Here is a 113104-nt window from a genome sequence, read left to right as displayed (position 1 = left end):
GCCTTCGGCAGCCATTTCCTGCAGCGGGCCGTGATCACCCTGGTCAACGGCTTCGTGCGCAGCCTGGTGCTGGCTGGCCTGTTGCTGGCGCTGTTTTACTTCACCCTCACCAAACCGCTGACGGGCATGATCCGTGCACTGTCCGAACGGGATCCGCGTAGCCCCGTTCAGCCGCCAGTGCCCTGCCCGCGCGGCCATGAGCAAGACGAAATCGGCGTGCTGGTGGCGGTCACCAATCGGCAGTTCGAGAGCGTGGCCAGTGAGTTCGCACGGCGGCGGGAGGCGGAAAACCGGCTCACCGATCATCTCAACGAGCTGGAAGACATCGTCTCCGCGCGCACCAATCAGCTCGAAGCCAGCAACGCCCGGCTCAGTCAGTCCAACGAAGAACTGCAGATCGCGCGCAGTACCGCGCTAGACATGGCCCACGCGCGCTCGGCGTTTCTGGCCCACATGAGCCATGAAATCCGCACGCCGCTCAATGGCTTGTTGGGCATGCTGGCGCTGTCCCTCGATGGCCCGCTGAGTGCAGAACAGCGCCAGCAGCTGTCCATCGCCCACGACTCGGGCAAGGTGCTGGTCGAACTGCTCAACGACATTCTCGACCTGTCGAAATTCGACGCCGGCCAGGTAGAGCTTGAGCGCATTCCGTTCGATCTCGCCGCCTTGATCGAAGACACCGCCAGCCTGCTGTCGCAAAACGCGGCGCCGAATGTCGAACTGACCTGCCTGATCGACCCGCGCTTTCCGGCGTCCGTGCTGGGTGACCCGACCCGGGTGCGGCAGATCGTCAGCAACCTGCTTTCGAACGCGCTGAAGTTCACCCGCGCCGGCCGCGTGGACGTGCGCCTCAGTCAGCACGGCGACCACGTGCGCATCGAGGTCTGCGACACCGGCATCGGCATCGCGCAGGACGCTCAGGCGAAAATCTTCCAGCCGTTTACCCAGGCCGAAGCCGCGATCACCCGGCAGTACGGCGGAACCGGCCTGGGCCTGACCCTGACCCACAACCTGACCGATGCCATGAACGGGCAATTGAGTATCGAGTCCGCTGTCGGCGTCGGCAGCCGCTTTCGTGTGGACCTGCCGCTGCCGGCACACACGCCCGCGCTGCAATGGCCGTTGCTGAAGGGCAAGGTACTGGTGGCCAGCGACACAGGCAGCGGTTTGCTGGAAATGCTCAGCGGACTGCTGCCGGAATGGGGCGTTACCTGTCAGCCGCTGGCAGAAGGCGCGCCACCCGACGCCGACGCAGACCTGCTGATCACCGATTGCCCGCAATGCCTGGTGGCGATCCGCGAAGCGTGCACGGTGCCGGTGTTGCTGGTGACGGCGTACGGCAATTTCATGCCCGGCGAGCAGGTTGCGATCCTGGCACCGCTGCAGCAGCAGGCGCGGCCGTTGCCGCGCAACGTCCTGCATCAAAGCCTTGAGCGCATTCTGGATGCCGACGGTCAGGCAGGTATCAGCCACGAACAGGGTGGCCCCTCACCCACCCATCGGGCGCGTATTTTGCTGGTGGAGGACAACCCGGTTAATCAACTGGTGGCGAAGGGCATGCTCGGCAAGCTCGGCTGCGATGTGGTCATCAGCAGCAATGGCGCCGAGGCGCTGCAGCAACTCGAGCAGGACCACTTCGATCTGGTGCTGATGGACTGCAACATGCCAGTAATGAACGGCTACGACGCCACCCGACGAATCCGGGAAATCGGGCGCTGGTCGGATCTGCCGATCATCGCGCTAACGGCCAACGCGATGCCGGAAGAACGCGAACACTGCAAAGCCGCGGGCATGAGCGACTACCTGGCCAAGCCGTTTCGTCGCGAGGAATTGATGGCATTGCTGGATCAGTGGATCCTCGTGGAACAGCCGCATTAAAGGCTGCTTCGATCAACCGGTCGCGTGTTCTTTCAACAGCGCTTCGATGTCGGCCTTGATGTCTTCCGGCTTGGTCAATGGGGCATAACGCTTGACCAGCTTGCCGTCACGGCCCACCAGAAACTTGGTGAAGTTCCACTTGATGCCTTCCGAACCCAGCAGCCCCGGCGCGCGCTTCTTGAGCTGCACGAACAGCGGGTGGGCGTGGCTGCCGTTGACGTCGATCTTCTTGAACAGCGGAAAGCTCACCCCGTAGTTCAGTTCGCAAAAGTCGGAAATCGCGCCTTCGTTGCCCGGCTCCTGCTTGCCGAACTGGTTGCACGGAAAGCCCAGCACCACCAGCCCGCGATCCTTGTAGCCCTGCCACAACTCCTCAAGGCCCTTGTATTGCGGGGTGAAACCGCACTTGCTGGCGGTGTTCACCACCAGTACCGCCTTGCCGCCGAAATCAGCCAGGGTCTTGTGCTCGCCCTTGATCGTTTGCACCGGAATGTTCAGCAGTTCGTCGCTCATGGCGATGCCTCGAAATTGTAAACCGCCAAGCTAGCGCGCCATTGTCCGGCGCGCTATCCCATTGTTGCCGGTGATAAGCCTGCATCAGGCGCTGCGCGGCACCAGGTCCAGGCACACGGAGTTGATGCAGTAGCGCAGACCGGTGGGCGGCGGACCGTCCGGGAACACGTGGCCGAGGTGGGCATCGCATTTACTGCAGACCACTTCGGTGCGGATCATGCCGTGACTGACGTCGCGCACTTCGACCACTGCGCTGCCTTCCAGCGGCGCGTAGAAGCTCGGCCAGCCGCAACCCGAATCGAACTTGGTCTTCGAATCGAACAGGGGCTCGTTGCAGCAGATGCAGTGGTAAATGCCGTCGGTCTTGGTCTCGTTGTATTTGCCGCTGAATGGACGCTCCGTGCCCTTCAGCCGGCAGACGTTGTACTGCTCCGGATCGAGCATCGCTTTCCATTCTTCAAGGGTTTTATCCAGCTTAGCCACGGGTAGACCTCCGTAAATGAAAAAGCCCGATCTGTGTCTTTTCCACGGATCGGGTGGCACGTATGATTGCGCCTTCGTTGGACGCCAGTCTGTCACCCGCGTTTCTCGCGTACAAACCCATTTTGATGGCGTCATGCTCAGCGGTCTGCGCTTCTTCATACAGCGGGCCGTCTCTTTTCGGGACCAATCACCATGCAGTTCAGCAAATCGAACAAGCTCGCCAACGTCTGCTACGACATTCGCGGGCCGGTGCTCAAGCACGCCAAGCGCCTGGAAGAGGAAGGCCATCGCATCCTCAAGCTGAACATCGGCAACCCGGCGCCGTTTGGTTTCGAGGCGCCGGACGAAATCCTGCAGGACGTGATCCGCAACCTGCCCATGGCTCAGGGATACAGCGATTCGAAAGGTCTGTTCAGCGCGCGCAAGGCGGTGATGCAGTACTACCAGCAGAAGCAGGTCGAAGGTGTCGGCATCGAAGACATCTATCTGGGCAATGGCGTCTCGGAACTGATCGTGATGTCGATGCAGGCCTTGCTCAATAACGGCGACGAAGTACTGGTGCCGGCGCCGGACTACCCGCTGTGGACCGCAGCCGTGGCATTGTCCGGTGGCAACCCGGTGCATTATCTGTGCGACGAGCAGGCCAACTGGTGGCCTGATCTGGAAGACATGAAGGCCAAGATCACGCCGAACACCAAGGCCATGGTGATCATCAACCCGAACAACCCGACCGGCGCCGTCTATTCCCGTGAAGTGTTGCTGGGGATGCTGGAGATTGCCCGTCAGCACAATCTGGTGGTCTTCTCCGACGAAATCTACGACAAGATTCTTTACGACGACGCCGTGCACATCTGCACCGCGTCTCTGGCTCCAGACTTGTTGTGCCTGACCTTCAACGGGCTGTCGAAATCCTACCGCGTGGCGGGTTTCCGTTCGGGCTGGATCGCCATTTCCGGGCCCAAGCACAACGCAGTCAGCTATATCGAAGGCATCGATATCCTGGCAAACATGCGGCTGTGTGCCAACGTGCCCAGCCAGCACGCGATCCAGACCGCCCTGGGTGGCTATCAGAGCATCAATGACCTGATCCTGCCGCCGGGCCGCTTGCTGGAACAGCGCAACCGGACCTGGGAATTGCTCAACGACATCCCGGGCGTCAGTTGCGTGAAACCGATGGGCGCGTTGTACGCCTTCCCGCGCATTGACCCGAAAGTCTGCCCGATCCACAACGACGAGAAGTTCGCGCTGGACCTGTTGCTCTCGGAAAAACTGCTGATCGTTCAGGGTACGGCATTCAACTGGCCGTGGCCGGACCACTTCCGCGTGGTGACGCTGCCGCGGGTGGATGACCTGGAACAGGCCATTGGCCGGATCGGCAATTTTCTGAAGACTTACAAGCAGTAACGGACCTGATGGAGCCGGCTCGCAGGTGCCCTCCTGCAAGCCGGCTCCGGCCGATTCAGGCGCAATCGCTCTGCCCTCACCCTCTCGCCGATGACTCTTATCGACGTGGCGACAGCAAACGACACAGTTTGAAATGATCGCCCGGTTGAATACGCTCCGACATCACCTTATATACCCCCGCAGTACGTTACATATTCTTCCTGAGGAGAAACTCTTAACCATGATGCGCATTTTGCTGTTTTTGGCCACTAACCTTGCGGTCGTGCTGATTGCCAGCATCACCCTGAGCCTTTTTGGCTTCAACGGGTTCATGGCGGCCAACGGGGTTGATCTGAACCTCAGTCAGCTGCTGATCTCCTGCGCTGTGTTCGGTTTCGCCGGTTCGCTGTTCTCGCTGTTCATCTCCAAGTGGATGGCGAAGATGAGCACGGGCACCGAGATCATTACCCAACCCCGCACCCGCCATGAGCAATGGCTGCTGCAGACCGTAGAACAACTGTCCCGCGATGCGGGCATCAAGATGCCGGAAGTGGGTATTTTCCCCGCCTACGAGGCCAACGCCTTTGCCACCGGCTGGAACAAGAACGACGCGCTGGTTGCGGTGAGTCAGGGCCTGCTGGAGCGCTTTTCGCCCGATGAAGTGAAGGCGGTGCTGGCTCACGAGATCGGTCACGTGGCCAACGGCGACATGGTCACGCTGGCGCTGGTCCAGGGCGTGGTCAACACCTTCGTCATGTTCTTCGCACGGATCATCGGCAACTTCGTCGACAAGGTGATCTTCAAGAACGAAGAAGGCCGTGGCATCGCGTTCTACATCGCGACCATCTTTGCCGAAATCGTGCTGGGCTTCCTCGCCAGCGCCATCGTCATGTGGTTCTCGCGCAAGCGTGAATACCGCGCCGACGACGCCGGTGCCCGGCTGGCCGGTACGGGCGCGATGATCAGCGCTCTGCAGCGTCTGCGTTCGGAACAGGGCGTTCCGGTGCAAATGCCTGAGAGCATGACGGCGTTCGGCATCAACGGTGGTTTGAAGCACGGCCTGGCCGGGCTGTTCATGAGCCACCCGCCGCTGGAAGAACGCATCGAGGCGCTTCGTCGCCGCGGTTGATTCCGTGATAGCTGCAACGAAAAAGGGCGACATGAAGTCGCCCTTTTCTTTTATGCTCGTTTCTTGGTGCTGTGCTATCGGCGATACAGCCGATACGCATATTCCATCAGGGACGTCGCGCCCGCCTGCTTGAACTTCACGCCCTGCTCCAGCACATCCAGATCCCCGACGCGCTTGACCCGCCAATCGGGGGACAACAGCTGCAGCACCTCATCCTCATCCACCGAGAACGGCGGACCGGCGATCAGCGACTGATCATAGTCCAGCGTCACCAGTAAGCCGCAGGCGTCGTTCGACAGTAAGTTATTGAGCTGTTTGACGTAACGCCAGCGCAAGTCCGGTGGCAGCGCGATCAGGGCGGCTCGGTCGTAGAATGCGGTGCAGTCACCAACGTCTTCGGGCTTGAGGGCAAAGAAGTCGCCGCACCAGATCTCGCAGCCCTCCGCACGATAAAGCTTAAGCGCGCCACGCTCCTCGAGCGTCGGCTGCAAGCCGTTCTCGCTGAAGAATCCCGCCACCGCTATCTCAGACAATTCCGCGCCCACCACGTGAAAACCCTGGTTGAGCAGCCAGACCATGTCGATGCTTTTGCCGCACAACGGCACCAGCACGCGTTCCCCCGGCATGGCGGTGAGCTCTGGCCACAGGCGCAACAGGTGCGAATTCACAGACGCCTGATTGAAACCGATCTGATTGATCGCCCAGCGCTCATGCCAAAAACGCGGCTCCATAGACACTCCTGATATCCCGATCAAAACGGACAAAAACTTATATTAGATTTAGATGGATGTACTGCCCGATCATGCCACTCACCTTATACGCTCCGGACACTGCAAATGCTGCCTACCCTGTTCATTTCCCACGGCTCGCCTATGCTTGCGCTCGAACCGGGCGAAAGCGGGCCTGCACTCGCGCGTCTGGCCGCCGCCCTGCCGCGGCCCAAGGCCATCGTGATTGTCTCGGCGCACTGGGAAAGCAATGAACTGCTGGTCAACGGCAATCCCCAGCCGGAGACCTGGCATGACTTCGGCGGCTTCCCTCCTGAACTCTTCGCCGTGCAGTATCCGGCGCCCGGCATGCCGGAGCTGACTCACCGCGTGCTGGAACTGTTGGCGGAGGCGGACCTGCCGGCGCGCATGAACACCCAACGGCCGTTCGACCATGGGGTCTGGGTGCCGCTGTCGTTGATGTACCCGCAGGCGGACATCCCCATCGTGCAGGTTTCACTGCCCTCGCGCATGGGCCCTGCCCTGCAGACGAAGGTGGGGCAGGCATTGAACCGACTGCGCGAGGAGAGCGCGTTGCTGATCGGTTCGGGGAGCATCACCCATAACTTGCGAGAGCTGGACTGGCAGGCGGGGCCGGAAAGCATCACGCCGTGGGCCTTGGTGTTCCGCGACTGGATGGTGGACAAGCTGGCGGCGGACGACCTTGAAGCCCTGCACGACTATCGAAACCAGGCGCCGCACGCTGCGCGCAATCACCCGACGGATGAACACCTGCTGCCGCTGTATTTCGCGCGGGCGGCGGGCGGGGAATTCAGTATTGAGCACCAGGGCTTCACCATGGGTGCGCTGGGGATGGACATTTATCGGTTTGGTTGAGGAGCGCTGATTCAGCTCCGTAGCACTGGCTTTAGCCGGGAAGAGGCCAGCTCAGGCGCCATTAGTTATGTGGTGTGCCATCTGACGCTTTACCAGCTAAAGCCGGTCCCGCAGAGATCCAAAGCTTGATGGCGGCGTACCAGATACGCCCCACGCGTCTACCTGTTCAAGTTCAGACGGCAGCTCCAGCCCGGACGACGCGGACTCATGTGGGACCGGCTTTAGCCGGGAAGAGGCCAGCTCAGTCGACATCAATTATGTGGTGTGCCATCTGACGCTTTCCCGGCTAAAGCCGGTCCCACTGACATCAAAAGCCTGTCGGCACGGCAACATCCCGTAACCGCCCTACCGTTGACCACTCGTCGGACCGCCTGCATCCTGCGCCGCCTTAAATTGGCGGACATCAGGAAGGTCATGTTCAAGGACGATAAAGAAGATCCCTTTTGGGCTAACTCGATCTTCGAAGGCACTACGCTTCCCAACGGAGGCGCGTCGTGGGCAGCGTGGAATCCGCCTCCCGAACCCGTGCGGGTGCCCACTCCGATGCCAGAGCGCTGGCCGGCCCCGAAGGAGCGCACGGACAAGGTCTTCGCCAAATCCTGCACCGGGGAATGGTGCAGCACTGACGCCGGCACTGAGGTAGAGCCCGCCTCCAACTTCGGCGCGATCATGATGGCGGGCGCCATGCTGCTGCCCTCCGCCTCCAACGCCATTGCCGCCGCACTCGGCGCAGACATGGGACTGGGCCGCATGGCCGGTGGCGGCATCATGCAACGCAGCCACACTTGGCTGCTTCGCGGAGCCGGCGGACCGGCGAGTCTCTTCATCGTGGGCATGCTCCCGGCGAAGATGGGCGACGGCACGCTCTACACCGACGACGAATTGCGCAACCTGACTCAGGCGACCACAAGGGTGCGCTTTCAGTTGCGCCGTGATGCCGAAGGCGAGTTGCAGATTTACGGCATCCATTCCAAGGCATCCGGCGACGATTCGGTCCGCACCGTGCAAGCCCGCTGGAATGCCGACAAAAGCGCGATGGAAGCCCATCTCAACGGCGTCACCATTCTCATGACGCCCCGCCGAGGTCGATACGGGACGCTGGAACCGCTGGTCTACCCTGAAAACAGCGATGCCCGTTTAGGCACCATTCTCGTCCACCCGATCCCGGACGACGCCGACAGCCAGCTCGAAGGCCTCCCCGGCGACGACATCACCGCAGAAGACTGCATCCTGGTCTTCCCCGCTGATTCGGGGCTGAGGTCGATGTATGTGGTGTATGCGCGGCCTTTTAATGGGGATCATGGGTATCATCCGCCTCCGAAAGAGCTCGCGGCATTTCCCGATGCAAAGGTTGCGCCTCGGAAGACGTCGATCAAGGGCGGTGGAGGTCTGCGCAAACGGTGGAAAACCCAGGCAGGCGAGATTTTCGAATGGGACAGCCAGCACGGGACAGTTGAAAAATACAACAAGCGAGGAAAACACTTGGGAGAGTTCGACGTAGAAACAGGCACTCAAACCAAAAGTGCAGACAGCACACGCGAGGTTGAACCTTGAAATACATCGTTGAAGTATTCGACAGAGAGAGCGAACTGCTGGAGCTTGAAATCAACCTGCCGGAGGGATGCGATGCCGACCTGAGCGACATCATGGGATGGTTGAATCCACAACGTGGCGACGAAGGTTACAACCTGAATCCTCAGCAGGCTTTAGCGATTGAGGCGTTGGCTGGCAGGAAATTCTTTGATGACCGCCATATTTGCCAACTCACCTGCAACGTCGAATGACGGTCTATTGAAGATGACACGCATCAGAGACTTTCATGGGCGAGCGGGTCGCTTTAACGGTCAGTCCCATTCACGCAGTCTGTATTTACTTGTTGGCCATACAGTTTGAACACAAAAAAAATCCCCGAACCAGTCGGGGATTTTTTATTCAGACGATCAGCTCAAGAGCAGATCAGTCCTCGCGATAGCGACGCAGCTTCAGCTGCTTGCCGGCAACGCGGGTGTCTTTCAGCTTGGCCAGCAGGCGCTCGAGGCCGTCTTCCGGCAGCTCGACGAGGCTGAAGCTGTCACGCACCTGGATGCGACCGATTGCTTCGCGAGCCAGACCACCTTCGTTGAGGATGGCGCCCAGCAGGTTTTTCGCAGCGATGCCATCACGGGCACCCAGCGCGGTACGGCAGCGAGCACGGCCTTCGGCCAACGGCACCGGGGCACGACGTTCGCGGTCGCCACGATCAGGACGGTCGCCGGCTGGACGCTCAGGACGATCACCACGTGGCGCGTTGTTCGGCACCAGTGGACGTTCTTTCTCGATCGCGCTCAGGGTCAGCGCCTGACCATTGGTGGCCTTGCGCAGCAGAGCAGCGGCCAGGGCACGCGGGGTGCACCCGATGTCGGCAGTCAGGCGGTCCAGCAATTCGCCATGGCTTGCTTCGGCATCAGCGACCAGCGGCGACAGGCTGTTGGTCAGTTTCTTGATGCGGGCATCGAGAACGGCCTGGGAATCCGGCAGGCGGACTTCGGCGATTTTCTGACCGGTCATGCGCTCGATCACTTGCAGCATGCGACGCTCACGCGGCGTTACCAGCAACAGCGCGCGACCTTCGCGACCGGCACGGCCAGTACGGCCGATACGGTGAACGTAGGCTTCCGGGTCGTACGGCATATCAACGTTGAACACGTGGGTGATACGCGGAACGTCCAGACCACGGGCAGCAACGTCAGTCGCAACAACGATGTCCAGACGGCCATCCTTGAGGGAGTCGATGACGCGTTCACGCTGGTTCTGGGCGATATCGCCGTTCAGCGCAGCAGCCTTGTAGCCTTTGGCTTCAAGGGCGCTGGCCAGGTCCAGAGTGGCCTGTTTGGTACGCACGAACATGATCAGGGCGTCGAAATCTTCGACTTCCAGCAGGCTCAGTACGGCAGAGGTCTTCTGGTCAGCGTGAACCAGCAGGTGAGCCTGCTCGATCGCGGTAACGGTCTGGGTCTTGCTCTGGATCTTGACGTGTTTCGGGTCTTTCAGGTGACGCTCGGCAATCGCGCGGATCGACTGCGGCAGGGTCGCCGAGAACAGCACGGTCTGACGCGTCTCAGGCATGGCCTTGAAGATGACTTCGAGGTCATCCATGAAGCCCAGCTTGAGCATTTCGTCGGCTTCGTCGAGAACCAGGTGGTTCACGGTCGCCAGGACTTTCTCGTCACGACGCAGGTGGTCGCACAGGCGGCCCGGGGTAGCGACGACGATTTGAGCGCCGTTACGAATGGCTTTCAGCTGCGGGCCCATCGGCGCGCCGCCGTAGACAGCCACAACGGTCACGCCCGGCATTTGCTTGGCGTAGGTTTCGAACGCGGTGGCTACTTGCAGGGCCAGCTCACGAGTCGGCGCGAGGATCAGCGCTTGCGGCTCGCGTTTCGTCGGGTCGATCAGGCTCAGAATGGGCAGAGCGAAGGCGGCGGTTTTACCGGTACCTGTCTGCGCCTGACCGATCATGTCGTGACCAGCGAGAATAATCGGGATCGATTGCTGCTGAATGGCCGAAGGCTCTTCGTAGCCGGTAGCGATAACAGCTGCAAGAATGGTCGGGTGAAGGTTAAGAGCGGCGAAGCCGCCGGATTCCTGGGTCATGGGTCTGCCTCTGAGTGCATCCGCAAAGACCCATGCTTCAAAGCTGCGCGTGCCGTGTAAGACCCTAGAGTCACCCTGGCTGCTTTGTCGGCGGGGATTTGCGAAAACGTATTGATGAATGGATCGTCATGGGGTGGTTCGTGACCGAACCGGTTCGAGAAGATGGCTTCGCGAACCTAAACCGTGACGAGGGCCCTATGAAAGGCCGGCGGGCACTATACCGGAATTGCTGAAACAAGTGAGGATTTTTTTTGCGAAACAGCCCCTTGCGGCCAACTGTCACAGGCTTTGCGCAAAGCTGCGTCAGTGTCTACTTTTCAAGTGCCCGGTATCGGTTGCGAGCAGAGCTTAAACGATTCACCCAGACAGTGCGACACCCCACCCTCCCTTTCTCCTCATCTGCAGGACATAGCGACATGACCTCTTCGATCAAAGGCCACGTCAGCCGGGAACAGCGCGGCGCAATCATGCTCATCGGCCTGGACCGGGTCGCCAAACGCAACGCCTTCGACTTGAACATGCTCAATCAGCTGAGCCTGGCCTACGGCGAGTTCGAGCGTAACGACCAGGCACGGGTCGCGGTGGTGTTTGCCCATGGCGAGCATTTCACCGGAGGGCTCGATCTGGCCGAGGCCGGGCCGGCATTGAGAGAAGGCTGGACGCTGCCGCCCGGCGGTTACGATCCCTGGGGGCTGTCGATCGGTCCGCGGGTGAGCAAGCCGGTGATCGTCGCGGCCCAGGGCTGGTGCCTGACAATGGGCATCGAGCTGATGCTCGCGTCCGATATCAATTTGTGCGCGAGCAATGCCCGCTTCGCCCATCTGGAAGTGCAGCGCGGCATTTTTGCCTGCGCCGGCGCGACCCTGCGGCTGCACCAGATCGCAGGTTGGGGCAATGCCATGCGCTGGCTTTTGACGGGCGATGAATTCGACGCCCACGAAGCCTGCCGCATGGGCCTGGTGCAGGAAGTGATGGCACCCGAGGACCTTCTGCCCTCGGCGCTGCGCCTGGCCCAACACATTGCCGACCGCGCACCGTTGGGGATTCGCACCACTCTGGAGTCCGCACGTCAGGCGCTGCTCGAAGGTGAAAACGTGGCGGCCAAGACGTTGCCGGCGCTGGTCCGGCGGGTGCTCGACAGCGAGGACGCCAAAGAAGGCCTGCAGGCGCTGCTGGAAAAACGCCCGCCGCTGTTCAGGGGTTGCTGATCAGGTCGCAGGCCGCAGCGTCTTGATCAGCGGCAACAGCGAATAGCCCAGGTGCGGCGCGAGGTTTTCGGCGCGCAGGGTCAGGGCGTCGATGTCCAGCGTCTGGTCCAGGTCGGCAGGCACGATGAGGATGACGTTGCCCTCCTTCACCGGCAGCTCCCAGTAATGACGGTGGTACAAACCGCGCAGCAGCGCCGCGCCCAAAGGTTTGCCATCGTCCGACGCCCACTGATTGATGATCAGCCAGCCGCCGGGGTTGAGGCGCTGTTGGCATTTCTCGAGAAACCCCCAGGCCAGATGGCCCACGGCAGGTCCGGTGTCGGTATACAGGTCAACGAAGATCAGGTCCGCGTCTTCGGCGGTCGGCAGCAGATCGAGCGCATCGCCGATGCGCACATACAGCCGGGGATCGTCCTGCAGGCCCATGTATTCCATGGCCAGACGCGGCACGTCAGGGCGCAGTTCGATGGCCTCGACGTCGTCCAGGGGCAGAAATTTCAGGCACGCCTGGGTCAGCGTGCCCGCGCCCAGCCCCATGAACAGCGCGCTTTCCGGGGCCGGATGGCACAGGGCGCCAATGAACATGGCGCGGGTGTAGTCGTATTCGAGCCAGGCCGGATCGGCCGTGAACGTGCAGCTCTGCTCGATGGCGTCACCGAACTCCAGGAAGCGGTAGTCGGCCACTTCAAGTACACGGATCTTGCCGAATTCGTCGTGAACTTCGGCCAATACGTGCTCTACGCGTTCCTCGGTCATTGCTGTTCTCGTGCCCATGGTCAGAGTGATTCGGGATCGCCCCCGCGGGGATCAGCCTCGCCGCACTCAGCGATCGCCGTAGCCGCGCGGCGGACCTCGGGTGCAGACGGGCGCAATAGGCGCCCCGGAAAAGCGCGGATTGTCGGCGAATCGCGCCCCGCAGGTCACGCAAATTCTCGGGGTGAGCTGCTAACATGCCTGTCCGATCGCACTGACTTCGAGTTCAACATGAGCCAACCCTGGAGCCCCGACAGCTGGCGGAACCTGCCTATCCAGCAGCAACCTCAATACCCTGACGCCGACCATGTTCGCCGTGTCGAGCAGACCCTCGCCAGCTATCCCCCGCTGGTGTTTGCCGGGGAAGCACGCGAGCTGCGCCGGCAGTTTGCCGAGGTGACCGAGGGCCGGGCTTTTCTGCTGCAGGGTGGCGACTGCGCCGAGAGCTTCTTCGAGTTTTCCGCTGCAAAAATCCGCGACACCTTCAAGGTGCTGCTGCAAATGGCGATCGTCATGACCTTTGCCGCCGGCTGCCCGGTGGTCAAGGTCGGGCGCATGGCGGGGCAATTCGCCAAACCGCGGTCTTCCAACGACGAGACAATAGACGGCATCACGCTGCCGGCCTATCGCGGCGACATCGTCAACGGCATCGGTTTCGACGAGAAGAGCCGCGTGCCCGACCCGGATCTTCTGCTGCAGGCGTATCACCAGTCCACCGCCACCCTCAATCTGCTGCGCGCTTTCGCCCAGGGCGGTTTCGCCGACCTGCATCAAGTGCACAAGTGGAACCTGGATTTCATCGCCAACTCGGCGCTGTCGGACAAATACAGCCAGCTCGCCGATCGCATCGACGAGACCCTGGCGTTCATGCGCGCTTGCGGCATGGACACCTCGCCGCAGTTGCGCGAAACCAGTTTCTTCACCGCCCACGAAGCGCTGCTGCTGAATTTCGAAGAAGCCTTCGTTCGCCGCGACAGCCTGACCAATGACTTCTACGATTGCTCGGCGCACATGCTGTGGATTGGCGACCGCACGCGGCAACTGGATGGCGCTCACGTGGAATTCCTGCGCGGCGTGAAGAACCCGATCGGCGTCAAGGTCGGCCCGAGCATGAACACCGATGACCTGATTCGCCTGATCGATATCCTCAACCCGGACAACGATCCGGGCCGCCTGAACCTGATTGCACGCATGGGCGCCAACAAGGTCGGCGACCATTTGCCGGGGCTGATCCGTGCCGTGGAGCGCGAAGGCAAGAAGGTGCTGTGGAGTTCGGACCCGATGCACGGCAACACGATCAAGGCCAGCAACGGTTACAAGACCCGCGACTTCGCCCAGATCCTGGCGGAAGTGAAGCAGTTCTTTCAGGTGCATCAGGCGGAAGGGACCTACGCCGGTGGCATCCACATCGAGATGACCGGTCAGAACGTCACCGAATGCATCGGCGGCGCGCGTCCGATTACCGAAGATGGCTTGTCGGACCGTTACCACACCCATTGTGATCCACGGATGAATGCCGATCAGTCGCTGGAACTGGCGTTTCTGATTGCCGAGACGTTAAAGCAGGTGCGTCGGTAAAGGGGTTGGTGCGTCTGTAGGACTGGCTTTAGCCGGGAACGCGCCGGATGTCACACCATAGAATTGTGGGTGCTCGCGCTGGCCCCTTCCCGGCTGAAGCCGGTCCCACAACGGCGCGCTATTTCTGTAGGACTGGCTCTAGCCGGGAAAGCGTCGGATGTCACACCCTAGAATTGAGGGTGCTCGCGCTGGCCCTTTCCCGGCCGAAGCCGGTCCTACAAAATCAGGCAGCTGCCGTCACAGATGATCAAAACCGCTGGCCACAAACGCCTCCCGCAAGCGCGCCGCACTGGCGCGCTGGCAGTTGATCAGCACACCTGGCAATTCAAGCCAGTTGGCCAGTTGCCGCAAGTGGAATGCGAGGGCGTGCATGCCTTCGTCATCCAGTCCGGGTTGCTCTTCGTGAACCCCATGAACCGCCAGACGCCCCGCCCCCCTTTCAGCCCGCAAGTCGATGCGCGCGGCGATGCGTTCGTTGTGCAGAAACGGCAGCACGTAATAGCCGTAAACCCGCTTGTGCGCCGGGGTGTAGATCTCCAGCCGGTAGTGGAAATCGAACAGCCGCTCGGTGCGCGCCCGCTCCCAGATCAGTGAATCAAACGGCGACAGCAAGGCGCTGGCGGCAATCTTGCGCGGCAAGGTTAGACCCGGAAGGGCATACGCCGGTTGCTTCCAGCCCTGCACCTGAACCCGCTGAACCGCGCCCTCCTCCACCAGCTCCGCCAACCCGCGCCTGGCGGGGGCCGGGTCCTGCCGAAAATAATCGCGGACGTCCTTCTCGGTGGCGACGCCTAGCGCTTTTACGGCGTGCAGCAGCAAGCCCCGCTGAGCATCGGATTCGCTTATAGCGGGATGATTGACGATTGCCGACGGCAGAACCCGCTCGGGCAAATCGTACAGCCGCTCGAAACCGCGACGGCCGGCAACCGTCACCTCACCCGCTGCAAACAACCATTCCAGCGCATGCTTTTCGGCGCTCCAGTCCCACCAGGGTCCGGCGCGATCCTGCCGGGTGCTGATGCTGCCCGCGCCCAACGCCCCCTGCTCGCGAACGGTCTGCAACACCCGGGCGATAACGGTCTGCTGCTCGCGGCCAAACTTCGCCAGTTGCTGATAAATGCCCTCGCCCTGGGACGCGCGCTGCATCCGCCAGCGCATCAGCGGGTACAGCTCGACCGGCAGCAACGACGCCTCGTGGCCCCAGTATTCAAACAGATTGCGGTGCCGACCCTGGCTCCACGCCGCCTGCTCCAGCAATGTGCGCGAATAAGGGCCGAGCCGGGAAAACAGCGGCAAGTAGTGGGATCGCACCAGCGCATTGACCGAGTCGATCTGCAGCACGCCGAGTCGTTGGATCAACTGCGTGACGTGCGTCGCCTTGATCGTCGCAGGCGGCTGGCGGCTGTTAAAACCTTGGGCGGCCAGCGCCAGACGGCGCGCGTGCTTGAGGGAAAGTGGCGGGTGAATCAGCGATTCGGCGGGCATTTCGACCTCCATGGCGGTGCCCAACGCTAACCGATCACCCGCTGCTCTGTCAGTGCTTCATCGGGTCATCCCAGAAAGGACGCTCCACTTCTTCGTAGACATCCGCCCGACTCAGGCCCATGTCCTTCAGCGCGTCATCGCTCAGCGTGGCCAGTTCGACACGCTGGTGATGCAGCTTGCGCCAGCGAGCGACCTGCGCCACTAACGACTTCCACCAACGTTCCGGCGCGGATTCCCGCGACAGAGGTTTTGCGACCAGTACGTAACCTTTTTGACCTTTCATCGTCTTGCCCTCCAGTGGGGATGGGCAGATTCTCTCGCCGAGCCTAAGATCAATCCAACGAATGTTTCTTATGCACTGCATCTGGGAGATTGATGCATGACCACTTACCCGAGTATCGACAGCGAGCTGCTGCGTACCTTCGTCGCGATCGCTGATGAAGGCGGTTACACCAAGGCCGGCGAGGTGGTGAATCGCACGCAGTCGGCCGTGAGCATGCAGATGAAACGGCTGGAGGAGGACGTGGTGCGACGCCCGTTGTTTCTCAAAGACGGCCGCACCATCAGCTTCACGGCGGAAGGCCAGGTGCTGCTGGGCTACGCGCGCCGGATCCTGAAATTGCACAGCGAAGTGTTCAATACCCTGCGCGAGCCGCACATGGTCGGCACGGTGAAGATCGGTACGCCGGATGATTACGTGATGCGCTTTCTGCCGGGGATTCTGCAGCGCTTTGCCCAAGCGTATCCGCTGGTGCAGGTGGAAGTGCATTGCGAATCGTCGTCACAGTTACTGCAACGCCAGGACCTGGATTTAAGCATCGTCACCCGTGAGCCGGGCAAGGAAATCGGCCAGATCCTGCGCCAGGAGCGCTTCGTCTGGGCCGTCGGCGCAGGCTTTTGCCCACAGGAGCAGACGCCGATGCCACTGGCGATGTTCAACACCGACTGCTTTTGCCGGCAGTGGGCAATCAACGCGCTGCAGGCGTCCGGCCGTGAATTCCGGGTGGCCTACACCAGCGCGAGCCTGTCAGCGATCATGGCAGTGGTCAGCGCCGGCTTGGCAGTAACGGCTCAGCTGCAAAGCCTGATCACCTCGGACCTGGAAGTGCTGGGTGAACAGCACGGGCTGCCGCAGTTGCCGTCGGCGAGCATCGTGCTGCTGCGCAACCCCAATAACCCATCGCCGATCACCGAATGCCTGGCCGATCACATTGCTGAAGGGTTCAGGCTGTAACAAGTACTCATTGCGTTAGATCACAGCTTGAAGCACAGCATGATCGCGCAGATCACCAGAAAGCCGCAGAACAGCGAGCGCAGCACGCGCTCCGGCAAACTGTGGGCCAGCGCGACGCCCCAACTGATGCTGGCCAGCCCGCCAATGGCCAGCGGAATGCCCATCAGCCAGTCGACATGGCCGTGAATAGCGTAGGTCGCCAGCGTGATCGTGGTGCTCGGCGCCGCCAGTGCCAGCGCCAGGCCTTGGGCCGCCACCTGGGTCGCGCCGAACAGGCCGGTCAGAATCGGCGTCGCAATCACTCCGCCGCCAACGCCGAACAGCCCGGCGGTGACACCCGAACCGAGGCCCAGCAGCCACAACCATCGGGTGTGACGCAGCTCGGCGCTGGCGACGCCTTTGCGCCAGACCATCTGGATCAGGTTGAACAGCGTCAGCACGACGAGAAACCCGACGAAGCCCAGGCGCATGCTTTGCGGATCAACGCGCACGGCCCACAGCGAGGTCAGCCAGGACATCGTGAAACTGGGCACGATGAGCATCAGCGCATGACGCACCGACACCCGATTGCGCTGGTTGTAACGCCACAGCGCCAGCAGCACATTGGGCAGCACCATCAATAACGCCGTGCCTTGGGCCAGTTGCTGATCGAGCCCGAACAACACGCCCAGCGCGGGAATGGCCACCAGCCCGCCGCCGATGCCGAACAGTCCGCCCAGCGTGCCCATGGCGGCGCCCAGCAGCAGGTACATCAATACATCGACAATCACGGGCGATCCTCTGAACCGATTTCAGCGCGCATGCTACGCAGTCAGCGCCGCCGAGGAAATCCGCTTTGGCGATATCCAGGATGTCCAACCGACGCACAAACAGCGGCGTTTACCTCCAGTCGATAGAGAGCAACACGCCGGGCGATTACTGAAATTATCTGGTGCATTAAACATCAGGGCACTAAATTACCGAGCATTACTGACTGAGCGAGGGACACCCATGAACGCCAACGAGCCCACCCACACGGCCGGCGCTGGCAGTTGCGACGAACTGCTGCTGGATAACCAGCTGTGTTTCGCCCTGTACTCGACGTCGCTAATGATGACCAAGGTCTACAAGCCGTTGCTGCAGGCGCTGAACCTGACTTACCCGCAATACCTGGCGATGCTGGTGTTGTGGGAGCGCGACGGCCTGACCGTCGGAGAAGTCAGCACCCGTCTGCTCACCGATCCTGGCTCACTGACGCCGTTGCTCAAACGGCTGGAAGTCGAAGGCCTGATCCGCCGGACCCGCAGCAAGGAAGATGAGCGCGTTGTGCTGCTGACCCTGACCGAGCAAGGCAAGGCGCTGCACCAAAAAGCCCAGAGCGTTCCGCAATGCATTCTGGCCGCCAGCGGCATCAACCTTGAGCAGCTCAAGGCCCTGCAGAAAGACCTGCTCGCACTGCGTGGAAATCTGCACGAAAGCATCTGATCAACCGCGTAATCGGCCCCTCTGAAAAAATCTCAAAAATTTATCTTGCGCACTAAACATTAGCGCAGTACATTCTCCTTCACTTGCTTAGCGCACAAACATTTAGCGCCAAGCTAAAGATTAAATCCCATACCATCAGCACGTGAGGAATTACCATGCAAGCTCTCTACACTGCAGTCGCAACCGCAACCGGTGGCCGTGATGGCCGCGCTGTTTCCGACGACAAAATCCTCGACGTCAAACTGGCCACCCCGAAAGAACTGGGCGGCGCAGGCGGCGAAGCCACCAACCCTGAGCAGCTGTTCGCTGCCGGTTACTCGGCCTGCTTCATCGGCGCACTGAAATTCGTCGCCGGTCAGAGCAAGAAAACCATCCCGGCTGACGCCTCGATCACTGCCCACGTCGGCATTGGCCAGATCCCTGGCGGTTTCGGTCTGGACATCGACCTGCACATCAGCCTGCCGGGCCTTGAACAAGCCGAAGCCCAGGCGCTGGTCGATGCAGCCCACCAGGTCTGCCCTTACTCCAACGCCACACGCGGCAACGTCGACGTTCGTCTGCACGTGACTGTGTAAAACCCTGGCGTAAGACCTCCGCCCCCACACCTCGTCTGACCGGGAGAAGAACATGAACACGTTTGGCAAGATTCTGGCTGGCTCGCTCCTCGCACTGTCCGTCGGCAACGCTTTCGCGGCGACCGACACGGGCGTCGAGCACAACACGCAGGCGTTTCTGGACGCACTGAATTCCGGAGGCGGCAAGCCGATCGAACAGCTTTCGCCCAAAGATGCCCGCGCCGTACTGACCGGTGCCCAGGCCGGGGTCAAGCTGACCCTGCCCAAGGCCGATGTCAGCCAGAAGACCATTTCGGTGGACGGCCAGAACATCAGCCTGACGATCGTTCGTCCGGCTGGCGTCAAAGGCACCTTGCCGGTGTTCATGTACTTCCATGGCGGCGGCTGGGTGCTCGGCGATTACCCCACCCACGAACGTCTGGTGAGGGATCTGGTGGAGGGTTCGGGCGCAGTGGCGGTGTTCGTCAACTACACGCCTTCACCTGAAGCCCACTACCCGACGGCGATCAACCAAGCCTATGCGGCGACCAAATGGGTCGCCGAGCATGGCAAGGAAATCAACGTCGACGGCAAGCGTCTGGCGGTGGCGGGCAACAGCGTCGGCGGCAACATGGCGGCGGTCGTCAGCCTGATGGCCAAAGACAAAGGCACCCCAGCCATCCGTTACCAGGTGCTGTTGTGGCCGGTGACCGATGCCAACTTCGATACCGGTTCGTATGATCAGTTTGCCGAGGGTCACTTCCTCACCCGCAACATGATGAAGTGGTTCTGGGACAACTACACCACCGACCCGAAACAGCGCGCCGAGATCTATGCCTCACCGCTGCGGGCCACGACCGATCAGTTGAAAGGTCTGCCGCCTGCCCTAGTGCAAACGGCGGGTGCTGACGTGCTGCGCGACGAAGGTGAAGCCTACGCTCGCAAACTGGACCAGGCCGGTGTGCCGGTAACAGCGGTTCGCTACAACGGCATGATTCACGACTACGGCTTGCTGAACGTGGTCAGCCAGGTGCCGGAAGTGCGCTCGGCGCTGCTGCAGGCTTCCCAAGAGCTGAAGGTTCATCTGAAGTAAACGCAGTATAAAAACGGGTCGATCAGCAATGGTCGACCCGTTTGCATTGCTGGATTCCGTCGTTCATATCCCGCACTGTCGCGCAGCATTCGCAGTCCCTGTGGGAGTGAGCTTGCTCACGAAGACGTATTTCCAGCCGCTGAAGACTTGGCGGATATACCGGCCTATTCGCGAGCAAGCTCGCTCCCCCAGTTCTTTGTCGACAGCTGCATCTGCGGCGGCGTCACCTGCTCCTACAAGGTCAGCGTGTTTCGCAGCTCGCTTTTACATCACCCACAAAAAAGCCCGACTGGATGGTCGGGCTTTTTCGTTTCCGGCATCACATCACCGGCATTACAAACGCAGTGCTTATTTGGCACGGCCTTTGTAGGAACCGCCTTCACGGGTGTCGATTTCGATCTTGTCACCGATTTCGATGAAGTCAGCTACCTGCAGCTCGGTGCCGTTGGCCAGTTTGGCCGGCTTCATGACCTTGCCCGACGTGTCGCCACGAGCAGAACCTTCGGTGTAGTCGACGGTGCGCACGATGGTGGTCGGCAGCTCTACGGAAACCAGACGGTCTTCGAAGAAGATCGCTTCGCAAACGTCGGTCATGCCTTCTTCAACGAATGGCAGAACGGCTTCGATGTCTTCAGCGTTCAGCTCGTACATGGTGTAGTCGGTGGTGTCCATGAACGTGTAAGTGTCGCCGCTGATGAAAGACAGCGTGGCTTCTTTACGGTCCAGGATCACGTCTTCCAGCTTGTCATCGGCGCTGTAGACGATTTCGGTCTTGTAGCCGGTCAGCAGGTTCTTCAGCTTGGTCTTCATGATCGCGCTGTTACGGCCCGACTTGGTGAATTCAGCTTTCTGAACCAGCCAAGGATCGTTTTCCAGCTTGATCACGGTACCGGGTTTAAGCTCTTTACCAGTTTTCATTACGAGTATCCGAATTTGGATGAAAGATCTTTCTAAGCCCTGTACGAAAAGCCACTTTTCGTACAGGGCTTAATACAAGGCCGCGTATCATATCCAACTTTGGTAAAACCTTACCAGCGCAGTCGTCAGATCGTCCTGCAAGGCCTGTTCCAGACACCAGCGCTCGGCATGGGCGGCCAGTTCGTCGGCGTGTTGTTCCAGCGCATCCCAGCCCTGAGTCATGTCTGTTCCGCCATTCCAGCTGCGCCAGACGTCGGTCAGCGCCTGCTGCGCCTCCTCCGACAATCCCGCCAGACACAACTCCAGAAACGCATCGAGTTTGGCCCAGTGGGCGTCGTCGTCCTGCTCATAGATGTGCCAGATCAGCGGCCGCCCCGCCCATTGCGCGCGGACGAATGAGTCTTCGCCGCGCACCACATTGAATTCGCAGCACCACAACAGCCGGTCATAGTCTTCCTGGCGCACGAACGGCAGCACCTGAATCGTCAGGCCATCGCGCACCTGCACGGCGCCCGCCTTCAATTCTTCCACGCCCAACCAACGCTGAACGTCGCCCAGAATACGGCCTTCGGGCACCAGCAGATGGGTCGTCCGATCAGCCCGGGCCAGGCAATCCAGCCAACTGCCGAGGCCGGCGTGTTCGTAGGCAAACAGCGACATCAGCCGCGCGTCGGCGTGGGGCGCGATGTTCAGGCGCTGGAGAAAGGACTGCCGCACGGCAGGATCCGCCTGAAACGCCCGACGCTTGTCGATCAGGCCCGCCTCACGCAGCAACCCGCCGGTCTTGTCGGTGAAGCCGGGGAAGAAGAAATATTTGCGCAGGCCCGAGGACTGGATCGACGGCAGGCCGTGGCAACCGGAGACCCAGTCCTCGGCGCTGAGGTATTCGAGGTTGAACCACAGCGGCCGCTTCTCCCGCCCGAGCATGGCCTCGATGTAGTCCGGCGGCAGACGACAGGCGAAGGCTTCGACCACGACGTCCGGCAGCTCGGCCGGTTGCCAGGTCTTGGGCCAGTGACAGACTGTCACGCCATCGCGTACTTGCTCTTGCGCCAGCGGATCGGCGCCCGGGCACAGCCGCGCGAAGGCGTTCAGGTCATCGATCCAGAGCCGAACCTTCAGGTCGTGTTCGGCGACCAGTTGTCGGGCCAGGCGAAAGGTCACGCCGACGTCGCCGAAATTATCGACAACGCTACAGAAAATATCCCAAGAGGCTTTCATCCGGGCTCCCTGAGGATGTTCAAAAAAACCGATTGTCCTTCATTGCGGCGCAGAATCACCAGCCCCGGTCGTGCGACAATCGCTGCCACCGCTGGCCACATGCATACAAGTCTGGAGTCTGTCATGTACGTCAACCACCGCGAACTGTCCGTCACGCTGCGCCCGCTCAAGCTGATCCTGTCGATTGCCGCCGGTATCTGGCTGGGCTTTCTCGCCGTCCTGCTGAGCCTGTGGCTGATCTACAAAATGCTCCCCGCCGAGCAGACCCAGGCGCTGAGCAATGCGGCCGCGCAGATCACCGCCCCGCCTGCGGCCAAGCCTAAGCCGGAAAGTGATAACCCGATGTTCGATCAGTACCGGCAGATTCTGCGCGACAGCGAAGCGCGACAGACCCAGGAGGCCGAACAGGCGGAGCGGCAACGCAGCTTCAACGGGCCCAAGTGCCAGTTCTGGATGCAGCAGAACCAGACCGCCCCCAGCGAGAAAAGCCGTGCGAGCGTCTATCAGTTCTGCGGTTGAATCCCCTCTGTCGAGCCATCCCATGTCCGTGAATACGCCATGCCCGCCATGCCCGTGAACAAGCAAACCGTCCTGCAGTGCATCGTCGAGAAGCTCCAGGTCGATCTCGATGTGGCGGTGCGGGCCGCACAAACCGCCTACGAAACCGCGACTCACGAAGAGAACATCGCCGAGAACAAGTACGACACCCTTGGGCTGGAGGCGTCGTATCTGGCGGCGGGTCAGGCGCGGCGCGTGGAAGAAATCCGCCAGTCGCTGAACCTGTGTCGCAACCTGGTGCTCAAGCCCTTCGATGAACACCGCGGCATCCAGACCGGCGATCTTATTGCCCTCCTGGCGGACAACGGCGCGGAACAGCGGTTGTTTCTGGCGCCTGACGCGGCGGGGCTAAAAATCACGGTCGACGAGCAGGTGATAACGGTGATCACGGCACGCTCGCCGCTGGGTCAGAGCCTGCTTGGCAAGCTCGATGGCGATGAGGTGGAGGTGGTGGTCAACGGCAGCCGTCAATCGTTCGAGATCACGCAAATCCTGTGACCCACTGATCATTTGCAGGGTTGTAGCGTCTGACTTTTTGTGGGTAAGGTGCATAGTCGCACCACAAAGGGTGAACCCCGGAACACGGAGCCGGGGACACGGATTTAACCAAGGAGATATTTCATGACGAACGTCATCACTTTCCCTGACGCCCATGAACGTGATCGCCTCAAGTCCAGTGACCACCACGGGTTGAGATACCTGAACAAGAAAGAGCGACAACTGATCGACCGCCTGCGCATGACCAGTCACGCCGGCCGCCAGTATGTTTACGACTACGCTAGCATCATGCAGCGATCCAAGCCGCTGTACCCCGAACCGGTGGACTGACGCGGCTCACTCGGGACACACGCCGGTTCAGCAGAGGTTCAGTACAACGCCAGGGGGTGCGGGCCTATAGTGGGCGGATGTTTCTGTCTTCAGGTAAGCCTCATGCCCACTGCAACGCCTGTCCCTTCGCCTGCGGAACCGGGCACGCCCGCCGCCAACGCGCCGGTGGATCACCTGCGCTTTCACAAACGCCACGCGCACCTGGCGCCGACCTTTGGCACCGATGCCTTCGCCCTCAAGGCCGAGGCGTTCGCACGCTTCTTCGGCACGCCCACTTTTCTCGGCGCCCAGACGCTGCTGGTGTTGCTGTGGGTGGGCGCCAACTTGAGCGGGCTGGTGTCGTTCGATCTTTACCCGTTCATCCTGCTCAACCTGGCATTCAGCCTGCAGTCGGCCTATGCCGCGCCGCTTATTTTGCTGGCCCAGACCCGACAGGCCGCCCGGGACAAGGCCAGTGCCGATGCCGACGCGGAGCACCGTGAAGCGCTGGCGACGGCCAACGAAAAGCGTATGGCCCGCGCGGCGCAAAACACCGCGCAGATGCTCGAGCTGCTGGAGCAGAACACCCGACTCACCGAAATGACCAAAGTGCTGACCGAACGGGTGGAAGCGCTGACGGCGGACATGCACAAGCATTTCGTGAAACGCGATGGGCATGTTTGATCTGAGGTTCATGTGCTAGCGCGCTTCCATCACGGCCGGCGGCGCACGTGTAATCTGGAGTCAGACGCGATACCTGTGGGAGTGAGCTTGCTCACGAAGGCATTGGCACATCCGCAGAATTTCCTGTGGCTGAACCAGGGTCTTCGTGAGCAAGCTCACTCCCACAGGATCTTCATTTCCTACAGGCATCGCAGCGTCTGAGGAGAGGCGCGGCCCCTGCGGAAAGCACATTTCACTGAACGATCACACCTACACGCTGCCCCAAACTCCATGGCATTCATGATCCCCCGTCAAAAGTCCCGTGCCCGCGCTGTGGTTTTTCCCTGCCAGCCGACGCGGGATACTGGGCATCTGATTCGTACCTCCCCTTCCCCCTTGAACCCTGGAGTCTTCCCATGACTGTTCCCGCATTTGGCCTCGGCACCTTCCGCCTGAAAGATCAGGTCGTCATCGACTCGGTGAGCAACGGCCTCGACCTAGGCTATCGGGTGATCGACACCGCGCAGATCTACGGCAATGAAGCCGAGGTCGGTCAGGCCATCGCGCAAAGCGGCGTGCCCCGTGACGAGCTGTACATCACCACCAAGATCTGGACCGACAACTTCGCCGCCGACAAGCTGATCCCGAGCCTGAAGGAAAGCCTGACCAAGCTCAAAACCGATCACGTCGACCTGACGCTGATCCACTGGCCATCGCCGAAGGGCCAGGTGCCGGTCGCCGAATTCATGGGCGCGCTGCTGGAAGCCAAACAGCAAGGCCTGACTCGCGAGATCGGTATCTCTAACTTCACCGTCGCGCTGATGAAAGAAGCCATTGCCGCGGTCGGCGCCGAAAACATCGCCACCAACCAGATCGAGTTGCACCCCTACCTGCAAAACCGCACCGTGGCCGATTTCGCCAAACAGCACGGGATCAAGATTACGTCGTACATGACCCTGGCCTACGGCGAAGTGCTGAAGGACCCGGTGATCGAGCAGATCGCCCAGCGTCACAATGCGACGCCTGCACAAGTGACGCTGGCGTGGGCGATGCAGCTGGGTTACGCGGTGATCCCGTCGTCGACCAAACGCGCCAATCTGGAAAGCAACCTGAAAGCCGTGGACCTGAAGCTCAGCGAAGACGACATGGCACAGATTGCCCAGCTGGACCGCGGTCATCGCCTGACCAGCCCGGCCAGCCTCGCGCCGCAGTGGGATTGATGTCAGCCCTGATTCTGGCTTCGGCCAGAATCGCCCCAATCAACGCCCCTTAATAACGCAGCCGAACCATAAACAGGCGCCCTGCCTGGCCCATTGCTGAAATTGGTTCGCTTCCCGCCTGAACCAATTCCGGCCCTCCCCGCGAACCAGACTTCCGAACCATTGCCGATTGGCCCGAAGCGCCGGGAGCACGCCTGACCGCACGCCCGGCCATCGGACCTCCCCAGTGAACCAATTTCCATTGGCATCGCTATTGCACTCGTCCTCTACAGCCCAGCCGTGCTTCACAAAGCGGCCAGGCCTCCGGTTCACCCCGTGACGAGAGACGCAGATGGACAGCATCGACACCGACGCAACCCACGACACTTCGTCGAAGATGGCCCTCGACGCGCTGCGCCAGCTGATTGCGCAGCAGGCGGCGTTTCCCCAGCGGCCATTGCCGACCGAGCGCGACCTGGCGGTGGATTTCGGCGTCAGTCGCCGGGCCATTCGCCGCGCGCTGGCGGTGCTGGAAGCCGAGGGTCATATCTGGCGGCGGCAGGGCAAGGGCACGTTCGTCGGCCCTACCCCGCCGAGCGCGGCCATGAGCTTTGCCAAGCTGTCGAGCCGGACCAATTTCAGCGAGGTCATGGAAGCCCGTATCTATCTGGAGCCGGCATTGGCCTCCTTGGCCGCATTGCGCGCCAGCGGCGAACAGATGGCGATCCTGCGCCGATTGGCCGAGCGCACGACCCATCAGCAACACGCCAGCGAACCCGACGCCGAAGGCATCGAGCTGTGGGACAGCGCCTTGCATCGCGGGATCGCTGAAGCCGCCGGCAACCGGCTGATGCTGGACATATTCGAAATGCTCGACGCGATCCGGCTTGATCCGGCATGGCGCGACCTGCGCCAACGCGCCCGCAACACCGACCGCCTGAGCACCTACAGCCACGATCACCACGACATCATCGGCGCCATCGAAAGTCGCGACCCGGCCAAGGCCGCCACCGCCATGCGCGGTCATCTGCGTGCGCTGCAACAGGCGCTCGATCACGTCATCCAGCAAGACCTCGAGGCCAGCGTATGAGTGCTTCACCCGCGAACACCCCATCGGTACTGAGCGTCAGCGACCTCACCGTGCGCTTCAAGGATGCACCGGCCAACGTCGTCGACGGCGTGTCGTTCGCCATTCAGTCGGGCAAGACCCTGGCCATCGTCGGCGAGTCCGGCTGCGGCAAAAGCGTGACGTCCATGGCATTGATGGGCTTGCTGCCCGACACCGCGACGGTCCAGGCCAGCGCCTCGAACCTGCTGGGCGAGCCGCTGCTGGGCATGTCCGACGAGCGCCTGCTGGACGTACGCGGCAATCGCATGGCGATGATCTTTCAGGAGCCGATGACCTCGCTCAATCCGGTGTTCACCATCGGCGATCAGATTGCCGAAAGCGTGATTCGCCACCAGGGCCTGTCCGCCAGCGCCGCCCGCCAGCGCGCGCTGGAAATGCTGGAAAAGGTCCGCGTGCCCGATGCCCTCCAGCGCCTCGACGCCTACCCCCACGAATTGTCCGGCGGCATGCGTCAGCGCGCGATGATCGCCATGGCGCTGGCCAATGACCCCGCGCTGATCATCGCCGACGAACCCACCACCGCCCTGGACGTGACCATTCAGGCGCAGATTCTTTCGCTGGTCGCCAGCCTCCAGGCTGAAACCGGCACCTCGATGATGCTCATCACCCACGACCTCGGCGTGGTCGCCGAAGTGGCCGACGAGGTCATCGTGATGTACGCCGGGCGCGTCGTCGAAAGCGGTTCGGTGAAAACCCTGTTCGACGATCCACAGCACCCTTACACCATCGGCCTGATGGGCTCGATGCCCTCGGTCGGCCCCCGCGAAGGGCGGCTGGCAACGATCAATGGACGCGTCCCCACGCCGGCTGAAATGCCCACCGGCTGCCGTTTCGCCAGCCGTTGCCCGTTCGTCATCGGCGCCTGCCGGGAAGCCCGTCCGCCGTTGCTGGAAGTCTCCGCCGGGCATTTCACTGCGTGCATCCGCGTGCCACTTGAACAGCATCTGGGAGTCAGCGCATGAGCCTGTCAGGACAACAGATCGTTGAAGTCGGGAGCGTGGAAACGGCGCTCGACAAACCGATTCTGGAAAGCATCGCGGTGAGCAAGCACTTTCACAGTGAAGCCGGACTGTTCCAGCGCAAGAAGCCGCCGGTGCAGGCGGTCAACGAGGTGTCCCTGGCCGTGCGCCGGGGCGAGACTCTGGCGCTGGTGGGTGAATCCGGCTCGGGCAAATCGACCCTGGGCCGGGTGCTGTTGAACCTGCTCAAGCCCACTGCGGGCGACGTTATTTACGAAGGCCGCAACCTCGGTAATCTGCCCGCCGACAAGCTGCGTCAGGTGCGCCGCGATCTGCAGATCATTTTCCAGGACCCGTTCGCCTCGCTGAACCCGCGCATGAGTGTCGAATCGATCATCGGCGAGCCGATCTGGCTGCACCGCGACGACAGCCGCAGCGCGCGTCAGGACAAGGTTGCCGAGCTGCTGCGCACGGTGGGTCTGGCGCCGGAGCACGGCAGCCGCTTCCCCCACGAATTTTCCGGCGGTCAGCGTCAGCGCATCGGCATCGCCCGGGCGCTGGCTTCGGAGCCACGGCTGATCCTCGGCGACGAACCGGTGTCGGCGCTGGACGTCTCGGTGCAGGCCCAGGTGGTCAATCTGCTGGAAGACCTCAAGCACCAGTTCGGCCTGACCCTGCTGATCGTCGCCCACGGCCTCGCGGTGATCCGCCACATGAGCGACCGCGTGGCCGTGATGTACCTCGGCGAGATCGTCGAACTGGCGCCGGTCAACGCGCTGTTCGAAACGCCGTTTCACCCTTACACCCAGGCGCTGATGGCCGCCGTGCCGGTCAGCCACCCGGACCTGCGTCGCCCGCGCCCGCTGCTCGGCGGTGACATGCCAAGCCCGAGCAAGCCGCCATCCGGTTGCCGCTTTCACACCCGTTGCCCCCACGCGAAAGCGCTGTGCCGGGAAGTGAAGCCGCTCTTCGAAACCATCGAGCCGGGGCGTCAGGCGGCCTGCCATTACTGGCGCGAAATCGCCAACGCCGGCGCCGGTTCGCTGATCGTGCCGACGCCCAGCGCCGCCTACAGCCAGCGCCTGAACCTGTTCAAAAGCCATCAAGCCCTTTCTCTGGAGAGTCAGCCATGAAATTCGCCCACCTGATGACAACCACGTTGTTGCTACTCGCTGCGAATGCGGCTGTCGCCGAAACCACCCTGCGCATCGGCATTCAGGACGACCCTGACATGCTCGACCCGCACCGCTCGCGCACCTACTCGGGGCGTCTGGTCTACACCGCGCTGTGCGACAAGCTGGTCGACGTCAACCCGGACCTGACCTACGCGCCACAACTGGCCACCGCCTGGAATTGGAGCGAGGACGGCAAGACGCTGACCATGACCCTGCGCGACGGCGTGACCTTCCACGACGGCGAGGTGTTCGACGCCGCCGCCGTGAAGTTCAACCTCGACCGCGCCCGCACCCTGCCCGACTCCCTGCGCAAGAGCGAACTGGCGTCGGTGGACAGCGTTGAGGTGATCGACGCGAAAACCGTGGCGATCAAGGTCAAGCAGCCCGACGCGACGCTGATCTCGCAACTGTCGGACCGCGCCGGCATGATGCTCGCACCCAAGGCCTCAGCGACCGACGTGGCCTCCAAGCCGGTGTGTTCCGGGCCGTACAAATTCGTTCAGCGCGTGCAGCAGGACCGCATCGTGCTGGAGCGCTTCGACAACTACTGGAACAAGCAGGCGTACCACTTCGACAAGGTGATTTTCCTGCCGATTCCGGACACCTCGGTGCGCCTGGCGAACCTGCGTTCCGGCGACCTGGACATCATCGAGCGCGTCGCGCCCACCGACGTGAAGACCGCCAAGGCGGACAGCCACGTCCAGGTGTTCAGCACGCCGGGCCTGGGCTACATGCAGTTGATGTACAACACCAACAACGGCGACAAGGCCAACAACCCGCTGGGCAAGGACAAGCGCGTGCGCAAGGCCTTCGAGCTGGCCATCGACCGTGACGCGATCAATCAGGTGGTCTTCGAAGGCCTGTACGCGCCGAGCGCCCAGCCGTTCCCGAAAAACAGCCCGTATTACGACAAGGACCTGCCGGTCCCGACCCGCGACGTCGAAGCCAGCAAAAAACTGCTCGCCGAAGCCGGGGTGAAGACGCCCCTCAGCGTCGAGCTGAAAGTGGCCAACAACCCCATCGCCCAGCAGGTCGGCCAGATCATTCAGGCGATGGCTGAAGAGGCCGGCTTCAAGGTCAATCTGATCGCCACCGAATACGCCACGCTGCTCAGCGAGCAACAGACCGGCAACTTCCAGATCGGCATGAGCGCCTGGTCGGGCCGTCCTGATCCGGATGGTGATATCCACCAGTTCGTGACCTGCAAGGGCGGCCAGAACGACGGGCATTTCTGCGACCCGAAACTCGACGAGCTGCTGAACAAGGCGCGCACCGTGAACGATCGGGCCCAGCGTCAGGCCATCTACTTCGAGGCCCTGCGCCTGCTCGCCGAAGACGTGCCGACCAGCTACCTGTATTTCGATCCACGAATCATCGCGATGCGCAGCAACCTCACCGGTTTCGTGCCCAATCCCGATGGTTTGATTCGCCTGAACAACGTCGCTTTCAAATGACAGCGGCGCCCGTGGACTACCGCTTCGGCCGCGAGGATTCGTCATGCTGACTTTCATCCTGCGACGCCTGCTCAGTGCCATTCCGACGCTGATTCTGGTTTCGCTGTTCGTCTTCACCCTGCAAAAGCTGCTGCCCGGTGATCCGGTCCAGGCCATGGCGGGTGAAGAGCGCGACCCGGCGGTGATGGAATACCTGCGCGAGAAATACCGGCTCAACGACCCGCTGCCGCTGCAATATGTGCACTGGGTCGGCAATGTCCTGCAGGGCGACTTCGGCACTTCACTGCGCACCGAACAACCGGTGACCGTGCTGCTGGCGTCGAAGCTGCCGGTGACCATCGAGCTGGCGGTGCTGGCGTTGATCATCGCGTTGGTGATCGGCATTCCCACCGGGGTGATTTCGGCGGTGCGCAAGGGCACGTCGGTGGACTACGCGGCCAACGTGTTCGCCCTGTCGGGAATCTCCATTCCGCACTTCTGGCTGGGGATTCTGTTGATCATGATCTTCGCCGTGAAGCTGCAGTGGCTGCCGGCTTCGGGCTTCGTGCCGCTGGGTGAAGACGTCGGGCAGAACCTGAAAACCCTGATCCTGCCGGCCTTCGTGCTGGGCGCCGGGCTGTCGGGCGTGCTGATGCGCCACACCCGCAGCGCGATGCTCGAAGTGCTGCGCGCCGACTACGTGCGCACCGCGCGGGCCAAGGGGCTGTTTCCACGGACGGTGATTCTCAAGCACGCCCTGCGCAACGCGCTGATGCCCATCGTCACGCTGACCACGCTGCTGTTCGGCGAACTGCTCGGCGGCGCGGTGCTGACCGAGCAGGTGTTCAGCATTCCCGGCTTCGGCAAGATGATCGTCGATGCCGTGTTCAACCGCGATTACGCCGTGGTGCAGGGCGTGGTGCTGTGCGTCGCGATCGGTTTCCTGCTGCTGAATCTGCTGGCCGACGTGCTCTACCGCCTGATCAATCCGCGTCTGAGGACTGCCTGATGACTTCGATTGCGACCCATCCTTCAGCGCCGCTGAACGCGCCGTCTCAGGCACCGTTGAAAGAACCATTGCGGCCGCGCACCCGTTCGCCGTTCGTGAAGAAATTCCTCGCCAACAAGGGCGCGGTGGTCGGCGCGGTGGTGCTGATCATCTTCATTCTTGCCGCGCTGCTGGCGCCGTGGATTGCGCCCCATGATCCGCTGAAGGCCAACTTCCTCGCCGTGCGCAAGGCGCCTTCGCTGATCTACTGGCTGGGCACCGACGAGCTGGGCCGTGACCTGTTTTCCCGCCTGCTCTGGGGTGCGCGCAGTTCGCTGCTGGCCGGCGGGGTTTCGGTGGCGATTGCCATGGTCATCGGCGTGCCGCTGGGCCTGTTGGCCGGTTACTTCGGCGGCAAACTCGACGCGGTGATTTCGCGCATCATGGAAGCGCTGTTGTCATGTCCGTTTCTGGTGCTGGCGATTGCCCTGGGCGCGTTTCTCGGCCCGAGCCTGAGTAACGCCATGATTGCCATCGGGCTGTCGGCGATGCCGATTTTCTCGCGTCTGACCCGCGGTCAGGTGCTGGCGATCCGTCACGAAGATTACCTGGAAGGCGCCCGTGCCATCGGCCTGCCGGACCGCTGGATCATCCTGCGCTACGTGCTGCCGAACGTGCTCTCGCCGCTGGTGGTGCAAGCGACGCTGACCATCGCCTCGGCGATTCTGGCAGAGGCGAGCCTGTCGTTCCTCGGCCTGGGCCAGCAACCGCCCTCGCCGTCCTGGGGCTCGATGCTCAACACCGCGAAGAACTTCATGGAACAGGCGCCGTGGATGTCCATCGCGCCGGGCGTGGCGATCTACATCACCGTGCTGTGTTTCAACCTGCTGGGCGACGGGCTGCGCGATGCCCTCGATCCGAAAAGCTGACGGATGTATGCCAAAGGGCTCGAAGCTGCGCCTCGATAACCAATCAACTGCCAAGAAGAGAACGACTGCATGTTCGATGATCTGGATTACAGCCAACCCTACGCGTCCGCCCGCTCCCCGGTGATGGGCAACAACATGGTCGCCTGCTCGCAACCGCTGGCCGCACAGGCCGGGCTGGACATGCTGCGTCAGGGCGGCAACGCCGTTGATGCCGCCATCGCCGCCGCCATGGTGCTGACCGTTGTCGAACCCACCGGGTGCGGCATCGGCAGCGACGCCTTTGCCATCGTCTGGGACGGCAAGACGCTGCAGGGCCTGAACGCCTCGGGCCGCTCGCCGAACGCCTGGACGCCGGAGCATTTTGCCGGTCAGCAGGAAATGCCCCAGCGCGGCTGGGCCTCGGTGACGGTGCCGGGAGCAGTGTCGGCCTGGGTCGCGTTGTCCGAGCGCTACGGCAAGCTGCCCTTCGCCACCCTTGCCGCAGCCGCCATCGGCTATGCGCGGGACGGTTATCAGGTCACGCCGATCATTGCCGAACTGTGGCGGCGCGGCGCCGGGCTGCTGAAGGATCAACCGGGCTTTGCCGAGTGCTTCCTGCAAGGCGGCAAAGCGCCAAAGGCCGGCGAGAAAGTCACGCTGAAGGATCACGCGAAAACCCTGGAGCTAATTGCTCAGACCAAGGGCGAAGCGTTCTATCGCGGCGAACTGGCTCAGGCGATGATCACTCACGCTAACGCCAATGGCAGCGTCATGAGCCTTGAGGATCTGGCGAACCACCGGGTGGACTGGATCGACACCTTGTCGGTGCCGTACGCCGGCGCCGTGGTTCACGAACTGCCGCCGAACGGCCAGGGCATCGCCACGCTGGCGGGCCTTGGAATAATGGAAGCGCTGGGCGTGGGTGAGCAGCCGGTGGACAGCGTCGAGACCGTGCACCCTGTGCTGGAAGCGATGAAACTGGCGCTGGCCGACCTCAACCAGCACGTCACCGACAACGATCACATGCGCGTCGCCGCTGAACACATGCTCGACCCAGCCTACCTTCGCGACCGCGCGGCATTGGTCGGCGAACAGGCGCAAGACCCGCTGCATGGCGCGCCCAAGGCCGGCGGCACGGTGTACCTGTCGGCGGCGGACGAGAGCGGCATGATGGTCTCGTTCATCCAGTCGAACTACATGGGTTTCGGTTCCGGTGTGGTGGTGCCGGGCACGGGCATCAGCCTGCAGAATCGCGGTGCGGGTTTTACCCTGGACCCTAATCACGTCAACACCGTGGCACCGGGCAAGCGGCCGTTTCACACCATCATTCCGGGCTTCGTGATGAACGCCGACGGCACGCCGTTGATGTCCTTCGGCCTGATGGGCGGGCCGATGCAAGCCCAGGGGCATTTGCAGATGATGCTGCGCATTCTGCGCTACAAGCAGAACCCCCAAGCCGCCGCCGACGCGCCGCGCTGGCGCATCGAGTCCGGCCTTAAGGTTGCGGTGGAGCGGTCGTTTGATCCGCAGGTGATTGAAGCGCTGCGCGCCAAGGGTCATGACGTGGAGGTTGAAGACCCGAGCGGCGTGTTTGCCTTCGGCGGCGCACAGATCATCCAGCGCACGGCCCATGGGTATGTGGGCGGGACCGATCCGAGGAAAGATGGGTTGGTGGCGGCGTATTGATCTGACAGGGATTTGGTGGAGGCCCCTTCCCGGCTGAAGCCGGTCCCACTCGATCCTACGGCTGACGCAAAACCTGTGGGAGCGAGCTTGCTCGCGAAGGGGCAGGAACGTCCGCAAGATCTTCAGCGGCTGAAATGCCGTCTTCGTGAGCAAGCTCACTCCCACAGGGATCGAGTCAGCTGAGAGATTGCGGCGTGTCAGACAACTGACAGGTCACTGACAGACCTGATTTTGCGGGCAAGGTAGGGCGCCACTCCGATCGCTCCTACAGGGATTTCATTAGACCCATGCCCTTCTTCAGCCAGACACCACCGCAACAATCCCCACCAGACTCAACACCATCACCGTACAACCCAGCACCACCACCTCACGCAACGGCGGTGGGATGCGCTCTTGAGTCATCCCTCGGGCGCTTTTGCGGTAGCGGGCGTTGAGGCCGATCTGGATCAGGATGCCCGCGATCAGGGAAAGGATGACCGGCAGCAGGGCCACCCACCCAAACGGCGGAATCCAGCGCAGGAACAACAGGCACACGCCGATCAACGTCAGCAGCGTGCGGCGCCAGGCCAGCAGTGTGCGTTCGGGTTGCAGGCCGGGATCGTCGTGGCGCAAGGGCGTCGACGATACGGCATGTCCGCGCCGGTTCACGACGCGCCGTAAATCAGAAAGACGATCAGCCCCGCCGCCACCAACGCGCCGCCCAACGACAGAATCGGCACCAGCACTGGCAACGGCAGCGGCTTGCGTTGACGCATCGCCCGCTCGACTTTCAGCCAGCGCACGCAGGCACTGGCGCTCACCAACAAGGCCAGCACCAGCAACGACAGGGCCACGGCCCGACGCAGGCCGGGGCTGAACACGTCGCTGGTGAAGGCTTCGACCGCGATGCCACCGGCGAGAAACGCCAATGCCGTGCGGATCCAGGCGAGAAAGGTGCGTTCGTTGGCGAGGGTGAAGCGCGGGTCAGGCTCGCAGCCGCCACCGAGCAGCGAAGCCGAGAGCCGATCACGCTCCGGCGGCGTGACAGGGGCATGGGCGGGAGGGATGACGTTGCCGGGCTCGGAGGAGTTCATGTCGCACCGTAGTCGGGTAGATGCGACGGATCATACCGGTCATGCCCGGGAAAGGCCCGTGTCCACAGCGACATGGGGGTGTCTGTTGGCGCAGCGCGGGGTTTCTCAAATAGGGCCATGCGCCGATAGACAGGGAGACGATGGACTTGTGGGAGTGACCGGGGTGGCGCTCCACCTTGCTCACGAAGGGGCCAGTACATCCGCTAAATCTTCAGCGGTTGAAACGCAGTCTTCGTGAGCAAGCTCACTCCCACTGGATTTGCATCTATCGCACAATACCCAGCGGCAAGTGATGAACGTGTGGGAGTGAGCTTGCTCACGAAAGGGCCGGTACAGCCGTTGCATCTTCTGTGACTGGAACGCCGCTTTCGCGAGCAAGCTCACTCCCACAGGATTTTGCATCGATCGCACAATATCCAGCGGCAAGTGATGAACTGTGGGAGTGACCGGGGTGGCGCTCCACCTTGCTCACGAAGGGGCCAGTACATCCGCTAAATCTTCAGCGGTTGAAACGCAGTCTTCGTGAGCAAGCTCACTCCCCCAGGGTCTATGTTTGCTGCGCCACCGTGCAGCATCCGTGAGACGGAGTGACCAACATTTAAATCATCTGTTGGCAGCCAGCTCCACCCACACTGCGCCATCGGGATACTGATACCGCTCCAGCGTTTCGGCGTGCATTTCGATGCTGTACCCCGGCCGTTGCGGCGGCATGTAGCGGCCGCGGCGGATGACCACCGGATCAAGGAAATGCTCGTGCAGGTGATCGACGTATTCCAGCACGCGTTTGTCCAGGGAGCCCGATACGGCGATGTAATCGAACATCGAAATATTCTGCACGTATTCGCACAACCCGACGCCGCCGCCGTGGGGGCATACCGGGATGTCGAATTTGGCCGCCATCAGCAGCACGATCAGCACTTCGTTCAGCCCGCCCAGCCGGGCCGCGTCGAGCTGGCAGAAATCCAGAGCGCCGGCCTGGAACATCTGTTTGAACATCACCCGGTTGTGGCAATGCTCGCCGGTCGCCACGCCAATCGGCGCGATGCGCTGACGGATCGTCGCGTGGCCGAGGATGTCATCGGGGTGGGTCGGCTCTTCGATCCACCAAGGCTCGAACGCCGCCAGCCGGCGCATGTTGCTGATCGATTGCTCGACGCTCCAGACCTGATTGGCGTCCATCATCAGCGTGCGCTCCCAGCCCAGTTCGTCCCGCAGGATCGCGGCGCGGCGCATGTCTTCTTCGATGTCCGAGCCGATCTTCTGCTTGATGTGGGTCCAGCCCTCGGCCACGGCTTCGCGGGCGAGACGGCGCATCTTCTCTTCCGAATAACCCAGCCAGCCCGGCGCGGTGGTGTAGCCGGGATAGCCCTCCTCCCGCATCTGCGCCTCGCGCTTCGCTTTGCCCGGCACTTGCCGACGGAGCAAGGCGATGGCTTCTTCCGGGGTGATGGCGTCGGTGACGTAGCTGAAGTCCAGGCACTTAACCAGCTGCTCGGGGGTCATGTCGGCCAGCAGCTTCCAGACCGGGCTGCCCTCGGCCTTGGCCCACAGGTCCCACACCGCATTGACCAGCGCGGCGGTGGCCAGATGGATCACGCCTTTTTCCGGCCCCAGCCAGCGCAACTGGCTGTCGCCTGCGGTGATGCTGTGCCAGAAGGCGCCCATGTCCGCAGTGATCGATTCCAGGCTCAGCCCCACCACGCAGGGCGCCAGGGAGTGAATCGCTGCCGCGCAGATTTCGTTGCCACGGCCGATGGTGAACGTCAGGCCATGGCCCTCCAGCCCGTCGGACGAATCGGTGTGCAGCACGACATAGGCGGCGGAATAGTCCGGCGCGCTGTTCATCGCGTCGGAGCCGTCGAGGGACAGGGAGGTGGGGAAGCGGATGTCGCGGACGGAAATGGACGTGATCTGCATAGTGGGCTCTTATTGTTTGTGGCAATGCATACCTGTAGGAGTGACCGGGGTGGCGTTCCACCTGGCTCGCGATTGCAGCGTGCCAGTCAACGCTTCAGTACCTGATCAATCGCAATCGCGAGCAAGCTCACTCCTACAGTCATAGCCGACTGTAGGCCGAACCGCGATACAGGCATAATCGCCAAATCCTAATCATCGATACCAAATCCGATATGTCAGACACGTCACCCTCCGCCGGTCTGCCTGGCACCTTCCCGATGCTGAAAATGTCCAGCCGGCAGATCGCATTGCTCAACGCGTTGGGCGAACTGGGCAATCTGCGCAAGGCCGCCGCTGCCATTCACACCACCCAGCCTGCCGCCAGCCTGTTGTTGCAACAGCTGGAAGAACGCCTCGGCGTGCAGCTGTTCGAGCGCTTGCCGCGCGGCATGCAGCCGACGCTGTTCGGCGAGGTGATGATTCGCTACGCCCAGGGCGCGCTGCATGAATTCGAATACGCCGAAGCGCAGTTGGCCGAGCTGGCACGAGGGGCGACGGGGATGGTGCGCATCGGCACGGTCATGGGCCCGGTGCCGACGCTGCTGACCCGCGGCGTGCTGGCGTTCAAGACCGCGCACCCGAAAGTGCGCATCGCCCTGGAAGTCGGCACCAGCGATGAGCTGCTGCCAGCGCTGATTCGTGGCGATTTCGATGTGGTGCTGGGCCGGCTGCCCGATCAGCTCGACGGCCAGAGCCTCGACATTCAGCTGTTCGAACAGGGCGAACGCATGCGCATCATCGCCCGGCCGGGGCACCCGCTGGTCGACCACAGCGGCTTGACCCTGACGGAGCTGGCGCCACTAACCTGGATCCTCCACCCCATCGGCAGCCCCATGCGGCGCCAGGTTGAAAACGCGTTGCAGGCGGCGCAATTGATTGAGCCGCTGGACATCATCGAAACCCGCTCGATTCTGGCCACCACCTCGATGCTTGAATCCTCGGACATGGTCGCCGTGGTGCCCAATGACGTCGCCGAGCATTACGCACGTTACGGCATGATCGCCATCCTGCCGGTCGAGCTGCCGCTGAGCATGGCCAATCTTGGGCTGATGACGTCGAAAGCCCGACCGATGTCGGCAGCGGTGAAGGCACTGCTGACATTTCTAAAGTCTCCGATAGCGGCATGAATCGATAACCCTGCGTTATCGCGTAATCGAAACCTTTCATTGGGAAATTACCCGCTGGCTTCATAGAGTGGCTGAAAATCGGCCAACAACGTCCGCGCTTATGAAGCGGCGTCGTGTACGTCGTGAATAACAATAACCGGCCAGCCACGGTGCGCTTCCCACGAGGAGCCGTCGCCTCGCATTGCTGACGCAGGCCGCCACCGTCATGAGAGGCCGCATGGAACTCATTGCCAAAACCGCCGCGTTCGACAGCAGCGCGCTGTTCATCCGCCTGAACCCCCTCGATAACGTGCTGATCGCTCGCCAGGCGCTGAACGAAGGCACGCACCTGGACGAAGAAAACGTCACGGTCTCGCAGCCGATTCCTTCCGGGCACAAGGTCGCGGCGGTCCGGGTCGAGCAGGGTCAGCCGCTGCGGCGTTACGGCCAGATCATCGGCTTCGCTTCACAGCCCATCGAGGCCGGGCAGCACGTGCATGTGCACAACGTCGAGATGGGCGACTTCTCCCGTGACTACGCCTTTGGCGTCGACGCCCACGAGACGCCGAAAACCGAGGCGTTCTTTCAAGGCATCGTGCGCGCCGACGGCCGTGTGGCGACGCGCAACTACATCGGCATTCTCACCTCGGTGAACTGCTCGGCCACCGTGGCCCGGGCCATCGCCGACCGCTTTCGTCGCGATATTTTCCCGGAAGCCCTCGCGGACTACCCCAACATAGACGGCGTGGTCGCGCTGACCCACGGCTCCGGTTGCGCCATCGATTCCAAAGGCGAGGCCATCGACCTGCTGCGTCGCACCCTCGCGGGCTACGCCGTGCACCCGAACTTTGCGGCGGTGCTGGTGGTGGGCCTGGGCTGCGAGACCAATCAGATTCAGGACATGCTCGACAGCCAGGGCCTGAAAGCCAGTGACCAACTGCGCGCATTCACCATTCAGGGTACCGGCGGCACGTCGAAGACCATCGCCAGCGGCATCGCCCAGGTGCAATCGCTGCTGCCCCAGGCCAACCGGATCACCCGGGAAACCGTCAGCGCTCGGCACTTGATCGTCGGTCTGCAATGTGGCGGCTCCGACGGCTATTCCGGCATCACCGCCAACCCGGCGCTGGGCAATGCGGTGGACCGGCTGGTGGCGGCGGGCGGTACGGCGATTCTGTCGGAGACCCCGGAAATCTATGGCGCCGAGCATTTGCTGACGCGGCGGGCGGCCAGTCAGGCCATCGGCGAGAAGCTCGTCCAGCGGATTCACTGGTGGGAGGATTACTGCCAGCGCATGAACGCCGAGCTGAACAACAACCCCTCCGCCGGCAACAAGGCGGGCGGGCTGACGACCATTCTGGAGAAATCCTTAGGCGCCGTGGCCAAGGCCGGCTCGACCAACCTGATGGGCGTGTATGAATACGCCGAAGCCGTTAGCGCCCAAGGCCTGGTGTTCATGGACACCCCCGGCTACGACCCGGTCTCTGCCACGGGGCAAGTGGCCGGCGGCGCTAATCTGATCGCGTTCACCACCGGTCGCGGTTCTGCGTACGGTTGCGCGCCGACGCCGTCGATCAAGCTGGCGACCAATAACCGCGTGTTCGAATTTCAGCAGGAGGACATGGACGTCAATTGTGGCGGCATCGCCGACGGCACCGCGACGATTGAAGAACGCGGCGCGTATGTGCTCCAGATGATGCTGGACATCGCCTCCGGCGCCCGCAGCAAAAGCGAGCAGCACGGTTATGGGCAAAACGAGTTTGTTCCGTGGCACATCGGTGCGGTGACCTGAGGTCTGTCGAGCAATCGACGCTCTTCGTGGGACCGGCTTCAGCCGGGAAGCTTTTCAAACGTCACACCGTAATATGGATGGTGCCCACACCGGCCCCTTCCCGGCTGAAGCCGGTCCCACAGGGAAATGCGTTCGCCTGCTGGACTGCGTTCGCCTGGTAGGACCGGCTTCAGCCGGGAAGCTTTTCAAGCGTCACACCGCAAGATCGAGGGTGCTCAAACCGGCCCCTTCCCGGCTGAAGGCGGTCCTACACGAGCAAAGCTTTCAAGCCTTACAACAATAAAAAAGGTACGCAATGAAATCCCTCAAGACCTATCAGACGATCACCATCGTCTTTCTGATGCTGTTCGGCGTGGTCAATTATCTGGACCGCAGCGCGCTGTCCATTGCCAACACGACGATCCAGAAAGACATGCTCATCAGCCCGTCAGAGATGGGCATTCTGTTGTCGGCGTTCTCGCTGGCCTATGCCTTCGCGCAGTTGCCGATGGGCATGATCATCGACAAGCTCGGCAGCAAGATCGCATTGGGTGGCGCGCTGATGGTGTGGTCTATCGCGCAGACGGCGTCGGGCTTCGTCAACAGCTTCAGCGGCTTCTTCGCCCTGCGCGTTTTGCTGGGGATTGGCGAAGCACCGATGTTTCCGTCAGCCGCCAAAACCCTCAACGAGTGGTTCGAAGAGCACGAGCGCGGCACGCCGACGGGCATCGTCTGGTCGGCAACGTGCATCGGTCCGTGCCTGGCGCCGCCGGTGCTGACGTTGTTCATGGTCAACTTCAGTTGGCGCGGGATGTTCATCATCACCGGCGTGCTCGGCATCGTGCTGTCGCTGTGCTGGCTGATGTTCTACAAAAGCCGTGCGCAGTACCTGAAGGAGCTGGCAGCCGAGGGACGCGAACCGACCGTTCAGGTGGTTCAGGCCGATGCTGCGCCGAAGGCTTCGTTCTTCGCCAGCTGGCTGGACCTGTTCAAGCACCGCAGCACCTGGGGCACGTTCCTCGGTTTCATGGGCGTGATCTACATGCTCTGGCTGCACCTGACTTGGTTGCCCGGCTACTTCCAGCGCGAACACGGCCTCGACCCCTATCAAACCGCCTGGGTGGTGTCGTTCGCTTATGTGTTCGGCGCGATCGGCACCATCGCCGCCGGACGCATCTGCGATCGGCTGGTCAAGCGCGGCGTCGGCGTGCTAAACAGCCGCAAATACACAGTGATTGGCGGGCTGGTGTTTGCCGCCGTGTTCACCCTGCCGCTGACCTTCGTCACCGGCCTGAGCGGTTGCGTCGCCCTGCTCTGCCTGGCGCTGTTCGGCATCAACCTGTCCAGCGCCACGGCGTGGATGGTGGTCAACACCGTGGTCGACACCAAACGCGTGGCGTCCCTGGGGTCGATCCAGAATTTCGGCGGTTACATCGCCGGCTCCATCGCGCCGATCGTCACCGGGTTCAGCGTGCAATATTCCGGCACCTTCGCCACCGCCTTCGCGGTCAGCGCCATTGTCGCGTTGCTGTCGGCAGTCGCCTACTTCGTGCTGCTCAAGGCACCGATCCCCGAACACACCACCACGGCGCAGAAGGACTGGCAGGCGAATCTGGATGAGGTGCAAGGGCGTCGGGTCTGATTGATAACCTGCAACGTATTGCTGGGAACGCACGCGGCCCCAAGAACGCAGTTATAGCCCGGTGAACGCGATCCCTGTAGGAGTGAGCTTGCTCGCGAAGACGGCATTCCACCCGCTGAACATTTAGCGGATGTACTGGCCCCTTAGCGAGCAAGCTCGCTCCCACATGTCAACCTCAGCCAAACTCGCACACGGCCCTATAACCACGTCACGCCCACACCGCAGCACATCTCCCGCAGATGATTTATACGCCATAAATTTCCCTTCAAAATCCCGCACTTGTCCTACGCTGTGAGTCAGACGGGTCGCTGTTGCGATGCTGCGTGTCCGAACGAGAGGATTGTTCGTCACAGTGGCGGGTCTGAAATCGTGGCAGTCAGCGAGGGTGGGGTTTGAGACAGGTAGAAGGATCGGAGTTCGGCGTCAGAAACCGACGACTCAAACGCATGCCGGTGTTGTGGCTGGCGGGGCTGTTTACCTTGTTGGTGTGCATCTCCATCACCAGCATCACCGTCTGGCAGTTACGCCAGACGCGCATGCACGAGCTGGAAATCGCCAATACCAACGTCGCCAACCTTTCGCGCTCGATGGCGCAGCACGCCGATGACGCCTTCGACCAGGCCCACATCGCGGTGTCGTCGGTGGTCGAACGGCTTTCCTTCGATGGCTTCGGCGCCGCCAGTGGTTCGCGCATGCACGACTATCTGCGCGCCACGGCCGCCAGCGTCGAGCAGATCCAGGGCCTGTTCATCTACGACAAGGACGGCAACTGGGCGGCCACCTCTCTCAACCACATGCCGGCCAACGCCAACAACGCGGACCGAGAATATTTCCGCTTTCACCAATCCATCGACAGCACCCTCCCCCATATCGGGGCGGCCATCCAGAGCCGTTCCACCGGTGACTGGATCATCCCGGTGTCGCGACGGGTGAACGATGAGATGGGCAACTTCGCCGGTGTGGTGCTGGCCACCGTCGAGCTGAACTACTTCGAACGGTTCTTCGAGCGCTTCGACATCGGCAAGCATGGTGTCATCACCCTGGCAATGGCCGACGGGACCTTGTTGGCGCGACGCCCGCTTCTCGAAAACGTACGCGGTACGTCCATCGCCGACGGCGAATTGTTCCGTCTTCACGTCAGGGAACACTACGAAGGCACGGCGAACGTCGTGTCGATGCTTGACCACGAACAGCGCCTGTATGGCTACAAGAAACTGGACCGCTACCCGATGGTGGTGCTCGCCGGCCTGTCCCAGCGCGAAGTGCTCGACGAGTGGCGGCAATACGCATGGCGCTCGCTGGCGATCATCATCTGCGTAGTGGTCGCCAACCTGCTGTTTGGCGTCTTGCTGTTCCAGCAGATCCGTTTCGGCCTCAACGCCGAATCACAGCTGCGCATCGCCAGCCACTCGCTGGAAAAACTCGCGCTGCAGGACAGCCTCACCGGCCTGGCCAATCGTCGGCATTTTCAGGAGATCCTCAGCCTGGAATTTCGCAACGGTGAGCCCAACCTGCATCCGCTGAGCCTGATCATGATCGACATCGATTTTTTCAAGAGCTACAACGACAACTACGGCCACGTCGCCGGCGACAAATGCATCGTCGCCGTGGCCGAGTGCATTCGCAGCAACCTCAACCGTACCGGCGACCTGGCGGTGCGCTACGGCGGGGAAGAAATGGCCGTGTTCCTGCCCTACAGCGACGTGCACGGCGCGGTGAGCCTGGCGGAAAAGATCCGGTTGGCCGTGCTCACCCGAGCCCTCGAACATCAGGGCAATCCGATCGGCATCGTCAGCATCAGCCTGGGGGTTTATGGCTGTAAAGCGCAGGAATGCCAGACCATGGAAGACTTCGTCAAACGCGCGGATGCCGCGCTGTATGCCGCCAAGCACCAGGGCCGCAATCGCACCGTGGCCTGGCAGGAATCGACGGTGCTCAGTGCGCTGCCCGCGCCGTAACGATGTGCGCGACCTTGCCGCGAAACAGCTCCAGACGGTCATCGGGCGCGTCGTGTTCGACCACCAGCGCGCCGACTTCCTCGCACTGCGCGACCTGATAGTGAGCGATGCTGGAGAGTTTCTCGTTGATCACCGCCACCGCCACTTGACCGCTGCGCGCCACCACGGCGCGCTTGAACTCGGCGACGTCCATGTCGAACGCGGTTACGCCCTTCAGCGCATCCAACGCACAGGCGCCGAGAAAGCACAGATCGAAATTGAAGTGGGCCAGTTGCTGAATGGTGGTGAAGCCGTAGGTGCTGCCCGCGACGGGGCTCAGCCGCCCGCCGAGCAGAATCACCTCCACCGACGGCAGCTTCATCAGCTCGACGGCGATCAGCGGCGCGTTGGTGGTGACGGTCAACGGCATGTGCGGATCAAGGGCTTTGGCGATCGCCAGATTGGTCGAGCCGCCGTCGATAAACACGTGCTGCCCGACGCTGATCAATCCCGCCGCCGCGATACCCAACTGACGCTTGCGCCCGGGCTCATGCTCGACTCGCGCAGCGATCGGCCCGTCCGACGCCAGAGAAATCGCCCCGCCGTACACACGTTTGCACAGGCCGGCGGACGCCAACGCGCCGAGATCGCGGCGAATGGAATGCTCCGACACATTGAACTCGGCCGCCAGCTCCGCCGCAATCACCCGACCGCGCACGGCCAGACGCTCGGAGATCAAACGCTGACGCTCGCCGGGGAATGCTTCGGGGTTGGCAGACATAAGGCCTCGATAGAGAGCTGAATCGATCAGAAACGAGCAGGATCATGGGGCGCACTCTGGCGCGCTGTCAAACCACAGGCTGGACATGTCCTGACACGCTAAGCGACTTGCAGAAAAACACGTTTGGGTGGGATTCAGCCTGCAGGCGATGTACCGCCATGCCGGTTTCTTCGTAGCCCTGTCGAGGGTAAAACTGCAAGGCACGGGTGTTCCTCGCCCAAACCGTCACCCATATCTTTGAAGCGCCCCTGGCCGCTGCTTCACGTTCCGCGCTGCGGAGCAACTGCCACCCTATCCCATGCCCGGCAAATCGCTCCTGCACATAAAGGCGCTTGAGCTCGGCCGCATGCTGGTCGCTAACCAGAGGGTGACCCGTTTGCAGACAGATCTGCGTAAAGCCGACCAGATGCTCATCGACTTCCGCGAGCAGGAATATGGAGTCAGGCCGCTCGATAATCGAAGAAATGGTTTCGGGCGCGAACGACTCGAGCGCTTCCCGAGCGATGGCGTCACGCACGCCCTCGGTCGCATAGGTATCCATGAACACCTGCATCCCCAACACCGCAATCGTGAGCACATCCGATTGCGTGGCAGGGCGCAGGGTAAAATCGAGTGTGTCGCTGTTGGCCATGTTGCCGCTTCCCTGACTGCGATTGTTGATCACTGCATCAACGAATAAACCAGCGCCGAGATCGAGATCAACCCTATCACCACCACAAACACGTTCGACAGTTTTCCCGCATAGCGGCGCATGGCAGGCACTTTGCGCACGGCGTACATCGGCATGAGGAACAGCAGCGCCGCAATCACCGGGCCGCCGAGGGTTTCGATCATCCCGAGAATGCTCGGGTTGAGGGTTGCCACCAGCCAGCAGACCATCAGCATGAAGCCTGCGGTCAGCCGATCGAGCGTACGTGGCGAAGGACGGCGGCCGGTCTTCATCACCAGACCTTTGAGGCCTTCGCTGGCGCCGATGTAGTGGCCCAGGAACGACTTGGTGATTGCAACGAAAGCAATCAACGGCGCCGCAAACGCGATGGTCGGGTTGCTGAAATGGTTGGCCAGATAGGACAGGATCGACAGGTTCTGCGCCTTGGCTTCCGCCAGTTGCTCCGGCGCCAGGGTCAGCACGCAGCTGAAGACGAAGAACAGCACCATGACCACCATCAGCAGATGGGCACGGGCCAGGATCTGCGCGCTGCGGGGTTCGGCCTGCTCGCCATACTGGCGCTTCTGGTCGACGGCAAAGGCCGAAATGATGGGTGAGTGGTTGAACGAGAACACCATCACCGGAATCGCCAGCCATAGCGTGTGCAGCAGCGCCGAAGGTGCCGGAAGGCTGCTTGCCGTGGTGAGAATGCCGCCGTTCCAGTGGGGAATCAGGAACACCGCGAGGAACAGCAAGGCCACGATAAACGGGTACACCATCAGGCTCATGGCCTTGACGATGATCTGCTCACCGCAACGTACTACCGCCAGCAGGCCGAGGATCAGCACGAACGCCAGCAGCGCTCGCGGCGGCGGCTGCACGTGCAGTTGGTGCTCCATAAAACTGCCAACCGTGTTGGTCAGCGCCACACTGTAGATCAGCAGGATCGGAAACACGGCGAAGAAATACAGCAGCGTGATCAGGGCACCGGCTTTCTTGCCAAAATGCTGCTCGACCACCTCGGTGATGTCCGCGCCATCCCGGCCCGAGAGCACGAACCGGGTCAGCCCGCGGTGCGCATAGAAGGTCATCGGGAAGGCCAGCAGGGCCAGAATCACCAGCGGCCAGAACCCGCCGATACCCGCGTTGATCGGCAGAAACAACGTGCCCGCGCCGATGGCGGTGCCGAACAGTCCGAGCATCCAGGTGGTGTCGTTGCGGTTCCAGGTAGTCACGCTCGCGGGTGCGGCGTCGACGGTGTGTTCGACGCTGTTGGCCTGATCATTCATCCGGTCGATTCTCCGTTGCCGGTGATAGCTACATGGTCAAAAGCGCGTCGAAAAACGTGGCAGTCGGCGCCCCTGACCGGTTCTCTACAGGGAAAGGGGCGCGATTGTCCGGGATTAGAGAGCAGAATCAAAGGCTTGTCGGACCAAAAGCCTGCGGGCCCGGATGATGGAAGTTACAAACCCGCTTAACTTCCTGCACAAATCAGCAACCCTTCTTACCTAACAAACCAGACAATTCCCACACCGAAAACGGACGAATTAGTGTGCGAAACGTATTGTAAATCCATGGGAGTACAACTTCCGTTAACCCTCCATTAGGCTCTCGACCCACATTCAACCGCCCATGGAAGGTCACGCATGCTCAAGACTTTTGCCGTCATCACGTTTCTCACTGCAAGCACTTACGTGAGTGCAAACAACGCTCCCGCACAATGCGCAACACTTGATCAGCAACAAGCGAAAATCCTGTTCGACCGCTGGAACAACGCACTGCAGACTGGCGATTCCCGAAAGGTCGCCGCGAACTACACGCCAGACGCCGTGCTGTTGCCGACCCTCTCCAACCAGCCCAGAACAGACCTTGCCGGCAAAGTCGATTACTTCAATCACTTCCTTAAAAACAAACCGGTCGGCACCCTCGACAGCAGCACTGTTATTACAAGTTGCAACAATGCAATCGATACCGGCCTTTACACGTTTCGTTTCAGCGACAATTCAGAAGTCCAAGCGCGTTACACCTTTACCTACGCACTTGTGAATAACCAATGGCTGATTACCTCCCACCACTCTTCGGCCATGCCGGAGTAGCGAACATTCAGCAAACACTCGGCCTGACGTCCAACGTCGGCCGACTCCACTTTCAGACCCTTCCCACACGTCACTCGCCTGCGACATCCCGCCGCAACGGCATGCTCAACTCTACCCGCAAACCGTCATGACGGCTGTCAAAGCGCAGCGAGCACGCGCAACGCTGAACAATGGCCTGAACAATCGCCAATCCCAGCCCGGCGCCGGGGCTCTTGCCGTTGCGCCAGAAGCGCTGGGTGAGCTTGTCCAGGTCCGGTTCGGGAATGCCGGGGCCGTGATCGCGAACGCGGAAATGGGCCTGCCCGTCGAAGGTTTCGACACTCAGTTCCACCTTCGCAGCGGCCTGGCTGTGGCGCAGCGCGTTGTCCAGCAGATTGCGCAACGCGGCGACCGCCAGTGCCGCCGGCATCTGCACGGCGGCGCGGGACAACTGCGAGGGCAGGATCAGTTCGATGCGCTGTTCGTCGCCGTGACTGGCATCGTGGATGGCCAGCCGCGCGACCTGCTCGGCGTCGCACTGCACGCCGTCGTCAAACGACAGGCTGCCCTCGACCCGCGCCAACAGTAGCAGCTGTTCGAGGGTGCGGTGCATCCGGTCGGCGCCCTCCTCCGCATGAGCCAGCGCCGTGTCGCGCTTCTGGCCGTCGGTCATGCGCGCCACTTGCAGATGGGTCTTGATGGCCGTGAGCGGGCTGCGCAGTTCATGGGCAGCGTCCCCGGTCAGCCGCCGCTCGCGCTCCAGGGTCTGGGCGATGCGCTGAAACAGCTGATTCTGGCTGACCAGCAGCGGCTGCAACTCGCTGGGCAGGTTCGGCACGTCCAGCGGTTCGACCGAGTCGGCGCTGTGGCGATTCAAGGCGTCGCGCATGCGGTTGAGCGGCGCCAGCCCCCGGCCGATGCCGAACCAGACCAGCGCCAGGCTGCCAAATAACGCGACCAGCACCGGCACCGATGCGGCCAGGAGCACCGAATGCCCCAGCACGTCGCGTTCGATCTGCCGGTCGGCAGTGGTCACCCGCACGTTGTCATGCATCATCGTGTACACGCGCCAGTGGTCGCCGTTGATCATCTGGTCATGGAAGCCGCTGGCGTCGGCCTTCAGCGGTTCACTCGGCGAGCTGTCGGTGCGCGCCAGGACCTGCCCGCGCAGGGAACTCAGCTGACAGGCCATGCCACTGGGCAGCGCCGGATCGTCCGCCCGCAGCGAGCGGGTTTCACTGCCGGTGGGCATCTGCATCTGTTCGAGCAGCCCGGCCACCATCCGCGCCGAGGCCTCAAGGCGTTGATCGAGGGATTGCATCATCTGCGTGCGCAAGTCCCTCAGCATCCACGCTGCGGCCAGCACCCAGATCAGAATGAACGCCGAGCCCAGGATCAGACTCAGCCGCGTGCGCAGGCTCATCATGGCGCTGACTCCGAATCAAGGCCGGCCGGGCCGAGGCGATAGCCCAGACCGCGCACGGTTTCGATGATGCCGCCGCCCAGTTTGCGTCGCAGGTGATGAATGTGAACGTTAAGGGCGTTGCTCTCGACTTCGTCGCCGAAGCCGTACACGCAGTCCTTTAACTGTTCGCCAGAAAGCACGCGACCGCTGTTGTTGAGTAACGCTTGTAACAGGGCCTGTTCACGGCGGGAGAGATCAACCGGCTGACCGGCAAGGCGGGTTTCCCGGCTGCTCGGGTTGTAGCTGAGCACGCCGTGTTCGATCACGTTGACGCTGCGCCCGGCCATGCGGCGCACCAGGGTGTGCAGGCGCGCGCTGAGTTCACGCAGGTCGAAGGGCTTGAGCAGGTAATCGTCCGCCCCGGCCTGCAAGCCGTCGACGCGGTCGGTCACGGTGTCGCGAGCGGTGAGAATCAGCACCGGGATTTCGACCCCCTGCTGGCGCAACTGCCGCAACAGCTTCAGGCCATCTTCATCGGGCAGGCCGAGGTCGAGAATCATCACGTCGAAATGTGCGGCCGACAGCATCGCCCGCGCCGACGAGGCCGTGGCCACGCGATCCACCGTCAGGCCCTGGGCGTCGAGGCCCGCGACGATGCCGCTGGCAATCAGGTCGTCGTCTTCACAAAGCAGTACGTGCATGGTCGGCCCCGAAAAAAAGGCGATTGAAGCGCAGAGGGATTAACGGCGGATTATGCACCAGCCGCCGCAGACGCGACGCGCCCCGTAGGGTTAATCGACTGTTAATCGCCACTGCGCAGCATCGGGCAACCGAGCACGCGCTGCACACACTCATCCCGCAGCATCAGCGCATGTCTGCCTCCTCTCTGCAAGGACCACCCCATGAACTTCATGCGCCCTGCGCTTATCGCCATCGCCGTTTCGCTCAGCCTGCCAGGCGCGCGGGTCCACGCCGAAGATCTCCCCGCCCCGATCAAGGCGCTCGAAGCCAAGGGCGCAACCATCAAAGGTAGCTTCGACGCACCGGGCGGGCTGAAGGGTTATGCCGCCGAGTATCAGAATCAAGGCATGGCGCTGTACCTGACCCCTGACGGTACGCACGTGCTGGCCGGCAATCTGTTCGATGAAAAGGGCGAGGACCTGAGCACCGCGCCCCTGCAGAAGCTGGTCTATGGGCCGATGGCCGAGGCGATGTGGAGTCGCATGGAAAACAGCACCTGGATCGCCGACGGCGCCAAAACCGCGCCCAAAGTCATCTACCTGTTCAGCGACGCCAACTGCCCATACTGCAACCTATTCTGGGAGCAGGCGCGGCCTTGGGTGAAGTCCGGCAACGTGCAATTGCGTCACATCATGGTCGGCGTGATCCGCGAAGACAGCGCCGCCAAAGCCGCGAGCCTGCTGGCCGACGCGAACCCGGAAGTGGCCTTGCATAACCACGAACAGGCGGGCAAAGCCAGCACGCTCAAAGCCATGCAGATCATTCCCAAAGACATCCAGGCCAAACTCGACGCCAACATGAAACTGATCGAAGACATGGGCCTGTCAGCCACCCCGTCGATCTTCTACAAGGACGAAGCCGGACACGTTCAGCAGCAACAAGGCGCACCTCGGCCTGAGGCACTGGCGAAGATGATGGGTCCCAAATAGCTGCGCATGAGTGAGGCCGTCTGGCGTGGGCCTTCTGACCGGTGGCGACACGCGTGACAACGTGGGTACTGCGCCGGCGGGTCATCCGTGTAAAAATGTCGATCACCATTTCAAGAGCCACAGTCAGGAGGCTCGCTCCATGCGTTACGCCGAAGATCACAAAGCCCAGACCCACCAGCGCATCCTTCAGGAAGCCGCCGCACGCTTTCGCCGTGACGGCATCGGCGCCACCGGTTTGCAGCCTTTGATGAAGGCATTGGGCCTGACCCACGGTGGTTTTTATGCCCACTTCAAATCCAAGGATGATCTGGTCGAGAAATCCCTGCGCTGCGCCGTCGACCAGCTGCAGGCCTCACGCGCCGAGAAACTGGCCGAAGACAGCTCGACCCAGGCGTTCATTGACATGTACCTGTCGACCGCCCATCGCGATCACCCGGAAAAGGGCTGCCCGCTACCGACCATGGCATCCGAGCTGGGCCAGCGCGGGCAACCGAGCGAGATTACCGACGAGTTGATCAACCGCATGCTCGCCACCCTCGAAGCAGGCATGCCAGCCGATGGGCAAAACAGCGACAAGAGCGTAATGCTGATGTCCGGGCTGGTGGGGGCCATGGTGCTGGCGCGGAGCGCAAAAGATCCGGCGCTGGCCGAGCGAATTCTGGAAACCACCCGCGATCAGCTCAAGCAGCTGATCGAAGGCTGACGCTCACTTCCCTGCCCTTTCTTGGCAGGGAAGCGTCACGCTTGTTTCAGCGATGCCTCTCAGGAATGCCAGCGACGAAACAGCACGCTGGCGTTCACACCCCCGAAGCCAAAACCGTTGGACAGTGCGTATTCGATGTTCATCGGACGCGCCTTGCCATGGACGATGTCGATGCCTGCTGCCGCCTCGTCAGGGTTCTCCAGATTGAGGGTCATCGGCGCGATCTGATCGCGGATCGCCAATGCCGTGAAGATCGCCTCGATTCCGCCTGCCGCGCCGAGCAAGTGCCCGGTAGCTGATTTGGTCGACGTCACGGCGACGCCATTCTGGTCGCCGAACACCGTTTTGATCGCGGCCATTTCACCCTTGTCGCCCACCGGGGTGGACGTGGCATGGGCGTTGACGTGCTGGACATCGGAGGGCTGAATGCCGGCCTGCCGAATCGCTGCCTGCATCGCCCGACGCGCACCACTGCCATCTTCAGGCCCGGCCGTCAGGTGATAGGCGTCCGCGCTGGTGCCGTAACCGACCAGTTCAACGATGGGCGTTGCACCGCGAGCGAGTGCGTGCTCCAGGGTTTCGATGACGATGATCCCTGCGCCCTCGCCCATGACGAAGCCGTCGCGGTCACGGTCGAAGGGCCGTGAGGCGCGTTCCGGTGTGTCATTGAAGCCATTGGAAAGCGCCCGCGCCGCAGCAAAACCACCCAGAGCAACGCGATCAATGCAGGCTTCGGCGCCACCGCAGATGGCCACGTCCGCTTCGCCGTTGCGGATCAGCCGCGCGGCATCGCCGATCGCCTGAACACCCGCCGCACACGCCGTCACCGGCGCGCCCAGCGGGCCTTTGAAACCGTGCTGGATCGACACATGCCCGGCCGCCAGATTCACCAGAAACGAAGGAATGGTGAACGGCGACAAGCGTCGCGGCCCACGGGTATCCGTAATGCGAACCGCCTCGGCGATTGCACCAAAACCACCTACGCCGGCGCCAATGATGGTCGCAGTACGCTCCCGCTCCTCTTCAGTCGATGGCGCCCAGCCTGCCTGTTTGACCGCCTGCTGCGCAGCGCCCAGGGCAAACAGGATGAAGCGGTCCATCTTCTTCTGCTCCTTGGGCGGCGCGGCGGCGTCAGCGTCGAACCCGGCTTCAGGGTCTTGCTCCAGGGTCGGCACCGGGCCGCCGACCTTGCCTGCCAGGTCAGCCACCATCTGCTCAGGCAACTTCACAATGCCGGAGCGGCCTTCAAGCAATCGCTTCCATACCGCTTCGACGCCGGAGCCCAATGGCGTCACCAGCCCCATACCCGTCACTACGATGCGACGCTCGCTCATGGGTTCACCTTTTCCTCATTTTTGGCAGTCGCCGACACCGTTAAGCGCCAGCCGTTTTATAACGTTGCGCCGCGTGCTGCAGCGACAGATTCGGGCCCAGCGCCAGGCGTGCCTGGGTGAAGGCCTGCCAGTCAGCGGCATCCGACAACGATGGAATGGTGATCAGCTCTTTCTGATCGAACCCGGCCAGCGAAGCGTCGACCATCTCGTTGACGTCCATGACCATTTCCGGCGGGAAGGCGTTGATGTCCAGACCGGCGCGCTCCCAGATTTCAGTGCGAGTGGCGCCGGGCAGCACGGCTTGAACCTGCACGCCCTTTTCGCTCATCTCGGCAGCGAGCGACTGGGTCAGGCTCAACACATAAGCCTTGCTGGCGGCGTACACCGCGTTGAAGCGCTCCGGCAACAGTGGCACCACGGACGCAATATTGATGATCGCCCCGGTACCGCGCGCCGCAAAACCGGCGGCTGCGGCGGACGCCAGATGGGTCAGCGCAACGATGTTGAGTTGAATCAGGCGGTCCACTTCGCCCAGATCCGATTCGGCGAGGGGCGTGCTCAGCGCAACTCCGGCGTTGTTCACCAGCAGCGTGAGCGATGCGTCCGAGCGCAGACGCTGCTCAAGGACGCTGACATCGGCGGGCTGGGTCAAGTCGGCTTTGATCACCTCGACATTGATCGAATGTTTTGCGCGCAGATCCGTCGCCAGTGCTTCCAGTCGCGACTGGTCACGGGCCACCAGCAGCAGATCAAATCCGCGCTGCGCCAGGCGGTCCGCATAGGTGAAGCCAATGCCCGACGACGCGCCGGTGATGACAGCTTTGCCTTGAGTCTGAGTAGTCATGAACGTTCTCCGTGGGAAAGTGAGCGTAGCTGCGGAGGGATATTACGCCCGTAATTTAAAAAATAATATGTCGGTCGACATTTTTCTATGTTGGTGGGTAAACGGTGCGCCTGGAGTCATGAAGGGCATAAAAAAGGCCGATCAAAAGATCGGCCTTGGGCTCATGGGGTCTCAGTCAATTGCCAGCTTGTCGCGGTTCTTGTCCAGCAGCGCCTTGCCGATGCCCTTCACTTCGATCAACTCATCCACGGCCGTGAACCCGCCGTGTTCTTCACGGTAAGCCACGATGGCGTTGGCTTTGGCTGCGCCAATCCCGGACAGCTCTTTCTGAAGGGTTTCCGCACTCGCGGCGTTGAGATTAACCTTTGAGCCCTGCGCACCCGCTGGCGCGGAAATGGCAGGTTGGGTGGCGTCTGCCGGGGTGACGGCAGGGGTGGCAGAAGGCGCGGCAGTCACAGCGAGGGACGTACCCGCCAGCAGCGCGAAGATCAGGGAGGACAGATAAGAAGTACGCATGAGTCATGCTCCATGGGCATCGTAAGTGGAAGCAGCATTCCTGAGCTGCTTCCCAAACCTAGCCGATGGCGACAGACCGTCAACGCAGGGATCGGTGACCGAATATGTACTGACTCGCAGGCCCCCCTACAGCCGGGCCTCGCGCTCGTTTCAGTGCCCCATGTCGCTGCGTAAGAAAAGGTTTCCGGAACGCGAGCGTCTACGGTTCCCGGCGACGCTGCTGATGAATCCAGTCGACGATATCGCCCTCTGGCGCATAGCCAGCGACGGTGTCGCCGAGGATCTGCCGAACGCGGGTGTAATCGTCGTCGTCCAGTGCCTTGAGCAGCTGCGAGAGGCTCTGCTTGAAGACGTCCCACGACAGAAAGTCTTCCTGCGCGCTCATGATCATCGGGTGGCGAGTCGCCGCCACGTTGTTGCCGATCAACAGCTCCTCATAGAGTTTCTCGCCAGGGCGCAGCCCGGTGAACTCAATGGCAATGTCGCCTTGGGGATTGTGCTCCGAGCGGATGCTCAGGCCCGACAGGTGCACCATCTTCTCGGCCAGCTCGATGATGCGCACCGGCTCGCCCATGTCGAGCACGAAGACGTCACCGCCCTGCCCCATGGAACCGGCCTGGATCACCAACTGCGCCGCTTCCGGGATGGTCATGAAGTAGCGGGTGATTTTCGGGTGCGTCACCGTCAGCGGCCCACCGGATTTAATCTGCTGATGGAACAGCGGAATCACCGAGCCGGATGAACCCAGTACGTTGCCGAATCGCACCATGATGAATCGCGTCTTGTTGACCTGATGCACATTGGAGCGGTCGCCGAACATGACCGGCGCGGTTTCCCGGCTCAGTGCCTGCAACGTCAGCTCGGCCAGGCGCTTGGTGCTGCCCATCACATTGGTCGGACGCACGGCCTTGTCGGTGGAAATCAGCACGAAGTTGGCCACGCCCGCCTGCAGCGCCGCTTGGGCCGCGTTAAGCGTACCGACCACGTTGTTGAGCACGCCTTCGGCGATGTTGTGCTCGACCATTGGCACATGCTTGTAGGCCGCCGCGTGGTACACGGTGTTGACCTGCCAGGTCTTCATCACATCCAGCAGCTTGGCGTGATTGCGAATGGAGCCCAGGATCGGCAGCAGTTTGACCTTGAGCGACTCGCGGGCCACCCGCCGCTCCAGCTCGGTAAGAATCGTGTACAGGTTGAATTCGCTGTGATCAAGCAGCAACAGCGTGGTCGGCTTCAACAGCAGGATCTGCCGGCACAGCTCCGAACCGATTGACCCCCCTGCCCCGGTGACCAGAACGCACTGGTTCTTGATGCAGTGTTCGAGCAGTTCCTCTTGCGCAGGCACGGCGTCGCGCCCGAGCAGGTCAGCGATGTCGACTTCCTGAAGATCGTCCACCTTCACCCGGCCTGCCGCCAGATCAGAGAAATTCGGTACGCTGCGAACATGCAGCGGGAAGCCTTCCAGGAAGCCGAGGATTTCCCGGCGACGGGCTCGTGCCGACGACGGAATCGCCAGCAGGATTTCCTGGGCGCCGGTGACGTCGATCATCTGCTGAATGTGCTTGGGCTTATAGACCAGCAGCCCGGAAATGACCCGGTTGGAGATCGAGTCGTCGTCATCGATGAACGCTACCGGACGCATCGACCGGCCCATGCGCAGTGCAGCGACCAATTGGTTACCTGCCGCGCCGGCACCGTAGATGGCGACTTTTGGCAGGCCATCGTCGCGGGTTGCAAAGGGCACATGGCGAGCGGCGGAAAACCAGTCACCGAGAAAATACTGACGCATCGCCAGGCGCAGGCCACCGATCATGACCATGCTCAGCCACCAGTAATTGAACATCACCGACCGCGGCACCACATGCTGGTGGTTGCTATAGAGATAGACCACGACCCCGAGAATCAGGGCCGACAGGCTGACGGCTTTGATGATCGCGATAAGGGCGTCGTTGCCGAAATAGCGCATCACCGCGCGGTACATGCCGAAACGAATGAACAACGGGATCGCCACCACGGGCGCGCTTGCGAACAGCCAGGTATGGATTTCCAGGGGGTTGATGAGTTCATCGATGCCCAGGCGGACGACAAACGCCATCCACAACGCGAACCAGATCAGACACACGTCTGCGGCGACCTGCATGATCCGCTTGTGCCGGCGAGGCAGCGCCAGCAGCGAAGTGCGTATTTTTCCCATCATCCCCTCAAGCACGCGTTCAAACTCCTTTCAGTCGACCCCTGCACCGGCCATTGATTCCTGCCCCGCGGGGGAATCGGATCAACAGCATCAGCGCCAATGTCCGGGCTCAGCCCTTTTCAAGCGCCCCTGCTTTAAAGATGACTGCCAGAGCGAGCAGAGGAGCGTAAGCAATGATCACGCCGAGTGCGCCATCCAGCCCGAAACGGGCGACACACACAGCGACCGGCAACAGCCAGCACAGATTGATTACACCGACTGCGGACGTCACCGGAAGGTGCTTGCCAAATCGTCGCGAGGCGAATTGATAAGCATGACTTCTGTGCGCCTCATAGACCTTGTCGCCCCGAACGAGCCGACGGATGAGGGTTACTGTAGCGTCTACGATGAAAACCCCGAGGAGAATAAGCCATACCCACAAGAACTGCGAGGAAATCCACGCCCCCTGCAGTGACAGACAACCGAGCATAATGCCGAGGAATCCGCTGCCGGCGTCGCCCATGAAGATCTTCGCCGGAGGAAAATTCCAGAACAGAAAGCCCGCGACGGCGCACGCCAACAGGATCGGCAGCCACACCAGAGTGGCAACGCCGCTCAGGGCGTAGATGATCGCAGCGCCAACGCAGACACAGATTGCCTCTACGCTGGCGATGCCGTCGATGCCGTCCATGAAGTTGTACAGATTGAGCAGCCACACCAGGTAGAACGCCGTCAGCACATTAACGATCAAGCCCGGATCGAGGGTCATGCCGAACACGCTGATTGCCGGAAGGCCGCCTAACCAGAACAACGCCCATGCCGCCGCGAAAAAATGCCCCAGCAGACGCCATCGCGCGGCGATGTGGCCGTGATCGTCGAGAAACCCCAGCGCCGCGATCAACGCGCCCGCGCCGAACATGGCCAGGAACAGGTCGCGGCCCATCAGCCCCGCCCATAGCATCCAGACCAGCGCGACCAGATAACTGATGACAATCGCCACGCCGCCGCCCCGTGGCGTCGGAAGGGTGTGAGAGCTTCTACCGTTCGGGATATCAAGCAAGCTTTTGTGCAGCGCATAGCGTCGCAATACATGCGTCAGCGCAAACGAAAACACCACAACCGCAACCGCGACCCACCAATAATTCATGCTCGATCCGTCACCCGAAAATGCTCGACGGTCTTCTTGAGGCCGTCCTCTACCGACACCGGCGGCTGCCACTGCAACCGCTCGCGGGTTTTGCTGATGTCCACGCGCAGCGAACCCAGCACACGCTCGGCCGCCGATTTGCGACCCAACAGTGTGGCGCCGAGCATGATAAGGGATTCGGGTACGGGAATGAGCCAACCGGATGTCCCCATCTGCGCCTTGAGCCGGCTGGCCAGTTCGGTCGTGGAGAGGTCCTGGCCATCGCTGACCAGAAAGACCTGATTCGCGGCGGCAGGATGATCGATGCAGACGCGGATCAGGTCTGTCAGGTTGTCCAGCGAGACCAGGCTGCGCGCATTGTTCACCGCGCCCAGCGGCAGCGGCACGCCTTTGCGCAACGTGCGCATCAGTTGCAGGAAGTTGGCTTTGACGCCGGGGCCGTAAACCAGCACCGGGCGAATGATGACGACTTCCATCGCGCAGGTTTTGGCCAGGGCCTGAAGGCCTTGTTCCGCTTCGTGCTTGGAGATGGCGTAGGGGTCGCTCGGATTGGGCGCGTCGTCCGGACGAAAGCAGTCGCCCCGCGCGGTGGACTCACCGTTGACCTTGATCGTGCTGATGAAGATAAAACGCCGAACGCCTGCTGCGGCGGCCTGCTCAACCAGATTCAGCGTGCCGAGGGTGTTGACCTCCCGGTACAGCGAAAGCGGATCGGCCGCGGTGTCGTGCATGACATGCACCCGCGCTGCGGCGTGAATGACCGTGTCGACGCCGTGCAGAACTTCCTGCCATGGGGTGTCGGCAGTCAGCCCGGCAACAACGGCCGTCGTCACGTTTGGAGAAGAATGGGGCGTCGCCCGTCTGCTGACCGCGACAATGTGCGCGTCGGGCAGGTGTGCAAGGTGGTCAACCAGCGCTGTTCCCAAAAATCCCGAACTGCCTGTTACCAGGATTTTTCTGGTCATATCCGATCCATGCACATAAGAATTCGCCGTCCATCATGACGGCCGCTGCGAAACAGCGGCGCCATTGTAGACGATTGGCGTGCGGCCCCGCCAATCAGCAAGCGGGACCGCGCGCCGGGTGCATCACTTGCCGTTGATCAGCGCTTCGATCTCTTTGACCTTGGCTTCTACAAGGGCTGGATCACGACGGCTCTCGACGTTCAGACGCAGCAGCGGCTCGGTGTTGGAGCCGCGCAGGTTGAAACGCCATTCGGCGAACTCAAGGCTGATGCCGTCGGTTCTGTCGATGTTCGAGCAAGACGGCGTGTAGTGTTCCAGGATCTTGGCGATGATGGATTTGACGTCGTCGACCTTGTAGTTGATTTCGCCGCTGCACGGGTAGGCCGCCATGCGTTCATCAACCAGTTGCGAGAACTTCTTGCCGGACACCGACATCAGCGCGGCGACCAACAGCCACGGGATCATGCCGCTGTCGCAGTAGGCAAAATCGCGGAAGTAGTGGTGAGCACTCATTTCGCCGCCATACACGGCGTCTTCCAGGCGCATGCGCTCCTTAATGAACGCGTGACCGGTTTTGCACAGCACTGGCGTACCGCCCGCCTGCTTGACCTGATCGATGGTGTTCCAGGTCAGGCGCGGGTCGTGAATGATTTTCGAACCCGGGTGTTGCTTGAGCAGCATTTCGGCCAGCAGGCCCACCAGGTAGTAGCCCTCGACGAAACGGCCTTGCTCGTCAAAGAAGAAGCAGCGGTCGAAATCGCCGTCCCACGCCAGGCCCAGATCGCAGCCGTGCTTGAGCAGCGCGTCGCGGGTGATGCTGCGGTTTTCCGGCAGCAGCGGGTTCGGCACGCCGTTCGGGAAGTTGCCATCCGGCTCGGCGTTGATGATCACCCACTCGAACGGCAGCTGGGAGCGGATCGCGTCCAGTGCAGGACCGACAGCGCCATTGCCCGGATCGGCGAGGATCTTCAATGGACGAAGGTCGGCACCTTTGACGTAGGTCAGCAGATGCTCGATGTAGGCGGTCTTGTCCGGCTTGGACTGAACGCTGCCGTGCTGAGCGGCCACTTCACCGAAGTCGCCCGCATCCACGCGCTGACGAATGGCATCAAGGCCGGTATCACCACTGATGGGACGGGATGATTTCTGGACCAGTTTCATGCCGTTATAACCCTTCGGGTTATGACTGGCCGTGACCATCACGCCGCCGTCTGCATCGTAGTGGCTGGTGGCGAAGTAGACTTCTTCGGTGCCGCACAGGCCGATGTCGATAACATCCGCGCCGGCTTCCTGAATGCCCTTGATCAACGCCTGAGCCAAGGCCGGGCTTTCAAGACGCATGTCTCGGCCCACTACGATATTTTTGGCACCCAGTTCAACCACCATGGACCGGCCGATGCGGTAAGCAATGTCATCGTCAAGGTCATTGGGGACCTGACCACGGATGTCGTAGGCCTTGAAACAGCGAGTCTGAAGAGCGGGATAGTCGGAATTCATGTGTAAAAACCTATGCGACGAAAAAACCCGAAGGTTCCTCTGTTCAGTAGAAGCAGCTCGAATGATGAACTGCACGCAACCCTCGCGCCTGAAAGCTTGAGGCGTGGGTTAGGCATTGAAAAAGGAGATTAGTTATAGGTGCGCTTGTAATTATCTTCAACGCAAGCGTTGAGGTGTCTGGCGCGCAGGGATTCTATCAGGGTAGACGTGACGCCTTGGGTTTCCTGCGCAGACGAGCGACTGAAACCAACAGGGGGCCAATCAACATGCCCACCAGCAATGCAAAGATCACCGGCACGGCGACCGGCAGCTCGGGTGCATTCCAGCCAAAGAACACCAGGGCGACGTTCTGCTGGTTTTCCAGCACAAATACGACAATCACCGCTGCGATCAACAGGGCGATAGCCAGAAAGATCAGACGCTTCACATTTCGCATGAGAACTCCTCAAAGAGCTATTGGAGCTCATGCTCCTCTTCTTCGTTCACCCGGTCGCGGAGCTCTTTGCCTGGTTTGAAGTGAGGTACGAACTTGCCGTCGAGGCTGACAGACTGACCTGTCTTCGGATTGCGGCCTACGCGAGGTGCGCGATAGTGCAGGGAAAAGCTGCCGAAACCGCGTATTTCAATACGGTCGCCCGTCGCCAGGCACTGCGACATCTGCTCGAGCATGGTCTTGATGGCCAACTCCACATCCTTGGATGAGAGCAGTCCTTGATGGGTGACAATTCGTTCGATCAACTCCGACTTCGTCATATTTTTCCCTTCTTTTTCAAGCAGCTAGGTAAAGCGCTTTGAAGGTTTTAGCATGACCAGAAGGATTTGAACAGAGTATGTCCAGACTTAAATGAGTGGAGATTGAAGATCCTCAACAGGCATTGGCCGAACACAGCGCAAAATCACCCGCCCACAAAAAAGGGCGACCGAAGTCGCCCTTTTTCAATGGTCAGACAGAACTCAGTTCTGTTTTTCCATTTGAGCACGCAGCAGGTCACCCAGAGTGGTAGGACCAGTGCTTTCAGCGGTTTCAGGCTTGCTACGCAGGCTCTGAATCGCTTCTTTCTCGTCTTCAACGTCTTTCGACTTGATGGACAAGCTGATCACGCGGCTCTTGCGATCAACGCTGATGATCTTGGCTTCGATCTCTTCGCCTTCTTTCAAAACGTTACGCGCGTCTTCAACGCGGTCACGGCTGATTTCGGAGGCTTTGAGGGTCGCTTCGATGTCGTCGGCCAGAGTGATGATGGCGCCTTTGGCGTCAACTTCTTTAACGATACCGCGGACGATAGCGCCTTTGTCATTGACAGTGACATACTCGGAGAACGGATCGCTTTCCAGCTGCTTGATACCCAGCGAGATGCGCTCACGCTCTGGATCAACCGACAGGATCACGGTGTCAAGCTCGTCGCCTTTCTTGAAACGGCGTACGGCTTCTTCGCCCACTTCGTTCCAGGAGATGTCGGACAGGTGAACCAGGCCGTCGATGCCGCCGTCCAGACCAATGAAGATACCGAAATCGGTGATCGACTTGATGGTGCCGGAGATCTTGTCGCCCTTGTTGAACTGGCCAGAGAAATCTTCCCACGGGTTAGATTTGCACTGTTTGATGCCCAGGGAGATACGACGACGCTCTTCGTCGATGTCCAGAACCATGACTTCCACTTCGTCGCCAACCTGAACGACTTTCGACGGGTGGATGTTCTTGTTGGTCCAGTCCATTTCCGAAACGTGTACCAGGCCTTCCACGCCTTCTTCCAGCTCTGCGAAGCAGCCGTAGTCGGTCAGGTTGGTAACACGCGCGGTAACGCGAGTGCCTTCCGGGTAACGAGCCTTGATAGCAACCCATGGATCTTCACCCAGTTGCTTCAGACCCAGGGAAACACGATTGCGCTCGCGATCGTATTTCAGGACCTTTACATCGATCTCATCGCCAACGTTGACGATTTCCGATGGATGCTTGATGCGCTTCCAGGCCATGTCGGTGATGTGCAGCAGGCCATCGACGCCACCCAGATCGACGAATGCGCCGTAATCGGTGAGGTTCTTGACGATACCCTTGACCTGTTGGCCTTCCTGCAGCGATTCCAGCAGAGCTTCGCGCTCGGCGCTGTTTTCGGCTTCCAGGACACTGCGACGGGAAACGACAACGTTGTTGCGCTTCTGGTCCAGCTTGATGACCTTGAATTCCAGCTCTTTGCCTTCCAGGTGCGTGGTGTCGCGCACTGGACGGACGTCAACCAGAGAACCTGGCAGGAACGCACGGATGCCGTTAACGTCGACTGTGAAGCCGCCTTTAACCTTACCGTTGATAACGCCCTTGACCACTTCCTCAGCTGCGAAAGCCGCTTCCAGAACGATCCAGCACTCAGCACGCTTGGCTTTTTCGCGGGACAGCTTGGTTTCGCCAAAGCCGTCTTCGACCGCGTCCAGCGCAACGTGGACTTCATCGCCAATCTTGATGGTCAGCTCGCCAGCATCGTTGTGGAACTGCTCCAGCGGGATGAGGCCTTCAGACTTCAGACCAGCGTGAACGGTGACCCAACCAGCCTGGTAATCGATATCGACGATGATCGCGGTGATGATCGAACCGGCCTGAAGGTTAAGAGTCTTTAGGCTTTCTTCGAAAAGTTCAGCAAAGCTTTCGCTCATTTTAATTCCTGTTGATAAGGGCGAAGAATACGCCCATCTGCCACGCTCCAGACAACGTGGGTTTCGTTCATATGAAAGAAAGCCTGCGGGACTATGACTGGTCTCCCACATGGCTTTCTGGTCATCCGGCGAGATCGCGGAGTGCGACTTCACTCAGGATGCGTTCAAGCACCTGCTCGATGGACAATTCGGTGGAATCCAGCTGAATGGCGTCATGCGCCGGCTTGAGCGGGGCTACCGCTCGCTGGGTGTCGCGCTCGTCGCGGACACGGATCTCATCTAGCAGACTCGGCAGACTAACATCGTCACCCTTGGCCTTCAACTGCAAATATCGCCGACGGGCACGCTCGTCGACGCTGGCCGTCAGAAAAATCTTCAGTGGCGCGCCGGGAAAGACCACCGTGCCCATGTCGCGGCCGTCGGCGATCAGGCCCGGAAACTCCTGAAAAGCCCGCTGGCGCTGCAGCAGTGCTTCGCGAACAGCCGGCAACGAGGCCACCTGCGACGCGCCACTGCCGACATGCTCATTGCGGATGGCTGACGTGACGTCCTCCCCTTCCAGGATAATGCGCTGACCGTGGTCGTCGGTCGCTGCCATGAACTGCACGTCCAGATGCGCAGCCAGCAGCTTTAATGCTTCTTCATTGGTCAGGTCGACGCCATGGTTGACGGCCGCAAAGGCCAGCAACCGATACAGCGCGCCGGAATCCAGCAGGGACCAGCCCAGACGTTTGGCCAGCTTGCCGGCCACCGTGCCCTTCCCGGAACCGCTGGGTCCGTCGATCGTTATGACCGGAGCTTGAACTTTCACGATTGCCCCTCTTGCGTTACACGAATACCCACCTGAGCACACAGCGTCAGGAAACTGGGAAATGAAGTCGCCACATTGGCGCAGTCCCGGATGCGGATCGGACTGGCCGCGCGCAACGACGCGATACTGAATGCCATGGCGATACGGTGATCACCCTGCGCATTGATTTCACCACCGCCAACGGTTCCACCATCAATAATGATGCCATCTGCGGTGGATTCACAGTTTATACCGAGCGTCGCCAGACCGTCGGCCATGGCCTCAAGACGGCCGGATTCCCTGACGCGTGAGCCCTGGACACCGTTAAACACTGTTCGCCCTTCCGCGCACGCGGCGGCAATAAAGAGTGCTGGAAGCTCGTCGATCGCCAAAGACACCAGCGTCCGTGGAACGTCGATACCCATGAGGCGCGCAGGGCGCACGTGCAGATCAGCCACCGGCTCGCCGCCCGCATCGCGCGGGTTGTGCAGCGTGATGTCCGCGCCCATCAGGCGCAGGATATCGATAACGCCGGAGCGCGTCGGGTTGACACCCACGCCTTCCAGAATCAGGTCGGAGCCTTCGGCAATGGACGCTGCCACCATAAAGAACGCCGCCGAGGAGATATCTCCGGGCACTTCGATGGGTGCGGCCTTGAGTTCAACCCCTGACTGCAGCGCCACTGTCCCGTCATGAACGGCAACCGAATGACCGAAGCCTTGCAGCATGCGCTCGGTGTGGTCCCGGGTCGGCGCGGGCTCATGCACCATCGTTGTGCCATTTGCGTAGAGACCGGCGAGCAACAGCGCGGATTTCACCTGAGCGCTGGGCAACGGCATGTCGTAGCGGATGGCCTGAAGACCCTGCCCGCCGCGAAGGGTCAGCGGCGGCCGGCCGTCCTCTGCGGTTTCAATCATGGCGCCCATCTGGCGCAATGGCTCAACGACATGGGTCATCGAGCGCCGAGACAGCGAGGCATCGCCAGTCAGCACGCTGTCGAATCGCTGCGCGGCCAACAGGCCACAGAGCAGCCGCATAGAAGTGCCCGAGTTACCCAGATAAAGCGGCCCCGGCGCCGGTTGAAGCCCGTTGAGACCGACGCCATGAATGGTCAGGCGACCGTGGTGCGGCCCTTCGATGACCACGCCCATGTCGCGGAACGCCTGCAACGTTGCCAGCGCGTCTTCGCTTTCGAGAAAACCTTCGACGACGCTGGTGCCTTGGGCCAGGGACCCGAGCATGATCGCCCGATGGGAAATCGACTTGTCACCCGGCACGCGAACCTGTCCGCGGACAACACCGCCGGGCTGCGCCATAAACGTCAGGTCGGCGCCCGCTGCTTTTTCAACGTAGGCGCGACGGGCGAGGATCTTGCCGAAATGCTCCCGGGCGACGCGAGCCCGGGTGAACACACCGAGCAATTGGTGGCCATCGCCTGCATCCACGGCGTCGCGCAGCGCATCGAGATCACTGCGGAAGGTGTCGAGGGTGCGCAGCACGGCCTCGCGGTTCGCCAGGAAGATGTCATGCCACATCACCGGATCACTGCCGGCGATGCGCGTGAAGTCGCGGAAACCGCCCGCGGCATAACGGAAGATGTCGAGGTTTTCGTTGCGCTTGGCCAGCGAGTCCACCAGACCGAACGCCAGGAGGTGCGGCAGATGACTGGTCGCCGCCAGCACTTCATCGTGGCGCTCGACCTGCATGTGCTCGACGTCTGCGCCCAGAGCCGACCAGAGACGGTCGACCAGCGCCAGCGCCGACGGATCGGTTTCCGCCAGAGGGGTGAGAATGACTTTGTGCCGTTTGAACAGCTCGGCGTTGGAGGCTTCCACCCCGCTCTGCTCGGAGCCGGCAATCGGGTGACCCGGCACGAAGCGCGCCGGCATCACGCCGAAGGCTTCGCGAGCAGCGCGGACCACGTTGCCTTTGGCGCTGCCGACATCGGTCAGCACGGCATTGCCCAGATCCAGGCCCGCCAGCACGCCGAGGAGCTTTTCCATGGCCAGGATCGGCACGGCCAACTGAATGACGTCAGCCCCCACGCAGGCGGCCGCAAGATTGTCTTCACAGCGATCGACCACGCCCAGTTCGACGGCCAGCGTTCGCGATTGCGGGTCGAGATCGACGCCCACGACTTCGCGGCACAGGCCACTTTCCTTCAACCCTTTGGCGAACGAACCACCGATCAAGCCGAGGCCGACCACCACCAGGCGGCCGATCATAGGCGCAGCAGGTTGCAGCGACGTGACATCAACCACGCGCCAGAACCTTGCTCAACGCCTCGAGGAAACGACTGTTCTCGGCCGGCAGACCAATGCTCACACGCAGGTGATCGGGCATGCCGTAACCGCCGATCGGGCGAACGATCACGCCTTCGCGCAGCAATCCTTCGTAGACCGAAGCGGCTTCGCGACCCAGGTCCACGGCGATGAAATTGGCTTTGGAAGGAATCCAGCTCAGGCCCATCTGACCAAGCCCTGCTTCCAGCTGCTGCATGCCGGCTTCATTCAACTGACGGCTTTGCGCAACATAGTCAACGTCGTCCAACGCGGCGCAGGCGGCGGCCAGCGCGAGGCTGTTGACGTTGAATGGCTGACGCACGCGGTTCAGCACGTCGGCCACGACCGGCGAGGACAGGGCATAACCAACGCGCAAAGAGGCCAGACCATAGGCCTTGGAGAACGTACGCGACACCAGCAGGTTCGGGTGATCGCTCAGGAAGTTGAGACCGTCTGGCAGGTCAGCGCCCTCGGCGTATTCAATGTAGGCCTCGTCCAGCACGACCAACACGTTGTCGGGCACCTGCGCGAGGAAGTCAGCCAGCGCACTCGGTCCGAACCAGGTCCCGGTGGGGTTGTTCGGGTTGGCGATGAAGACGACCCGGGTGTTGCTGTCGATGGCGGCGAGCATGGCCGGCAGGTCGTGACCCCACTCTTTCGCCCTGGCGACGCGGGCGGTGGCGCCCACGGCCTGGGTGACGATCGGATAGATCGCAAACGCGTGTTCGCTGAATACCGCATTGAGCCCCGGCGCCAGGTAGGCGCGGGCGACGATTTCCAGAATGTCGTTGGAGCCGTTGCCCAGCGTCACTTGTTCGGGCTGCACGCCACAGGCTTGCGACAAGCGCTGCTTGAGCTCGAAACCGTTGCCGTCAGGGTAGCGGGTCAACTCCGCCAGTGCGTCTTTGATCGCCTGCAACGCCTTGGGGCTGGCGCCCATGGGGTTTTCGTTGCTCGCCAGCTTGATGATGCGCGCAGGATCGATATCCAGTTCACGCGCCAGTTCGTCCACCGGCTTACCGGGAACGTAAGGCGATAGTTTTTGCACGCCGGGCTGTGCCAGCGCGAGGAAGTCGCCGCTCATGTACCGCTTTACCTCTTCAGAAAAACCCGTGGGGCTGCAAGTCCGGTCGCAGGATCAAAGCACTGCTTTCGGATAGGAACCCAGCACCTTGAGCGCCACGGCTTCCTGACTGATCTGCTCGAGAACGGCCTTGATCAGCGGGTCGCGGTGGTGGCCAACGAAATCGATGAAGAATACGTAGGTCCACTTACCGCTTCGCGAGGGACGCGTCTCGATGCGCGTCAGGTCGATGCCGTTCTGGTGGAAAGGCACCAGCAGCTCGTGCAGCGCACCGGGCTTGTTGCTCATCGAGACGATGATCGACGTCTTGTCGTCGCCGGTCGGCGGCACTTCCTGATTGCCGATCATGAGGAAGCGCGTGGAGTTGTCCGGACGGTCCTCGATCTTCTCGGCAATCCGCGTCAAGCCATAAAGGCCCGCCGCCATATCACCGGCGATCGCCGCCGAGTTCCACTCACCCTTGACCCGCTTGGCCGCTTCGGCGTTGCTGGCAACGGCGACGCGTTCGACGTTCGGGTAATGCGCGTCCAGCCACTTGCGGCACTGGGCCAAGGACTGGGCGTGGGAGTAGATGCGGCTGATGCTGTCAGTCTTGGTGTTCTCGCCCACCAGCAGATGATGGTGAATGCGCAGCTCGACTTCGCCACAGATGACCATGTCGTGCTCAAGGAAGCTGTCCAGAGTGTGGTTGACCGCACCTTCGGTGGAGTTCTCCACTGGGACGACGCCGAAGTTGACCGCACCGGCGACCACTTCACGGAACACTTCGTCGATCGCTGCCATGGGCTTGCTGATCACGGCGTGGCCGAAATGCTTCAGCGCAGCGGCTTGAGTGAAGGTGCCCTCAGGGCCGAGATACGCGACCTTAAGCGGCTGCTCCAGCGCCAGGCACGAGGACATGATTTCGCGGAACAGCCGCGCCATCTCTTCGTTGCTCAGCGGGCCACGGTTACGCTCCATGACGCGCTTGAGCACCGCCGCTTCACGCTCGGGCCGATAGAACACCGGCTCTTCGCCTGCCGGCAGTTCGGCCATCTTGACCCGCGCCACTTCCTGGGCGCAGCGGGCGCGCTCGCTGATCAGTTCCAGAACCTTTTCGTCCAGGCTGTCGATGCGGACCCGCAGTGCCTTGAGCTCTTGTTCAGACATTAGCCGTGTTCCTTCTCGAACTCTGCCATGTACGCGGTCAGGGCGTTGACCGCACTGAGGTCGATGGCATTGTAGATGGACGCGCGCATGCCGCCGACAGAACGGTGGCCTTTGAGGTTGAGCAGGTTGCGCGCTTCGGCACCCGCGAGGAACGGCTTGTCCAGGCGATCATCGGCCAGACGGAACGGCACGTTCATCCACGAGCGGTCGGACGGGTTGATCGGGTTGCTGTACAGACCGCTGGCGTCGATGAAGTCGTACAGCGTGCGTTGCTTGAGTTCATTGCGCGTGGCCATGGCCTCGACGCCGCCCTGCTCTTTCAGCCATTCAAAGACCAGACCGGACAGGTACCAGGCCAGCGTTGGTGGCGTGTTGTACATGGAGCCGTTGTCGGCCGCGACCTTGTAATTGAGCATGGTCGGGCACAGCGAACGCGCGCGACCCAGCAGGTCCTCGCGGATGATTGCCACGACGATGCCACTCGGGCCGATGTTCTTCTGGGCACCGGCGAAGATCATGCCGAAACGCGAGACGTCGACAGGGCGCGAGAGGATGTCCGAGGACATGTCTGCCACCAGCGGCACGTCACCGGTATCCGGAATCCAGTTGAATTGCAGACCGCCAATGGTCTCGTTGGGCACGTAGTGAACGTAGGCCGCGTCTTTCGACAGCTTCCACTCGTTCTGACCGGGAATGGCAAAGTAGTCGGAAGGTTTGGCGCTGGCGGCGACATTGATGTTGCCGTAGCGCGATGCTTCTTCAATGGCTTTCTGCGACCAGATGCCGGTGTCGATGTAGTCGGCCGTGCCTTTTTCCGGCAGCAGGTTCAACGGAACCTGAGCGAATTGCTGACTGCCGCCACCTTGAAGAAACAGCACTTTGTAATTGGAGGGGACAGACAGCAGATCGCGAAAATCCTGCTCCGCCTTGGTGGCGATGGAGACGAACTCGTCGCTGCGATGGCTCATTTCCATGACGGACAGGCCTTTGCCGTGCCAGTCCAGAAGTTCGGCCTGGGCACGCAGCAGAACAGCTTCAGGGAGCGCGGCAGGACCTGCGCAGAAGTTAAAGGCTCGCTTGCTCATATCCACTCTCGTCGTGTCACTGAATTAATTTGGAACGGGTGAAATGCGGGGAAGTGCGAAACAGGGACTGTATTGTGTCAGAAGATCCGCATCGCGACCGTCGTTACCTCCGATTGCTCCTACAGACGTTCTCTGGTCGAGCGCTGAGATCGACTGTAGGAGCAATCGGAGTTTGCGACGATCGCGAAAGCGGTCTGCCTGACAGCGTGCGCCCCATAATTCTAAGGAGGGGGCCGGATCACCAGCCCCCTCTCAGCGTTACTCCTGCGGCTCTTCTTCGTCAGCCGCGGGATCCGCCTGCACATCGTCAGCGGACTCGTCGGTGTCGACGGCGCCAATCACGTCGCCATCAACCTCTTCGCCCTCGAACGCTTCGCCTTCCAGCTCTTCGCCTTCGACTTCCGATGGCTCCTGCACGCGCTCCAGACCGACCAGTTTCTCGTCCTTGGCCAGTTTGATCAGGGTCACGCCCTGGGTGTTACGGCCCAGACTCGATACTTCGCCAACGCGGGTACGCACCAGCGTGCCCTGGTCGGAAATCAGCATGATTTCCTCGCCGTCCTGCACCTGAACCGCGCCGACCAGACGGCCGTTACGCTCGTTGCTGACCATGGCGATGACGCCCTGACCGCCACGTTTGTACTCAGGGAACTCAGTGATCGCGGTGCGCTTGCCGTAGCCACGCTCGGAAGCGGTGAGAATCTGGCTGCCCTGCTCCGGAATGAGCATGGAAATCAGCTTCTGCCCTTCCGGCAGACGCATGCCGCGCACACCGCGAGCCGTACGGCCCATGGCGCGCACTTCGGATTCCTTGAAGCGGGTGACCTTGCCACCGTCGGAGAACAGCATGATTTCCTGCTCGCCATCGGTGACGGCCGCGGAAATCAGGATGTCGCCTTCGTCCAGCTCAAGCGCAATCAAACCGACGCTGCGTTGACGACTGAACGCCACCAGCGGGGTCTTCTTGACGGTACCGTTGGCGGTCGACATGAAGATGAACGGCGCCTTCTTCTTGTCGGCGGCCTTGATGCGCGCCTTGCGCTCTTCTTCGGTCTCGTTGCTGTTCTCGAGGTCTTCGGCGTCGGCTTCCACGCCTTCGGCTTCTTCTTCGTCAGCGCGCTTGCGCATGGCTTCGAGGTCGACCGGCAGCATGGTGGTGATGTATTCGCCTTCGCTCAGCGGCAACAAGTTGACCAGCGGACGACCACGGGCAGCGCGGGACGCTTCCGGGATCTCGTAGGTCTTGAGCCAGTACACCTTGCCCTTGCTGGAGAACATCAGCAGCGTGGTGTGGCTGTTGGCGACCAGCAGGTGAGCGATGTAGTCCTCATCCTTGACGCCGGTGGCCGATTTGCCTTTGCCACCGCGACGCTGGGCCTGATAAACGGCCAGCGGTTGAGTCTTGGCGTAGCCACCGTGGGAGATGGTCACGACGCGCTCTTCTTCGGGGATCATGTCGCCGAGGGTCAGGTCCAGGCGCGCATCGAGGATCTCGGTGCGGCGCACATCGCCGTATTCGGCGCGAATCAGCTCCAGCTCTTCGCGGATGACTTCCATCAGGCGCGTAGCGCTGTTGAGGATGCGCAGCAGCTCGCCGATCTGAGTCAGGATTTCCTGGTACTCGGTCAGCAGCTTTTCGTGTTCCAGACCGGTCAGGCGGTGCAGACGCAGCTCAAGGATCGCCTGGGCCTGTTCCGGCGACAGGAAATACTTGCCGTCACGCATGCCGTACTGAGGATCGAGGTTTTCCGGGCGGGACGATTCGGCACCTGCGCGCTCGACCATCTCGACCACGGCGCTGGATTCCCACGGCGTGCTAATCAGGCCTTCTTTGGCTTCAGCCGGGGTCGGCGAGGCTTTGATGAGGGCGATGACCGGGTCGATGTTCGACAGGGCAACGGCCTGACCTTCGAGGATGTGACCCCGCTCGCGGGCCTTGCGCAGTTCGAACACGGTGCGACGGGTAACGACTTCGCGACGGTGACGAATGAAGGCTTCCAGCAGGTCCTTGAGGTTCAGGATGCGTGGGCGGCCGTCGATCAGCGCAACGATATTGATACCGAAGACGCTTTGCAGCTGGGTCTGAGCGTAGAGATTGTTGAGGATGACCTCAGGCACTTCGCCGCGACGCAGCTCGATGACCACGCGCATGCCGTCCTTGTCGGACTCGTCGCGCAGCTCGGTGATGCCTTCGAGCTTCTTCTCTTTGACCAGCTCGGCGATCTTCTCGATCAGACGGGCCTTGTTCAGCTGGTACGGCAGTTCGGTGATGACGATCTGCTGGCGACCACCGACCTTGTCGATGTCTTCGACGATGGAGCGGGCGCGCATATAGATGCGGCCACGGCCGGTCTTGTAGGCTTCGACGATGCCGGCACGACCGTTGATGATCGCGGCGGTCGGGAAGTCCGGGCCGGGGATGTACTGCATCAACTCGTCGACGGTGAGGTCGCCGTTGTCGATGAGCGCCAGACAGCCGTCGATGACTTCACCGAGGTTGTGCGGCGGAATGTTGGTCGCCATGCCCACGGCGATGCCGCTCGAGCCGTTGACCAGCAGGTTGGGAATACGGGTCGGCATGACCGCAGGAATCTGTTCGGTGCCGTCGTAGTTCGGCACCCAGTCCACGGTTTCCTTGTGCAGGTCGGCCAGCAGCTCATGGGCCAGCTTGGTCATGCGCACTTCGGTGTATCGCATGGCAGCGGCGTTGTCGCCGTCCACCGAACCGAAGTTGCCCTGGCCGTCTACCAGCAGGTAGCGCAGGGAAAAGGGTTGGGCCATACGAACGATGGTGTCGTAGACCGCAGTATCGCCATGCGGGTGGTACTTACCGATAACGTCACCGACCACACGGGCGGATTTCTTGTACGGCTTGTTCCAGTCGTTACCCAGTTCGCTCATCGCGAACAGTACCCGCCGGTGCACGGGCTTCAAGCCGTCGCGCGCATCGGGCAGAGCTCGTCCGACGATGACGCTCATCGCGTAGTCGAGGTAGGACTGCTTCAGCTCGTCTTCGATATTGACCGGGAGGATTTCTTTGGCCAGTTCGCCCATGAGAAGCCTGATTCCTTTTTCTGGTGAAACCTCGCTCAGCCATCCGGGATGAACAAGGCTTGCCGCTGCCGACGATTGTCAGGCAACGACTTACGACAAATCAGCGAGTTATGCCATGAATGTGCGCAGTAATAAGGGTCGCCATGCGCCCCTTTGGAAACCGCCGGATGGTACCACAATCGCCGTCAGGCACGAAGTCTTTGCAGGCGCCGTGAACACGCCATTTCGCCAGCAGACGCCTGATACGCGCTCACAGAGCCCGATAGCGCGTTTGGCGACGAATGGCATTATCGGCTGCGGGGTGATCAATGCAGGCGTTTGCGGCACATCAACAAGGCCATTTTGGTCGTGTCGGGGCGTTCGACGATGCCCTTCTCGGTGACGATGGCGTCGATCAGATCGGCGGGCGTCACATCGAACACAGGGTTGAAGGCGTCGACGTCGGCACCCACGCGCTGGCCGCCGACTTCAAGCAATTCACGGCCGTCGCGCTCTTCGATGGGAATATCGTCGCCACTGGCAAGGTTCATGTCGATGGTCGAGCTCGGCGCCACGACCATGAAGCGCACGCCGTGGTGCATCGCCGCCACCGCCAACTGGTAAGTGCCGATCTTGTTGGCGACGTCGCCGTTGGCGGTGATGCGGTCGGCGCCGACGATGACCCAGGTGATGCCTTTGGTTTTCATCAGGTGCGCGGCCGCGGAGTCGGCATTGAGGGTGACCGGAATGCCTTCGTTGACCAATTCCCACGCGGTCAGACGGGAGCCCTGCAGCCAGGGACGGGTTTCGTCGGCGTAGACGCGTTCGATCATGCCTTCCAGGTGTGCCGCGCGGATGACGCCAAGCGCGGTACCAAAACCGCCTGTGGCCAGCGCGCCGGTGTTGCAGTGGGTCAGCACGGTCTGCAGATTGCCCTGGTGCTTGCGGATCAGCTCGGCACCCAGTTGCGCCATGGTCAGATTGGCTTCGCGGTCACTCAAGTGAATGGCCACGGCTTCGGCTTCCATGACCTTCAGCGGATCTTCATGATCCTTCAGGCGATACAGGCGTTCGCGCATGCGATTCAGCGCCCAGAACAGGTTGACCGCCGTGGGCCGGGAGTTGGCCAGCAGGTCGAAGTCCTCTTCCAAGGCCATCTGCCAGTCACCGCCTTCGGCCAGACGATCAATGACCGCCAATACGATGCCGTAGGCCGCACTGATACCGATGGCTGGCGCGCCGCGCACAACCATCGTGCGAATGGCTTCGGCCACGCCTTCAGCTGTGGTGTAGGGATGCCAGGTTTCTTCGAAGGGCAGGACCCGCTGATCCAGCAGATGCAACGTGCCGTCCCGCCAATCGATGGCCTTTACCTTCTCCGCAGCCAGTAATCGATCGCGCATTGCACACCCCACTTGATGAATTTTTGAAAAGCTGCCGCCACAGCGACGGTGCAAAGAAGCAAATCGCCAGCACCTTAAAAAGCCGCCGATTATAGCGAGCCGCCTGCGAAGACGCTCGGGTATACTTCGCCGTCCCCGTAATAAGCCATTGGATGCCCGCCCCATGCCCCATTCCGCTGCCCCGCTCGACCTGTTGTTGCTGCCGGACTGGCTGGTACCGGTCGAACCCGCCGGCGTTGTGTTGAAGCAGCACGGAATCGGCATCCGCGATGGCCTGATCGTTTACATCGGCCCCCGCGCCGAGGCCCTGCGCCAGCAGGCCATCGAAGTGCGCGAGTTGCCGGGCATGCTGCTCAGTCCCGGGCTGATTAACGCCCACGGCCATGCGGCCATGACGCTGTTCCGCGGCTTGGCGGACGATCTGCCGTTGATGACCTGGCTGCAGGACCATATCTGGCCAGCCGAGGCGAAATGGGTCGATGAGGATTTCGTCCGCGACGGCACCGATCTGGCCATTGCCGAGCAGTTGAAAGGCGGCATCACCTGCTTCTCCGACATGTATTTCTTTCCGAAGGTCGCCTGCGAGCGGGTGCACAACAGTGGCATTCGCGCACAGATCACCGTGCCGGTGCTGGACTTCCCGATACCCGGCGCGCGCAACAGCGATGAATCGCTGCACATCGGTATCGAGCTGTTCAACGACCTCGCCCACCACGATCGCATCAAGATCGCCATGGGGCCCCACGCGCCTTATACCGTCAGCGACGAGAACCTGGAGAAGATCCGGGTCATCGCCGATGAACTGGATGCAATGATCCAGATGCATGTTCACGAAACCGCTTTTGAAGTACACGAGGCCGTTCAGCAACGCCAGGAACGGCCTATCGCCCGGCTGCAGCGTCTGGGCCTGCTGGGCCCGCGTTTCCAGGCGGTGCACATGACCCAGATCAGCGATGACGACCTGGCGATGCTGGTCGAAAGCAACTCCAGCGTCATTCACTGCCCCGAATCGAACCTGAAACTGGCCAGCGGCTTCTGCCCGGTCGAGCGCCTGTGGCAGGCCGGGGTCAACGTCGCCATCGGCACCGACGGCGCGGCCAGCAACAACGACCTGGACCTGCTCGGCGAAACCCGCACCGCCGCGCTGCTGGCGAAGGCGGTGGCCGGCTCGGCCACTGCGCTGGACGCCCACCGTGCGCTGCGCATGGCCACGCTGAACGGCGCCCGCGCCCTGGGCATCGACGATCACACCGGCTCGCTGCAAATCGGCAAGGCCGCCGACATGGTCGCGTTCGACCTCTCGGGCCTGGCGCAACAGCCGGTCTACGACCCGGTGTCACAGCTTATTTATGCGACGGGTCGCGACTGCGTCACGCACGTCTGGGTCGCCGGCAAGCCATTGCTGCAGGACAAACGCCTTACCCGCATGGACGAAGAAGCGCTGACCCGAACCGCCAAAGCCTGGGGCAACCGCATCGCGGCAGACAAAGCCTGACCCATTGAGCACCGCCACGGTCAGATACCGTGGCCGGACAACGAATTCAAGTTTTAGAGGATCACACATGAGCAACGTCGACCACGCCGAAATCGCCAAATTCGAGGCCCTCGCCCATCGCTGGTGGGATCGCAACAGCGAGTTCAAGCCGCTTCACGACATCAATCCGTTGCGGGTGAACTGGATTGACGAGCGCGTGAATCTGGCTGGCAAGAAGGTGCTCGACGTCGGTTGCGGCGGCGGCATTCTGAGCGAGGCCATGGCCTTGCGCGGCGCCACCGTGACCGGCATCGACATGGGCGAGGCGCCGCTGGCCGTGGCGCGCCTGCATCAGCTCGAATCTGGCGTGAACGTGGAATACCGGCAGATCACCGCCGAAGCACTGGCCGACGAAATGCCCGAGCAGTTCGACGTCGTGACCTGCCTGGAAATGCTGGAGCACGTGCCGGACCCGTCGTCGGTGATTCGCGCCTGCTACAAGATGGTCAAGCCGGGCGGTCAGGTGTTTTTCTCCACCATCAACCGAAACCCGAAGGCGTACCTGTTCGCCATCATCGGCGCCGAATACATCATGAACCTGCTGCCGCGCGGCACCCATGACTTCAAGAAATTCATCCGCCCTTCCGAGCTGGGCGCGTGGAGCCGCGATGCCGGGCTGCAGGTCAAGGACATCATCGGCCTGACCTACAACCCGCTGACCAAGCACTACAAGCTGGCGTCCGACGTCGACGTCAATTACATGATCCAGACACTGAGAGGCGTCTGAGCCATGCGCTTGAGGGCAGTTCTCTTCGACATGGACGGCACGCTGCTCGACACCGCGCCGGACTTCATCGCGATCTGCCAGGCGATGCTGGCCGAACGCGGCTTCCCGCGTGTGGACGACAAACTGATTCGCGACGAAATCTCCGGCGGTGCCAGGGCGATGGTCTCGGCGGCGTTCGCCATGTCCCCCGAGGCGCCTGAATTCGAGGCGCTGCGACTGGAGTTTCTGGCGCGCTACCAGACCGATTGCGCCGTGCACAGCAAGCTGTTCGACGGCATGACCGAATTGCTCGCCGACATCGAAAAAGCCAAGCTGATCTGGGGCGTGGTGACCAACAAGCCGGTGCGTTTCGCTCAGCCGATCATGGAGCAGCTGGGCTTGTCGGAGCGTTCCGCGGTGCTGATCTGCCCGGACCATGTGACCAGGAGCAAACCCGACCCGGAGCCGCTGTTGCTGGCCTGCAAGATACTCGATCTGGACCCGGCCAGCGTGCTGTTCGTGGGCGATGACCTGCGTGACATCGAATCCGGCCGCGACGCCGGCACCAAGACCGCCGCCGTACGCTACGGCTACATCCATCCCAACGACAATCCCGATCACTGGGGCGCGGACGTGGTGGTGAATCACCCACTGGAGCTGCGCCGGGTGCTGGATGATGCGTTGTGCAGCTGCTGATCGCTCATCAGCGCAGCTCGGCATAGGCACAGCGCACTACATAGAGAGAGGAGCCCCCATGTTCAATTATTCCGCCCGCCCCGATCTGCTCAAGGACCGGGTGATTCTGGTCACCGGCGCCGGCCGTGGCATCGGTGCCGCCGCCGCAAGAACCTACGCCGCCCATGGCGCGACGGTCTTGCTGCTGGGCAGGACCGAAGCGAACCTGAGCGCGCTGTATGACAAGATCGAAGCGGCCGGTCATCCGCAGCCGGTGGTCATCCCGTTCGATCTCGAGACCGCCCTGCCCCATCAATACGACGAACTCGCCGCGATGATCGAAGCGGAGTTCGGCCGGCTTGATGGCGTGTTGCACAACGCCTCGATCATCGGCCCGCGCACGCCGATCGAGCAGCTCACCGGCGAGCAGTTCATGCAGGTGATGCACATCAACGTCAACGCCACCTTCATGCTGACAACCGCGTTGCTGCCGCTGCTCAAGCTCTCGGGTGACGCGTCCATCGCCTTCACTTCCAGCAGCGTCGGGCGTAAAGGCCGCGCGTATTGGGGCGCCTATGGTGTGTCCAAGTTCGCCACCGAAGGGCTGATGCAGACGCTGGCCGACGAGATTGATGGGCTTGGGTCGCTGCGCGCCAACAGCATCAATCCAGGCGCAACCCGCACCGACATGCGCGCCCAGGCGTACCCGGCGGAAGATCCGACCAACAACCCGACGCCGGACGAGATCATGCCGGTGTATCTGTACCTGATGGGCCCGGACAGCAAAGGCATCAACGGACAGGCACTGGATGCGCAGACCCGCTGACTTTGGGGCAAGTCGTCCGCTAACCACAAGGAGCGCTCCCGAACGCGCTCCCTCATCTGAATATCAGACAACGCCGGGCACCCTCCACTCGGCAGTTTCCTGCCGTCTTGTGTAGCAGAATGCCTTCAGGATCGATACGTTAGTCAAATCCAAGGCGCGGAAAGGTATCAAACCTGTCACAATCCGCCGCAACTTATTGATTGACAATACTTTTCACGCAGGCAGTCGAATTGGCACGAGTTTCGCTCTCTCCATTTCAAGCCCGTAGAGGCGAAGGAGCGGAACCATGAGTTTTCCAACCAACACCAATGCCATAGATTTCGACAGCGCCCGGCTGCAACGCCATGGTTTCGCGCCGCCCCACAGCCTCGTCCGGCCTGCCCTCGATTACGAACAGCTCAGGCGTCAGCTCGATCTGCAACTGCAGACCAGTCTCGAAGCGGACAAGATCCTGTCGATGCTTTTCCAGAGCGCTCAGCAACTCATCCCGCTGAATGCCCTCAGCTACAAACACCTGCCCACCGATCTGCGCCTGGAAGTTGGGGAGCGCGCCCGGCACAGCGCTATCTACCGCATGACCCACGAAGGCGAGCAGTTGGGCGAGCTGTCGTTCCAGCGCGACCACCGTTTCGCCGAGGATGAGCTTGAGCAACTCGAATCGTTGCTGTCCAGCCTGCTGTATCCCCTGCGCAACGCCCTGCTGTATCGCCACGCCAGCCTGAGTGCGCTGCGCGACCCGCTGACCGGCGCCGGTAACCGGATCGCGATGGAGCAGTCGCTGATTCGCGAGTTCGAGATCGCACGCCGCCAGCAGCAACCGCTGTCGGTGCTGATGCTCGACATTGACCACTTCAAGGGCATCAACGACACCCATGGCCATGCCACGGGCGATGAAGTGCTGCGGGCGGTGACCAACGCGGTCAAGGATCGCCTGCGCAATATCGATCAGGTGTTCAGATTTGGCGGTGAGGAATTTCTCATCGTGCTGACTAACACCAGCCGTGAGTCAGCCGCGCTGGTGGGCGAGCGCCTGCGCAGTGCGGCACTGCAACTCAGTTATCCGGTAACAGGACGGCCTCTGGATCTGACCGTCAGCCTCGGTTGCTCGACGCTGCTGCCGGGAGAATCGTCCGACAGCATGTTGCGCCGTGCCGACACGGCCCTGTACGCCGCCAAGCGCAAGGGCCGCAACCGCCTGGAAATGGCGGGCTGACCGATCAGGCGCGGGCGGGGATCCGGTGTTCACGGACCGAGCCGGTACCTTCCTGAGATCGTTCCAGCGTCATGCACCGTTCAAGGAACAGAAACATGTACTCGTAGCTCTTGCAGACCGCCATTCGCAGGTCGCTCTGCAATTGCTCGCTGGGGTTGTTGCCGGCCAGGGTGCAGATGATTTCCAGCGCTTCCCAAGGGTGGGAATCGTCGTACTGCGCATGCATCTTCAGCCACTTCATTGCCCGCTTTCGTGTGTCCGGCGGGAACATGTCCGCGTAGGTGTCCTGGGAACAGACGACCGCCGACCATTCACCGGTGGCACCTTCGATGGCGTAGTTGGTCGCCGCGATGGCGACTACCAGTGAATCCGACGAACAACTGTGCCAGCACCAGTGATTCAGTGCGTGGAGTTCCGAGGGCACCAACTGCGCCTGCAAGTCTTCCAGCGTCACCCCGTGGGCAGCGCTCCAGTTGACCCAGTAGTCGGCGTGGTTGAGTTCTACCCGAATGTTGCGCATCAACCATCGTCGCGCCATGTCTTCACCCGGGTGTCGGGCGAATCGGGTTTTGGTCAGGTTATGCGCCATATAGACCGCGAACTGTTCGACGACCGGCCATCCCCCAATCAGGTACTGGCGCATGGTCTTAGAACTGAGCCGCCCGTCACGCATGCGTTGATAAAGTTCATGCCCTACCACCTTGGCCTTGGCGTCACTGCAATCGTCAATCAATTGCTGTGCCCAAGCGGGGTAACTGCTGGCATCCATCAGCGGACCGGTTCTAATGAACATATCGATCACTGTGTAGCTCCTTATGTAAGTTGCGTAGGATGTGTTCAGCGAAAAGTCCCGGGAGCGCTGAACAACAGTGGGGTCTGCCTCGCGGGCCGTGCGTGCAGACATTCACAGGTGAATAATTGCGGTCGCTCGATAACGTACCCCTGAGCGTAGTCCACACCGATTTCCAATAACGCCTGCTCTATCTGGGGGCTTTCGACGAACTCGGCGATCGTCTGTTTGCCCATTACGTGCCCGATATGGTTGATCACTTCCACCATCGCCCGGTTGACCGGATCGTCGAGCATGTCTTTTACGAAACTGCCATCAATCTTCAGGAAGTCCACAGGCAAGTGCTTCAGGTAAGCGAATGACGACATGCCTGCACAGAAGTCATCCAGAGAGAAACGGCATCCCAGACTTTTAAGTTCATTGATGAACCGAATGGCGCTGCCCAAATTGGCGATCGCACTGGTTTCGGTGATTTCAAAACAGATAAGTTCAGGAGGGATTGCGTAGATCTGGAACTGCTGTCGCAAATAATCAAGAAAGGCGTCGTCGCCAATGCTGGTCCCGGACAGGTTGATCGCACACACGGCCATCGGCCCTTTGCCGTGTCCGGACTTGAGACAGTCGGCGATGATCATGAAAACGTGCTGCACGACCCAGCGGTCCAGGGTGGTCATCATGCCGTAGCGCTCGGCGGCGGGGATGAAACTGTCCGGCAGGATCATGCGCCCGGACTCGTCGCGCAGCCGCAGCAGAATCTCGATATGGCCAGGGCCTTGCACGGCGTTGCGGCCCAGTGCTGCAATTTCCTGGGAGTACAGACAGAAGCGGTTGTCTTCGAGGGCCATGTGCAGGCGCTGAATCCAGGCCATTTCGCCAAAGCGGGTGGACAGATCAGAGTCGTCGTCGTGGTAGACCTGAACCCGGTTGCGGCCCTTTTCCTTGGCCATGTAGCAGGCCATGTCGGCGGCGCGCAGCGAGGTCTCCAGCGTGGTCGGGACATCGTCGATGTGCACCAGACCGATGCTGACGGTGGTGACAAACGGCCGGCCTTTCCAGACAAAGTGCAGGCTTTCCACGGTTTGCCGCAGGCTTTCGGCCACGCGCTCGGCGGCCTCCGGCGCACAGTGTTCGAGAAGGATGCCGAACTCGTCGCCCCCAAGGCGCGCCAGCGTATCGCCTTCGCGCACGCCCTGCTGCAGCAGCGTGCAAATGTGCCGCAGCAGCTCATCACCCGCGGCATGGCCGCTGGTATCGTTGACCAGCTTGAACTGATCGAGGTCAAGGAACATCAATGCATGCTGCGCCGGCTGCTCGGCCAGGCCGTTGAGGGCCAGCTCGAGGCGGTATTCGAACTCGCGGCGATTGGTCAGTCCGGTCAGCGCATCGTGGGTCGCCTGCCAGGACAGATTAGCGATGTACTGACGCTCTTGGGTCATGTCGTGCAACACCAGAACGGCGCCACTGACCTTGCCTTCGGTGCGGATCGGCGAGCCGACCAACGCGACCGAAACGGTACTGCCGTCCAGGCGCTGAATCAGTCGTGAGCTTTCACTGCCGCCGCCCAGATTGCCACTGAGCATGCGCTCGATCAGGGTCGAGGTGTCTTTCTGATCGTTCTCGTCGAGCAGGCTGAACAGCGCGGCCAGCGGCAGACCGGCCGCCTGCTCGTTCTTCCAGTGGGTCATGAGCTCTGCGGCGGGGTTCATGTAGACGATGGAGCCGTCGACATCGGTGGTGATGACGCCGTCACCGATGGACTCCAGGGTGATCTGCGCGCGCTCTTTTTCCGCCTGCAGCGCGATCGCAAAGGCGTGGCGCTGCTCCAGCAGTTTATGGGTGCGCAGCAGCGCAAGGATGATCAGGCACAGCGCCGTGGCGAGGTTGACCACCAGCAGAATCCGCAGGATGACCCGCGAGCCCTCCCCCAGTGCGTCGCTGAAAGCCATGGCCGCCGGCGTGACACCTTCGTTGATGGCGCTGATGCGCTGGCGCCAGCCCAGGACTTCACTGTTGGTGACGTTGCCTTCCTGAATCCGTGCGTGCATTTCACGGGCGACTTCATCGAGCTGCACGAGATAGTTGTCACCGACCTTCCACAGGTCGATGGCCTTTTCCAGGTAGCTGAAGTGCTGGAAGTTCAGATAGAGCCAGATGATGCTCTGCGCATCGTCGGGATGGTTACCCCCCTGCAGAATCCCGGCCTTGGCGCGCACGATGTCGGGCACCGGCTGATCCATCGCCAGGCGCAAATCATGCCCGCCCTGGGGAATGGCGATCGCCTGCTGGTATTTCAGGTAGTTGATGTCGTCGCGGCTGTTGGCGTAGAGATTCAGATAATAAATGGCGTCTTTCTGGCCCTTCGACCACAGGCTCTCACCGCCGATGTAGCTGCGGACCGCGGACATCATGTACAAGCTGACGCAGCCGAGCAGTGCCTGTAACAGCACAACAGCGATAAACGGCCAGACGATGCCCAGAAGACGAGGCTTCCCGAGGATCCGCTTTTGCTTCATGGTGTCCCTTTGATCAGCACTGCCAGATTCTCAGTCCCCCCACGCCAGGCAACCTTCCTGGAGCCTGAGGGACTTCGCTAATTCCACGACGCAGCAGACAATCTCTCACATCTTTTACAAGACGTAACCAGCCAATTGGGTGCGAAGACGTAAATATGACGCTTTTCACATTTTCGGTAAGCGCCTGGGCAAGCATAGCCCAAGAATTGACGTGCTCCAGTGGCGATACGCTATTGCGTCCTGCCCGTAGCTCGCCCGGCTGTATCACACCTGTTGCAGGTGTCCATAGAGCCTAGCGTAGAGCCCGCCGTCTGCAATCAATTGCTGATGATCCCCGTCTTCGGCGATGCGCCCGCCATCGAACACCAACACGCGATCGGCCTGTTTCACCGCTGACAGCCGGTGGGCGATGATCAGCGTCGTGCGGCCGCTGAGGAAACGGTTCAGGGCCTGGTGAAGGTTGTACTCGGTGGCGGCATCCAGCGCAGAAGTGGCCTCGTCGAGAATCACCACCTTGGGGTCAGCCAGCACCATGCGGGCGATGGCCAGCCTCTGGCGCTGCCCGCCGGAGAGGCGAACCCCCGAACGCCCGACCACGCTGTCCAGCCCCAGGGGCAGCGCGCGGATCGTCGAATCCATCTGAGCGATTTCAAGCGCTTGCCAGCAGGCGTTGTCATCCTGCTCGCGGCCCATAAGAAGGTTGTCGCGGACGGTGTCGTTGAACAGCGCCGGGTGCTGCAACACCACCGCGACGTTCTCGCGGACGGTGTCCAGGCCGATCTCCTGCAAGCTTGAACCTCCGAAACGAATGACCCCGGATCGGGCGGTGTACAGGCCAAGCAGCAACTGAACGAGCGTGCTTTTGCCGCCGCCGCTGGCCCCCACGATCGCGACTTTTTCGCCGGGATTGATCGACAGGTCCAGCTGATCGAGGACCAGCTCGTCGTTGTAGCCAAAGCTCAAACCGCGCACGTCGATGCTCACCGTCTGCCGCCCCACGAACGGATTGGTCTTTCCCGGGTACTGAGGCTCGTCTGCGCGAGCCAGCAGCTCATTGATGCGGGTCAGGGCGCCGCCGGCCGCGTAATAGGCGTACTGCAGATTCAGCAGTTGTTCGACCGGTCCGATCATGAACCACAGGTAGCTGAACACTGCGAGCATGTGGCCGATGGACAGGTCGGAGAACAGCACCGTGAGCATGGCGGCAGCGCGGAAGATGTCGATGCCGAATTGAAACAGCAAGCCGCTGGCCCGGCCCGACGCATCGCTTTTCCACTGGGATGACACCGCGTAATCGCGCACTTCCCGGGCGCGCAGGCCGAGCAAACCGAGGAAATAGCCCTGACGGTTGCTGGCGCGGATCTCCTGAATGGCGTCGAGGGTCTCGGTGAGCGCCTGGGTGAAGCGCGAGGTGCTGTCGTTTTCCAGTTTTTTGAGGTGTTTGACGCGCTTGCCGAGCTTCACCGTGGCGAACACCACCAGCGGATTGAACAGCAGGATCAGCAGCGCCAGTTGCCAGTGCATCCACATCAGGATCGCAGCGGTGCCTGTGAGGGTGAGCATCGCCACGAGAAACTTGCTCAGCGTCTCGCCGACGAACTTGTCCACGGTGTCCAGATCCGTCACCAGATGCGCGGTGACGGTGCCGCTGCCCAGGCTTTCGTATTCGCTCAGCGAGATACGCTTGAGCCGTTCGATCAGGCGCGTGCGGATGCGGTAGACGATGTCCTTGGCCAGCCCGGCGAACAATCGCGCCTGAATCACGTTGAAGACCAGCGCGCCCAGTCGCAGGCACAGTGTCGCTACCAGCATCAGCCCGATATAGCCGACAGGCTTGTGCAGGCTGCCGGGCAGGAACTGATTCATGAAGATCAGCGCCGAATTGCCTTTGCCCAGCAGCACTTCATCGACCAACAAGGGCAGCAGCAGCGGGATCGGCACTGAGCAGAGGACCGCCAGGACAGCGACACCATTGGCCACCCACAGCGCCTTTTTGTGCTGCAGGACGAGGCGGCGGATCTGCGCCCAGTTCAGGCGATCACCGGCCGGACGCTCATGTGCCGATGCGGCGCTACTGCGATGTTCCAGGTCGGAGACGTCAGGCACTGGCGTTGCGCTCCAGCCAGCGACCCAGCAAGGGCCCGAGGACATCGAGGGGTTGATAGCCGTTGGTCAGCAGCGCCAGTTGGCCATTGCGCTCAGCGAGCAGCGTCGGGAAACCCGCGATGCCCAAGTCCTGAACCCAGGAGAAATCCGACGCGGTCGCGGTGTGCTGTTCGACGCTGTCGAAGGCTTCGGCGAACTCGATGCGCGGCAGGCCGGCTTTTTCCGCCAGCTCGGCCAGCACCGAGCCGTGGGTGACGTCGCGGCCGTGCAGGTAGAAGGCCTGCTGGATTTCTTTGACCAGCCGCCAGGCGACATCCGGCGCCAGGCTGCGCGCCGCAACGATGGCACGGCAGGCCGGCGCGGTGTCGTAGACGAAACCGTCGGGCAAGGCGCCGTCGAAACGGAATGCCTGCCCCGTGGCGTCGTGCACCGCTTGCCAGTGTTCGAGAATGTAGCGTTTGGTCGTCGGTTCCAGGGCCGCGCCACTGCCGGTGCGCAATCCGCCCACCACCAGATGCAACGGCACCCCCGCCGCTGCCGCCTGCTCGACCAATGCTTCGGCCACCGGAGAAAACCCCCAGCACCACGAACACATCGGGTCCATCACATACAGCAGGCGGGTGGACATGGCTCAGGCCTCGTTGTTGTGGGTTTCAGTCGCCTGGCCGTCAAGCGCACGGTAATTGCGACCGATCGGGTGCGGCTGATTGCGCGCCTTCGCCAGTTCGATCTGCTTTTGCCGGTCGATGGCGCTGCGACGGGTTTTCTCGCTCAGCGAATCCCAGCAATGCGGGCAGCTGACGCCCGGCGAATAATGTCCGCTGGCACGGTCCTCTGCGCTGATCGGCGTGCGGCAGGCATGGCATTGATCGTAGTCGCCTTCGGTCAGGTCGTGGCGGACGGTGACGCGATTGTCGAACACGAAGCAGTCGCCCTGCCAGCGGGTTTCTTCCTGGGGCACTTCTTCCAGGTATTTGAGAATGCCGCCCTTGAGGTGATAGACCTCTTCGAACCCTTCACCGAGCATGTAGCTGGAGGCCTTCTCACAGCGAATGCCGCCGGTGCAGAACATCGCGACCTTCTTGTGCCTGGCCGGATCGAAATTCGCCTTGATGTAATCGGGAAATTCACGGAATGAAGTGGTCTTGGGGTCAATCGCGCCTTCGAAGGTGCCGATCGACACCTCGTAATCGTTGCGCGTGTCGATGAGCAGCACTTCAGGGTCGGCGATCAGCGCGTTCCAGTCCTTGGGATCGACATAGGTGCCGACCGCCTTGTTCGGGTCAACGCCCGGGACGCCGAGGGTCACGATCTCTTTCTTGAGTTTGACCTTGGTGCGGTAGAACGGCTGCTCGTCGCAGTACGATTCCTTGTGGTCGATGTCGACCATGCGCGGGTCTTTCTTCAGCCAGGCCATCAAGCCGTCGATGCCCTCGCGACTGCCGGACACCGTGCCGTTGATGCCTTCTTCGGCGATCAGCAAGGTGCCTTTGATGCCGTTGTCGACCATCGCCTGCAGCAGTGGCTCGCGCAGTGCGACGTAATCGGAAAGGGTGACGAATTTGTACAGCGCCGCGACGACGATGGGTGCGGGTTGGGTCATGTGGCGTCTCCAGGTGGTGACCCTCGCAAAGGGCCTACCGGGTGAATGATTCAGATGAACGCGTGCCGACCGGGCAACGCGGCGCGGATTCTATCAAGAATCGAACGTGGGCAGGCAGGAGGGTTGATCAATCGCCTCATCACCCCGTCTACCTGCCGGGAACATCGGCCTGCGCGTCACGGACTAAATGACATCGCTTGCCCACCCCCACAGGAACAAATCCCATGCATATTCTTCACCTCGCCAGTTCTCCCCGCGGCGATCGCTCTGCCTCTCTCAAACTCGCTGCGCGCTACCTCGAAACCCTGACCTCGCTGCACGCCGACGCCACGGTGGATGTCCTGGACGTCTGGACGACCGATCTGCTGCCCTTCGACGGTGCCGCACTGGAGGCCAAGTACGCCGATTTGCAAGGCGTGCAGATGAACGCCGAGCAACAGGCGGTGTGGGAACAGATCCACACACTGGGCGAGCGCTTCCATCGCGCCGACGTCATCGTTTTCAGCGTGCCGATGTGGAATTTCGGTATTCCTTACCGCCTCAAACATCTGATCGACGCCGTGTCGCAGCGGGGCGTGCTGTTCGATTTCGACGCTCAGGGCATGCGCGGTCTGCTCAAAGGCAAGAAAGTGGTGGTGTTTGCTACCCGTGGGGTAGCGCTTGGGGAGGACTTCCCCACGGAGGACTACGATCATCAGGTCGCTTACCTGAAAACCTGGGCGCGCATGGTGGGTGTACCGGCCATCGATGCAGTGATCTCGGAAGCCACCCTCGCGGATGCGACGACGGCGGAGAAGAATTTCAACGCGGCGCTGGCGCAGGCCTCGAAGCTGGCTGCCGACCTGACATGAACGCCCGTCAAATCAGGGGTGCATTCGTACCTAACGAATGTTAGGTAGCCTATTGACCGAGGCGGTATTCAAGCCTAAGGTTGGCCTACCTAACAACCGTTAGGTGATTAATCTTCCCCCACAGGACAGCGCCATGACGACCAGACTGCAGCTATTCACCTCTCCTTCGGCGTACCCCAATCCCCAGCGACTGCGCTTGTTCATGCACGAAAAGGGCATCGCCGATCAGTTCGATGAAACCATCTATGACATGGCGCCCGGTGGCGAGCAGCGCGGCTGGCGTCACCTGAATATGAACCCGTGGGGAGAAACCCCTACGCTGCAGTTGGCGGATGGCAGCTTTATTTCCGAAACACCGGCCATTGCCCGTTTTCTCGACCAGTCTTATCCCGGCCGCAAGATCATGGGCGAAACCGCGCTGGAGCAGGGCCTGGACAACATGTGGGATAACCGCATCTGGGTGCATATCCTTTATCGGATCGTCACGGCCTTTCACGTCTTGCACACCGGGCTGGGTTTCAAGCTGGAGTTGACGAAGAATGAGGCATGGGGTGAGCACTGCCGCAAAGAGGCGCTGATGCATGCTGCTTTGGTGAATCGTCATCTGGCCGACGGTCGCGAATGGCTGCTGGGCGGGGCCGAACCGACGTTTGCCGATATCACGCTGGCCACCGCCATTGCCTTCTCCAAGTTCCCGGTAAACGCGACCCCGCTGGACGAGCGCTTCGAGCATCTGGACAGCTACTGGCAGCGCTGGCAGAAACGTCCGGCTTTCCAGGCCGCCTACGCCGATCGCAGCAGTGGCATACCGGAGCTGGATTCGCCTTCCGCGTGATCCGACTGGATGGGCACGTCATGATCTGAGAGGACGGGAGCTGGAGCTTTTGCTTTAAGATGGCCGGCTCCACTGCAACTCGTCCGACCCATGAAAGGCACGACAATGAGCATCAACGCCCGCGAGGCCATACTCCTGGCTGCCCGAAACATTGCCCAGTCACAGGGTTACAATGGCCTGAATTTTCGCGACCTGGCCCATGAAGTTGGCATCAAGGCAGCCAGTATCTACTACCACTTCCCAAGCAAGGCCGATCTGGGCATTGCTGTCGCTAAACGATACTGGCAGGACGGTGCGGCTGCATTGGAAACGCTCAGCGAGCAGACGCCGGATCCGGTGGAGGCATTGCGCCGATTCCCCGAAATTTTTCGTCGCTCGCTGGAGGCCGACAACCGGCTGTGCCTGGGAAGTTTTGTAGGGGCTGAAGCCGATAATCTTCCCCCCGCAATGGTCAAGGAGATGCAGGCTTTCGCTCAGGTGAACGTTGAATGGCTGAGCCGACTGCTCGTCTCGGCGAAATACTGCGAGGAAGCCAACAGCGACATCCGCGCGCGCGCCATTTTCTCGGCCGTCGCGGGTGCACAACTGATCGCGAGAAGCACATCAGACATTTCGGTTTTCGACACGCTGATTGAAGCCTACCGTGCCTATGGTCCCCTGCCGGCGTAACAGTCGCTTGCCGCCCGAAGAAGGTGAACACCTTCTTCGGGCGGCGCGCGTCAGTCGTGCCCACCCGCACAGGTCGGGGAAGACGGCGCGGCGCCGAGCTTCGCCCATTCTTCCGGGGTGTAGGTGTGCAGCGCCAGCGCGTGGAACTCACCCATCAGGCCACCGAGCAGGCCATAGACCTTCTGGTGACGCTTGACCGCGTTGAGGCCGGCGAACTGCTCGCTGACCACCACCGCTTTGTAGTGAGTGTCCGTGCCGCGACTGTGCATGTGGCTTTCATTGAGCACCTGGAGGTACTCGGGCTGAAAGACCGTCAACGCGGATTCGATTCGCTGTTGCATGCTCATGTCAGGCTTCGCTTATGGCTTCTTGGCAGGAGCAGCCGGTGCAGCAGGCTTGGCGCCAGCCGGGGTCAGTTCCTTGGTCATGTCGGCGAGCAGCTTGTTGACCACAGGCACCGCGCTTTCCAGTTTGCTCTGGGTCAGCTGGAACGACTGCTGGCTGATCTGCGGCATCTTGGCCTGGACTTTCTGGCCCAGTGGAGACTGGTAGAAGGCAACCAGATCTTTCAGCTCGCTTTCGGTGAAGTTGGAGGTGTACAGCTTGACCATGTCAGGCTGCAGCTTTGGCCAGCTGATCACCTGATCCAGCGCGGCATTGGCCTTGCCCTGATAGGTTTCGAGGGTGGCTTGCTTGGACGCAGGTGCTTTGGTTTCAGCGAAGCGCTGAGCGAACATCTGCTGGACTTGCATGTAAACCGGCGCACCCAGTTGATCGGCGTGAGCCAGTTTGAGGAACGCTACAGCACTGGCTTCATGGCTGGCGGTATCGGCAAGAACCTGGCCGCTGGCACATACCAGAGCAACCGCAGCACAAATGGCACGAAGACGGGTCATCGAGTTTCCTTATCTAGCAGGCGAGGCAGAACCCCAAGGCCGGCCATTCTGCGCCCCTTTGCGCATTTCCCTCAACCCCTGACCCTACGAGCGGTTATCCCGCGGACCTGACGCACTCGCGCGCACGAAGGTTTAGGGCGACCAGTCCGGGGCTTTTGTCGCACACTGTCCGCACCTGTTCCGACCGCACAGCAGCCACGGGGAACCCCACCGGCTCCCCGGTTACTAAACTGCGCAAATCGATCTTAAGGAGAGAGTCCAGTGAGCCGTACCGAAACCGACAGCATAGGTCCGATCGAAGTCCCCGAAGACGCTTACTGGGGGGCGCAGACGCAGCGCTCTCTGATCAATTTCGCCATCGGCCAGGAACGCATGCCGTTGCCGGTATTGCACGCGCTGGCGCTGATCAAAAAAGCCGCCGCCCGGGTCAACAACCGCAACGGCGACCTGCCCACCGACATCGCCAACCTGATCGAGCAGTCCGCCGACGAAGTGCTGCAGGGCCAGCTCGACGACCAGTTTCCTCTGGTGGCCTGGCAGACCGGCAGCGGCACGCAAAGCAACATGAACGTCAACGAAGTCATTGCCGGCCGTGCCAACGAACTGGCGGGTGGCGTTCGCGGCGGCAAATCGCCGGTTCACCCCAACGATCACGTCAACCGCTCGCAAAGCTCCAACGACTGCTTCCCCACCGCCATGCACATCGCGGCCGTGCAAGCAGTTAAAGAGCAACTGCTGCCGGCCATCGCCGAACTGTCCACCGGCCTCGCCGAGCAGTCTTCGCGGCACATGAAGCTGGTGAAAACCGGCCGCACGCACATGATGGACGCCACACCGATCACCTTCGGCCAGGAGCTCTCGGCTTACGTCGCTCAGTTGGACTACGCCGAAAAAAGCATTCGCGCCGCGTTGCCGGCCGTGTGCGAGCTGGCCCAGGGCGGCACCGCCGTCGGCACTGGCCTGAACTCGCCCCATGGATTCGCCGAAGCGGTGGCCGCCGAACTGGCTGCGCTGTCCGGCCTGCCCTTCGTCACCGCGCCGAACAAGTTTGCCGCGCTGGCCGGGCATGAGCCGCTGACCGCGCTGTCCGGTGCGCTGAAAACCCTCGCCGTGACCCTGATGAAGATCGCCAACGACCTGCGCCTGCTGGGTTCCGGCCCCCGCGCGGGCCTGGCTGAAGTAAAGCTGCCAGCCAACGAGCCAGGCAGCTCGATCATGCCGGGCAAGGTCAACCCGACCCAGTGCGAAGCGCTGTCGATGCTGGCGTGTCAGGTCATGGGCAACGACACCACGATCACCTTCGCCGCCAGTCAGGGCCACCTGCAACTGAACGTGTTCAAGCCGGTGATCATCCACAACCTGCTGCAATCGATCCGTTTGTTGGGCGATGGCTGCCGCAACTTCAACGAGCACTGCATCGCAGGCATGGAACCGGATGCCGCCAAGATGGCCGAGCATCTGGAACGCGGCCTGATGCTGGTGACCGCGCTGAACCCTCACATCGGCTACGACAAATCGGCGCAGATCGCCAAGAAAGCCTACAGCGAAGGCCTGACCCTGCGTGAAGCGGCGCTGCAACTGGGTTTCCTCACCGACGCCGAGTTCGACGCCTGGGTGCGCCCGGAAAAGATGCTCGAGGCCGGCAGCAATGGCTGAACCCATCAGCGGCGCCACGCCACTGGAAGGCTACGGCAAACGCATTCTGATGATCATCGGCACGCCGAAAAGCATCAGCCTCGGCCACGCGCTGGGCGAGGCTTATGCCCAGGGCGCGCGGAGCAAAGGTCATGTGGTGCGGGTGCTCAAACTTGACGAGATGGATTTCGACCCGGTGCTGCGCGGTGGCTACGAATCCGCCCAGACACTGGAACACGATCTGCTTGAAGCCCAGCGCGAGGTGCACTGGGCCCAGCATCTGGTGTTCGTTTATCCGGTCTGGTGGGGCGGTTTGCCGAGCCTGCTCGGTGGATTCTTCGACCGGGTGTTCATGCCCGGTTTTGCCTTCAAGGCCCATGGCAGGCATCACCCCTCCAATGAGCTGCTGAAGGGCCGAACCGCAGAATTACTGGTGACAATGGACACGCCGTCGCGTTATTTTCGCTGGGTCTTCAAGGCCCCTGCCCACCGGCAGATGGTCAGGACGATCCTTGAGTTCTGTGGGATCAAGACCACACGGCTGACGGAGTTCTCGCCGGTACGCACCTCTACCGAAGAGCAGCGTCAACAGTGGATTCGCGACGCCGAGGCGCTGGGCAAACGCTGAAACCCGAGGCCCGCACCGGCAGGCAGGTTGCGCGGGCTCGCACGTTGATGGAACCGTTAAGAACGCTACTATTCAAATGCTCTGACTTACCCTGTGGCGACACTTGTCGCCCACCCAGATCACTCGCGTACCGACCTAATGCCCGGAGAAGGCCATGTTAAGCAAGCGTGAACAAGATCCAGCTCCCACCGTACGTTTTCGCAGCGACCGCGTATCCCGCGTCAATGGCCTGTATTTCTTCAGCACCCGGGAAAACACCCTTGAGGGTCCATTCATGAGCAAGGAAGACGCTGCCCGGGAAACCGAGGTCTATGTCCGGCGCATGCAGGCCGCCAGCGCGTATCAGCCAGGTATGCCCTCCTCGCTCAACGGCTGACTCATCCCGCCTTTACGAATGATTGCGGCGAAAAGTCTCCTCGCCCATCGCTGCGATCTGTCCGTCGATCAGTGCATCGAAGGGACGCAACAAGCCATCGAATGACGTCTCCGGCTCCAGCGTGTGCAGCGCATGGACGATGGCCTCGAGTGTCGACAACGCCTCGGGGCCCGGTGCCTTGCGCAATCGGTAGCGTGACGCTGGCGCGTTGGTTAGCACCACTCTGGGCAGCGCCGCCAGCAGCGGATTAAGGTGCAGCAGCTTGCGCGCCTTGCGCCAGGTGCCATCGGGTACGACGAGCAGCACGGGTGCATCGTCGACCCGGTTAGCCTTCAGCGAAACAGCCTGCTCCCCCGGAAACAGCAAACACGCTTGGTAACCGCGCTGGCTCAGCCACTGCGGCAGATCCTCGAACACCTCCCCCACCTGCAATTGCGCATTCGTCAGGCCTAGTGCTGCCAGGCGCGCCGTGTTGAGCGCGTGATTGACTTCGCTGGGGTGCTGCAGGATCAACACGCGCGTGCGGCTGCCCAACGCAGGAATCAGCGCACACAGGCAGTGATCGGTCGGACGCAGGCAGCGTTCGCAGCGGGCACGGGACATTGTCGGTTTCCTACAGTGGATTGAGCTGTGCTTTCAGCAGATCGCGAAAGGTCTGGATCAAAGGCTCACGGCTGCGTCCGCGACGCAGGATCATCGAAAACGGTGCCTGATAGCCAAAGGTCGCCGGCAGCAACACGCGCAGGTGCCCGGAATCGACCCACGATTGAGCGTAGTGCTCGGGCAAGTAACCGATGTAGGCGCCGGACAAAACCAGAATCAGCTGCGCTTCCATACTCTCGACGGTCGCGGCGCTGTGCTTGAAGCCGTGTCGGGCGAGCTCGGCCTGACTCCAGTAGCCGCGTCCGACCATCCGCTGTTGAGTGATGACCGGTTCCGGTATGCGCCGTTCGGTATACAGCGTGTGGCGATTGCTGCAGTACAGCCAATGCTGCTCGCGGTACAGCGGCTGATAAAGCAGGCCGTTCATGCGCGTGGAAAACGAGCCGATCGCCAGGTCCAGCCGGTTGTCGAGCACGCCCAGCTGCAGTTCATAGGGGCTCATCACGGCCAGGTGCAAATGCACGGCTGGATGCTCCGCACTGTAGGCGCCGATGACTTCCGCAAATGGCAAGGCGCGGTCACTGACCGTCGAGTCCAGCACCCCCAGGTTCAGCGTGCCGCGTAGCTCGCCCTTGAGCGCCGCAGCATAGAGTTCGAAGCCTTCCAGCTCGCCGAGCAGGCGCAGGGTTTCCTGATGAAACAGCTCGCCCTTGCTGGTCAGGCTGAACCCGCCGCGCCCGCGATGACAGAGCACGATGCCCAACGCCGCTTCGAGCTGACTCATGTAGGTGCTGATCGCCGACGTCGACAGGTTAAGTTCTTGCTGGGCACTGGCAAAGCCCTGATGGCGCACCACGCAAGCGAAGATGCGCAGCAATTTGAGGTCGGGAAGCGCGCTGGCCATGGTCGTTCCAGGGTGGGTTTTGCGCGCAGCTTACCCGATACTTCAGGAATATCTGAACTAAGTATTTCGCCTGGCCGATTGTTCGCAGCGGGCGCGGTAAACAAAATCGGGGCCATGCTGGAAGCCCGCTTCCGCCCCTTTTGATTACCACCGATGAGGCATTCCCGTGGACAAGATTTTCCATCAACCACTGGGCGGCAACGAAATGCCGCGCTTCGCCGGCATCGCCACCATGATGCGCTTGCCGCACCTGCAAACCGCGGCCGGGCTGGACGCGGCCTTCGTTGGCGTGCCGCTGGACATCGGCACGTCTCTGCGCGCCGGCACCCGTTTCGGCCCGAGGGAAATCCGCGCCGAATCGGTCATGATTCGCCCCTACAACATGGCCACCGGCGCCGCCCCTTTTGATTCGCTGTCAGTGGCGGACATCGGCGACGTGGCGATCAACACCTTCAACCTGCTGGATGCGGTGCGCATCATCGAAGAGGCCTACGACGGTTTTCTCGAGCACGACATCATCCCGCTGACCCTCGGCGGCGATCACACCATCACGTTGCCGATCCTGCGCGCCATGAAGAAGAAGCACGGCAAGGTCGGGCTGGTGCACATCGACGCCCATGCGGACGTCAACGATCACATGTTTGGCGAGAAGATCGCCCACGGCACAACGTTCCGCCGGGCGGTAGAGGAAGGTCTGCTGGACTGCGATCGCGTGGTTCAGATCGGTTTGCGCGCTCAGGGTTATACCGCTGAAGACTTCAACTGGAGTCGCAAGCAGGGGTTCAGGGTGGTCCAGGCCGAGGAATGCTGGCACAAGTCGCTGGCGCCGCTGATGGCCGAGGTGCGCGAGAAGGTGGGCGGCGGTCCGGTGTACCTCAGTTTCGACATCGACGGCATCGACCCGGCCTGGGCACCGGGCACTGGCACACCGGAAATTGGCGGGCTGACCACAATTCAGGCAATCGAGATCATTCGTGGGTGCCAGGGGCTGGACCTGATTGGCTGTGACCTTGTTGAGGTCTCGCCGCCCTATGACACCACCGGCAACACCTCGCTACTGGGCGCGAACCTGCTGTATGAAATGCTCTGCGTGCTGCCGGGTGTGGCGCACCGCTGACAGCGGGCGTGCATGCTTCGCTGTTTAGTGGGACCGGCTTCATCCGGGAAAGGCCCGTCCGAGTGCCCTCAATTTTCGCGGCGTGACGACTGAGGCTTTCCCGGCTAAAGCCGGTCCCTCAATGAGTGCCCTGCATCGGGCGCGCCGCTCCTCCATTGCGCGCCGATACAAAAAATCTCCCCACACCTGTCATTCCCCTTCCGCGAACTTGGGCTAGCCTTAATGCGAGACCGTCGGCGTTGTGCAACGCAGCGCGGGTTTTTCAGGGTGGTTGCTTTTGGGGATTCCTGCCACAACCCTCTGTATTTTGATGCTGGGGTGATTACCACTTAAATCAAAGCAGAGGCCTGCCATGAAGCGGAGCGAAGTCAGACAGCATGTGATCGACACGATCGGAAAGATCCTGGTCGACAAGACCCTCATTCAGGAAGAAGACGACGTGATGCTAAGTGCGCTTGAGCTGGATGAAGAAGACTTCAAAGAGTTCTTCTCGATTCTGCAAAGCGACTTTGGCATCGTCCTGCCCAACCAAATCAAAGCCGATATTGCAGGGATGTCAGCACATTCAGCCAATGACCAACTGACTCTGCAGGGCCTTGTCGAGCTGATTGTTGACGAGAAAAAACGCCGAACTCATCACTGAGCCGCAAATGGGATCGATGTAGAAAAGATAGGGAGGCGAGCTAGGCGTTTGACCGAACGGTCGGAGGAAACGGAGCGGGCTATCGGGCGATAGCGCCGCTTTTCAGCGCGTCTGGCGAAGAGCGCTTAGCGCCGTGGACGACGACGCTCATCATCATTGCTGCGCACGGGAATGGGTTGCAGCTTTGGCTTTTCGATCAACCCGAGCGCGACGCCTACATCGTGAAGCCATTCTTGCAATTTGCTGTTCATATAACGCCCCCTTCAGGGAAATACTCGGCAGCCAATGTCCGAACTGCTTAGAGCAGATCATAGTGCTAAGGCGCACTTTACGCCTGCTACCGAGTGTCGCGGCAGGAATTTTTTGCCCTACATGACGTTATGACACTGCTAATCGCCCATTCGAAGACTTCACGCGACAAACGGCAAGGCGGTCAACCGGCGCCCACAGCCGTGAAAGCCGCACATTCATGGGCCTGGCGGCGTCTGGCGAACAGATAGAACAGCCCGCCGCCAAGGAAACATCCTGTAAACCATGCGAAGTTGGCCATCGGCTGCAACGCCGGGACGAAGGTGATCGCAATGCCCGCCACCGTTGCCAGGATCAATGCCTTGACCGCCGTGTAGTTCACACCGCCGGTGTACCAATAGCGCCCGGTCGGCCCATCGTTGAACAGCGCATCGACGTCGATCTGCTGCTTCTTTATGACGTAATAGTCCACCAGCAGGATGCCGAACAACGGCCCGATGAACGCCGCCAGCACGTCCAGCGTGTAATGGATGACGGCGGGGTTGTTGAACAGGTTCCAGGGCGTAATGAAGACCGACGCCACTGCCGCGATCATCCCGCCTGCACGCCAGCTGATCTTGCTGGGGGCGACGTTGGCGAAGTCGAAGGCCGGTGACACGAAGTTGGCGACGATGTTGATGCCGATTGTGGCGGTCACGAAGGCAAACGCTCCGAGCAGTACTGCAACGTCGTTGTCGATGCGGGCCACGGTGGCGATCGGGTCATGGAGCATCTCGCCGAACACCGGCAGCGTTCCCGAAACAATGACGACGGTGACCAGCGAGAACGCCAGAAAGTTGATCGGCAGGCCCCAGAAATTGCCGCGACGCACCTCAGACATGCTCCGGCAGTAGCGACTGAAATCGCCAAAATTGAGCGTAGGACCCGAGAAGTAGGACACCACCAGGGCCGTGGCCATGATCACTTGGGAGAACGCTTCCCAGCCGGTCAGGGATTTCTCGGAGAGGGTGAAGCTGATGTTGGCCCAGCCCGCTTTCCAGACAATCCAGCCCGCCAGAATGAACATCACGGCATAGACCACGGGCCCGGCCCAATCGATGAACCGGCGGATCGAATCCATGCCGGTCCAGAACACCGCAGCCTGTACCACCCAAAGCACCAGGAAGCCCATCCACCCGAGGTAGGACAAGCCGGCAAAGTGCGGTTCTGCGTAGACCGATATGTGTGGGAAAAAGCGCAGCACTACAATGATCAGCGCGCTTGAAGCCAGGTACGTCTGCACTCCGTACCACGCCACGGCGATCAGGCCACGAATCACCGCCGGAATATTCGCACCGAACACACCGAAGGCCAGACGGCAGATTACCGGATACGGCACGGCCGCCTGCTGACTCGGCCTGGCCAGCAGGTTCGCAATCACCTGAATGATGCAGATGCCCACTAGCAGCGCGATCAGCACCTGCCAGCTCGCCAGCCCGAGGGCGAACAGACTGGCAGCGAAGACGTAGCCGCCCACGCTGTGCACATCACTCATCCAGAACGCAAAAATGTTGTACCAGGTCCACTTCTGCGGCACGGGACCCAGGTCCTCGTTGTACAGGCGGGGGCTGTAGCCCTTGGGCAATGGCTCGGTCATCGCATTTCTCCCTTAAAGGACGAACCGGCTCCCGACATCACACGTGCGCACACTGCGTACGGGAGCGAGTGTGGGTTGTATACGAAGCGAGAGGCAGAATGCGTGCCATTGCGGACCAAAACCGCTGGCAAGGCGCCAAAACAGCGGGTTTCCAGCAACCGAAGACACCGAAATTTTAGATTTCAAAACGGGGGATTGCAGACGCCGCGCCTGCCCGCAGTGCACCGTGACCAATGTCGGTGCGTTTTCATGGGGCAGGAGACGGGCAAAGGGAGAGGCAAAATGTGTATACGATCACCGCGAGCTTTGTTCCAACTTATCAGCCCGCGTGCTGCCGCATCCTCGTAAGAAACAGTCCCGATTCACTCGGGCAACTGCGCCAGTCCATCCGGGTCAGTCATCGCCCGCTCCAGCAGATCCGCCGGCAGACTCTTGCTGGCCCGCGCGCCGAGCAGCTTGAGCTGTTCGCTGCGGCTGACCAGATTGCCGCGCCCCTCGACGAGCTTGTTACGCGCGGCGCCGTAAGCTTTGTCCAGCTGCTGAAGACGGTTGCCGACTTCGTCCAGGTCTTGGATGAACAGTACGAATTTGTCGTAGAGCCACCCTGCCCGCTCGGCGATCTCCCGGGCATTCTGGCTCTGCCGCTCCTGCTTCCACAGACTGTCGATGACCCGCAGCGTCGCCAGCAGCGTGGTCGGGCTGACGATCACGATGTTGCGATCGAAGGCCTCCTGGAACATGTTGGGCTCGGCCTGCAACGCCGCAGAGAACGCCGCTTCGATCGGCACGAACAGCAAAACGAAATCGAGACTGTGCAGCCCTTCAAGGCGTTTGTAGTCTTTGCCGGACAAGCCTTTGACGTGATTGCGCAGGGACAGCACGTGCTGCTTCAGCGCCGCCTGGGAAATCACCTCATCGTCGGCCGACACGTACTGCTGATAGGCCGTCAGACTGACCTTGGCGTCGACAACGACCTGCTTGTCGCCAGGCAGCATGATCAACACGTCAGGCTGGAAGCGCTCGCCGTCGGGCCCCTTCAGGCTGACCTGGGTCTGGTACTCGCGGCCCTTTTCAAGACCGGCATGTTCGAGCACCCGCTCCAGAATCAGTTCGCCCCAGTTGCCTTGGGTCTTCTGGCCCTTCAACGCACGGGTCAAGTTGTTCGCTTCGTCGCTCAGGCGCAGGTTGAGCTGCTGCAAGCGCTCCAGCTCCTTGCTCAGAGAGAAACGTTCGCGGGCTTCGTTCTGGTAACTTTCTTCGACGCGCTTTTCAAACGACTGGATGCGTTCCTTGAGCGGATTGAGCAACTGCCCCAGCTGCTGCTGACTGGTCTCGGCGAAGCGCTGTTCGCGCTCATCGAAGATCTTGCCGGCCAGTTCTGCGAACTGCGCACGCAGCTCGTCGCGGGAGCCCTGCAGATCGGTGAGGCGCTGCTGGTGACTGTCCTGTTGTTCGCGCAGCTCGGCGCCAAGGGATGCGCACTGGGCGTCGAGTCGGCGCAGCTCGGCCTCTCTGGCGGTCCGTTCGCGGCCCCAGTCTTCCTGGGCCTCGCGCGCGCCTTCATGCTGCTGGCGCAGCAGCTCCACTTCCCGGCGCAGTGCTGCGAGGTCCGCCTGCTTCACCGCATTAGCCTGGGCGAGATCGCTGATCTCGTCGCGGCTGGCATCCAGCTGAGCATTGAGCCCATCCTGCGCCATCTGAGCGTTACTCAAACGCTCGTCGAGCAACGCGGCGTCCGCCTCCCGTTGCGCCAGACGCCGCTGCAACTGCCACGCCAGCCCCAGCAAAGGCACCGCCGCCACCGCCAATCCCAGCAACAGGCTGGTTAACTCAAATACCATAAAATCCAGACTCCGACATTCAGGCAGACAGCATTATGCGCAGAAGCGAGCTCGACGTCCGATCCGGATAAATCAGTGCCAGGCCAAGACAAAAATACGAGCGAATGCTTCAGAAGCAGCGTGGTAGAGCCAGCGCTTGGGACAATCCACAGAACCTGTGGATAACTCAGTGGACAACACCCCTTAAGCTCTCGCAAACGCACGTAGAATGGGGCCTGCGTTCAAACTGACGATTTTTTCACCAGCGTAAAAAAACGATGGTTTTCATTGACTTAATAATTCGTTGCATTAAATCAAGCGGTTAGCGGACGACGTGACAGTGACATGACAGATACCTTTCGCAATGTGCACAAGTAAATTTCGTCTGCACCTAAGCCGGTTTCCATAGTCATGGCATTCGCTCAAAATTCGCGGAAATAAGGCACGGGGCCACCCTTCCCGCTCCATATGCTGTAGTCTTTTTGCCCCGCGTTATGCCGCTTAGCTAACCTATTGCAAGTCAGCGCTTGCGTTGTTCCTGTAACTCCATTAGCATCGCCGTCGTTAGTACCAAGCTGAAAGTCAATTCTGATCGAACAAATCCCCAAATCCAGCTTCGCCAACTGAGCGACCGGATTGAAAACAGGGATCGATCACCTCGATGGTTTCCAGACATGAACTCACGCGACCTGCCGTCGAAACGGAGGGGTGTGAAGATCATTCATGCTCTTATCAACCAGCCTGCAAATTGATCAGGATCTTCACCTCGAGCATCGAACCTTAGCTCGCGTTGTGTTGCCTGCCCTCCTAAGTACCTACCAGTCAGCCCCGCGCCACATTTAAATGCGCTCAACTGGCTGCTTTTTGTTCCAGACAGGTTCTGCGCCCTGCCACTGACTCGCATTCGAGCATCGGTCCGCGTTTACTGGAACGTTTTTATTTTGCACGCCTCTTATTGCGTGTCGATTCAGGAAACACCCATAACATGACTACTCATATCCAGACTCAAAACGCTATTCGTACACTGACCAACGCTTTTGCCCCGATGAACTGCCTGATCATGGCAACCCGCAAAGGCTGCTTCAGCTTCACCATCGTCAACGAGCACGGCATCGCCCGCCACAGCGAGCGCTTGTACCCGGATCAATACTCCACCGATGCTCCGCTGCAGGCTGTCATCGACCGTACGCGTCAGGCCCTGGTTGCTTGATACCGTTGCCTGATACCGTCCGTCGGTAAATATCGCTGCATCGACAAGGCCTCACCCGATAACGGTGGGGCTTTTTTGTATCTGTTTTACTTACAGAAAAAGCGACAGATGCAGTAATGAATACCAGTCACGCCGTACATGCCGACCGGGAAGTAACCGTAAAACAGGCCTTTACACCGTAAATATCACACTACACTTCAAGTCAGCGGCGCAGGTCGCTGCCGGTGGGCCCACTCCATCACTGCTGCCAAGCGCCAGGGCCCGCCGACTCATCAACTCCCCGAGGGTGTTATGGGAATCGCCGCCAGTGAACTGTGTCGCTACGTCATCCGCCCGACGCTTCTCTATCTCGGCCGAGCCAATCAGGCCGCCGAATCCTTGCTGCTGGGGGTCGCCGCCAGCCAGTCCGCGCTAGGCGCCGAGCTGGATAACCCGCGCGGCCATGGGCTATACAGCATTGCGGACACTCAGCACCGCCAGCTCTGGGACGAATACCTCGCCCGCGATCCGGACCTTGCCAGCCTCGTTCGGGGGCTGGCGAGCCAGCACGCGTTCCTCACTGGCCCCGATCTGGAACTGACGGTCAACCTGCGTTATTCGACCGCCATCGCGTGGTTGATGGTCGAGGCGAGCCATATTTCGCTGCCTGATGCAGATGATTCGTTGGCCATGGCGCAAATGTGGCGCGAGATATTTCAGCCCGGCGGCCAACTGCAGGATTTCACCTCGGCCTGGCAAACATGGGTCAGCCCCTTGTTTCAGCCCTCGCCGGCCATTTCGTGACCGATTGGTATTGACTGAAAAAGCCGCGAACTTTCAGGATTGTCCTACAAGAACCGCTCTAAATCGGCTGATCCAGGCTATAGCGCGCTGGCAGAAATATTGGTAATTTCCGCGCGGTGATCAACAGGAGTTCTAACAATGAAAAAAACAATGATCAAATCCAGCCTCAGTCTCGCCATCACTCTTGCCTCTACTCAGATTTTCGCCTCCGGCTTTGCCCTGAACGAACAAAGCATCAGCGGCATGGGGACCGGTTTTGCGGGCCGTACCTCGTCCGTCGATGACGCCAGCATCGTGTACGGCAACCCGGCCGGCATGTCGCGCCTCAAGCGCGCGCAGGCGACCGTGGGGGTCGCCGCAATCGATGCCTCGACCGACATCACCGACACCAGCGGCCGCAGCACCGGTTCCAACAAAGGCGACATGGTTCCTTTCATCGCCGTGCCGATGGGCTTCTACGTGAACCCGGTCGACGAGCACTGGGCGTTCGGCTTCGGTGTCTACGCGCCATTCGGCCTGGTCACCGACTATGAAGACAACTTCCAGGGCCGCAACTTCGGCAGCAAGAGCATCGTCAAGGTCGTAACCTTCCAGCCGACCGTCAGCTACGCATTCAACGACAAGGTGTCGATCGGCTTCGGTCCGACCATCAACCGTATTTCCGGTGCGCTGGAATCGGCACTCAATGTCAGCCCGCTGCTGGGTGCCCGCACCGGCGACGGCCGCGTGCAGGTCAAGGGTGATGACGTCGGTTACGGTTTCAACGCCGGTATCCTGGTGCAAGCCACCGATACCACCAGCGTCGGCCTGACTTACCACTCCAAAGTGACCTACAACCTCGAAGGCCACACTGAAGTGACTCCGGGCGCAGGCGTGCCTGCCCAAGTACTGGGCGCGGGTCGATACGACGCCAAGCTGAACATCGACACGCCTGAAACCGTGGACTTCTCGGTCACGCAGAAGATGAACGATGCCTGGAAACTTTACGCGGGGGCCACCTGGACACGCTGGAGCCGTCTGGAAGACATCACCGTGAAGAACTCGGGCGTCACTCGCGCGGGTGGCGTTGCTGCGCCAAGCCTGGTCGGTACCATCACCGAAGAGCAGAACTGGCACGACACCTGGGCCTACGCCGTGGGTACGTCGTATCAGTTGAACAAGCAGTGGGTGTTGCGTACCGGTCTGTCGTTCGACCAGTCGCCGACCAACAACGAGAACCGCTCGCCGCGTATCCCGACAGGCGATCGCACGATCTTCAGTCTGGGCGCCGGTTACAGCCCGACCGACGACATCACCATCGATGTGGCCTACTCCTACCTGCAGGAAGAGAAGGTCAAGGTTGCCGACTCGAACGCTCTGGGTCAAAGCTACAACGCCAAGTACGACAACAGCGCCAACGGTTTCGGCGTGGGCATGACCTACCGCTTCTGATGCAGTGGGCGGGACAGGCAGATCGCCTGTTCGCCAGACCAAAAACCCCGCAACCAGTGATGGCTGCGGGGTTTTTCGTTGTGGCCGGTCTGCTCTGCCTCAGCGCGCCTTCACGGCTTCGAAGCGATAGCCTTCTCAATGGCTGAAATCAATTCGGGATCGTCCGGCGCGGTGTTGCTGGAAAAGCTGGCAACCACGTTGCCTTTGCGGTCGACCACGTATTTATAGAAGTTCCAGCGCGGCGGATTGCTTTGCTCGGCGAGGACCTTGAACAGGTTGATGGCATCGGCGCCACGCACCGGCTGGGGTTCGGTCATGGTGAACGTGACGCCGTAGTTCACGTAGCAGACCTTGGCGGTCTCGGCAGCGTCTTTGGATTCCTGCAGAAAGTCGTCCGAGGGCACCCCAAGGACTTCAAGCCCCTCACCCTTGAAGCGCTGATTGAGCGCTTCCAGCCCTTTGAACTGCGGCGCAAAGCCACAGAAGCTCGCGGTGTTGACCACCAGCATGGGCTTTCCGGCGAACTGTTTGCACAGGTCGATATCCTGTTTCGCCCGCAGCTTGGGCAGGTCGCCCTGCAGCAGTGGCGGGCAATCGGCGGCCGCCGCGGCGCCACTGAGGGCCAGCAACAACAGAGGCGCGTGAATCCAGCGTAGGGCCATGGCGACGTCCATTCATGAGCGGGCAGGAAAGGTGGGGCTGCCGCTACGCTACTCCGCCGCGCGATGAATGCCTAGCGCCAACCAAACGGGCTATCAGCTGGCTTTGTCGGTGGCCGTGAACGCCCGCTGGATCGCCTGGGGCGGTTCGCCGAAGTTGCGCAGAAATGCCTGGCGCATCCTTTCCCGATCGCCGAAACCGGTCTCCCGGGCGACTACTTCAATGGGGTGCCGACTGGTTTCCATCATCGCCCGTGCCACTTCCACCCGCAGGCATTCGATGGCTTTCGCCGGGGTCTGGCCGGTCTCCTCGCGGAACACCCGACTGAACTGGCGAGGACTCAAGCGGGCGATGGCGGCAAGTGCATCAATGGAGAGATCGCTTTTAAGGTTCTCGCGGGCATAGGCCAGCGCCAGCTGCACGCGGTCGGACTTGGGGTCCAGTTCCAGCAGCGTCGACAACTGGGAATGCTCGCTGCCGCGACGTTGATAGATCACCAGCTTGCGCGCGACCTGCCGGGCAATGTCGGCGCCGAGGTCGTTCTCGACCATCGCCAGTGCGAGATCAAGGCCGGCGCTCATGCCCGCCCCGGTCCAGATCTGGCCGTCCACGGTAAACAGTTTGTCGTCCTCGACGCGAACGTTGGGGTAGCGCTTGCGAAACTCGGGGGCGTGAATCCAGTGCATGGTGGCGCGCTTGCCGTCGAGCAGGCCGGCCTCGGCCAGCACAAACCCGCCCGTGCACAGCGACGCCACCCGCCGCGATTGAGCCGACGCAGTGCGCACGAACTCAAGCAGGCTGGGAGTCGGCAATTGCAGGTCCATATAACCGCTGACGATGATGGTGTCGTAACCTTCGGCCTGCAATGGCGTGGTATTGACCGAAAAGCCTTCGGACGACATCACCGCCCCGCCGCTTTCCGACACCAGATGAAAGGAGTACGCCGCCTCGCCCTGCATTAGGTTGGCGCAGGTCAGCACGGACCCGACCGACAGGCTAAGGGACTGGAATTGCGGGTACACCACCAGCGCAACGCTATGCATGACACCTCTCAGAATGATCAGCCGACCGCAGATCCTGTGGGAGCGACCGGGGTGGCGCTCCCACAAATCAATCGCACATCAGCGCCAACGTCACCAGCACCAGGGTTTCCAGCAGTTCGAGCATCGCGCCAGCGGTGTCGCCGGTGGTGCCGCCCAGCCGTTGCATCATCACCCGACGCAGCCAGAAGAAGCCACACGCTGTCACCACCAGCACCCACGCCGCCGCGCCGCCACCGATGAGCACGCAGACCACCGCCACCGCCGCCAGCACCCGCACGCCCGTCTTGCGCGGCAGGTGATCGGCCAGCGCCTGGCCCAGCCCGCCGGCGCGCACATACGGCGTGTTCAGAAACAGCGCCAGCATCGCCGCGCGGCCAATCACCGGGGCCAGCAGCAGGCCAACATCCGTGTGCGCGTCAATCAACGCCAACAGCGCGGTGAATTTCAACAACAACACCACCACCAGCGTGACCACCGCAATCGGGCCGCTGCGCGGATCCTTCATGATGAGCAGCGTGCGTTCGCGGTCGCCGAAACCACCGAGCCAGGCGTCGGCGCTGTCGGCCAGGCCATCCAGGTGCAGCCCACCGCTGAGCATTACCCATCCCGCCAGCAGCAAAGCGGCATGCAACAGCATCGGCGCGCCGTCGAGCAGGTGATTCAACACCATTAAAAGAACGCCGAACAACAACCCCACCAGCGGGTAAAACAGCAGCGAGCGCCCCGACTCCTGGGGCGTCGGCATGCCCGGCAGGCGAATCGGCAGGCTGCTGAGGAACTGCAAGGCGATCCAGAACGGCAGCATTTAAACCTCCGTCAACTCACCGTCGGCCTGAACGGCGAGACCGAACATACCACCGTGGGCCACGGTGACCTGCAGCAATTGTTCGCGGGGCAGACCGCGGGCGCGGGCCAGCAGCAAACGCATCACCCCGCCATGGCTGATCAGCAGAATGCGCTGTCCGTCATACGCCCGCTGCAACCGCTCAACAGCGGTCAGCACGCGGGTGGCAAATAACTGAACCGGCTCGCCATTGGGCGGCGTAAATCCGTACGGATCTTCCCAGAAACGTCCCAACGCGGCAGCATCGGTTTCCATCAATTGCGCAGGGCTCTGGCCTTCCCAGTCACCGAAATGCAATTCCTGAAGACCGGCTTCCAATTCCACGGGCAAGCCCAGCCGCCCGGCCAGCTCGTCGGCGAAACGGGCGCAGCGTTGCAGTGGCGAGCTGACGATCCGGTCCCAAGGCCCACGATCAGCCACCGCCGCACGCATCTGCTGCCAGCCGATGTCGGTCAGCGCGTCGTCGATGCTGCCGCGCAGGCCGCCGCCGAATTCGGTTTCACCGTGGCGCAGCAAATCCAGACGCAGCGTCATGCCGGGCGATCTGCCACGGCGGCTTCGGCGAAGGTCGCCATGCCTTTATGCAGCTCGCAGGCCAGACGCAACAATGGCACCGCCAGCGCCGCGCCACTGCCTTCGCCAAGACGCAATTCCAGGTCCAGCAACGGCTCGGCCTGCAGCGCGTCCAGCACCAGGCGATGGCCCGGCTCGGCACCGCGATGTCCGAAGAACAACCACTCCCGGCACGACGGATTAATGCGCACCGCCACCAGCGCCGCCACGGAACAGATAAAACCATCGACCAGCACCGCGATGCCCTCCTGCGCGCAGGCCAGGTAGGCGCCGACCAGCGCCGCGACTTCAAAACCACCAAGGGCGCGCAGACTGGACAGCGCGTCACCGACAGAAGCGGCATGCAGCCGCAGGGCACGTTCGATCACTTGCGCCTTGTGGCTCACGCCTTCGGCATCCAGGCCGGTGCCGGGGCCGGCCAGCGAGGCGGCGGCGCAATCGAGCAACGCGCACGCCAGCGCACTGGCGACGGTGGTGTTGCCGATGCCCATTTCGCCGCCGATAAACAACTCGGCGCCTGCGGCCTTGGCGCGCAGCACGCTGTCGCGACCGCCATCGAGCGCAGCGTGAAGTTGCGCCTCAGTCATCGCCGGGCCCTGGGCAAAATTCGCGGTGCCCGGGCCGAGGTTGAGGTGCCGCACGCCCGGCAAGTCCAATGGGGCAACGGTGCCCAGATCGACTACGTCCAGCTGCGCCGACAGCTGCCGCGCCAACACGCTGATGGCCGCGCCGCCCATGATGAAGTTGTGCAGCATCTGCCCGGTGACTTCCTGGGGGTAGGCCGAAACCCCTTCAGCGACCACGCCGTGATCGCCGGCAAAAATCGCGATCCAGACCTCATCGACCTCCGGTTTCAGGCGACCCTGCAGGCCGGCAAGTTGCACCGCCACCTCTTCCAGCCGCCCCAAAGAACCGGTCGGTTTGGTCAGTTGCTGCTGACGGGCCAACGCTTCTTCGCGGCTGGCGTGATCGACTTCTCGGGCAGGCGCGAGCCACCAGGCGTTACTCATAGTGCGGGTCCTTTCAGGATCATGGGCAGTCCGGCGACAGTGAACACAACGCGCTGGCAACGTTCGGCCAGCGCCTGATGCAGCCAGCCGGCTTCATCGACATAACGACGGGTCAGCTCACCGAGGGGCACGACGCCCAGCCCGGTTTCGTTGCTGACAAAAATGATTTCGCCCGGCAGTTCCGCCAGACCATCGAGCAAGGCTTCGCGCTCGTGAACCAGCCGCTGCGGATCGTCCAGCATCAGCAGATTGGTCAGCCACAGGGTCAGGCAATCCACCAACAGGCAGCGCCCCTCCCCGGCGTTTTCCCGCAGAACGCGCGCCAGTTCGACAGGTTCTTCGACCAGCCCCCACTCCGCCGGACGACGCTCGCGGTGCACGGCGACGCGCTGGTTCATTTCGCCGTCCAGAGGCTGGCTGGTGGCGATGTAGATGACGTCGAGGCCGCTGTCGCTGGCGAGCTTTTCAGCCAGCCGACTTTTGCCGGATCGTGCGCCGCCGAGGATCAATTGCAGCATCAGGGTTGCTCCAGGCCGCAGAGTTCACGCAGTAATTTGCCGTCCAGGTGGGTTTCCACCAGATCGGCCAGGCGCTCGATGTCGCGCTCGCGCAGGGCGTGGTAATCCACCGATTGCACATTCTGCAGCCCGGCCCATCGCAGCAACGCGCTGCTCGACGCAGGATTCTCGAACAGCCCGTGCAGGTACGTGCCGAGCACTTGGCCGTCAGGACTGCACGCGCCATCGCAACGACCGTCGGCCAGCTGGACCAACGGACGCTCCAGCGCCGCGCCGGTGGTCACGCCCGCATGAATCTCGTAGCCGCTGACGTCGGCGTCTTCGAGGCTCAAACGACCGCTGACATTGCGCAGCTGTTTCTCTTCTTCCAGCACCGTGCTCAGGGCCAACAGCCCCAGGCCCGGGCTTGAACCCGCCGCGCCTTCCAGTCCGTGCGGGTCGTGCAACTCTTCGCCCAGCATTTGCAGGCCACCGCAGATGCCCAGCACTTTGCCGCCGTATCGCAGGTGGCGGCGGATAGCGGTGTCCCAGCCATTGGCGCGCAGATAAGCGAGATCGCTGCGCACACTCTTCGAGCCGGGCAGGATTATCAGGTCAGCGCCGGGAATCGCCTGCCCAGGGCCGACGAACTGCAGATTGACCTGGGGGTGCAGGCGCAGCGGGTCGAAGTCGGTGTGATTACTGATGCGCGGCAGGACCGGCACGATGACATTGAGCACCTGCTCGGCCTTGTCGGTCTGGCGCTGATCAAGACCGTCTTCAGCCTCCAGATGCAGGTCCATCACGTAGGGCAGCACGCCCACCACCGGTTTGCCGGTGCGCTGTTCGAGCCAGTCGAGGCCGGGCTGAAGCAGCGCGATGTCGCCGCGAAAACGATTGATGATGAAACCTCTGACCCGCGCCTGTTCGCTGGGCGACAGCAATTCCAGCGTGCCGACCAGATGGGCAAACACCCCGCCGCGATTGATGTCCGCCACCAGCAGCACCGGGCAATCCACCGCTTCGGCAAAGCCCATGTTGGCGATGTCGCCGGCGCGCAGGTTGATCTCGGCCGGCGACCCGGCGCCTTCGACCATGACCACCGGCCAGCCTTCGCTGAGGCGGCGATGGGAAGCGAGTACGGCCTGCATCGCGATGGCTTTGTAGTCGTGGTAGGCGACGGCGTTCATGGTGGTGACGGCGCGCCCGTGAATGATCACTTGCGCGCCCGTGTCGCTGTTGGGTTTGAGCAGCACCGGGTTCATGTCGGTATGGGGTTCGAGGCCGCAGGCCTGGGCTTGCACGGCCTGGGCGCGGCCGATCTCGCCGCCGTCCGCGGTCACTGCACTGTTGAGCGCCATGTTCTGCGGTTTGAACGGCACGGTGCGCACGCCCTGTCGGGTCAGCCAGCGGCACAGCGCCGTCACCAGCGTGCTTTTGCCGGCGTCGGACGTGGTGCCCTGCACCATCAGGGTTTTGCCGATGTTCATGGGCGCTCCCGGGAGAACTCACTCAGTGCCTGTTCCAGACGCTGCCAGTCGGCGTCCTCGCGGGGCAGGCCGAAACGCAGGCTGCTGTTGTTGAAGATGCGCAGAAGGATGCCCCGGTGTGCGCAGAACTCATACAGTTCTTCCGCCAGCGGCGTGATCAGCCACTGAAACAGCGCGCAGCCGCCCTTGGGCGCGAAGCCGTGGCGGCTGAGCACATCAACCAGACGCTGACTGGCCTGCTCGGTGCGCTGGCGCTGGCGTTGATGCCCGGCCACGTCGTTGAGACAGGCCTGACCGATGATGCGGGTTGGCCCGCTGACGGACCAAGGTCCGATCTGCCGCGCCATGACTTTGAGAAAGCGCGGCTCCGCCAGCACAAAACCCAGGCGCACACCGGCCAGCCCGAAGAACTTGCCGAACGAGCGCAATACGATGAGCCCCGAACGCTGGGTGTAAGCCGCTAGGCTCAACTCCGGCGTGTTGTCCATGAACGCTTCGTCGACCACCAGCCAACCACCACGCTGGGCCAGCCGCGTGTGCCATTCCAGCAGGCGTTCGGGCGTGAGGCTCAGGCCGGTGGGGTTGTTCGGGTTGACCACGACGAGCACGTCAAGGGTGTCGATGAACCGCTCCACTTCGTGCTCCAGCACCTCGCGCACCAGAAAACCGGTGTTGCGCCAGGCCTCGGCGTGCTCGGCGTAGGACGGCGACAGCACACCGACCTTGCCCGCCTGACGCAGACGCGGCAGCGCCTGAATCGCCGCTTGGGAACCGGCCACCGGCAACACGTCCGTGACGCCGTAATAGCGGCGGGCGGCGGCTTCCAGACCGTCATCGGTTTCCGGCAGGCGCGCCCAGGCCGCTTCCGGGATCGCCGGGATTGGCCATGACCACGGCGAGATCCCGCTGGACAGGTCCAGCCAGTCCGCCTCATCAATGCCGTATTTCAGGACTGCGCCACGCAATCGGCCGCCGTGTTCAAGCATAGAATTCTGTCCCCAGACACAAAATCAGCAACCACAGCCACACGCCGCGCTGCACCAGTTGCCAGCCTCGATCGATGGAGTCGGCGTCCGCCGGCACGCCTTCGCCCAGGGTCGCGCGCTCATGCAGCTCGCCGTGATAAATCGCCGGGCCACCCAGCTCGACGCCCAGCGCACCGGCGCCGGCGGCCATCACCGGGCCTGCGTTGGGGCTGTCCCACTTCGGGGCCTGGGTGCGCCAGCAGCGCAGGGCCAGTCGGGTGTTGCCCAGCAGCGCGTAGGTTAATGCCACCAAGCGTGCCGGAATGTAGTTGAGCAGGTCGTCGATTTTCGCCGCCGCCCAGCCGAAGCGTTCGAAGCGCTCGTTGCGATAGCCCCACATGGCGTCGAGGGTGTTGCTCAGGCGATAGAGCACAACGCCCGGCGCGCCCAGCACGACGAACCAGAAGATCGCCGCGAACACCGCGTCGCTGCCGTTTTCCAGCACCGATTCGGTGGCCGCACGGGCCACTTCGGTGCTGTCCAGCTCGGCGGTCTGGCGACTGACCAGATAGCCGACGCGCCGACGCGCTTCGGGCAGATCGTCGCTGCGCAGCGCCTGGGCGACCGGCTCGACGTGCTCGCCCAGACTGCGCAGACCCAACGCGCAGTACAGCGCCAGCACTTCCACCAGCCAGCCAACGAACGGCAGCCAGCTGAGCAACGTGGCGATCAGGGTCAGCGGAATCACGGCGATGAACCACGCCGTCACGCCATGGCTGCGCCAGCCCCGGCCGGCAGCATTCAGGCGCTGTTCGATGCGCTCGGCAAAACGGCCGAACGCCACCAGCGGGTGGTTCCGTTTTGGCTCGCCGAGCAACGCGTCCAGCGCGACCCCGGCGACGCTCAATAACGCCACACTCATGCAATCACTCCCCATGTGTTCTCGTAGACCAACTCTTGCAACGCGCGCGGCTGCGCCCAGCCCTCCAGCACCAGCATCGGCGCCGGGTAAAATTCCTTGACCGGGCCGAGGCACAGGATCGCCAGGGGTTTTGAACCGGTTGGCATCTTCAGCAGATCCGCCAGGGCCTGGGGATCGAACAGCGACACCCAGCCCATGCCCAGGCCCTCGGCACGGGCCGCCAGCCAGAGGTTCTGGATCGCGCAAGACAACGACGCCATGTCCATTTCCGGCAGGGTCCGGCGGCCGAAGATGTGTTTGTCGCGGTCGTCCATCAACGCAGCGACCAATACCTCGGCGCAGTCGCTGATGCCCTCGACCTTCAGCTTCATGAAATCGTCGGACCGCTCGCCCAAGGCTTCGGCGGTGCGAATGCGTTCCTCCTCCACCTGCGCCTGAATCTGCGTGCGCAAGGCCGGATCGGTGATGCGCAGGAAACGCCACGGCTGCATCAAACCGACGCTCGGCGCGTGGTGGGCGGCTTCGAGCAGACGGGCCAGCAACTCCGGCGCGACGGTGCCCCCGCAGAAGTGACGCATGTCGCGACGCTCGGCGATGGCGCGGTAAACGGCGGCGCGTTCGGGGTCAGTGAAGGTGTGTTCAGTCATGGCTCGCCTGTCCCGCGCGTGAAACACAGCAATCACCTGCGATGCGCCCCATGTAGGAGTGAGCTTGCTCGCGAAAGCGGTTTTTCAGAAAAGGAGTGGGATCGGACGCGCCCACTTCGCGAGCAGGCTCGCTCCCACAGAATGCGGCGGTTGAATTAGATGGGCTCATGGCAAAAACAGCGCCGCCATCGCCTGGGGATTCGAGGGAAAGTAAAAGTGGACATACGACGCAGTCATGCGCCCTTCGCGGTACACCGCTTCGGCGCCGCGCCCGCCATTGGGGCTGAGGCCGCGGGCGATGGGGGTCAGCTCGGTGCTGGTCAGGGAGTGGTGATAGGTGTGGCCACGCAAGATGCCTTCCGGCAGTTCGACCGATTGCAGGGCCAGGGCGGCCAGACGCTTTTGCATCACGGCTTCCCCCTTGAGCAAGCCCACCCCTTCGGCGCGCTGGCCGTCGACATCGGTCAGGGCATCGAGTAAATACAACATCCCGCCGCATTCGGCGAGCAAGGGTTTGCCGGCGGCGTGGTGCGCGCGAATCGCGGCCAGCATGCTGTGGTTTTCCGCCAGCGCCGTGTGATGCAGTTCCGGGTAACCGCCCGGCAGATACAGGCTGTCGGCGTCGGGCAGTTCGCGGTCGCGGATCGGCGAAAAGAACGACAGTTCGGCGCCCATCTCCCGTAGCAGGTCGAGGCTGGCGCCGTAGAAAAACGCGAACGCTTCGTCGTGGGCGATGGCGATTTTCACGCCGGCCAGCAGCGGTTCGGCCGGCACGAATTCCGGCGCGGTAAAGGTCACGGACGGTGGCAACGTGGCGTCGCAGGTGCTGGCCAGCGCGGTGGCCGCGGCGTCAAGGCGCATGTCCAGGTCATTCAATTCGCTGGCCTGCACCAGGCCGAGGTGCCGGCTGGGCAGCTCAATGCCGGTTTCACGGGACAGCGCGCCGTACCAGCGCAGGCCTTCGGTCAGGCTGCCTTCGAGCAACTGCGCATGGCGCACCGTGCCGACGCGATTGGCCAGCACGCCGGCAAATGGCAGGTCCGGCTGATAGCGCGCCAATCCCAACGCCAGTGCGCCGAAGGTCTGGGCCATGGCCGTGCCGTCAATAACCCCGAGGACCGGAACGCCGAAGCGCCGGGCCAGGTCTGCGCTGGAGGGCGTACCGTCGAACAAGCCCATGACGCCTTCGATGAGGATCAGGTCGGCGTCGGCGGCGGCTTCCCACAACAGGCGCCGACTTTCGGCCTCGCCGATCATCCACATGTCCAGTTGGTACACCGGATGGCCGCTGGCGCGTTCGAGAATCATCGGGTCGAGAAAGTCCGGCCCGCATTTGAACACGCGCACCTTGCGCCCCTGATTGCGATGCAGACGGGCCAGTGCGGCGGTGACGGTGGTTTTGCCCTGACCGGACGCAGGCGCGGCGATCAATACTGCCGGGCAGTGCCGGGGCTGGCGCTCACTCACAGTTCGATGCCTTTCTGCGCCTTGATGCCGGCTTGAAAGGCATGCTTGACCACGCCGATATCGGAAACGGTGTCGGAGAGGTCGATCAGTTCCTGTTTCGCCCCGCGACCGGTGACGATCACGTGCTGCATCGGCGGGCGTGCCTGCAAATCGCTCAGCACCTGCTCCAGGTCCAGATAGCCGTGCTTGAGGGCAATGTTCAGCTCATCAAGCACGACCATGCCGATAGAGGCCTCCTTGAGCATTTCCCGGGTCACGGCCCAGGCGGCTTCGGCCGCGGCAATGTCACGCTGGCGGTCCTGGGTTTCCCAGGTGAAGCCCTCGCCCATCACGTGGTAACGCACTTGTTCGGGAAAGCGGCGGAAGAACAGCTCTTCGCCGGTGCTGTGGCGGCCTTTGATGAACTGCACGACGCCGCACTGCATGCCGTGGCCCATGGCGCGGGCAAGCATGCCGAACGCCGAGCTGCTTTTGCCTTTGCCGTTGCCGGTCAGGACCAGCAGCAATCCGCATTCATTTGGCGCGCTGGAAATGCGCTCGTCCATCACCGCCTTTTTGCGCAGCATGCGCGCCAGGTGGCGTTCGTCACGTTCGGGGGATTCGCTCATCTCAGCTCTCCGCTTGAGGGCAGGTGTGGCAAACGGAGGGCACAGGCAAAGACTGTCAGCAGGCACCGGACATGGCCCGGCCTGCAGCAGAGCATCGCCCTCCGTGATGCTGTTCGATGGATCAGGCCGGTCTCCGGACTCATGAGTTGCCACAACCGTGGCAGGCCAGGCGCCTTCCCATGTTCAGCGAACACAGTGGCATTGTGCGTGGCCTTGACTCATTTACCGTTGCGGAGGCAGCGCCGGAATTGATCGCACGAGCAATCGCACCGGCTTCCCTGTTTCACCCTGTGGACCAACAAGGTCCCGGGCACCTGAAACATGGCGCGAAGGTTAGAGGGTTGACTGGGGAGCGTCAATCGAACCGTGGGCAGAGCGCCCACGGGTTTACGGGATTTCACCCTGGAATGCACAGGTGTTCCTGCAGCAGCCCATGAACACGTTGCCTCAAAAACGACTATTGCCTGGCAAGATTCGATGGCTGGATAACGCGCTTGGCATTCAGCCAGGCCTTTTGCCAATAAGGCTTGTCCAGGCTGTCGAGTTTGACCGTGCCGCCGGTGGCCGGCGCGTGAACGAATCGCCCTTCCCCGACGTAGATGCCGGCATGGCTGACGTGGGAGCCGCCGCCCGTCGCGAAGAACACCAGGTCACCGGTCTGCAACTGGCTGCGGTCGATGTCCGGGCCGCGCAGCGTGATCATTTCCCGCGTCGATCGCGGCAAAGTGATACCGGCGGCGTCGTGGTAGACATAGCCGATCAGGCCACTGCAATCGAAACCCGAATCAGGCGTGTTGCCGCCCCAGCGATAGGGCGTGCCAACGAGGCCGATCGCGCGCAACAGGACGTCGTCGGCGAGCGGTGAAGAAAACTGGGGAGGAGCGGAGACCACTGGCCGGTAGACGACCTTGCGTGGAGCAGGCGGTGGAGTGCTGGAACATGCGGCCAGCAGCACAGCCAGAGAGGCGACGATCAGGCGAACCGTTAACGACATAAACACGACAACCTGTGCGGGATGCAGCTTACTTTGCCGAGGGCCGGGGTCGCGCGCAAGAGGGGTTAGCCCTTTGCGCGCCCGGAATTAACGGGTTTGGCGCTTGATTGTAGTCGAGCTCATCGCGGTAGTGGTTGCAGGTACCGTTGAAGGTGCCATCGCCAGCGCGCGTTTGGCTTCGATGAACGTCTTGGCCCAGTAGGCATCGTCGAGGCTGTCGACGCGGACACCACCGCTGCGGCGGCTGCTGGAGTGGATGAATTGATCATCGCCCAGGTAGATGCCCGCATGGCTGACACGACCACGGCCGGCAGTGCTGAAGAACAGCAGGTCGCCTGGCTTGAGGTCATTGCGTTTAACGAGAGGGGCATCGATGTTGATCATTTCGCGGGAGGAACGCGGCAGGCTCATGCCCGCCTCTTCGCGGAAGAGATAACCGATGAAACCGCTGCAGTCGAAACCAGAGGTGGTCGACGTGCCGCCGAACCGATAGCGAGTGCCTATCAGGGATTTGCCGCGCTCGAGGATGCTGTCAGCCAGAACCGGCAGGCGGTACGGCTTGTTATCGGCAAATTGAGCGAGCTCGTCTTCGGTGGCGACTTCGTCATCCAGTACGGAGGATGCGTAATCGGCACGCTTGCTGGCGGATTGAGCGGTGGCAGAGTCCCGGAACTGGGGGCTTTGCGACTGTTGTTGCGACGTCGGCATCTGGGCCGCACAGCCGAACAACAGCGTTACGAGTGCGAGAGGCACGAGGGGTGCGAAGCGGTTTAGCATGTG

The 113104-nt window shown here is 61.6% G+C and carries 108 protein-coding genes and 1 riboswitch (1 of these 109 only partly in view); of the genes, 47 read left to right on the top strand and 61 right to left on the bottom strand.

Annotated features, from left to right (window positions below; genetic code table 11):
* Window positions 1–1878: the 3' portion of a hybrid sensor histidine kinase/response regulator gene (locus IFT47_RS10190; RefSeq protein ID WP_192172768.1), read on the top strand. Its footprint begins 441 nt before the window's first position; the window shows 1878 of its 2319 coding nt (coding positions 442–2319); its start codon lies off the left edge, out of view; it ends in the stop codon at window positions 1876–1878.
* 12 nt (window positions 1879–1890) lie between these two features.
* Here IFT47_RS10190 and IFT47_RS10185 read toward each other — a convergent pair whose 3' ends face one another.
* Both IFT47_RS10185 and msrB read right to left on the bottom strand, forming a co-directional pair.
* A complete protein-coding gene (locus IFT47_RS10185) occupies window positions 1891–2391 on the bottom strand; it encodes a glutathione peroxidase (protein ID WP_192172769.1) in 501 nt (166 codons plus the stop codon).
* An 84-nt stretch (window positions 2392–2475) separates the two neighbouring features.
* Window positions 2476–2874: a peptide-methionine (R)-S-oxide reductase MsrB gene (msrB, locus tag IFT47_RS10180; RefSeq protein WP_192172770.1), complete on the bottom strand. Its 399-nt coding sequence runs from the start codon at window positions 2872–2874 to the stop codon at window positions 2476–2478.
* A gap of 192 nt (window positions 2875–3066) precedes the next feature.
* On the opposite strand from msrB, the gene IFT47_RS10175 reads away from it, so the two are divergent.
* Both IFT47_RS10175 and htpX read left to right on the top strand, forming a co-directional pair.
* Window positions 3067–4278 carry a pyridoxal phosphate-dependent aminotransferase gene (locus IFT47_RS10175; protein ID WP_065993069.1) on the top strand — a complete coding sequence of 404 codons (1212 nt, stop codon included), beginning with the start codon at window positions 3067–3069 and terminating at the stop codon, window positions 4276–4278.
* Window positions 4279–4498: 220 nt separating this feature from the next.
* Window positions 4499–5386: a protease HtpX gene (gene htpX, locus IFT47_RS10170; protein WP_192172771.1), complete on the top strand. Its 888-nt coding sequence runs from the start codon at window positions 4499–4501 to the stop codon at window positions 5384–5386.
* Between the two features lie 74 nt (window positions 5387–5460).
* Here htpX and IFT47_RS10165 read toward each other — a convergent pair whose 3' ends face one another.
* Window positions 5461–6117, bottom strand: a complete 657-nt coding sequence (locus IFT47_RS10165) for a thiopurine S-methyltransferase (RefSeq protein WP_192172772.1) — start codon at window positions 6115–6117, stop codon at window positions 5461–5463.
* 105 nt (window positions 6118–6222) lie between these two features.
* Between IFT47_RS10165 and IFT47_RS10160 the strand changes: the two genes are divergently transcribed.
* The 3 genes from IFT47_RS10160 (at window position 6223) to IFT47_RS10150 (ending at window position 8774) form a co-directional block, all read left to right on the top strand.
* The gene (locus IFT47_RS10160) at window positions 6223–6990 is read left to right on the top strand and encodes a DODA-type extradiol aromatic ring-opening family dioxygenase (protein ID WP_192172773.1); all 768 of its coding nucleotides are present in this window, start codon (window positions 6223–6225) and stop codon (window positions 6988–6990) included.
* 414 nt (window positions 6991–7404) lie between these two features.
* Window positions 7405–8544: a colicin E3/pyocin S6 family cytotoxin gene (locus IFT47_RS10155; RefSeq protein WP_192172774.1), complete on the top strand. Its 1140-nt coding sequence runs from the start codon at window positions 7405–7407 to the stop codon at window positions 8542–8544.
* Window positions 8541–8774: a DUF7683 domain-containing protein gene (locus IFT47_RS10150; protein ID WP_192172775.1), complete on the top strand. Its 234-nt coding sequence runs from the start codon at window positions 8541–8543 to the stop codon at window positions 8772–8774. Before IFT47_RS10155 ends, IFT47_RS10150 begins: the two co-directional genes overlap by 4 nt.
* Window positions 8775–8946: 172 nt before the next feature.
* Here the strand turns inward: IFT47_RS10150 and IFT47_RS10145 are convergent, their stop codons facing one another.
* Window positions 8947–10623 carry a DEAD/DEAH box helicase gene (locus IFT47_RS10145; protein WP_192172776.1) on the bottom strand — a complete coding sequence of 559 codons (1677 nt, stop codon included), beginning with the start codon at window positions 10621–10623 and terminating at the stop codon, window positions 8947–8949.
* A 416-nt stretch (window positions 10624–11039) separates the two neighbouring features.
* Between IFT47_RS10145 and IFT47_RS10140 the strand changes: the two genes are divergently transcribed.
* Window positions 11040–11831 carry a crotonase/enoyl-CoA hydratase family protein gene (locus tag IFT47_RS10140; RefSeq protein ID WP_192172777.1) on the top strand — a complete coding sequence of 264 codons (792 nt, stop codon included), beginning with the start codon at window positions 11040–11042 and terminating at the stop codon, window positions 11829–11831.
* Here IFT47_RS10140 and IFT47_RS10135 read toward each other — a convergent pair whose 3' ends face one another.
* Window positions 11832–12587, bottom strand: coding sequence for a spermidine synthase (locus IFT47_RS10135; protein ID WP_192172778.1), 756 nt, complete (start codon window positions 12585–12587; stop codon window positions 11832–11834).
* A gap of 228 nt (window positions 12588–12815) precedes the next feature.
* Between IFT47_RS10135 and IFT47_RS10130 the strand changes: the two genes are divergently transcribed.
* Window positions 12816–14162 (top strand): class II 3-deoxy-7-phosphoheptulonate synthase, encoded by a 1347-nt coding sequence (locus tag IFT47_RS10130; protein ID WP_192172779.1) that lies wholly within the window; start codon window positions 12816–12818, stop codon window positions 14160–14162.
* A 237-nt stretch (window positions 14163–14399) separates the two neighbouring features.
* Here IFT47_RS10130 and IFT47_RS10125 read toward each other — a convergent pair whose 3' ends face one another.
* Window positions 14400–15647 (bottom strand): winged helix-turn-helix domain-containing protein, encoded by a 1248-nt coding sequence (locus IFT47_RS10125; protein WP_192172780.1) that lies wholly within the window; start codon window positions 15645–15647, stop codon window positions 14400–14402.
* Between the two features lie 49 nt (window positions 15648–15696).
* Window positions 15697–15930 carry a DUF1127 domain-containing protein gene (locus IFT47_RS10120; protein ID WP_244655933.1) on the bottom strand — a complete coding sequence of 78 codons (234 nt, stop codon included), beginning with the start codon at window positions 15928–15930 and terminating at the stop codon, window positions 15697–15699.
* 96 nt (window positions 15931–16026) lie between these two features.
* Here IFT47_RS10120 and IFT47_RS10115 point away from each other — a divergent pair, with 96 nt between their 5' ends.
* Window positions 16027–16881 (top strand): LysR substrate-binding domain-containing protein, encoded by an 855-nt coding sequence (locus tag IFT47_RS10115; RefSeq protein ID WP_065993052.1) that lies wholly within the window; start codon window positions 16027–16029, stop codon window positions 16879–16881.
* A gap of 20 nt (window positions 16882–16901) precedes the next feature.
* Here the strand turns inward: IFT47_RS10115 and IFT47_RS10110 are convergent, their stop codons facing one another.
* On the bottom strand, window positions 16902–17633 hold the full coding sequence (locus tag IFT47_RS10110) for a sulfite exporter TauE/SafE family protein (protein ID WP_197983883.1): 732 nt from the start codon (window positions 17631–17633) through the stop codon (window positions 16902–16904).
* A 238-nt stretch (window positions 17634–17871) separates the two neighbouring features.
* Here IFT47_RS10110 and IFT47_RS10105 point away from each other — a divergent pair, with 238 nt between their 5' ends.
* The 3 genes from IFT47_RS10105 (at window position 17872) to IFT47_RS10095 (ending at window position 19992) form a co-directional block, all read left to right on the top strand.
* Complete coding sequence (locus IFT47_RS10105; protein ID WP_192172782.1) at window positions 17872–18345, top strand: MarR family winged helix-turn-helix transcriptional regulator; 474 nt, start codon at window positions 17872–17874, stop codon at window positions 18343–18345.
* 155 nt (window positions 18346–18500) lie between these two features.
* Entirely contained in the window at window positions 18501–18920 is a 420-nt protein-coding gene (locus tag IFT47_RS10100) for an organic hydroperoxide resistance protein (protein WP_192172783.1), read from the top strand.
* A 52-nt stretch (window positions 18921–18972) separates the two neighbouring features.
* A complete protein-coding gene (locus tag IFT47_RS10095; protein WP_192172784.1) occupies window positions 18973–19992 on the top strand; it encodes an alpha/beta hydrolase in 1020 nt (339 codons plus the stop codon).
* 348 nt (window positions 19993–20340) lie between these two features.
* Here IFT47_RS10095 and IFT47_RS10090 read toward each other — a convergent pair whose 3' ends face one another.
* Together IFT47_RS10090 and earP are read right to left on the bottom strand one after the other, a co-directional pair.
* Complete coding sequence (locus IFT47_RS10090) at window positions 20341–20910, bottom strand: elongation factor P (protein ID WP_037011849.1); 570 nt, start codon at window positions 20908–20910, stop codon at window positions 20341–20343.
* Between the two features lie 87 nt (window positions 20911–20997).
* Window positions 20998–22131, bottom strand: a complete 1134-nt coding sequence (gene earP, locus IFT47_RS10085; RefSeq protein WP_192172785.1) for an elongation factor P maturation arginine rhamnosyltransferase EarP — start codon at window positions 22129–22131, stop codon at window positions 20998–21000.
* A gap of 123 nt (window positions 22132–22254) precedes the next feature.
* On the opposite strand from earP, the gene IFT47_RS10080 reads away from it, so the two are divergent.
* The 12 genes from IFT47_RS10080 to IFT47_RS10025 all read left to right on the top strand — a co-directional run bounded on the left by IFT47_RS10080 (window position 22255) and on the right by IFT47_RS10025 (window position 33636).
* Window positions 22255–22650 carry a hypothetical protein gene (locus IFT47_RS10080; RefSeq protein ID WP_192172786.1) on the top strand — a complete coding sequence of 132 codons (396 nt, stop codon included), beginning with the start codon at window positions 22255–22257 and terminating at the stop codon, window positions 22648–22650.
* Window positions 22651–22704: 54 nt separating this feature from the next.
* Entirely contained in the window at window positions 22705–23187 is a 483-nt protein-coding gene (locus IFT47_RS10075) for a GreA/GreB family elongation factor (RefSeq protein WP_192172948.1), read from the top strand.
* 123 nt (window positions 23188–23310) lie between these two features.
* Window positions 23311–23517, top strand: coding sequence for a hypothetical protein (locus IFT47_RS10070; protein WP_065993044.1), 207 nt, complete (start codon window positions 23311–23313; stop codon window positions 23515–23517).
* A 102-nt stretch (window positions 23518–23619) separates the two neighbouring features.
* Complete coding sequence (locus IFT47_RS10065) at window positions 23620–24180, top strand: DUF1003 domain-containing protein (RefSeq protein WP_192172787.1); 561 nt, start codon at window positions 23620–23622, stop codon at window positions 24178–24180.
* 395 nt (window positions 24181–24575) lie between these two features.
* Window positions 24576–25379, top strand: coding sequence for a 2,5-didehydrogluconate reductase DkgB (gene dkgB, locus IFT47_RS10060; protein ID WP_192172788.1), 804 nt, complete (start codon window positions 24576–24578; stop codon window positions 25377–25379).
* A gap of 331 nt (window positions 25380–25710) precedes the next feature.
* Window positions 25711–26448 (top strand): FadR/GntR family transcriptional regulator, encoded by a 738-nt coding sequence (locus IFT47_RS10055; RefSeq protein WP_192172789.1) that lies wholly within the window; start codon window positions 25711–25713, stop codon window positions 26446–26448.
* Complete coding sequence (locus tag IFT47_RS10050) at window positions 26445–27449, top strand: ABC transporter ATP-binding protein (protein WP_192172790.1); 1005 nt, start codon at window positions 26445–26447, stop codon at window positions 27447–27449. The genes IFT47_RS10055 and IFT47_RS10050 overlap by 4 nt, the downstream gene beginning before the upstream one ends.
* Window positions 27446–28579 (top strand): ABC transporter ATP-binding protein, encoded by a 1134-nt coding sequence (locus tag IFT47_RS10045; protein ID WP_192172791.1) that lies wholly within the window; start codon window positions 27446–27448, stop codon window positions 28577–28579. Before IFT47_RS10050 ends, IFT47_RS10045 begins: the two co-directional genes overlap by 4 nt.
* Window positions 28576–30075, top strand: a complete 1500-nt coding sequence (locus tag IFT47_RS10040; RefSeq protein ID WP_192172792.1) for an ABC transporter substrate-binding protein — start codon at window positions 28576–28578, stop codon at window positions 30073–30075. The genes IFT47_RS10045 and IFT47_RS10040 overlap by 4 nt, the downstream gene beginning before the upstream one ends.
* Before the next feature lie 43 nt (window positions 30076–30118).
* Complete coding sequence (locus tag IFT47_RS10035; protein WP_037011865.1) at window positions 30119–31063, top strand: ABC transporter permease; 945 nt, start codon at window positions 30119–30121, stop codon at window positions 31061–31063.
* The gene (locus IFT47_RS10030; protein WP_244655934.1) at window positions 31063–31971 is read left to right on the top strand and encodes an ABC transporter permease; all 909 of its coding nucleotides are present in this window, start codon (window positions 31063–31065) and stop codon (window positions 31969–31971) included. The genes IFT47_RS10035 and IFT47_RS10030 overlap by 1 nt, the downstream gene beginning before the upstream one ends.
* A gap of 69 nt (window positions 31972–32040) precedes the next feature.
* Window positions 32041–33636, top strand: coding sequence for a gamma-glutamyltransferase family protein (locus IFT47_RS10025; RefSeq protein ID WP_192172793.1), 1596 nt, complete (start codon window positions 32041–32043; stop codon window positions 33634–33636).
* 297 nt (window positions 33637–33933) lie between these two features.
* Here IFT47_RS10025 and IFT47_RS10020 read toward each other — a convergent pair whose 3' ends face one another.
* The 3 genes from IFT47_RS10020 to IFT47_RS10010 all read right to left on the bottom strand — a co-directional run bounded on the left by IFT47_RS10020 (window position 33934) and on the right by IFT47_RS10010 (window position 36626).
* On the bottom strand, window positions 33934–34284 hold the full coding sequence (locus tag IFT47_RS10020; protein ID WP_192172794.1) for a DUF202 domain-containing protein: 351 nt from the start codon (window positions 34282–34284) through the stop codon (window positions 33934–33936).
* Complete coding sequence (locus tag IFT47_RS10015; protein ID WP_192172795.1) at window positions 34281–34709, bottom strand: YidH family protein; 429 nt, start codon at window positions 34707–34709, stop codon at window positions 34281–34283. The genes IFT47_RS10020 and IFT47_RS10015 overlap by 4 nt, the downstream gene beginning before the upstream one ends.
* Before the next feature lie 603 nt (window positions 34710–35312).
* Window positions 35313–36626, bottom strand: a complete 1314-nt coding sequence (locus tag IFT47_RS10010) for an L-fuconate dehydratase (RefSeq protein WP_192172796.1) — start codon at window positions 36624–36626, stop codon at window positions 35313–35315.
* Window positions 36627–36838: 212 nt separating this feature from the next.
* On the opposite strand from IFT47_RS10010, the gene IFT47_RS10005 reads away from it, so the two are divergent.
* The 4 genes from IFT47_RS10005 to IFT47_RS09990 all read left to right on the top strand — a co-directional run bounded on the left by IFT47_RS10005 (window position 36839) and on the right by IFT47_RS09990 (window position 43142).
* On the top strand, window positions 36839–37792 hold the full coding sequence (locus IFT47_RS10005) for a LysR family transcriptional regulator (RefSeq protein WP_192172797.1): 954 nt from the start codon (window positions 36839–36841) through the stop codon (window positions 37790–37792).
* A 217-nt stretch (window positions 37793–38009) separates the two neighbouring features.
* A complete protein-coding gene (locus IFT47_RS10000) occupies window positions 38010–39563 on the top strand; it encodes a UxaA family hydrolase (protein WP_192172798.1) in 1554 nt (517 codons plus the stop codon).
* Between the two features lie 295 nt (window positions 39564–39858).
* The gene (locus tag IFT47_RS09995) at window positions 39859–41184 is read left to right on the top strand and encodes an MFS transporter (RefSeq protein ID WP_192172799.1); all 1326 of its coding nucleotides are present in this window, start codon (window positions 39859–39861) and stop codon (window positions 41182–41184) included.
* Window positions 41185–41576: 392 nt separating this feature from the next.
* Window positions 41577–43142, top strand: a complete 1566-nt coding sequence (locus IFT47_RS09990; protein WP_192172800.1) for a sensor domain-containing diguanylate cyclase — start codon at window positions 41577–41579, stop codon at window positions 43140–43142.
* On the opposite strand, the gene IFT47_RS09985 is transcribed toward IFT47_RS09990, so the two are convergent.
* The 3 genes from IFT47_RS09985 to IFT47_RS09975 all read right to left on the bottom strand — a co-directional run bounded on the left by IFT47_RS09985 (window position 43120) and on the right by IFT47_RS09975 (window position 45840).
* Window positions 43120–43902, bottom strand: coding sequence for a DeoR/GlpR family DNA-binding transcription regulator (locus IFT47_RS09985; protein ID WP_192172801.1), 783 nt, complete (start codon window positions 43900–43902; stop codon window positions 43120–43122). The two genes, IFT47_RS09990 and IFT47_RS09985, sit on opposite strands and share 23 nt — an antisense overlap.
* Window positions 43903–43969: 67 nt before the next feature.
* Entirely contained in the window at window positions 43970–44533 is a 564-nt protein-coding gene (locus IFT47_RS09980; protein ID WP_192172802.1) for a GNAT family N-acetyltransferase, read from the bottom strand.
* 29 nt (window positions 44534–44562) lie between these two features.
* Window positions 44563–45840 carry a serine/threonine transporter gene (locus IFT47_RS09975; RefSeq protein WP_192172803.1) on the bottom strand — a complete coding sequence of 426 codons (1278 nt, stop codon included), beginning with the start codon at window positions 45838–45840 and terminating at the stop codon, window positions 44563–44565.
* Between the two features lie 357 nt (window positions 45841–46197).
* Between IFT47_RS09975 and IFT47_RS09970 the strand changes: the two genes are divergently transcribed.
* On the top strand, window positions 46198–46647 hold the full coding sequence (locus IFT47_RS09970) for an SgcJ/EcaC family oxidoreductase (protein ID WP_192172804.1): 450 nt from the start codon (window positions 46198–46200) through the stop codon (window positions 46645–46647).
* 70 nt (window positions 46648–46717) lie between these two features.
* Here IFT47_RS09970 and IFT47_RS09965 read toward each other — a convergent pair whose 3' ends face one another.
* Both IFT47_RS09965 and IFT47_RS09960 read right to left on the bottom strand, forming a co-directional pair.
* Complete coding sequence (locus IFT47_RS09965; protein WP_192172805.1) at window positions 46718–48052, bottom strand: ATP-binding protein; 1335 nt, start codon at window positions 48050–48052, stop codon at window positions 46718–46720.
* Window positions 48049–48732, bottom strand: a complete 684-nt coding sequence (locus IFT47_RS09960; protein ID WP_192172806.1) for a response regulator — start codon at window positions 48730–48732, stop codon at window positions 48049–48051. The genes IFT47_RS09965 and IFT47_RS09960 overlap by 4 nt, the downstream gene beginning before the upstream one ends.
* A 210-nt stretch (window positions 48733–48942) precedes the next feature.
* Here IFT47_RS09960 and dsbG point away from each other — a divergent pair, with 210 nt between their 5' ends.
* Complete coding sequence (dsbG, locus tag IFT47_RS09955) at window positions 48943–49701, top strand: thiol:disulfide interchange protein DsbG (RefSeq protein ID WP_244655945.1); 759 nt, start codon at window positions 48943–48945, stop codon at window positions 49699–49701.
* 139 nt (window positions 49702–49840) lie between these two features.
* A complete protein-coding gene (locus tag IFT47_RS09950; protein ID WP_192172808.1) occupies window positions 49841–50404 on the top strand; it encodes a TetR/AcrR family transcriptional regulator in 564 nt (187 codons plus the stop codon).
* Between the two features lie 59 nt (window positions 50405–50463).
* Here the strand turns inward: IFT47_RS09950 and fabF are convergent, their stop codons facing one another.
* The 17 genes from fabF to mtnA all read right to left on the bottom strand — a co-directional run bounded on the left by fabF (window position 50464) and on the right by mtnA (window position 72352).
* On the bottom strand, window positions 50464–51738 hold the full coding sequence (fabF, locus tag IFT47_RS09945; protein WP_192172809.1) for a beta-ketoacyl-ACP synthase II: 1275 nt from the start codon (window positions 51736–51738) through the stop codon (window positions 50464–50466).
* Between the two features lie 40 nt (window positions 51739–51778).
* Window positions 51779–52582, bottom strand: coding sequence for an SDR family NAD(P)-dependent oxidoreductase (locus IFT47_RS09940; RefSeq protein WP_192172810.1), 804 nt, complete (start codon window positions 52580–52582; stop codon window positions 51779–51781).
* Between the two features lie 171 nt (window positions 52583–52753).
* Complete coding sequence (locus tag IFT47_RS09935) at window positions 52754–53098, bottom strand: ComEA family DNA-binding protein (RefSeq protein WP_192172811.1); 345 nt, start codon at window positions 53096–53098, stop codon at window positions 52754–52756.
* 199 nt (window positions 53099–53297) lie between these two features.
* The gene (locus IFT47_RS09930) at window positions 53298–55292 is read right to left on the bottom strand and encodes a polysaccharide biosynthesis protein (RefSeq protein ID WP_407073233.1); all 1995 of its coding nucleotides are present in this window, start codon (window positions 55290–55292) and stop codon (window positions 53298–53300) included.
* Window positions 55293–55401: 109 nt separating this feature from the next.
* A complete protein-coding gene (locus IFT47_RS09925) occupies window positions 55402–56418 on the bottom strand; it encodes an MraY family glycosyltransferase (protein ID WP_192172812.1) in 1017 nt (338 codons plus the stop codon).
* Entirely contained in the window at window positions 56415–57383 is a 969-nt protein-coding gene (locus IFT47_RS09920) for a UDP-glucose 4-epimerase family protein (protein WP_192172813.1), read from the bottom strand. The genes IFT47_RS09925 and IFT47_RS09920 overlap by 4 nt, the downstream gene beginning before the upstream one ends.
* A gap of 123 nt (window positions 57384–57506) precedes the next feature.
* On the bottom strand, window positions 57507–58880 hold the full coding sequence (locus IFT47_RS09915; RefSeq protein ID WP_192172814.1) for a phosphomannomutase: 1374 nt from the start codon (window positions 58878–58880) through the stop codon (window positions 57507–57509).
* Between the two features lie 196 nt (window positions 58881–59076).
* Window positions 59077–59316, bottom strand: coding sequence for a lipopolysaccharide assembly protein LapA domain-containing protein (locus IFT47_RS09910; RefSeq protein ID WP_192172815.1), 240 nt, complete (start codon window positions 59314–59316; stop codon window positions 59077–59079).
* 17 nt (window positions 59317–59333) lie between these two features.
* On the bottom strand, window positions 59334–59633 hold the full coding sequence (ihfB, locus tag IFT47_RS09905; protein ID WP_037011901.1) for an integration host factor subunit beta: 300 nt from the start codon (window positions 59631–59633) through the stop codon (window positions 59334–59336).
* Between the two features lie 201 nt (window positions 59634–59834).
* Window positions 59835–61526: a 30S ribosomal protein S1 gene (rpsA, locus tag IFT47_RS09900; RefSeq protein WP_065992985.1), complete on the bottom strand. Its 1692-nt coding sequence runs from the start codon at window positions 61524–61526 to the stop codon at window positions 59835–59837.
* A 121-nt stretch (window positions 61527–61647) separates the two neighbouring features.
* Window positions 61648–62337: a (d)CMP kinase gene (cmk, locus tag IFT47_RS09895; protein WP_065992981.1), complete on the bottom strand. Its 690-nt coding sequence runs from the start codon at window positions 62335–62337 to the stop codon at window positions 61648–61650.
* On the bottom strand, window positions 62334–64541 hold the full coding sequence (locus IFT47_RS09890) for a bifunctional prephenate dehydrogenase/3-phosphoshikimate 1-carboxyvinyltransferase (RefSeq protein ID WP_244655946.1): 2208 nt from the start codon (window positions 64539–64541) through the stop codon (window positions 62334–62336). Before IFT47_RS09890 ends, cmk begins: the two co-directional genes overlap by 4 nt.
* A 28-nt stretch (window positions 64542–64569) precedes the next feature.
* Complete coding sequence (gene hisC / locus IFT47_RS09885; RefSeq protein ID WP_192172817.1) at window positions 64570–65682, bottom strand: histidinol-phosphate transaminase; 1113 nt, start codon at window positions 65680–65682, stop codon at window positions 64570–64572.
* A 54-nt stretch (window positions 65683–65736) separates the two neighbouring features.
* Window positions 65737–66831 (bottom strand): prephenate dehydratase, encoded by a 1095-nt coding sequence (pheA, locus tag IFT47_RS09880; protein WP_192172818.1) that lies wholly within the window; start codon window positions 66829–66831, stop codon window positions 65737–65739.
* Window positions 66831–67916 carry a 3-phosphoserine/phosphohydroxythreonine transaminase gene (serC, locus tag IFT47_RS09875; RefSeq protein WP_192172819.1) on the bottom strand — a complete coding sequence of 362 codons (1086 nt, stop codon included), beginning with the start codon at window positions 67914–67916 and terminating at the stop codon, window positions 66831–66833. The genes pheA and serC overlap by 1 nt, the downstream gene beginning before the upstream one ends.
* A gap of 258 nt (window positions 67917–68174) precedes the next feature.
* The gene (gene gyrA, locus IFT47_RS09870; RefSeq protein ID WP_192172820.1) at window positions 68175–70970 is read right to left on the bottom strand and encodes a DNA gyrase subunit A; all 2796 of its coding nucleotides are present in this window, start codon (window positions 70968–70970) and stop codon (window positions 68175–68177) included.
* A 305-nt stretch (window positions 70971–71275) separates the two neighbouring features.
* Window positions 71276–72352, bottom strand: coding sequence for an S-methyl-5-thioribose-1-phosphate isomerase (mtnA, locus tag IFT47_RS09865; protein ID WP_192172821.1), 1077 nt, complete (start codon window positions 72350–72352; stop codon window positions 71276–71278).
* A 163-nt stretch (window positions 72353–72515) separates the two neighbouring features.
* Here mtnA and IFT47_RS09860 point away from each other — a divergent pair, with 163 nt between their 5' ends.
* From IFT47_RS09860 to IFT47_RS09840, 5 genes are all read left to right on the top strand, one after another.
* Window positions 72516–73847, top strand: coding sequence for a TRZ/ATZ family hydrolase (locus tag IFT47_RS09860; RefSeq protein WP_192172822.1), 1332 nt, complete (start codon window positions 72516–72518; stop codon window positions 73845–73847).
* 67 nt (window positions 73848–73914) lie between these two features.
* On the top strand, window positions 73915–74613 hold the full coding sequence (gene ubiG / locus IFT47_RS09855) for a bifunctional 2-polyprenyl-6-hydroxyphenol methylase/3-demethylubiquinol 3-O-methyltransferase UbiG (RefSeq protein ID WP_192172823.1): 699 nt from the start codon (window positions 73915–73917) through the stop codon (window positions 74611–74613).
* Between the two features lie 3 nt (window positions 74614–74616).
* Entirely contained in the window at window positions 74617–75288 is a 672-nt protein-coding gene (gene mupP, locus IFT47_RS09850; RefSeq protein ID WP_192172824.1) for an N-acetylmuramic acid 6-phosphate phosphatase MupP, read from the top strand.
* Window positions 75289–75346: 58 nt separating this feature from the next.
* Window positions 75347–76093 (top strand): YciK family oxidoreductase, encoded by a 747-nt coding sequence (locus IFT47_RS09845; protein ID WP_192172825.1) that lies wholly within the window; start codon window positions 75347–75349, stop codon window positions 76091–76093.
* Between the two features lie 286 nt (window positions 76094–76379).
* On the top strand, window positions 76380–77306 hold the full coding sequence (locus IFT47_RS09840) for a GGDEF domain-containing protein (RefSeq protein ID WP_192172826.1): 927 nt from the start codon (window positions 76380–76382) through the stop codon (window positions 77304–77306).
* 4 nt (window positions 77307–77310) lie between these two features.
* Here the strand turns inward: IFT47_RS09840 and IFT47_RS09835 are convergent, their stop codons facing one another.
* The 5 genes from IFT47_RS09835 to trhO form a co-directional block, all read right to left on the bottom strand.
* A complete protein-coding gene (locus IFT47_RS09835; RefSeq protein ID WP_192172827.1) occupies window positions 77311–78108 on the bottom strand; it encodes an iron-containing redox enzyme family protein in 798 nt (265 codons plus the stop codon).
* A 35-nt stretch (window positions 78109–78143) separates the two neighbouring features.
* Window positions 78144–80609, bottom strand: coding sequence for an EAL domain-containing protein (locus IFT47_RS09830; RefSeq protein ID WP_192172828.1), 2466 nt, complete (start codon window positions 80607–80609; stop codon window positions 78144–78146).
* A 264-nt stretch (window positions 80610–80873) separates the two neighbouring features.
* On the bottom strand, window positions 80874–82760 hold the full coding sequence (locus tag IFT47_RS09825; RefSeq protein ID WP_192172829.1) for an ABC transporter ATP-binding protein: 1887 nt from the start codon (window positions 82758–82760) through the stop codon (window positions 80874–80876).
* A complete protein-coding gene (locus IFT47_RS09820; RefSeq protein ID WP_192172951.1) occupies window positions 82708–83310 on the bottom strand; it encodes a DsbA family protein in 603 nt (200 codons plus the stop codon). The genes IFT47_RS09825 and IFT47_RS09820 overlap by 53 nt, the downstream gene beginning before the upstream one ends.
* Before the next feature lie 36 nt (window positions 83311–83346).
* Window positions 83347–84318: an oxygen-dependent tRNA uridine(34) hydroxylase TrhO gene (gene trhO / locus IFT47_RS09815; protein ID WP_192172830.1), complete on the bottom strand. Its 972-nt coding sequence runs from the start codon at window positions 84316–84318 to the stop codon at window positions 83347–83349.
* Window positions 84319–84542: 224 nt separating this feature from the next.
* Between trhO and IFT47_RS09810 the strand changes: the two genes are divergently transcribed.
* From IFT47_RS09810 to IFT47_RS09800, 3 genes are all read left to right on the top strand, one after another.
* Window positions 84543–85169, top strand: coding sequence for an FMN-dependent NADH-azoreductase (locus IFT47_RS09810; RefSeq protein ID WP_192172831.1), 627 nt, complete (start codon window positions 84543–84545; stop codon window positions 85167–85169).
* Between the two features lie 133 nt (window positions 85170–85302).
* Window positions 85303–86004: a glutathione S-transferase family protein gene (locus tag IFT47_RS09805; RefSeq protein WP_192172832.1), complete on the top strand. Its 702-nt coding sequence runs from the start codon at window positions 85303–85305 to the stop codon at window positions 86002–86004.
* Window positions 86005–86109: 105 nt separating this feature from the next.
* Complete coding sequence (locus IFT47_RS09800) at window positions 86110–86673, top strand: TetR/AcrR family transcriptional regulator (protein WP_192172833.1); 564 nt, start codon at window positions 86110–86112, stop codon at window positions 86671–86673.
* 50 nt (window positions 86674–86723) lie between these two features.
* Here the strand turns inward: IFT47_RS09800 and IFT47_RS09795 are convergent, their stop codons facing one another.
* Both IFT47_RS09795 and IFT47_RS09790 read right to left on the bottom strand, forming a co-directional pair.
* On the bottom strand, window positions 86724–87020 hold the full coding sequence (locus tag IFT47_RS09795; protein ID WP_065992949.1) for a BolA family protein: 297 nt from the start codon (window positions 87018–87020) through the stop codon (window positions 86724–86726).
* Between the two features lie 12 nt (window positions 87021–87032).
* Window positions 87033–87569, bottom strand: coding sequence for a DUF2059 domain-containing protein (locus tag IFT47_RS09790; protein ID WP_065992947.1), 537 nt, complete (start codon window positions 87567–87569; stop codon window positions 87033–87035).
* A gap of 261 nt (window positions 87570–87830) precedes the next feature.
* On the opposite strand from IFT47_RS09790, the gene IFT47_RS09785 reads away from it, so the two are divergent.
* From IFT47_RS09785 to IFT47_RS09775, 3 genes are all read left to right on the top strand, one after another.
* Window positions 87831–89225, top strand: a complete 1395-nt coding sequence (locus IFT47_RS09785) for a class II fumarate hydratase (protein ID WP_192172834.1) — start codon at window positions 87831–87833, stop codon at window positions 89223–89225.
* A complete protein-coding gene (locus IFT47_RS09780; protein WP_122535668.1) occupies window positions 89218–89832 on the top strand; it encodes an NAD(P)H-dependent oxidoreductase in 615 nt (204 codons plus the stop codon). The genes IFT47_RS09785 and IFT47_RS09780 overlap by 8 nt, the downstream gene beginning before the upstream one ends.
* Before the next feature lie 154 nt (window positions 89833–89986).
* Window positions 89987–90208, top strand: a complete 222-nt coding sequence (locus IFT47_RS09775; protein WP_192172835.1) for a DUF6316 family protein — start codon at window positions 89987–89989, stop codon at window positions 90206–90208.
* Between the two features lie 12 nt (window positions 90209–90220).
* Here the strand turns inward: IFT47_RS09775 and IFT47_RS09770 are convergent, their stop codons facing one another.
* Window positions 90221–90811, bottom strand: a complete 591-nt coding sequence (locus tag IFT47_RS09770) for a tRNA-uridine aminocarboxypropyltransferase (RefSeq protein ID WP_192172836.1) — start codon at window positions 90809–90811, stop codon at window positions 90221–90223.
* 10 nt (window positions 90812–90821) lie between these two features.
* Window positions 90822–91715: a LysR family transcriptional regulator gene (locus IFT47_RS09765; RefSeq protein ID WP_192172837.1), complete on the bottom strand. Its 894-nt coding sequence runs from the start codon at window positions 91713–91715 to the stop codon at window positions 90822–90824.
* A gap of 166 nt (window positions 91716–91881) precedes the next feature.
* Between IFT47_RS09765 and speB the strand changes: the two genes are divergently transcribed.
* Both speB and IFT47_RS09755 read left to right on the top strand, forming a co-directional pair.
* Entirely contained in the window at window positions 91882–92832 is a 951-nt protein-coding gene (gene speB, locus IFT47_RS09760) for an agmatinase (RefSeq protein ID WP_192172838.1), read from the top strand.
* A 352-nt stretch (window positions 92833–93184) separates the two neighbouring features.
* A complete protein-coding gene (locus IFT47_RS09755) occupies window positions 93185–93475 on the top strand; it encodes a hypothetical protein (RefSeq protein WP_192172839.1) in 291 nt (96 codons plus the stop codon).
* 125 nt (window positions 93476–93600) lie between these two features.
* Here the strand turns inward: IFT47_RS09755 and IFT47_RS27865 are convergent, their stop codons facing one another.
* The 3 genes from IFT47_RS27865 to rmuC all read right to left on the bottom strand — a co-directional run bounded on the left by IFT47_RS27865 (window position 93601) and on the right by rmuC (window position 97087).
* A complete protein-coding gene (locus IFT47_RS27865) occupies window positions 93601–93726 on the bottom strand; it encodes a PA1414 family protein (RefSeq protein ID WP_122535674.1) in 126 nt (41 codons plus the stop codon).
* A gap of 182 nt (window positions 93727–93908) precedes the next feature.
* Complete coding sequence (locus IFT47_RS09750; RefSeq protein WP_192172840.1) at window positions 93909–95360, bottom strand: NCS1 family nucleobase:cation symporter-1; 1452 nt, start codon at window positions 95358–95360, stop codon at window positions 93909–93911.
* A gap of 362 nt (window positions 95361–95722) precedes the next feature.
* Window positions 95723–97087 (bottom strand): DNA recombination protein RmuC, encoded by a 1365-nt coding sequence (gene rmuC / locus IFT47_RS09745; protein ID WP_192172952.1) that lies wholly within the window; start codon window positions 97085–97087, stop codon window positions 95723–95725.
* Between the two features lie 1078 nt (window positions 97088–98165).
* Here rmuC and IFT47_RS09740 point away from each other — a divergent pair.
* From IFT47_RS09740 to IFT47_RS09730, 3 genes are all read left to right on the top strand, one after another.
* Complete coding sequence (locus IFT47_RS09740; RefSeq protein WP_122535677.1) at window positions 98166–98390, top strand: hypothetical protein; 225 nt, start codon at window positions 98166–98168, stop codon at window positions 98388–98390.
* Window positions 98391–98681: 291 nt separating this feature from the next.
* A complete protein-coding gene (locus tag IFT47_RS09735; RefSeq protein WP_192172841.1) occupies window positions 98682–99173 on the top strand; it encodes a hypothetical protein in 492 nt (163 codons plus the stop codon).
* A gap of 138 nt (window positions 99174–99311) precedes the next feature.
* Complete coding sequence (locus IFT47_RS09730) at window positions 99312–100604, top strand: OmpP1/FadL family transporter (protein WP_192172842.1); 1293 nt, start codon at window positions 99312–99314, stop codon at window positions 100602–100604.
* 110 nt (window positions 100605–100714) lie between these two features.
* On the opposite strand, the gene IFT47_RS09725 is transcribed toward IFT47_RS09730, so the two are convergent.
* The 14 genes from IFT47_RS09725 to IFT47_RS09660 all read right to left on the bottom strand — a co-directional run bounded on the left by IFT47_RS09725 (window position 100715) and on the right by IFT47_RS09660 (window position 113101).
* On the bottom strand, window positions 100715–101266 hold the full coding sequence (locus IFT47_RS09725) for a glutathione peroxidase (RefSeq protein WP_192172843.1): 552 nt from the start codon (window positions 101264–101266) through the stop codon (window positions 100715–100717).
* A 93-nt stretch (window positions 101267–101359) separates the two neighbouring features.
* The gene (locus IFT47_RS09720; protein ID WP_192172844.1) at window positions 101360–102307 is read right to left on the bottom strand and encodes a GlxA family transcriptional regulator; all 948 of its coding nucleotides are present in this window, start codon (window positions 102305–102307) and stop codon (window positions 101360–101362) included.
* 67 nt (window positions 102308–102374) lie between these two features.
* Window positions 102375–103112, bottom strand: a complete 738-nt coding sequence (locus IFT47_RS09715; protein WP_192172845.1) for an adenosylcobinamide-GDP ribazoletransferase — start codon at window positions 103110–103112, stop codon at window positions 102375–102377.
* Window positions 103113–103685, bottom strand: a complete 573-nt coding sequence (gene cobC / locus IFT47_RS09710; RefSeq protein WP_192172846.1) for an alpha-ribazole phosphatase family protein — start codon at window positions 103683–103685, stop codon at window positions 103113–103115.
* Window positions 103682–104734, bottom strand: a complete 1053-nt coding sequence (gene cobT / locus IFT47_RS09705; RefSeq protein WP_192172847.1) for a nicotinate-nucleotide--dimethylbenzimidazole phosphoribosyltransferase — start codon at window positions 104732–104734, stop codon at window positions 103682–103684. Before cobT ends, cobC begins: the two co-directional genes overlap by 4 nt.
* Window positions 104731–105252 (bottom strand): bifunctional adenosylcobinamide kinase/adenosylcobinamide-phosphate guanylyltransferase, encoded by a 522-nt coding sequence (cobU, locus tag IFT47_RS09700; RefSeq protein WP_192172848.1) that lies wholly within the window; start codon window positions 105250–105252, stop codon window positions 104731–104733. Before cobU ends, cobT begins: the two co-directional genes overlap by 4 nt.
* Entirely contained in the window at window positions 105252–106721 is a 1470-nt protein-coding gene (locus IFT47_RS09695) for a cobyric acid synthase (protein ID WP_192172849.1), read from the bottom strand. The genes cobU and IFT47_RS09695 overlap by 1 nt, the downstream gene beginning before the upstream one ends.
* A complete protein-coding gene (gene cobD / locus IFT47_RS09690) occupies window positions 106718–107707 on the bottom strand; it encodes a threonine-phosphate decarboxylase CobD (RefSeq protein WP_192172850.1) in 990 nt (329 codons plus the stop codon). The genes IFT47_RS09695 and cobD overlap by 4 nt, the downstream gene beginning before the upstream one ends.
* Window positions 107700–108608, bottom strand: a complete 909-nt coding sequence (gene cbiB, locus IFT47_RS09685; RefSeq protein WP_192172851.1) for an adenosylcobinamide-phosphate synthase CbiB — start codon at window positions 108606–108608, stop codon at window positions 107700–107702. Before cbiB ends, cobD begins: the two co-directional genes overlap by 8 nt.
* Window positions 108605–109255 carry a 5,6-dimethylbenzimidazole synthase gene (bluB, locus tag IFT47_RS09680; RefSeq protein WP_192172852.1) on the bottom strand — a complete coding sequence of 217 codons (651 nt, stop codon included), beginning with the start codon at window positions 109253–109255 and terminating at the stop codon, window positions 108605–108607. Before bluB ends, cbiB begins: the two co-directional genes overlap by 4 nt.
* 165 nt (window positions 109256–109420) lie before the next feature.
* Window positions 109421–110722, bottom strand: coding sequence for a cobyrinate a,c-diamide synthase (locus IFT47_RS09675; RefSeq protein WP_192172853.1), 1302 nt, complete (start codon window positions 110720–110722; stop codon window positions 109421–109423).
* Window positions 110719–111330 (bottom strand): cob(I)yrinic acid a,c-diamide adenosyltransferase, encoded by a 612-nt coding sequence (cobO, locus tag IFT47_RS09670; RefSeq protein ID WP_192172854.1) that lies wholly within the window; start codon window positions 111328–111330, stop codon window positions 110719–110721. The genes IFT47_RS09675 and cobO overlap by 4 nt, the downstream gene beginning before the upstream one ends.
* Window positions 111331–111437: 107 nt before the next feature.
* A riboswitch (cobalamin riboswitch) is annotated at window positions 111438–111663 on the bottom strand.
* A gap of 124 nt (window positions 111664–111787) precedes the next feature.
* Window positions 111788–112324 (bottom strand): C40 family peptidase, encoded by a 537-nt coding sequence (locus IFT47_RS09665; protein ID WP_192172855.1) that lies wholly within the window; start codon window positions 112322–112324, stop codon window positions 111788–111790.
* An 87-nt stretch (window positions 112325–112411) separates the two neighbouring features.
* Complete coding sequence (locus tag IFT47_RS09660; protein ID WP_192172856.1) at window positions 112412–113101, bottom strand: C40 family peptidase; 690 nt, start codon at window positions 113099–113101, stop codon at window positions 112412–112414.
* Window positions 113102–113104 lie beyond the last annotated feature (3 nt).

Origin of the sequence: Pseudomonas sp. CFBP 13711 (assembly GCF_014842265.1) — a bacterium.
GTDB lineage: Bacteria > Pseudomonadota > Gammaproteobacteria > Pseudomonadales > Pseudomonadaceae > Aquipseudomonas.
Note: the sequence above shows the minus strand (reverse complement) of the source record. Positions and strands in the feature narration are given on the sequence as shown.

What these genes read in the sequence shown, in the direction of transcription:
- IFT47_RS10185 (WP_192172769.1), bottom strand. Translation starts at nt 2,391, where the DNA reads ATGAGCGACGAACTGCTGAACATTCCGGTGCAAACGATCAAGGGCGAG.
- IFT47_RS10175 (WP_065993069.1), top strand. Translation starts at nt 3,067, where the DNA reads ATGCAGTTCAGCAAATCGAACAAGCTCGCCAACGTCTGCTACGACATT.
- htpX (WP_192172771.1), top strand. Translation starts at nt 4,499, where the DNA reads ATGATGCGCATTTTGCTGTTTTTGGCCACTAACCTTGCGGTCGTGCTG.
- IFT47_RS10165 (WP_192172772.1), bottom strand. Translation starts at nt 6,117, where the DNA reads ATGGAGCCGCGTTTTTGGCATGAGCGCTGGGCGATCAATCAGATCGGT.
- IFT47_RS10160 (WP_192172773.1), top strand. Translation starts at nt 6,223, where the DNA reads ATGCTGCCTACCCTGTTCATTTCCCACGGCTCGCCTATGCTTGCGCTC.
- IFT47_RS10155 (WP_192172774.1), top strand. Translation starts at nt 7,405, where the DNA reads ATGTTCAAGGACGATAAAGAAGATCCCTTTTGGGCTAACTCGATCTTC.
- IFT47_RS10145 (WP_192172776.1), bottom strand. Translation starts at nt 10,623, where the DNA reads ATGACCCAGGAATCCGGCGGCTTCGCCGCTCTTAACCTTCACCCGACC.
- IFT47_RS10140 (WP_192172777.1), top strand. Translation starts at nt 11,040, where the DNA reads ATGACCTCTTCGATCAAAGGCCACGTCAGCCGGGAACAGCGCGGCGCA.
- IFT47_RS10135 (WP_192172778.1), bottom strand. Translation starts at nt 12,587, where the DNA reads ATGACCGAGGAACGCGTAGAGCACGTATTGGCCGAAGTTCACGACGAA.
- IFT47_RS10130 (WP_192172779.1), top strand. Translation starts at nt 12,816, where the DNA reads ATGAGCCAACCCTGGAGCCCCGACAGCTGGCGGAACCTGCCTATCCAG.
- IFT47_RS10125 (WP_192172780.1), bottom strand. Translation starts at nt 15,647, where the DNA reads ATGCCCGCCGAATCGCTGATTCACCCGCCACTTTCCCTCAAGCACGCG.
- IFT47_RS10120 (WP_244655933.1), bottom strand. Translation starts at nt 15,930, where the DNA reads ATGAAAGGTCAAAAAGGTTACGTACTGGTCGCAAAACCTCTGTCGCGG.
- IFT47_RS10115 (WP_065993052.1), top strand. Translation starts at nt 16,027, where the DNA reads ATGACCACTTACCCGAGTATCGACAGCGAGCTGCTGCGTACCTTCGTC.
- IFT47_RS10110 (WP_197983883.1), bottom strand. Translation starts at nt 17,633, where the DNA reads ATGTACCTGCTGCTGGGCGCCGCCATGGGCACGCTGGGCGGACTGTTC.
- IFT47_RS10105 (WP_192172782.1), top strand. Translation starts at nt 17,872, where the DNA reads ATGAACGCCAACGAGCCCACCCACACGGCCGGCGCTGGCAGTTGCGAC.
- IFT47_RS10100 (WP_192172783.1), top strand. Translation starts at nt 18,501, where the DNA reads ATGCAAGCTCTCTACACTGCAGTCGCAACCGCAACCGGTGGCCGTGAT.
- IFT47_RS10095 (WP_192172784.1), top strand. Translation starts at nt 18,973, where the DNA reads ATGAACACGTTTGGCAAGATTCTGGCTGGCTCGCTCCTCGCACTGTCC.
- IFT47_RS10090 (WP_037011849.1), bottom strand. Translation starts at nt 20,910, where the DNA reads ATGAAAACTGGTAAAGAGCTTAAACCCGGTACCGTGATCAAGCTGGAA.
- earP (WP_192172785.1), bottom strand. Translation starts at nt 22,131, where the DNA reads ATGAAAGCCTCTTGGGATATTTTCTGTAGCGTTGTCGATAATTTCGGC.
- IFT47_RS10080 (WP_192172786.1), top strand. Translation starts at nt 22,255, where the DNA reads ATGTACGTCAACCACCGCGAACTGTCCGTCACGCTGCGCCCGCTCAAG.
- IFT47_RS10070 (WP_065993044.1), top strand. Translation starts at nt 23,311, where the DNA reads ATGACGAACGTCATCACTTTCCCTGACGCCCATGAACGTGATCGCCTC.
- IFT47_RS10065 (WP_192172787.1), top strand. Translation starts at nt 23,620, where the DNA reads ATGCCCACTGCAACGCCTGTCCCTTCGCCTGCGGAACCGGGCACGCCC.
- dkgB (WP_192172788.1), top strand. Translation starts at nt 24,576, where the DNA reads ATGACTGTTCCCGCATTTGGCCTCGGCACCTTCCGCCTGAAAGATCAG.
- IFT47_RS10055 (WP_192172789.1), top strand. Translation starts at nt 25,711, where the DNA reads ATGGACAGCATCGACACCGACGCAACCCACGACACTTCGTCGAAGATG.
- IFT47_RS10050 (WP_192172790.1), top strand. Translation starts at nt 26,445, where the DNA reads ATGAGTGCTTCACCCGCGAACACCCCATCGGTACTGAGCGTCAGCGAC.
- IFT47_RS10045 (WP_192172791.1), top strand. Translation starts at nt 27,446, where the DNA reads ATGAGCCTGTCAGGACAACAGATCGTTGAAGTCGGGAGCGTGGAAACG.
- IFT47_RS10040 (WP_192172792.1), top strand. Translation starts at nt 28,576, where the DNA reads ATGAAATTCGCCCACCTGATGACAACCACGTTGTTGCTACTCGCTGCG.
- IFT47_RS10035 (WP_037011865.1), top strand. Translation starts at nt 30,119, where the DNA reads ATGCTGACTTTCATCCTGCGACGCCTGCTCAGTGCCATTCCGACGCTG.
- IFT47_RS10030 (WP_244655934.1), top strand. Translation starts at nt 31,063, where the DNA reads ATGACTTCGATTGCGACCCATCCTTCAGCGCCGCTGAACGCGCCGTCT.
- IFT47_RS10025 (WP_192172793.1), top strand. Translation starts at nt 32,041, where the DNA reads ATGTTCGATGATCTGGATTACAGCCAACCCTACGCGTCCGCCCGCTCC.
- IFT47_RS10015 (WP_192172795.1), bottom strand. Translation starts at nt 34,709, where the DNA reads ATGAACTCCTCCGAGCCCGGCAACGTCATCCCTCCCGCCCATGCCCCT.
- IFT47_RS10010 (WP_192172796.1), bottom strand. Translation starts at nt 36,626, where the DNA reads ATGCAGATCACGTCCATTTCCGTCCGCGACATCCGCTTCCCCACCTCC.
- IFT47_RS10005 (WP_192172797.1), top strand. Translation starts at nt 36,839, where the DNA reads ATGTCAGACACGTCACCCTCCGCCGGTCTGCCTGGCACCTTCCCGATG.
- IFT47_RS10000 (WP_192172798.1), top strand. Translation starts at nt 38,010, where the DNA reads ATGGAACTCATTGCCAAAACCGCCGCGTTCGACAGCAGCGCGCTGTTC.
- IFT47_RS09995 (WP_192172799.1), top strand. Translation starts at nt 39,859, where the DNA reads ATGAAATCCCTCAAGACCTATCAGACGATCACCATCGTCTTTCTGATG.
- IFT47_RS09985 (WP_192172801.1), bottom strand. Translation starts at nt 43,902, where the DNA reads ATGTCTGCCAACCCCGAAGCATTCCCCGGCGAGCGTCAGCGTTTGATC.
- IFT47_RS09980 (WP_192172802.1), bottom strand. Translation starts at nt 44,533, where the DNA reads ATGGCCAACAGCGACACACTCGATTTTACCCTGCGCCCTGCCACGCAA.
- IFT47_RS09975 (WP_192172803.1), bottom strand. Translation starts at nt 45,840, where the DNA reads ATGAATGATCAGGCCAACAGCGTCGAACACACCGTCGACGCCGCACCC.
- IFT47_RS09970 (WP_192172804.1), top strand. Translation starts at nt 46,198, where the DNA reads ATGCTCAAGACTTTTGCCGTCATCACGTTTCTCACTGCAAGCACTTAC.
- IFT47_RS09965 (WP_192172805.1), bottom strand. Translation starts at nt 48,052, where the DNA reads ATGATGAGCCTGCGCACGCGGCTGAGTCTGATCCTGGGCTCGGCGTTC.
- IFT47_RS09960 (WP_192172806.1), bottom strand. Translation starts at nt 48,732, where the DNA reads ATGCACGTACTGCTTTGTGAAGACGACGACCTGATTGCCAGCGGCATC.
- dsbG (WP_244655945.1), top strand. Translation starts at nt 48,943, where the DNA reads ATGCGCCCTGCGCTTATCGCCATCGCCGTTTCGCTCAGCCTGCCAGGC.
- IFT47_RS09950 (WP_192172808.1), top strand. Translation starts at nt 49,841, where the DNA reads ATGCGTTACGCCGAAGATCACAAAGCCCAGACCCACCAGCGCATCCTT.
- fabF (WP_192172809.1), bottom strand. Translation starts at nt 51,738, where the DNA reads ATGAGCGAGCGTCGCATCGTAGTGACGGGTATGGGGCTGGTGACGCCA.
- IFT47_RS09940 (WP_192172810.1), bottom strand. Translation starts at nt 52,582, where the DNA reads ATGACTACTCAGACTCAAGGCAAAGCTGTCATCACCGGCGCGTCGTCG.
- IFT47_RS09935 (WP_192172811.1), bottom strand. Translation starts at nt 53,098, where the DNA reads ATGCGTACTTCTTATCTGTCCTCCCTGATCTTCGCGCTGCTGGCGGGT.
- IFT47_RS09930 (WP_407073233.1), bottom strand. Translation starts at nt 55,292, where the DNA reads ATGGGAAAAATACGCACTTCGCTGCTGGCGCTGCCTCGCCGGCACAAG.
- IFT47_RS09925 (WP_192172812.1), bottom strand. Translation starts at nt 56,418, where the DNA reads ATGAATTATTGGTGGGTCGCGGTTGCGGTTGTGGTGTTTTCGTTTGCG.
- IFT47_RS09920 (WP_192172813.1), bottom strand. Translation starts at nt 57,383, where the DNA reads ATGACCAGAAAAATCCTGGTAACAGGCAGTTCGGGATTTTTGGGAACA.
- IFT47_RS09915 (WP_192172814.1), bottom strand. Translation starts at nt 58,880, where the DNA reads ATGAATTCCGACTATCCCGCTCTTCAGACTCGCTGTTTCAAGGCCTAC.
- IFT47_RS09910 (WP_192172815.1), bottom strand. Translation starts at nt 59,316, where the DNA reads ATGCGAAATGTGAAGCGTCTGATCTTTCTGGCTATCGCCCTGTTGATC.
- ihfB (WP_037011901.1), bottom strand. Translation starts at nt 59,633, where the DNA reads ATGACGAAGTCGGAGTTGATCGAACGAATTGTCACCCATCAAGGACTG.
- rpsA (WP_065992985.1), bottom strand. Translation starts at nt 61,526, where the DNA reads ATGAGCGAAAGCTTTGCTGAACTTTTCGAAGAAAGCCTAAAGACTCTT.
- IFT47_RS09890 (WP_244655946.1), bottom strand. Translation starts at nt 64,541, where the DNA reads ATGATCGGCCGCCTGGTGGTGGTCGGCCTCGGCTTGATCGGTGGTTCG.
- hisC (WP_192172817.1), bottom strand. Translation starts at nt 65,682, where the DNA reads ATGAGCGGCGACTTCCTCGCGCTGGCACAGCCCGGCGTGCAAAAACTA.
- pheA (WP_192172818.1), bottom strand. Translation starts at nt 66,831, where the DNA reads ATGTCTGAACAAGAGCTCAAGGCACTGCGGGTCCGCATCGACAGCCTG.
- serC (WP_192172819.1), bottom strand. Translation starts at nt 67,916, where the DNA reads ATGAGCAAGCGAGCCTTTAACTTCTGCGCAGGTCCTGCCGCGCTCCCT.
- gyrA (WP_192172820.1), bottom strand. Translation starts at nt 70,970, where the DNA reads ATGGGCGAACTGGCCAAAGAAATCCTCCCGGTCAATATCGAAGACGAG.
- mtnA (WP_192172821.1), bottom strand. Translation starts at nt 72,352, where the DNA reads ATGCGCGATCGATTACTGGCTGCGGAGAAGGTAAAGGCCATCGATTGG.
- IFT47_RS09860 (WP_192172822.1), top strand. Translation starts at nt 72,516, where the DNA reads ATGCCCCATTCCGCTGCCCCGCTCGACCTGTTGTTGCTGCCGGACTGG.
- ubiG (WP_192172823.1), top strand. Translation starts at nt 73,915, where the DNA reads ATGAGCAACGTCGACCACGCCGAAATCGCCAAATTCGAGGCCCTCGCC.
- mupP (WP_192172824.1), top strand. Translation starts at nt 74,617, where the DNA reads ATGCGCTTGAGGGCAGTTCTCTTCGACATGGACGGCACGCTGCTCGAC.
- IFT47_RS09845 (WP_192172825.1), top strand. Translation starts at nt 75,347, where the DNA reads ATGTTCAATTATTCCGCCCGCCCCGATCTGCTCAAGGACCGGGTGATT.
- IFT47_RS09840 (WP_192172826.1), top strand. Translation starts at nt 76,380, where the DNA reads ATGAGTTTTCCAACCAACACCAATGCCATAGATTTCGACAGCGCCCGG.
- IFT47_RS09830 (WP_192172828.1), bottom strand. Translation starts at nt 80,609, where the DNA reads ATGAAGCAAAAGCGGATCCTCGGGAAGCCTCGTCTTCTGGGCATCGTC.
- IFT47_RS09825 (WP_192172829.1), bottom strand. Translation starts at nt 82,760, where the DNA reads ATGTCCTCGGGCCCTTGCTGGGTCGCTGGCTGGAGCGCAACGCCAGTG.
- IFT47_RS09820 (WP_192172951.1), bottom strand. Translation starts at nt 83,310, where the DNA reads ATGTGTTCGTGGTGCTGGGGGTTTTCTCCGGTGGCCGAAGCATTGGTC.
- trhO (WP_192172830.1), bottom strand. Translation starts at nt 84,318, where the DNA reads ATGACCCAACCCGCACCCATCGTCGTCGCGGCGCTGTACAAATTCGTC.
- IFT47_RS09810 (WP_192172831.1), top strand. Translation starts at nt 84,543, where the DNA reads ATGCATATTCTTCACCTCGCCAGTTCTCCCCGCGGCGATCGCTCTGCC.
- IFT47_RS09805 (WP_192172832.1), top strand. Translation starts at nt 85,303, where the DNA reads ATGACGACCAGACTGCAGCTATTCACCTCTCCTTCGGCGTACCCCAAT.
- IFT47_RS09800 (WP_192172833.1), top strand. Translation starts at nt 86,110, where the DNA reads ATGAGCATCAACGCCCGCGAGGCCATACTCCTGGCTGCCCGAAACATT.
- IFT47_RS09795 (WP_065992949.1), bottom strand. Translation starts at nt 87,020, where the DNA reads ATGAGCATGCAACAGCGAATCGAATCCGCGTTGACGGTCTTTCAGCCC.
- IFT47_RS09790 (WP_065992947.1), bottom strand. Translation starts at nt 87,569, where the DNA reads ATGACCCGTCTTCGTGCCATTTGTGCTGCGGTTGCTCTGGTATGTGCC.
- IFT47_RS09780 (WP_122535668.1), top strand. Translation starts at nt 89,218, where the DNA reads ATGGCTGAACCCATCAGCGGCGCCACGCCACTGGAAGGCTACGGCAAA.
- IFT47_RS09775 (WP_192172835.1), top strand. Translation starts at nt 89,987, where the DNA reads ATGTTAAGCAAGCGTGAACAAGATCCAGCTCCCACCGTACGTTTTCGC.
- IFT47_RS09770 (WP_192172836.1), bottom strand. Translation starts at nt 90,811, where the DNA reads ATGTCCCGTGCCCGCTGCGAACGCTGCCTGCGTCCGACCGATCACTGC.
- IFT47_RS09765 (WP_192172837.1), bottom strand. Translation starts at nt 91,715, where the DNA reads ATGGCCAGCGCGCTTCCCGACCTCAAATTGCTGCGCATCTTCGCTTGC.
- IFT47_RS09755 (WP_192172839.1), top strand. Translation starts at nt 93,185, where the DNA reads ATGAAGCGGAGCGAAGTCAGACAGCATGTGATCGACACGATCGGAAAG.
- IFT47_RS27865 (WP_122535674.1), bottom strand. Translation starts at nt 93,726, where the DNA reads ATGAACAGCAAATTGCAAGAATGGCTTCACGATGTAGGCGTCGCGCTC.
- IFT47_RS09750 (WP_192172840.1), bottom strand. Translation starts at nt 95,360, where the DNA reads ATGACCGAGCCATTGCCCAAGGGCTACAGCCCCCGCCTGTACAACGAG.
- IFT47_RS09740 (WP_122535677.1), top strand. Translation starts at nt 98,166, where the DNA reads ATGACTACTCATATCCAGACTCAAAACGCTATTCGTACACTGACCAAC.
- IFT47_RS09735 (WP_192172841.1), top strand. Translation starts at nt 98,682, where the DNA reads ATGGGAATCGCCGCCAGTGAACTGTGTCGCTACGTCATCCGCCCGACG.
- IFT47_RS09730 (WP_192172842.1), top strand. Translation starts at nt 99,312, where the DNA reads ATGAAAAAAACAATGATCAAATCCAGCCTCAGTCTCGCCATCACTCTT.
- IFT47_RS09725 (WP_192172843.1), bottom strand. Translation starts at nt 101,266, where the DNA reads ATGGCCCTACGCTGGATTCACGCGCCTCTGTTGTTGCTGGCCCTCAGT.
- IFT47_RS09720 (WP_192172844.1), bottom strand. Translation starts at nt 102,307, where the DNA reads ATGCATAGCGTTGCGCTGGTGGTGTACCCGCAATTCCAGTCCCTTAGC.
- IFT47_RS09715 (WP_192172845.1), bottom strand. Translation starts at nt 103,112, where the DNA reads ATGCTGCCGTTCTGGATCGCCTTGCAGTTCCTCAGCAGCCTGCCGATT.
- cobC (WP_192172846.1), bottom strand. Translation starts at nt 103,685, where the DNA reads ATGACGCTGCGTCTGGATTTGCTGCGCCACGGTGAAACCGAATTCGGC.
- cobT (WP_192172847.1), bottom strand. Translation starts at nt 104,734, where the DNA reads ATGAGTAACGCCTGGTGGCTCGCGCCTGCCCGAGAAGTCGATCACGCC.
- cobU (WP_192172848.1), bottom strand. Translation starts at nt 105,252, where the DNA reads ATGCTGCAATTGATCCTCGGCGGCGCACGATCCGGCAAAAGTCGGCTG.
- IFT47_RS09695 (WP_192172849.1), bottom strand. Translation starts at nt 106,721, where the DNA reads ATGAACATCGGCAAAACCCTGATGGTGCAGGGCACCACGTCCGACGCC.
- cobD (WP_192172850.1), bottom strand. Translation starts at nt 107,707, where the DNA reads ATGCTTGAACACGGCGGCCGATTGCGTGGCGCAGTCCTGAAATACGGC.
- cbiB (WP_192172851.1), bottom strand. Translation starts at nt 108,608, where the DNA reads ATGAGTGTGGCGTTATTGAGCGTCGCCGGGGTCGCGCTGGACGCGTTG.
- bluB (WP_192172852.1), bottom strand. Translation starts at nt 109,255, where the DNA reads ATGACTGAACACACCTTCACTGACCCCGAACGCGCCGCCGTTTACCGC.
- cobO (WP_192172854.1), bottom strand. Translation starts at nt 111,330, where the DNA reads ATGAGCGAATCCCCCGAACGTGACGAACGCCACCTGGCGCGCATGCTG.
- IFT47_RS09665 (WP_192172855.1), bottom strand. Translation starts at nt 112,324, where the DNA reads ATGTCGTTAACGGTTCGCCTGATCGTCGCCTCTCTGGCTGTGCTGCTG.
- IFT47_RS09660 (WP_192172856.1), bottom strand. Translation starts at nt 113,101, where the DNA reads ATGCTAAACCGCTTCGCACCCCTCGTGCCTCTCGCACTCGTAACGCTG.